The sequence below is a fragment of the Nonomuraea aurantiaca genome (genome assembly GCF_020215705.1).
Lineage (GTDB): Bacteria > Actinomycetota > Actinomycetes > Streptosporangiales > Streptosporangiaceae > Nonomuraea > Nonomuraea aurantiaca.
Window position 1 is genome coordinate 284,376 of record NZ_JAIWNB010000002.1, and the last position, 115,343, is coordinate 399,718.

Below are 115,343 nucleotides of genomic sequence, written 5' to 3' on the forward strand. Positions count from 1 at the left end.
CCTCGTGACAGAGCGTGGCCAGCTCCGCCATCGGCTGTATGGCGCCGATCTCGCTGTTGACCAGGGCGGCGGTGGCGACGCGGGAGTGGACGTCGAGCTGCTCGGCCATTCGGGTCAGGTCGATCAGCCCGTCCTGGCGTACCCCCATCGTGCGGGTCTCGATGCCCCGCCCGGCCAGGGCCCGGCCGATGGCCAGCGCGGACTTGTGGTCGGTCGGGCAGAACAGCGCGTTGACGGGCGCGCGCTCCTCATGGGCGAACATGCCCAGCAGCGCGATGTTGTTGCTCTCGGTCGCGCCGGAGGTGAAGACGATGCCGCGCGGGTCGGCGCTCAGGAGCTCGGCCACGGACACGGCGGCGAGGTCCACCGCCCGGCGGGCCCGCTTGCCGAGGACGTGCGGCGACGACGGGTTGCCGAAGTCCTCTTTCAGGTACGGCAGCATCGCGTCGACCACTTCGTCGTCCACGCGGGTGGTGGCGCAGTTGTCCAGATAAATGATCTTCATGGGCGGCCCGTCACTTTCGGTGGTCCGTCTCGCGCCGCGTCAGCTCCTGAACGTGCTGACCGTCACGAGCTTCGAGTAGATCTCGTCCGTGGACATCTCCCCGCTCCCGCCGGGGTCGGCGATGATCACCAGCATGTCCGACAGCCGGTACAGCTCCAGGGCGATGTCGACGCCCGTCTGGACGGGTGCGAGACACTCGCCAGGCGCGAAGATGACGATCGCCCGGTAGCCGGCGTTGTGCACCTCCGAGATCATCTCGGTGATCTCGCCGGCGCATCCGGTGATGCCGCAGCTGATCAGCGTGCGGTAGTTGCCCTCGTCGTCGAGGAAGGCCACCTCGGTGTCCTTCGTGCCTGACTCGAGATACCGCTTCTCCAGCCGTCCCTGCTTGACGAATCGGTCGGCGGCCTTCTGGAAGCGGTACTTGAGCCAGGTCTCGGGGAAGGCCAGCGGGTGCTTGCGGCTCGGCAGCACGCGATCCGGCCCGAACCCGGCCTCGCTCAGGATCCGCTCGTACTCCTCGGGCAGCCCGGTGAAGCGCTCGAAGAACTCCGCCCGCAATTCGCTCGCCGGGCGGCCCGACGTGGGGACGTACTGCCAGTCGTTGACCAGCAGGAGCAGCCGCACGTCGGCGCAGGTCCGCGCGTACGACCTGAGGAGGTCGGCCGACAACTGCCAGCTGTACTCCGGGAAGATCCCCACCCGGCCGGCGATCCGGCGCCGCATCAGCTCGGACTCTTGCGCCTCGATGACGCCGGGGACGAGTTTTCCCTCGTCCTCGAAAAGCATGAAATGGCCGCCCATGATGACCAGGTTCTCTATGCCGGAGGCGGTCAGCTCACGGTCTATCAGCCGGCGCAGCTCCTCTTCGGAGCCGACGAGCTGGTGGCTCTTGGATACTCGGGCGGCGAGCGCGTCTGTCATGGTGGACCACTCCAGGGTGGGTCAGGGCTGGGTGAGTACGTGCCTCGGAGACTCGATGACGGCTTCCGGGGTGATCTCAGGGGTCAGCTTGCGGGCCAGTGCCCGCAGCGGCTGGGGGCCGGCCAGGTGGTGGACGGAGGCGCCCGCCCATCCGTGGGCCGCCAGCAGGGCCAGGACCCGGGGGATCCGCAGGGCCCGGCCGCCGGCGAGCGTGTAGCTGTCGGACAGATCCACTTCGCTGAGCCCGTTCACCTGCCGGACGACCTCGGCGAGCGCCTCCTCGGCTTCGGGGGCGTTCTCGGATGTTCTGTCGCGGACGGGTGTGCTGTGGGGCGCCGGTGTGCTGAAGTCGGCGAGGCGCGTGACGTCGCTGATCCGGATGTCGGCCCCGGCGAGCAGGACGGTCTCGTAGCCGCGCAGGAAGCGCTCCATGTCTCCGGCTCCCATGACCGAGGACCGGGCGTGGAAGCCGACGACGACCGCGTCGCGCCACTCGTCGATCCTGAAGTACGTGTCCATCTCCTCGTACGCCCAGGCCGTCGGCACCGGCTTCCAAGTGAACGTGGTGCGGCGGGCCCGCGCCTCGCTGGAGCGCTGCTTGATGAAGTTGACCTCCGACCCGAGGCGTACCGGCCGGCCACGCCGCGATCCCTCGCGCGACACCAGCTCCACGACCTCGTCGTAGGGCACGGACGAGTGCGTCCGGGCGAGCTCGAAACGCTCGGCCACCCGGCGCAGCAGCTGCGCGAACGTCGGGTCGTCGTGGCAGTCGACGGTCACCAGCATCGGCGCGAACATGCACGTCATCACGCCCGCGTACGGGCCGGGCTCGCGGTTGCCGGAGAACGACAGGTGCGCGACCGTGCCGAGGCCGGTGTAGGCGGCCATCATGGCGGTGTACGCGGTCACGTGGACCAGCGACGGCCACACCTGGTCCGTGGCGGCGATGCGCCGCACGGCGTCGAGCAGCGAAGGAGACGTCAGGGTCGCACTCCGAGCGACCGGCTCGCGGTCGGGGGTGCGTCGGGCGGCGAACGGGTCGGCCGGGAGGCGGGCGATCTCCTCGCCCCAGTACGCCAGGGAGCGGGCCGCCACGGCGGTGGCCTCGGCCGACGACTCGTGGCGGGCCAGGTCCGACGGCTGGTTGCGGACGGGTTCCAGGGCGGCCGGCCGCCGGGAGCTGAAGCCGGCGCACTGAACGGTGAGCTCGCGCTTGATCTCCCGGACCGTCCACGCGTCCACGGCCAGATGGTTGAGCACCAGGACAATCTGCTTGGGGACGCCGCCCGTGGTGATGACACAGGCGCGGATCGGCCAGTCGGCGTCGAGGCGGAAGGCGGTGGCGCCGAGCCGTTCGACGATCTCGGCGGGGGCAGGGGTGCCGTCGCGTTCGGTGGTCGCCAGGAGGATCGGCAGCGCGGCCGGCGGGTGCACCTGCTGGCGCGGCTCCGGCCCGGGGTCGAGGTGGTACGTGGTCCGCAGCGACTCGTGGCGGCGCGTCAGGTAGTTGATCGCCGCGCGGCAGTTCGCCACCGTGACGTCGTGCGGGATGGCGAGCCGCAGCACGATGTGCGTGTCATGCCGTTCGCCCGGCGGCAGCCGGTGGTATTTCAGCCACATGTAACGCTGGCCCCAGCACAGATTCGCGTTCTTCGCGGCGGACAACTCAGCCTCCCCATGTGCGCCGGTCGCCGGTTAATGTGCTTCATAATCTGCGCCGGTGAGCGGTGCGACAACCGGGCGCCGATGACCGGCTCCGGAAGGCGATTACCTGCCAATGGCTCCGGTTGCTTTTCTGGAATGGCGGCCTTGACGCTTCGCCGCGTATTCGGCCAAGCTCGGAGCGGACAGCATGGAGCGGCTCGGCTTTCGGCCTGAGGTGGCGCGGTGACTATGTTGGAAATACCACCCGAGTTTCAGAATATTCTGCGCTCGCATTTGCCGTACGCGGACGCGGGCGACTTCTCCGCGTCGGACGAGCTGGCGGGCCTCGGCCTCGACTCGATGGGCGTCGTGCGGTTGCTGGGCGACATCGAGGACCGCTACGACATCGAGCTGCCCGACGACCTCCTCAACGAGGAGACGTTCGACACCGTCGGCTCGCTGTGGCAGGCCCTATCCGCTCTCCTTAACGTCCACGCTCATTGGCCCCCAAGGAACCGTCGGTGACGAGCGAACTCCGTTACGAGTGTGAGGATCGCCGATGCTGACGCGAGTCGACGACGTGGTGCGGTGCGGCGACCCTGATCGCCCCGCGGTGACCTACCAGGACGAGACGCTCAGCTACGGCGAGCTGGCCCGCCGCGTCGGCCGCGCCGCGAGCGGGCTGCGCCGTCTGGGGCTGCGCCGGGGCGAGCGGGTCGTCGTCTACCTGGAGAAGCGGATCGAGACCGTCGTCGCCATGCTCGCCGTGTCCGCGGCCGGCGGGGTGTTCGTCCCGGTCAATCCGCTGTTCAAGCCGCAGCAGGTGGGCTACGTGGCCGCCGACTGCGGGGCGGTCGCGGTGGTCACCTCGGTCGAACGGCACCGCCTGATCGGCGCCCGGCTCCAGGAGGTGGAGTCGCTGCGCCATCTGATCCTCATCGGCGACCGGCCGCGCGTCCCGGAGCCGCGCCCGATCACGACCTGGTCCGAGCTGTGCGCTTCCGACGACGACGCACCGGCTCCTGAGGGCGCGATCGACGCCGACGTGGCGGCGATCCTCTACACCTCGGGCAGCACCGGCAGCCCCAAGGGCGTCGTCCTTTCGCACCGCAACCTGCTCGCCGGCGCCCGCAGCGTCGCCCACTACCTCGGCCACACCCGCGACGACGTGGTGCTCGGCGTGCTCCCCCTGAGCTTCGACACCGGCTTCAGCCAGCTCACCACCTCCTTCATCGCGGGCGCGCACGTCGTCCTGATGAACTACCTGGTGCCCGGCGCGGTCGTCCGCCTGTGCGCGCGGCACGGCGTCACCGGGCTGACCTGCGTACCGCCGCTGTGGCTGCAGCTCGCCGCGCAGACTTGGCCGGAGGCGGCCACCCGTCGCCTGCGCTACTTCGCCAACACCGGCGGGCGACTGCCCAAGCCCGCGCTGGACTCGCTGCGGGCGACGTTCCCGCAGGCCAGGCCGTACCTCATGTACGGGCTGACGGAGGCGTTCCGCTCCACCTACCTCGACCCCGAGCAGGTCGACCGCCGGCCCGACTCGATCGGGAAGGCGATTCCCAACGCGGAGATCCTCGTCGTACGCCCGGACGGCGGCGTGTGCGAGCCCGGCGAGAAGGGGGAGATCGTGCACCGTGGCGCGCTCGTGGCGCTCGGCTACTGGAACGACCCCGAACGTACCGCCGAACGGTTCCGCCCCTACCCGCCGGGCGGCAGCCCGTGGGGGAGCGAGCTCGCGGTCTGGTCAGGCGACGTCGCCTACCGCGACGACGAGGGATTCATCTACTTCGTGGGACGTACCGACGAGATGATCAAGACTTCCGGATACCGGGTCAGCCCCAGCGAGATCGAGGAGGCGGCCTACGCCACCGGGCTGGTGGGTGAGGCGGTGGCGTTCGGCGTCGCCGACGACACGCTCGGCCAGCAGGTGGTGCTCGTCGTCAGCGGGCCGGGCGGCGCGTCGTGCGACACCGAGACGCTGGTCAAGGCGCTCGAACGCGACCTGCCGCGCTACATGGTCCCGCGCCGGGTGGTGGCGCGCGACCGGCTGCCGAGATCGGGCAACGGCAAGTTCGACCGTACGGAGCTGCGCAGGTCGGTGACCTGGTGACCGCCATCCCGAGCGGCTGGTACGGCAGGCACGACTGCCAGCTCACCGTGGGCGGCGTCCCCGTCGAGCGGCTGGCCGCCCGCGTGGGGAGCACGCCGTTCTTCGCCTATGACAGGGAACTGGTCAACCGGCGGGTGGCGTCGGTGCGCGCGGCCCTGCCCGTGGACGTCGAGCTCAGCTACGCGGTCAAGGCCAATCCGATGCCGGCCCTGCTCCAGCACATGAGCGGCCTGGTCGACGGCTTCGACGTGGCCTCCGCACAGGAGATGCGGCACGCCCTCGACACCCCGGCGCCCGCCTCGCGGATCAGCTTCGCCGGGCCCGGCAAGTCCATGGCCGAGCTGTCGCAGGCGGTCGCCGCCGGCGTCACCGTCGAGCTGGAGTCCGAGCTGGAGGTGGAGCGGGTCCGGTCGGCGAGTGCCGCCGTGGGCATTCCCGCGCGGGTCGCGTTGCGCGTCAACCCCGACTTCGTGATCCGCGGCTCCGGCCTGCGGCTGGGCGGCGGGCCGCAGCAGTTCGGCATCGACGCGGAGCGGATCCCCGCCGTCCTGGCCGGGCTGACCGGCGACGAGCTCGACTTCCAGGGCTTCCACGTGTTCGCCGGCTCACAGAACCTGCGGGTCGACAGCATCTGCGAGGCGCAGCGCCGTACCGTCGAGCTGATTCTCGGCTTCGCGGACGCGGCGCCCGGGCCCGTGCGCTACGTCAACCTCGGCGGCGGCTTCGGCATCCCGTACGCGCTGCGCGACCGGCCGCTCGACCTCGGCCCGATCGGCGACAACCTGGCGCGGCTGGTCGACGGGCTGGTCCGGCCCCGGCTGCCGGAGGCGCGGGTCGTCGTCGAGCTGGGGCGCTATCTGGTCGGTGAGGCCGGCGTGTACGTCACGCGCGTGGTGGACCGCAAGGAGTCGCGCGGCAAGGTGTTCGTCGTCGTGGACGGCGGCCTGCACCACCAGCTCGCGGCCTCGGGCAACTTCGGCCAGGTGATCAGGCGCAACTACCCGATCGCGGTGGGGAACCGGATGGACGACCCGCCGGAGGAGACCGTGACGGTGGTCGGCTGCCTGTGTACCCCGCTCGACCTGCTGGGGGACGACGTCTCGCTGCCCAAGGTGGGGGTGGGGGATCTGATCGTGCTGTTCCAGGCCGGTGCGTACGGGCTGACGGCGAGCCCCACCGCGTTCCTGAGCCACCCGGCGCCGGTTGAGGTGCTGGTCTGAGCCCGCAACGAAGGCCGCCCGCAGTCCCAAGGGATCTGCGGGCCTTTTGGCGGGCGCTTCGTGACGGTGAGTGGGACCTGCGGCCCTTAGGGCGGGCGCTTTTTTGCTGCGAGGGGATCCGCGGGCCGGCGCGGCGGGGGCTGTCGCGCCGGCCCACGGACGTCTAGTGCGGCGGCGCCGGCACCTCGGTGGGGAACAGCGACGGCGGCAGGCCCTCGCTCCTGGCGCTCCACAGGTCCTTCAGGCACGTTTCCGGATCGGTCACCGCGAGCTGCACGCCGAGCGCCATCGCCCGCAGGATGTCGGTCACGGCCTCGGGCGGGATGATCGTCGGGTCCGCGAGCAGCATGACGCTGGTGAGGCCGCCCTGGACCGCCACCCGCACCCGGAACGCCTGGCCGTACTGCTGAGCCAGCGGCGTCCAGACCAGCTCGGCGGGGGTGGGGTCGGCGGGGTTCAGCGGCGCGCGGTCGATCTGCATGTAGTTGAACCAGCTGCGGAACAGGTGGTTGAACCAGCAGTCGTGCCCCGGCTCCTGCCCGCTGTGCGTGGCCGCGTCGGCGGCCAGCGCGGCGACGCGGTCGAAGTCGTAACAGGAGTAGCGGTACGTACGCGCGCTCGCCCAGTGCCAGCGCTTGACGTGCTCGGCCAGCGTGGCGCCCGGATCGACGGTGGCGCTGACCGGAATGAGCTGGTTCATGGTGCCGACAACGTGCTGGTGCTCCTCGGCGAACCGGTTGGAGGCCATCAGGCTCATCGTGACCCGGTCGGTGTCGGTGTGCCGGGCGAGGCCGGCGGCGATGAAGGCCATCAGCACCGCGGGCGGTGTCACGCCGTGGCGCTTGCCGGCCTCGGCGGCGAGCCCGCCCAGGCGGCGGGAGTGCAGAGTGGCCTCGATCCGGTTCCGCTCGGCGCGGGCGGGGAGCGTGGGCAGCTCGTCCATCAGGCCGTCGGTGAGCACTCGCCGCCAGTAGCGTTCGGAGCTCTCCTGCTGGCCGCGCCACGACTCGTCGCGCTGCTGGTGGGCCAGCTCGCGCAGGGTGGGACCCATCTGCGCGTGGGCGTCCGGGTCGACCACCAGGGCGCGGAACTGGTCCTGCAGGTGATGGATCGACCACACGTCCACGATCAGGTGGGAGAACGACAGCGCGAGGAAGACCGGGCTCCCGTCGGTCGTGACGAGCACGCCGCGCCAGGGCAGCGTGTCGGTCATCTGGAACGGGATCGTGGCCAGCTGCTCCTTCGTACGCTCCGGGTCGCCGCGGTCGGTGACCACGCGCTCCACGTGCTCGACCGGCGGCGTCACCGTCGGGTGGATGCGCTGGACGGGCTGCCCGTCCCGTACGTGATAGGTGGTGCGCAGGCATTCGTGCCGGTCGACGAGCCGTCGCAACGCCGTCGTGACCCGGTCCAGGGGGAGGCCGCGCAGGTCCCAGGTCGTCGGCAGGTTGGCGTCCCGCATCCAGTCCTCGGGGTAGCGCTCCACTTCTCGCCAGCTCCATAGCTGGCCGTTGCTCAGGGGGGCGTCGACGGGCATGTGGTCTCCTCGTGAGCTGTTCGGCGGGCGGACCGCTGACAGTGGCCCCGCTGACGGCCCTCCACACGCGCACGTACTGCGGATCGCACCGGGCCCCTGGAGCGCGCTCCGGTAAAAGGCGGCGCTATTTCCATTTCGGCTCGGCAGAACTCTCAGGCCAATGTCGCTACCTGTCCCACACAGGATGCGAACTGCGTACACCTATGTCAACGCGCCCGCGCTGACAGCTTCTTACGGAAACAATGTGCCAGCCCGGGGGCGTGGTCCGGAAAGGGCGATGCGATTAGGGTCACAGCAACTATTCAAAGCGATCGACTTTATGGAAACCGGCACTGTCTTGTTGGTGATGCCCGAAGCTTGAGGTGGCGCATTGATGGTTGGTGAGTCGATTCAGCTAAACGGCACGACCGCCGGGGAGACCGGCCGGTCGCGGACCGGCCGCGTTTCGTCCGCCGCGGACATCGCGGCGGGGTCCGTCGCCGTGGAGTCCGTCACCAGGGGGTCCGTCGCCATGGAGCCTGTCGCTGTGGTCGGCGTTTCCTGCCGGCTTCCTCAGGCCGCCGATCCCGGACGCTTCTGGCAATTGCTGCGGGATGGCGTGGACGCCGTGACGGCCGTGCCCGAGGGGCGGTGGCCGGACGGTTCGACCGGCGACGGTTCGGCCGGCGACCGGCTGGACGGGTCGGCTGCGGCGTACCGGCGTGGTGGCTTCCTCTCCGACGTGGACCGCTTCGACGCCGCCTTCTTCGGGATCTCGCCGAACGAGGCCGCCGCCATGGACCCCCAGCAGCGCCTCGTGCTGGAGCTGGCCTGGGAGGCGCTGGAGAGCGCGCGTGTGGTGCCGTCCCGGCTGAGCGGGACCGGCGCCGGGGTGTTCCTGGGGGCGATCTCCAACGACTACGCGGCACTGCAGGACCGGGTGGGCGCCGACGGCCTCGGGCGACACGCCTACACCGGGGCGAACCGGGCGATCATCGCCAACCGCGTCTCCTACTTCCTCGGCCTGCGGGGGCCCAGCCTGACGCTCGACGCCGGGCAGTCCTCGTCGCTGCTGGCCGTACAGATGGCCTGCGAGAGTCTGCGGCGCGGCGAGACCGGACTGGCGCTCGCGGGCGGCGTGAACCTCAATCTGCTGGCCGAGACCACCGCCGCCATCGGCAACTTCGGCGCGCTGTCCCCGGACGGCCGCTGCTACGTCTTCGACGGCCGGGCCAACGGCTACGTACGCGGCGAGGGCGGGGCGCTCGTCGTACTCAAGCCGCTGTCCGCGGCGCTCGCCGACGGCGACCCGATCCGGTGCGTGATCCTCGGCGGCGCCGTCAACAACGACGGCGGCGGCGAGGGCCTCACCGTGCCGAGCCGGCGGGCGCAGGAGGAGGTCATCCGGCTGGCCTGCGAGCGCGCCGGCGTCGAGCCGGGCGACGTCCAGTACGTCGAGCTGCACGGCACCGGCACGAAGGTCGGCGACCCCGTCGAGGCCGCCGCCCTCGGCGCCGCCTACGGCCCTGACCATGCGGATGGCGCGTCGCCGCTGCTGGTCGGGTCGGTGAAGACCAACATCGGGCACCTCGAAGGTGCCGCCGGGATCGCGGGACTGGTCAAGGTCGTGCTGAGCCTGGAGCAGCGCGAGCTGCCGCCCAGCCTGAACTTCGAGACGGCCAACCCGGACATCCCGCTCGACGAGCTGGGGCTGGAGGTCGTACGCGACACCCGTCCGTGGCCGCGCGCCGACCGACCGCTCATCGCGGGCGTCAGCTCGTTCGGCATGGGTGGCACCAACTGCCACCTGGTGCTCGGGGAGGCGCCGCGGAGCGAGTACGGCGTCCGGGCGGCGAGCGAGGACACGCCTTGGGTGCTGTCGGCCCGCTCGGCACGAGCACTCAGCGCCCAGGCCGAGCGGCTGCTCGCCCACGTCGGCCCGCACGCCGACTCCCACGCCAGCTTGCACGTCGGCTCCCATGCCGGTGCCGAGACTGGGGCCGTGGCGCTGGCGTTGTTGCGGAGCCGGGCCGTGTTCGAGCATCGGGCGGTGCTTCTGGGCGCCGACCGGCAGGCGGGGTTGGCGGCGCTGGCGGCCGGGCGGCTGGACGAGTCCGTGGTCACCGGGTCCGTGGTCACTGGGTCCGGGGTCACCGGGGCCGGGGCCGGTGGGCGCCGGGTGTTCGTCTTCCCGGGGCAGGGGTCGCAGTGGCCGGAGATGGCTCGTGATCTGCTCGCCGGCTCGCCGGTGTTCGCGGCGCATGCCGAGGCGTGTGCGGGAGCGCTCCAACCGTTCGTCGACTACGCGCTGCTCGACGTGCTGCGCGGGGCGCCGGGCACGCCCGGGTTCGACCGGGTCGACGTGGTGCAGCCCGCGCTGTGGGCCGTCATGGTGTCGCTCGCCGGCCTGTGGCGCTCGTACGGCGTCGAACCCGAGATGGTGATCGGCCACTCGCAGGGCGAGATCGCGGCCGCCACCGTCGTCGGCGCGCTGTCCATGCCCGACGCGGCCAGGGTCGTGGCCCTGCGTAGCCGCGCCATCGCCGGGATCGCCGGGCGCGGCGGGATGATGTCGATCGCCGCCCCCCTGGACGTGGTCGAGTCGGCGATCCGCTCGCTGGCGGGGGACGTGTCGATCGCCGCCTACAACGGGCCGAGGTCCGTGGTCGTCTCCGGGCGGCTCGAGGCGCTCGACGACCTGGGGCGGCGGCTCACCGACGACGGGTACCGCACCAGGATCATCCCGGTCGACTACGCTTCGCACTCGGCCGAGGTCGAGGAGATCCGCGACGAGGTGCTGGCGGCGCTGGCCCCCGTACGGCCGGTGAGCGCGGGGACGCTGTTCGTCTCGACGCTCACCGGCGAGCCGATCGACACGGCCGAGCTCGACGCCGGTTACTGGTATCGCAGCCTCCGGCAGCCGGTCAGGTTCGCGCAGGCGACCCGGCGGGCGCTCGACCACCAGGGCGGCCTGTTCGTGGAGTGCAGCCCGCACCCGGTGCTGGGGGCCGGGATCGAGGAGACGGCCGAGGAGGCCGACCGTGAGGCCGCGGTCATCGGGACCTTGCGGCGGGGTGAGGGCGGGCTGGCGCGGTTCCGGCGCTCGCTCGCCGAGGCGTACACACGGGGGGCCGAGGTCGACTGGACCGGACCCGACCCGGTGGTAGGGGCGGAGCTGGTGGAGCTGCCCACGTACGCGTTCCAGCGCGAACGCCACTGGCCGTCCCTCCCGGCACAGACGGTCGGCGGAGACACCCGGCACCCGACGGGACGGGCGCTCACCGGAGACGCCCGGCGCTCGACGGCAAAGACAGTCCCCGCCGGTGGCGGCGCCGGCGGCCATGGCCCCGCTTCGGTGGGTGGCGGGCTTTCGCGGCGTGAGGTGCGCGAGCTGGTGCTGACCCTCCTGGCCGGGCTGCTCGGGTACGAGGACGCGGCCGGTGTGGAGCCGGGCCGGACGTTCAAGGATCTCGGGCTCGAATCGGCCACGGCGGAGGACCTCAGGCACCGGCTGCGGAGCGCGACCGGGCTGCGGCTGCCGACCAGCCTGCTGTTCGACCACCCGACCCCCGATCTGCTGATCGCCCACCTGCGGACGCTCCTCGACGACGGCGGATCCGCGGCGTCGGCCGCCGCCCACCAGAGCGACCCCGCCACCACCACGCCCGCCGACGACTCCAACGCGATCGCCATCGTGGCCATGGGGTGCCGGTATCCCGGTGGGGCGGACTCGCCCGAGGAGCTGTGGCGGCTCGTCAGCTCCGGCACCGACGCGATCACCGAGTTCCCCGCCAACCGAGGCTGGGACCTGGAGGCGCTGTTCGCGGCCGGGCCCGATCGGTCGGGCACCAGCGACACCAGGTACGGCGGTTTCCTGCACGACGCCGACCGGTTCGACGCCGCGTTCTTCGGCATCAGCCCGCGCGAGGCCACCGCCATGGACCCCCAGCAGCGGCTGCTGATGGAGGTCAGCTGGGAGGCCGTCGAGCGGGCCGGGCTCGACCCGGCCGGGCTGCGCGGCTCGGCCACCGGCGTGTTCGTGGGCGCCATGGCCTCCGACTACGGACCCCGGCTGCACCAGGCCACCGGGACGGTCGACGGGCACCTGCTGACGGGCACCGCGCTCAGCGTCGCTTCCGGGCGCATCGCGTACGCGCTGGGCCTGCGCGGGCCCGCCATCACCGCCGACACGGCCTGCTCCTCGTCGCTGGTGGCGATCTTCCTGGCGATGCAGGCGCTGCGGCGCGGCGAGTGCTCGCTGGCCCTGGCCGGCGGCGCGACCGTGATGTCCACCCCGGGGATCTTCGTCGAGTTCAGCCGGCAGTCGGGGCTGGCTCCCGACGGCCGGTGCAAGGCGTTCGCGGCGGGCGCGGACGGGACGGGCTGGGGCGAGGGCGCCGGGATGCTGCTGCTGGAGCGGCTGTCCGACGCGCGCCGCCTGGGGCACCCGGTGCTCGCCGTGATCCGCGGCGGCGCGGTGAACCAGGACGGCGCCAGCAACGGCCTCACCGCCCCGAACGGCCAGGCCCAGCAGGAGGTGATCCGGCAGGCGCTGGCCGACGCCGGGCTCGCCGCCGCCGAGGTGGACGCGGTGGAGGCGCACGGCACCGGCACCCGGCTCGGCGACCCGATCGAGGCCGAGTCGATCATCGCCGCGTACGGCGCGGACCGCGAGCCCGGACGGCCCGTCTGGCTCGGCTCCCTCAAGTCGAACATCGGCCACACCCAGGCCGCGGCCGGAGTCGGCGGCGTCATCAAGATGGTGATGGCGATGCGGCACGGGACGCTGCCGCGCACGCTGCACGCCGACGAGGCCACCCCGCACGTGGACTGGAGCGGCGGCGCGGTACGGCTCCTCACGGAGCCCGTCGACCTGCCCGTCGACCGGCCGGCACGGGCCGCGGTCTCCAGCTTCGGCATCAGCGGCACGAACGCCCACCTGATCCTGGAGCAGGCCCCCGAGATGGCGTACGTGGCCTCCGAGATGGGGCATGCGGAACCCGAGGCGGCGCGCGCGGAAGTCGAGCCGGCCGAGGCGCCGCTGGTGTGGGCGGTGTCCGCGAAGACGGCGGCCGCGCTCGAAGCGCACGCCGCGCGCCTGCGCGACTACGCCACCGACGCCCCCCAAGCCGACCTGCCCGCCGCCGGACACCTGCTGGCCCGCCGGGCCCGATTCGCGCACCGCGCGGTCGTCGTGGCCGCGGACCGGAATGAGCTGGTGGCGGGCTTGGCAGCGCTCGCCGCGGGCGAGTCGCACGCCGCGGTGACCAGTGGCACGGCACTGCCGGATGTCCGGCCGGTGTTCGTCTTCCCCGGCCAGGGTTCGCAGTGGACGGGCATGGCGGTCGATCTGCTGGACTCCAGCGAGGTGTTCCGCGAGTGGATGAGCCGCTGCGACGCCGCGCTCGCCCCGTACACCGGCTGGTCCGTCGTGGCAGCGCTGCGCGCGGGCGAGCTGGTGGGCTCGGAGGTCATTCAGCCGGCGCTGTTCGCGGTGATGGTGTCCCTCGCGCAGGTCTGGCGGTCGCTCGGCGTGGACCCGGCAGCGGTGGTGGGCCACTCGCAGGGTGAGATCGCGGCGGCCTGTGTCGCGGGGGCGCTGACGCTCGACGACGCGGCGAAGGTGGTCGTGCTCCGCAGCCAGGCGCTCGTCAAGCTGGGCGGTACCGGCGGGATGCTCGCCGTCGCGCTGCCCGCCGACGAAGTCCGGCTGGAGCCGTGGGCGGATCGCCTGTGGGTGGCCGTGCGGAGCGGGCCGGCCAGCACGGTGGTCGCCGGGGACCTGGACGCGCTGGACGAGTTCGCGGCGGCGTGCGGCGAGACGGTCCGGGTGCGGAAGATCGGCATCGACTACGCCTCGCACACCCCGCACGTCGAAGTTCTGCGCGACGAACTGCTCGCCAGCCTGGCCGAGGTCACGCCGCGGCCGACCGACGTGGCCTTCTGCTCGTCCATGGCCGCCGACTTCGTCGAACCGACCGGGCTGGACGCCGACTACTGGTTCCGCAGTCTTCGCAATCCCGTACGTTTCGAGCAGGCGATCAAGGCGTTCGCCGGAGCCGGCGCCCCGCTGTTCATCGAGGCCAGCCCGCATCCCGTGCTGACCGGCCACATCCAGGACACCCTGGCGGCCACGGGCGCCCCCGGCGTCGCCACGGGGACGCTCCGCCGTGACGACGGCGGCCGGCGGCGTCTGCTGCTGGCGGCGGCCCAGGCTTACGTGTCGGGCGCCGACGTGGACTGGGCGGCGGTCGATCCGGCCCCACGCCATCACGTGGACCTGCCGACCTACCCCTTCGAGCACGCCAGGTACTGGATCAACGAGAGCCCACGGGCCGGTGGGCCGCGGCACCCGATGCTCGACGCGGTCGTGCCCGTGGCGGGTGACGACGGCTTCCTGCTCACCGGTCGGCTGTCGCGCGGCGCGCTGCCGTGGCTGGCCGACCACGCTGTGGACGGCGGCGTACTGCTGCCGGGCACCGCGTTCGTCGAGCTGGCCCTGGAGGCCGCCGCGACGGCCGGGTGCGACGAGATCGAGGACCTGACGCTGGAGGCGCCGCTGCCGCTGCCCGAGACGGGCGCGGTCCAGGTGCAGCTCGCGGTCGGCGGCGCCGACGGTGAGGGCCGCCGCGACCTCACCGTGTACGGCAGGACGGCGGACGACGACGAAGCCCGATGGACCCGCCACGCCAGCGGCACCCTGACCGTCACCCCCGTTGCTCCCGCAACCGGAGCCACGGCCACGGCCGCAGGTGCGGCTGGCGAGCGGCTTGCCGCCTGGCCGCCCGTGGACGGCGTCGAGATCGACCTGGACGACGCGTACGAGCGGCTCGCGGAGCGGGGATACGAGTACGGCCCCGCCTTCCAAGGGCTGCGCGCGGCCTGGCGCGTGGACGGTGACGCGTACGTCGAGGTGGCGCTGCCGGAGCCGGTGCGCGCCGACGCGGGCCTGTTCACGCTCCACCCGGCGCTGCTGGACGCGGCGCTCCACCTGCTGGTGCTGGAGTCGGCCGAGGACACCGGGGCGCTGCTGCTGCCGTTCGCGTGGAGCGGCGTGCGGGTGGCCGCGCTCGGCGCCGAGGTGTTGCGGGTACGGATCGTGGCCGGGGACGGCGATCAGGTCTCGCTCGACATCCATGACGGCGCGGGCGACCGCATCGCCGGGGTGGACGCGCTGACGCTGCGCCCGGTGCCGAGGCGCGGGGCCGTCACGCGCGGCCCGTCCGACGCGGCCTCGTACACGCTCGACTGGATCGACCTCGCGGTGTCCGCGATGGACCCGGCCGAGCAGCGCTGGGCCGTGGTGGGCTACGACGCGTTCGCCGACGAGATCGGCGCGGCCGTGGACGCCCCGCGTTACTACGACCTCGCGTCCCTGACCGAGATGACCGCCGGTGAGATGCCGAGCACCGTCCTGGTGCCGTACCTGCCCGACGCCGACGCCGACGACGTGCCCTACGGCGTGCGCGACGGCATCTACCAGGCGCTCGACCTGGTGCAGGGCTGGGTGGGGGACGAGCGGTTCGCCGGGTGCCGGATGGTGTTCGTGACCAAGGGGGTGTTCCGGCCCGGGGGAGCGGATGTGGCGGGCGTGGTGGCCGGGCCGGTGTGGGGGCTGGTGCGGTCGGCGCAGGCCGAGCATCCCGGGCGGTTCGCGCTGGTGGACGTCGACGCGGCGACCGCCGACTGGGGACTGGTGGCGGCGGCCGTTGCGGCGGGCGAGTCACAGCTGGTCGCACGGGAAGGAAAGGTCCAGGTCCCGCGCCTGATCCGCCGTACGGCCGACGCCCCTGAGCTGTTCGACGCCGCTACGGGCACCGTCCTGGTGACCGGCGGCACCGGCAGTCTCGGCGCCCTGGTGGCGCACCGCCTGGTGGAGCGGCACGGCGCCAAGGACCTCCTGCTGGCCTCCCGCCGCGGCCCCGAGGCGGGCGGCGACCTGGTGGCCCGGCTGGAGGCGCTCGGCGCGCGGGTCACCGTGGCGGCGTGCGACGTGTCGGACCGCGACTCGCTCGCCGGGCTCCTGTCCGGCGTCCCGGCCGAGCGGCCGCTGGCGGCCGTGGTGCACGCGGCGGGCGTGCTCGACGACGCCACGGTGGAAGGGCTGTCGGCGCAGCGGCTCGACTCGGTGTTCGCCCCGAAGTCCGACGCCGCCTGGTACCTGCACGAGCTGGCCCCGGAGGTCCCCCTGGTGACGTTCTCCTCCGTGGCGGGCGTGATCGGCAACTCCGGCCAGGCCAACTACGCCGCGGCCAACGTGTTCCTCGACGTACTCGCGGCGCACCGGCGCGGCCTCGGCCTGCCCTCCGTGTCGGTGGCCTGGGGGCTGTGGGAGACAGCGGACAGCGGTATGACCGGAGCGCTGTCGGCGGCCGACACGGCCAGGCTGGCCCGGTCGGGCATCGCGCCGCTGACCGCCGAGCAGGGGCTGGAGCTCTTCGACAGCGCGATCACCGCCCCGGCGGAGCTGGTCGTCGCCGCCAGGTGGGACACCGCCGGGCTGCGCGCCAGGGCCGAGGCGGGGGAGCTGCCGCCCGTACTGCGCGGCCTGGTCCGTACAGCCCGCAGGACGGCAACCGCCGCGAACGCCGCGAGCGCCCCCACGCGGACGGGAGCGGCCGGCATGGCCGAGCGCCTGGCGAAGATGGCGGAGGCCGAGGCCCGCGTCCACCTGGCGGACATGGTCCGCTCGCACGTCGCGGCCGTTCTGGCGCATGGCAGCGCCGGCAACGTGGACATGGACCGGGCCTTCAACGAGCTCGGCTTCGACTCGCTGACCGCGGTGGAGCTGCGCAACCGGCTGAACAGCGACACGGGGCTCCGGCTGCCCGCGACGCTGGTCTTCGACCACCCCACGGTCACGGCGCTGGCCGAATACCTGTTCCGTACCCTCGCCCCCGCGGCGCCGTCGCCCGAGGACACGCTGCGCGGTGCGGTCGAGCGGGTCGAGTCGATGCTGACCGGCGCGCACGGCGACGCCGAGGCCATTCGCGGCAAGCTCGTCGCCATCGCGCAGAGTGCCGTCACCAGGTTCGGTGCCGGGCTGATGACCAGGTTCGGCGCCGGGTCCAACGGCGCCGCGGAGAAGATCGATTCCGCCTCGGACGAGGAGATCTTCGCGTTGATCGACGACCAAACAATGACGTCTCCTCTGAGGTCCTCTCTGGAAAGGCCCGACCATGGCGACTGAGGAACAGCTGCGCAATTACCTGAAGAGGGTGACCGTCGAGCTCACGGAGACTCGGCAGCGCCTCACCGGGGTGGAAGACCGTCGCCACGAGCCCATAGCGATCGTCGGGATGGGGTGCCGGTTCCCCGGCGGGGTGGCGGGGCCCGAGGATTTGTGGGACCTGGTGGCCTCCGGTGTGGACGCGATAGGTGATTTCCCGACCGACCGGGGCTGGGACGAGAACCTCTACGACCCCGACCCGGAGGCGCTCGGCAAGTCGTACACCCGGCAGGGCGGCTTCCTGCCCGACGCCGGCGATTTCGACGCGCCCTTCTTCGGGATGAGCCCGCGCGGCGCGCTGGCCACCGACCCGCAGCACCGGTTGTTCCTGCAGACCTGCTGGGAGGCGTTCGAGCGGGCGGGGATCGACCCGGCCACGCTGCGCGGCAGCCAGACCGGCGTGTACGCGGGCAACATGTACAACGACTACTCGCTGCGCTACACCGGCGGTGCCGTGCCGGAGTCGGTCGAGGGCGTCCTGATGGTCTCCAGCGCCTCCAGCGTGCTGTCCGGGCGGGTCTCGTACACGTTCGGGTTGGAGGGCCCGGCGATCTCGGTCGACACGGCCTGCTCATCCTCGCTGGTCGCGATGCACCTGGCGGTCCAGGCGCTGCGGCGCGGCGAGTGCGCGCTGGCCCTGGCGGGCGGCGTGACCGTGATGGCCACGGCGGACCCGTTCATCGAGTTCTCCCGGCAGCGCGCGCTGTCGCCGGACGGCCGGTGCAAGTCGTTCTCCTCCTCGGCCGACGGCGCCGCCTGGTCCGAGGGCGTGGGCGTGCTGGTGCTGGAGCGGCTGTCGGACGCGCGGCGCAATGGCCGCAGGATCCTCGCGCTGATCCGCGGCTCGGCCGTCAACCAGGACGGCGCCAGCAACGGCCTCACCGCCCCGAACGGCCCCTCCCAGGAACGCGTCGTCCAGCAGGCCCTGGCCGACGCCCGGCTCGACACGCGGGACGTCGACGCCGTCGAGGCGCACGGCACCGGCACCCGGCTGGGCGACCCCATCGAGGCCCAGGCGCTGCTGGCCACGTACGGCCGCAACCGCGCGGTCGGCCGCCCGCTCTGGCTCGGCTCGGTCAAGTCGAACATCGGCCACACCCAGGCCGCCGCCGGCGTCGCCGGGGTGATCAAGATGGTGATGGCGATGCGGCACGGCGTGCTGCCGCCCACCCTGCACGTGGCCGAGCCGACCCCGCACGTCGACTGGTCGGCCGGCGGCGTGGAGCTGCTGACCGAGGCCAGGCAGTGGGTACGCGGCGGGCATCCGCGCCGGTTCGGCGTCTCGTCCTTCGGCATCAGCGGTACGAACGCGCACCTCGTCATCGAGGAGGCCGAGGAGAGCCCGCGTACGGACCAGGAGCCGCCCGTCGTCAACGGCCCGCTCGCCTGGGTGATCAGCGCTCGCGGCGGCCGGTCGCTGCGCGCGCAGGCCGCCCGGCTGCACGAGCTCGTCACCTCGGCCGACGCCCCTGAAGCGGCCGATGTAGCCCGGTCGCTGGTCACCGGCAGGTCGCTGTTCGAGCACCGCGTCGTCGTGGTCGGCGACGACCGGGACGCCCTGGCCGCCCGGCTCGGCGATTTCCTGGCCGGCCACCCGGTGGCCGAGGTGGTCGAGGGTGCCGCCCGGGAGAAGCCCAAGCTCGCCTACCTGTTCACCGGCCAGGGCGGGCAGCGGATCGGCATGGGCCGCGAGCTGGCCGCCGCGTCGCCGGTCTTCGCCGAAGCGCTCGCCGAGGTGTGGGCGGAGCTCGACCAGCACCTCGACCGGCCGCTGCGCGAGATCGTGTGGGCCGAGCCCGGCACGCCCGAGGCCGACCTGCTGAACGAGACCCGCTACACCCAGCCGGCGCTGTTCGCCTTCGAGGTGGCCGCCTTCCGGCTGCTCGCGGCGCTCGGCGTGAGGCCCGACCACGTCGCCGGGCACTCGGTGGGCGAATACGCGGCCGCGTACGTCGCCGGGGTCTGGTCATCGGCCGACGCCGCCCGGCTCATCACCGCGCGCGCCCGCCTGATGCAGGAGCTGGACACGCCGGGCGCGATGGTCGCGATCGAGGCGACCGCCGAGGAGGTGGCGCCGACGCTGGCCGGACAGGAACATCTGGTGTCCGTCGCCGCCGTCAACGGGCCGGCCAGCGTCGTCGTCTCCGGCGCGGAGGAGCCGTGCCTGGCGGTCGCCGAGCACTGGCGCGAGCTCGGCCGGCGGACCAGGCGGCTGGCGGTCAGCCACGCCTTCCACTCGCCGCTGATGGAGCCCATGCTGGCGGACTTCGCCACCGAGCTGGCGGGCGTGGAGTTCCACGAGCCGCGCATCCCGTACGCCCCCAACCTCCCCGACGGCTCCTGGGCCGAGCCCGGCTACTGGGTGGAGCAGATCCGGCGGGCCGTCATGTTCCACGCCACGATCGGCCGGCTCGAAGCAGACGGGGTGGACACGTACCTGGAGGTCGGCCCGGCCGCGGTGCTGTCCGCCATGGCGCACGAGTGCGTCACCGAGGCGGACACCCCGATCCTCGCGCTGCACGGCAAGCGGCTCGCCGAGCCTGACGCGCTGGTCGGCTGCCTGGCGCGGGCGTGCGTCGCGGGGGTGGCGGTCGGGTGGTCCGCGCTGTTCGGGGGCGGGGCGCAGGTGGACCTCCCGACGTACGCGTTCGAGGGGGAGCGGTACTGGCTCGCTCCGCCCGCGCGTGCCGCCGACGTGTCGTCGGCCGGGCTGCGCCAGGTGGGCCACCCGCTGCTGGGGGCGGCGGTCGACGTGGCCGACGACGGGGCGATGGTGCTCACCGGGCGGCTGTCGATGGCCGACGCGCCCTGGCTGGCCGATCACGTGATGCTCGGCGCGGCCGTGCTGCCCGGCGCCGCGCTCGTGGACCTGGTGTTGGAGGCGGGTGGACAGCTCGGGTGCGATCTGGTCGAGGAGCTGATGTTCGAGGCGCCGCTGGTGCTGCCGGAGCGGGGCGGCGTGGCGGTACAGGTGGTCGTGGGGCGGCCCGAGGGCGGCGATTCCCAGGGCGGCTCCCAAGGCGACTTCCAGGGCGGCTCCGAGGGCGGCGGCTCCCGGCGTGGTGACTCCCGGTCAGTGCGGATCTACTCGCGGCCGGCGGATGAGCCGGAGGCCGCGTGGACTCGGCACGCGTCAGGGGTGCTCGGCGCGGACACGGCCCCCGGTGCGGGCGTGCTCGCCTGGGCGACGTCCTGGCCGCCCGCGGGCGCCTCGCCGGTCGCCGTCGAGGGCGCCTACGAGCGGCTGGCCGACGCGGGCTACGACTACGGGCCCGCCTTCCAGGGCGTACGGGCGGTGTGGCGCCAGGGTGAGGAGCTGTTCGCCGAGGTCGCGCTGGCCGATGACGTGGACGTGGCCGGGTTCGGCCTGCACCCCGCGCTCTTCGACGCGATGTTCCACCCGATGCTCATCGCCGACCCGAGCGACGAGGTGCGGCTGCCGTTCGAGTTCCGCGGCGTGCGGCTGCCCGCCGCCGGGGCCAGGGCGCTCCGGCTCCGCCTGTCGCGGTCCGGCCCGGCCATCGAGGCCGCCGACGCCACGGGTCGTCCGGTCTTCTCGATGGAGTCGCTGCGGGTACGTACGGTTCCGGCGGCGGCGCTGTCCGGTACGACCGGCAGCCGCACGGACCCCGCCCCGCACGGCGTCGACTGGACCGAGGTCACCGTCGAGCCGGCCGACGACGGCGCCCGGTGGGTCTCGGCCGGGGAGCCGGTGCCGGGGCTGGACGCATACCTGGATCTCGACGGGCTCGGTGATGAGGAGCCGGTGCCGGACGTCGTGGTCGTCTCCCTGGCGGCGGCTCCGGGAGCGCCGGTGCCCGCCGCGGTGCGCGAGCTGACCGGGCGGGTGCTCGGGCTGGTGCGGCAGTGGGTGACCGAGGAGCGGTTCGCGGGCAGCAGGCTGGTCTTCGCGACCCACGGCGTCTTCGACCCCGCCGGCGGCGGGGCCGGGAGCGTGGTGGCCGCGGCGGCGTGGGGGCTGGTGCGGTCGGCGCAGGCCGAGCATCCGGACCGGTTCGTGCTGGCGGACGCGGAGCCGGGCTTCTCCGCCTGGAAGCTGGTGGCCGCCGCCGTCGCGGCGGGTGAGTCGCAGCTGGCCGTACGCGAGGGAAAGGTGCTCGTCCCGCGCCTGGCGCGCAGGGAGACCGGCTCCGCTGCCCAAGCCACGGGCCGGTCCCAGCGCACGGGCCTTTCCCCGGACGAGGGTCTCCCCCCTGGGACGGGTCTTTCCCGGGGGACCGTGCTGGTGACCGGGGGGACAGGCGGTCTCGGTGCGCTGGTCGCGCGGCGGTTGGTGGAGCGGCACGGAGTGCGGGACCTGTTGCTGGTGTCGCGGCGTGGTTCCGAGGCGCCGGGTGCGAGCGAGTTGGTGTCGAGCTTGGCGGGCACCGGGGCGCGGGTCGCGGTGGCCGCGTGTGATGTGTCGGATCGTGACGCTCTGGCCGTACTGCTGGCCTCGATCCCTGAGGACCGGCCGCTGACCGGCGTCGTCCACACCGCGGGCGTGCTGGACGACGCGACGGTCGAGGGGCTGTCGGAGCGGAAGCTGGAAGCGGTGTTCGCCCCGAAGGCGGACGCGGCCTGGCACCTGCACGAGCTGACCAGGGACGTCCCGCTGACCTCGTTCGTGCTGTTCTCGTCGCTGGCGGGCGTGCTGGGCAACGCCGGGCAGGCCAACTACGCGTCGGCGAACGTGTTCCTGGACGCCCTGGCGGCGCACCGGCGCGGGCTCGGCCTGCCCGCCGTGTCCGTGGCCTGGGGGCTGTGGGACACCGGCTCGGGCATGGGCGGCACGCTCTCGGCGGCCGACACGGCCAGGCTGGCCCGCTCCGGCATCGCGCCGCTGAGCGTCGAGCAGGGCCTGGAGCTGTTCGACGGCGCGCTCCACGCGCCCGAGCCGCTGGTCGTCGCGGCCAGGTGGGAGGCGGCCGGACTCCGCGCCAGGGCCGAGGCTGGCGACCTGCCGTCGATGCTGCGCGGCCTGGTCCGCGCGCCGCGCCGGACGGCCGGCGCCGCGCCGGGCGGTACGGGCGGCGCGGGCGCGCTGACGGAGCGGCTGGCCGGCCTGACCGAGGCCAGCGCCCGGCGGCAGGTCACCGACCTGGTGCGCGGGCACGTGGCCGCCGTCCTGGCCCACGGCAGCGCGGACGCCGTCGACGTGGACCGGGCCTTCAACGAGCTGGGCTTCGACTCGCTGACCGCCGTCGAGCTGCGCAACCGGCTCAACGCCGACACCGGGCTGCGGCTGCCCGCCACCCTGGTGTTCGACCACCCCACGGTCACGGCGCTGGCCGAACACCTCTACAAGACCCTCGCTCCCACCGCGCCGTCGCCCGAGGACACGCTGCGCGGCGCGCTCGAACGGGTCGAGACCATGCTCACGAGCGCCAACGGCGACGCCGAGGCCATCCGGGGCAAGCTCGTCACCATCCTGCAGAGCGCCCTGACCAGGCTCGGCGCCGGTCCTAACGACGGGGACGGCGTGGTGGAGAAGATCGACTCCGCCTCCGACGAAGAGATCTTCGCACTTATCGACAACGCCCTCTAGATCACCGGTACCTGCGAAAGGCGACAGATGTCGACCGAGGACAAGCTGCGCGACTACCTCAAGCGCGTGACCGTGGAACTGACCCAGACACGCCGCCGCCTCGCCGAGATCGAAGACCGTCGCCACGAGCCCATCGCGATCATCGGGATGGCCTGCCGCTACCCCGGCGGCGTGACCGGACCCGAGGATCTGTGGGAGGTGGTGTCCTCGGGCGTGGACGCGATCGGCGAGTTCCCCGCCGATCGCGGCTGGGACCTCGACGCCCTGTACGACCCGGCTCCCGACGCGTTCGGCACGTCGTACACGCGGCACGGCGGCTTCTTGTACGACGCCGGCGACTTCGACGCCCCCTTCTTCGGGATGAGCCCGCGCGGCGCGCTGGCCACCGACCCGCAGCACCGGCTGTTCCTGGAGGTGAGCTGGGAGGCGTTCGAGCGGGCCGGCCTCGACCCGGACGCGCTGCGCGGCAGCAGGACCGGCGTCTACGCGGGGACCATGTACGAGTACTACGCCGACCGCTACCTCGGGGCCATCCCCGAGTCCGTCGAGGGTACGCTGCTCACCTCCAGCACGCCGAGCGTCCTGTCGGGCCGGGTGGCGTACACCTTCGGGCTGGAGGGCCCGGCCGTCACCCTGGACACCGCGTGCTCGTCGTCGCTGGTCACCGTACACCTGGCGGTCCAGGCCCTGAGGCGCGGCGAATGCGCGCTGGCGCTGGCCGGCGGCGTGACGGTGATGGCGGCGCCGGACCCGTTCGTGGAGTTCTCGCGGCAGCAGGCTTTGTCGCCCGACGGCCGGTGCAAGGCGTTCTCGGCCGCCGCCGACGGCGCCGCCTGGGCCGAGGGCGCGGGTGTGATCCTGCTGGAACGGCTGTCCGACGCGCAGCGCGAGGGCCGCCGGATTCTCGCGGTGATCCGCGGCTCGGCCGTCAACCAGGACGGCGCCAGCAACGGCATGACCGCGCCGAGCGGTCCGGCGCAGCGGGAGGTGTACCGGCAGGCGCTGGCCGACGCCCGGCTCGAACCCCGCGACGTGGACGCCGTCGAGGCGCACGGCACCGGCACCCGGCTCGGCGACCCGATCGAGGCCGAGTCGATCATCGCCGCCTACGGGCAGGACCGGCCGGCGGACCGCCCGCTGCGGCTCGGCTCGGTGAAGTCGAACATCGGCCACACCCAGGCCGCCGCCGGGGTCGCCGGGGTGATCAAGATGGTGAAGGCGCTGGAACATCGGACCCTGCCGGCCACGCTGCACGTGGACGAGCCGACGCCGCACGCGGACTGGTCGGCCGGGGCCGTGGAACTGTTGACGGAAGCGGTGGCCTGGCCGGTCTCGGACCGGCCGATGCGGGCCGCGGTCTCGGGGTTCGGCATCAGCGGGACCAATGCTCATGTGATCTTGGAGCAGGCGCCGGAGGTGGTGCCCGAACCTGTGGCGGTGGATGGCCCGCTGGTGTGGGCGTTGTCCGCCAAAACGGAAATGTCGCTACATGCGCAGGCGGGCCGTTTGCGAACGTACGCGGCCACCGCGGCAGATGAGGATCTGGCCGTCGCGGGAGCCGTACTCGCTCGGCGGGCGCGGTTCGCGCACCGCGCCGTGGTGGTGGCCGCGGACCGGGATGAGCTGGTGGCGGGCTTGGCGGCGCTGGCGGCGGGTGAGTCGCATGCGGCGGTGACCAGTGGCACGGCGCCGGCGGATGTCCGACCGGTGTTCGTCTTCCCCGGCCAGGGTTCGCAGTGGACGGGCATGGCGGTGGATCTTCTGGAGTCCAGCGAGGTGTTCCGGGAGTGGATGAGCCGGTGCGATGCCGCGCTCGCGCCGTACACCGGCTGGTCTGTGGTGGGGGCCCTGCGTGCGGGCGAGCTGGTGGGTTCGGAGGTCATTCAGCCGGCGCTGTTCGCGGTGATGGTGTCGCTGGCGGAGGTGTGGCGGTCGCTGGGCGTGGATCCGGCGGCGGTGGTGGGTCATTCGCAGGGTGAGATCGCGGCGGCCTGTGTCGCCGGGGCGCTGACGCTCGACGACGCGGCCAGGATCGTGGCGCTGCGCAGCCAGGCCGTGGTGCGCGGGCTGGCCGCCACGGGCGGGATGCTCGCCGTGGCGCTGCCCGCCGAGGAGGTCCGGCTGGAGCCGTGGGCGGATCGCCTGTGGGTGGCCGTGCACAGCGGGCCGGCGGGCACGGTCGTGGCAGGGGATGTGGACGCGCTGGACGAGTTCGCGGCGGCGTGCGGCGAGACGGTCCGGGTGCGCAGGATCGCCGTCGACTACGCCTCGCACACCCCGCACGTGGAAGTGCTGCGCGAGGAGTTGCTCGCCACGCTGGCCGGCATCGCGCCGCAGGCGACGGACGTGGCCTTCTCCTCCTCCATGGCCGGCACCTTCGTCGAGCCGACCGGGCTGGACGCCGCCTACTGGTACGACAACCTGCGCAACCCCGTCCTCTTCCGCGAGTCCGTCGGGGCGTTCGCGTCGTTCGGGACGCCGCTGTTCGTCGAGGTCAGCCCGCATCCCGTGCTCGGCGGCGACATCGAGGACATCTGCCACGAAGCGGGCATGACCGCCGGGGTCTGCGGGTCGCTGCGGCGCGGTGCCGGTGACTGGCGCCGGTTCCTGGCCGCGCTGGCCCAGGCGTGGGTCCTCGGGGCCGATGTCGACTGGCGGGTGGCGCTGGCCGATGTTCCGTATCGGCAGGTGGACGTGCCCACCTATGCCTTCGACCGGCGTACGTACTGGCTCAAGACCGGTGAGCGGCGCGCCCGGCAGGCGGGCGGCACGGGCATCGGCGGCTCGCGGCATCCGTTGCTGACCGCCGTCGTCCCGGTGGCGGACGACGGGTTCCTGCTCAACGGCCGGCTGTCGCCGGCCGCGCTGCCGTGGCTCGCCGACCACTCGGTCTCCGGGAGCGTGCTGCTGCCCGGCGCCGCGTTCGTCGAGCTGGCGCTGGAGGCGGTCGCGGTCGCGGACTGCGACCTGCTGGAGGAGCTCACGCTGGAGGCGCCGCTGGTCCTGCCCGCCACGGGTGAGGTCGGGCTGCAGATCACGGTGAGCCCGGCCGACACCGCCGGACGGCGTGCGCTGACCGTCTTCTCCGCCTCGCCGGACTCCGAGTGGGTACGGCACGCGTCGGGCACGCTCCTCGAAACCGCGGTTCCCGCTGGGGAGTTCGGCTGGGCCACGGCCTGGCCGCCCGTGGGCGGGTCGCCGGTGAACGTCGACGGCGGCTACGAGCGGCTGGCGGACTCGGGGTACGAGTACGGTCCGGCGTTCCAGGGCGTGCGAGCGGTGTGGCGGCGGGACGAGGAGCTGTTCGCGGAGGTCGTGGCGCCCGACAGGGTGGAGCTCGACGGCTACGGGATGCACCCGGCGGTGCTCGACGCGGCGTTCCACCCGCTGCTGCTCGCGGGCTCGGGTTCGGGCTCCGGGGAGCTGCGGCTGCCGTTCGTGTTCCGGGGAGTGCGGCTGGGTGCGCCGGGGGCCTCTTCTGTGCTGCGGGTACGGCTGGCGTGGGCGGGCGACGACGCCGTGGTGGAGGCGGCCGACGTCTCCGGCCGGGCGGTGCTGTCGATCGAGTCGCTGCGGGCCAGGGCCGTACCGGTCGAGCCGTCGCCCTCAGGGGGCGCGGTCCCGCAGGGGCTCGACTGGGTGAAGGTGCCCGTAGAGCGCGGCGGCGCGTCTTCGGAGGACGGTGGCTCGCGCTGGGTCTGGCTGGATGAGGACGACCTCACGGCGGCGTCAGGCGGATCGGGCAGGCCGGGCGCACCGGCGGCTTCGGAGGCGGGCGTCGCGGACTTCGTCGCGGTCCGGTGCGAGGCCCCTTCCACGAGCGTGACCGCCGGGGCGCGGGAGTTGTTCGGCCGGGTGCTGGACCTGCTGCGGAGCTGGCCGGTCGACGCGCGGGCCCGGCTGGTGTTCGTCACCCGGGGCGTCCTCGCCACAGACCATGTCGACGCCGCGGCCGTGGCCGCCGGGGTCGTCTGGGGCCTCGTCCGGTCGGCGCAGACCGAGCAGCCAGGGCGGTTCGCGCTGGTGGACGCGGAAGAGGGCGTCACGGACTGGGACCTGGTGGCGGCGGCGATCGACGCCGGTGAGCCGCAGCTGGCGATACGCGATGGAGTGCCGCTGGCGCCCCGCCTGACCCGCCGTCCGGCCACATCGTCCGCCCATGGCGCGGGCGCGACCACGGCTTCTCCCCAAGGCACGGGCACGGTGCTGGTGACCGGCGGGACCGGTGGGCTGGGCGCTCTGGTCGCGCGGCGGCTGGTGGAGCGGCATGGGGTACGGGAGCTGCTGCTGGTCTCGCGGCGCGGGCCCGAGGCGCCGGGGGCAGGCGAGTTGGTGTCGAGCCTGGCGGACCTCGGGGCGCGGGTCACGGTGACCGCCTGCGACGTGTCCGACCGCGACGCTCTGGCCGTACTGCTGGCCTCGATCCCCGAAGACCGGCCGCTGACCGGCGTGGTGCACACCGCGGGAGTCCTGGACGACGCCACTCTGGAGGGGCTGTCGGAGCGGAAGCTGGAGACGGTGTTCGCCCCGAAGGCGGACGCGGCGTGGCACCTGCACGAGCTGACCCGGGGCCTGCCGCTGACCTCGTTCGTGGTGTTCTCGTCGCTGGCGGGCGTGCTGGGCAATGCCGGGCAGGGCAACTACGCCGCCGCGAACGCGTTCCTCGACGTGCTGGCCACGCACCGGCGCGGGCTCGGCCTGCCCGCGGTGTCGGTGGCCTGGGGGCTGTGGGACACCGGCTCTGGCATGACCGGTGCGCTGACCGCGGCCGACACCGCCCGCCTGGCCCGCGCGGGAGTGGCGCCGCTGAGCGTGGTGCAGGGGCTGGAGCTGTTCGACGCGGCGCTCGGCGGTGACGAGGCCCTCGTCGTCGCCTCCGGCTGGGACGGTACCGGGCTGCGGGCCAGAGCCACGGCGGGTGACCTGCCGCCCCTGCTGTGCGGTCTGGTCCGCGCGCCGCGCCGTACCGGATCCGGGCAGCACGCGGGCAACCCCGGGCTGGCCGCCCGGCTGCCCGGCCTGTCGGAGACCGACGCCCGCAGACTGGTCACCGACGTCATCCGCGCGCACGTCGCCGCCGTCCTCGCGCACGACAGCGTGGACGCGGTCGACGTCGGCAGCGCGTTCAACACGCTGGGCTTCGACTCGCTGACGGCGGTCGAGCTGCGCAACCGGCTCAACGCCGAAACGGGGCTGCGGCTGCCCGCGACCCTGGTCTTCGACCACCCGACCGTCACCACGCTGGCCGGCTACCTGCTCAGCAAGCTCGCCCCGGCAGCCCCCTCGGCGGAGGACACGCTGCGCGGCGCGCTGGAACGCGTCGACTCGATACTCGCCCGCGCCAACGGCGACGCCGAGAGCATCCGCGGCAAGCTCATCCCGATTCTGCAGAGTGCCCTGACCAGGCTCGGAGCCGATCCCGACGGCATGAACGGCGCGGCGGAGAAGATCGACTCCGCGACCGATGAAGAGATCTTCGCGCTCATCGACAACGAATTCTGACCATGACTCTCGTTACCGGAAAGGCTCGTCCGATGGCGACCGAGGACAAACTTCGCGACTATCTCAAGCGCGTGACCGTCGAACTGACCCAGACCCGCCGCCGCCTCGCCGAGGCCGAAGATCGTCAGCACGAGCCCATCGCGATCATCGGGATGGCGTGCCGCTACCCCGGTGGCGGCGACACGGTCGAGGGTTTCTGGAACCTGTTGCGCGACGGCGGCAGCGCGGTCACCGAGGTGCCGCCCTCCCGGTGGGACATCGACGACTACTACGACCCCGACCCGCGTACCCCCGGCGGCATGTACACCAGGTACGGCTCCTTCCTGCCGGACATCGCCGGCTGGGACGCCGAGTTCTTCGGCCTTTCGCCGCGCGAGGCCCTGCGGATGGACCCGACGCAGCGCCTCCTGCTCGAACTGGCCTGGGAGGGCCTGGAGGACGCGGGCGCGCCGCCGTCGCGCCTGTCGGGCAGCCGTACCGGGGTGATGGTCGGCTACATGGACAGCCTCCAGTACGGCAGGCTCCAGCTCGAACGGCACGGCGCGGAGGCGCTCGCGGACCCGTACCTGGGCCAGGGCTCGTCCATGAGCGTCGCGGCCGGGCGCATCGCGTACCTGCTCAACCTGTGCGGCCCCACCATGGCCATCGACACGGCGTGCTCGTCCTCGCTGATCGCGGTCCACCTCGCGGCGGAGGCGCTGCGGCGCGGCGAATGCGACCTCGCGATCGCCGCCGGGGCGTCGATGACGTTCCACCCGAGCACCTTCATCCAGGCGTGCGCGGCGTCGATGCTGTGCGCGGACGGGAAGTGCAAGACGTTCGACGCGAGCGCCGACGGCTACGTCATGGGCGAGGGCGGCGGCGTCGTGGTGCTGGAGCCGCTGTCCAAGGCGATCCAGAACGGCCGCCGCATCCGCGCGGTGATCCGCGGTTCGGCCGTCAACCAGGACGGCCGCAGCAACGGTCTCACCGCCCCCAACCGCGGCGCCCAGGCCGACGTGATCGGCCGCGCCCTGGCCGCCGCGCGGGTCACCCCCGACGACATCTCGTACGTGGAGGCGCACGGCTCGGGCACCCACCTGGGAGACGCCATCGAGCTGTCGGCCCTGCACGACGTCTTCGGCCGGCGCCCCGGCACCCGGCCGTTACGGGTCGGCGCGGTGAAGACCAACATCGGGCACACGCAGGCGGCGGCCGGGATGGCCGGGCTGATCAAGACGGTCCTGGTCCTGGAGAGCGACCTGATCCCGCCGAACCTGCACCTGTCGGACCCGGCGGCGGCGATCCCGGAGGACGGGACGGTCCTGCCGGTGACCGGGACGCCGCAGCCGTTCACGGGGGCGGGGCCGCGGCTGGCGGGGGTGAGCTCGTTCGGCTGGTCGGGCACGAACGCCCACGTCATCCTGGAGTCCGCCCCCGAGCCCGCCGAATCCGTGAGGTCCGCTGCCGCTTCCAGCGATTCCCGGAGGTTGTCCGACGACCTGCCGGAAGCCGCCGCCGCCGGGCACGGCACGGTCGGGGGTGCTCCGGCGATGGTGCTGCCCGTGTCGGCGGCCAGTGATGCCGCCCTGCGGGAGCACGCCGGGCGCCTGGCCGCGGCGTTGGCGGCCCGACCGGAAACGGCCCGGCCGGCAGCGGCCCTGGCCGATGTGGCTCGCACGCTGCAGGCCGGTCGCGCCGAACACGACCATCGGCGCGCCCTGGTCTGCGCCGACCTCCCGGAGGCCATCCGCCTGCTGGGCCGCGTGGCGACCGAGGGCGGCGTCCACCGGGTGAAGGGCCGCCCCCGGGTGGCGTTCCTGCTGCCCGGTGTCGGCGACCAGTACATCGGTCTCGGCAGGGAGCTGTACCGCACCGAGCCCGTCTACGCCGAGGCGGTGGACCGCTGCGTCGAGTTGGCCGCCGACCGGTGCGGCGTGGACCTGCGCCCGCTGTTCGGCCCCGCAGCCGAACGGAGCGACGACGCTGACTCCGCCGTTCACCAGGAGAACGCCGACCAGGAACGGCCCTCGGGCGTGGACCCGTCACGGTCCTCGGGCCTGGACCGGGCACGCCCCTCGGGTCCGGACGGGGCGCGGACCTCGGGCGGGGACCTTGCCGCGTTGCTGGGCCGTGACGGTCCCAGGGAGGACCGGGCCGACGACCCGCTCAGCCACGCCGAGGTGGCGCACCCGTTCCTCTTCACCGTCGAGTACGCGCTCGCCCGGCTCCTGTCCCACTGGGGCGTCACCCCGGACCTGCTCATCGGCTACAGCCTCGGCGAGTACGTCGCCGCCTGCCTCGGCGGCGTGTTCACCCTCGAGGACGCCCTGTACGTGGTGGCCGAACGAGCCCGCCTGATCGCCGCCGCCCCGCCGGGCCGCATGGTCGCCGTCGCCGCAGGCGAGGACCGCGTCCGGGGCCTGCTCGCCGGCGCCGAGTTCGAGGTGGATGTCGCGGCGCTCAACGGGCCCTCGATGACCGTGCTCAGCGGGCGGCCCGAGGACATCGAGGCCGTGACCCGCCGCCTCACCGCCGAGGGTGTCGCCTGCCGGCCGCTGCGGTCCGCGCACGCGTTCCACTCGTCGCTGCTCCAGCCGGCCCGGGAGAAGCTGGCCGCACTGCTCGACTCCGTGCCGCGTCAGGCCCCGGCCATCACCATCGTGTCCAACCTCACCGGTGTCGCGCTGACGGCCGAGCAGGCCACCAGCTCCCAGTACTGGGCCGATCAGCTGGTTAGCCCGGTCCGATTCGCCGATGCCGTACGGCACTGCGTCTCGCAGGGAGTAGACGTCCAGGGAGTAGACGTCCAGGGAGTAGACGTCCAGGAAGTAGACGTCTTCGTCGAGCTCGGCCCCGGCCAGACCCTCGGGGGGCTGGTCCGGCAGAACCTGTCCGACCGGCCGGCCACCGTACTCGGCACCCTGCCGCCGCTGTGGACGGCGGGGGAGCGGCGGGACGCGCGGTCCGAGCTGCTGGAGGCGTGCGGGCGGCTGTGGGAGCTGGGCGTCACGCTGAACTGGGAGCCCACCCGCCCGGTCGGCGCCCGCCTCGTCGACCTGCCCGCCTACCCCTTCCAGCGCACCCGCTTCTGGCCGGACCAGGGCCGGGACGTACCCCCGACCGACCGGCCCGCCAAACCGGCCGACTTCGCCTTCGCCCCGATCTGGCAGCAGGACACCACCCGCCCCACCCCGGCGCACCTGGCCTCCCGGGACGTCGCACCGCATCTTGCCTCCGGCGATGGCCGTCCGGGGGACGTCGCGCCTGCCGTACGGCTCAGTGGGCCGTTGGTGGTCTTCGCCGACTCGGCGGGGGTCGGTGCGGCGCTCGCCGAGTCGGCCGCTGCGGCCGGGACCCAGGTGATCGAGGTCGTCGCCGGGAACGGTCTGCGGCAGGACGGTCGTCGCATCGTCATCGACCCCGCCGTGCCCGAGCACTACGCCCAGGTGTTCGCCGCCGTCACGGAGCCGGGACCCGTGCAGGTGGTCCACCTGTGGAGCCGGCTCGCCACGGCCGCCACCCCGGTGTACGCCACCGACGAGGAGCTGCGGGCGGCCGTCGGGTACGGGTTCGACAGCCTGCTGCTGGCCGTACAGGCGATGGGTGAGCTGCCCGCGCGCCAGGGGGTACGGCTGCTGACGGTCACCCAAGGGGCTGCCGAGATCCTCGGCGGTGACGCGCTCGCGCCGTACCGGGCCGTGACGCACGGGCTCGGGCGGGCGGCGCACCACGAGTACACCGGACTGACCTGGAGCGGCGTCGACCTCGACCCGGAGGACGACGCGCAGGCCGCCGGGCAGCTCGTCCACGAGCTGCTCAGGGAGCCCGACGAGGCGCACGACCGGCTGACCGGCTGGCGGCGCGGCCGTCGCTGGGTGAAGAGCTGGGGCGAGGTCCCCGACCAGGGTGAGCCGGCCGGGAGCCCGTGGCGGGCCGACGGCGTCTACCTGATCACCGGTGGTACCCGGGGACTCGGCATGGGGCTGGCCAAGCACCTGGTACGCGCCGGAGTACGGCGGCTCGCCCTGGTGGGCCGTACCCCCCTGAACGCCGCCCCGCACGGCGGCCTGGACGCCGCCTCGCACGTCGCCCCGCCGGAGGCTGGGGCGGGAGCCGGGGCGCAGGACGTGCCCGAGCCGGGCGGGAAGGTGGCGCGGAGTCTGGAAGATGTCGCCGCGCTCGAGGCGGCCGGGGCCGAGGTGCTGTTGCTGACCGCCGACGCCGGTGTCCCCGACGAGCTGCGGCGGGCGCTGCGCCGGTGCCGGGAGCACTTCGGCACCCTGACCGGCGTGATCCACGCGGCCGGCGTCCCGGCCGGTGGGATGGTGCAGCGGCGGACCGTGGCCGAGGCGGGGGCGGTGCTCGCGCCCAAGGTGCTGGCGATGGGACCCCTCGCCGAGCTGGTCGGCCCGGATACCCCTGCCGGGGAGCGGCCCGAGCTGCTGGTCCTGTACTCCTCCGCGGTGACCGCGTTCGGTGGCATCGGCGAGGGCGACTACTGCGCGGCCAACACCGTCCTCGACGCGTACGGCGAGGCGCTGGCGGCCACCGCGCCGTCCACCAGGGTGGTGTCGGTCGCGTGGGGTCCGTGGCAGCACGACGACTGGCAGGCCGACTCCCTCAAGGGCGCCTCCAGCCTGGCCCAGCGGGTGACCGCCTACCGGGAGAGGTACGGCTTCGCCGAGGAGGCGGGCTGCGCGTTCCTCGACCGGATCGTGATCGGCGGCCACGGCAGCGTCCTGGCCGCGCGCCAGCCGCTGCGGGACGTCCTGCGCGACTGGTCGTCCATGATCGACCTCGACGCCCTGGTCGGTGCGGCGGCGGCGCCTGGCGGGGAGCGGTTCCCGCGGCCGCGGCTGCGGACCGAGTACGTGGCGCCCAGGAGCGAGACCGAGACCAGGATCGCCGACCTGTGGGGCGCCTATCTGGGCATCGAGCAGGTCGGCGTGCACGACCCGTTCTTCGACCTCGGAGGCAACTCCCTGGTCGGCATGGCCATGGTGCTCGCCATCGAAAAGGAGCTCGGTGTGACCATCGCGCCCGCGGTGCTGTTCGAGCACCCGACGGTCGCGGAGTTCGCGACCGCGCTTGAGCGGTCGGACGACGGGTCCGCACGGCAGACACTCACCACCAGCTCGGCTCGGGGGCAGCGACGGCGCCGGGCCCGTTCAGGGGGCGGACGGAAATGAAGCCCGACTTGAGCTTGAGTCCCGAGATAAGGACCGTTGACGTGACTGATGAGCTGGCCGGTGAGGTCTCCGGCAATGACATTGCGATAGTCGGGATGTCGGGGCGGTTCCCCGGCGCCGCTGATGTGGCCGGATTGTGGGCGAACATCCGTGATGGCCGTTCCGGCATCACCCGGTTCACCGATGAGGAGTTGCGGGCCGCCGGAGTGTCCGAGGACCTGCTGGCGGATCCCGGGTACGTGAAGGCCGGGGCGGTGATCGACGGCGTCGAGCTGTTCGACGCGGGGTTCTTCGGGTTCAGCCCGAAGGAGGCCCAGATCCTCGACCCGCAGCACCGGTTGTTCCTGGAACACAGCTGGGAGGCCCTGGAGGACGCCGGCTGCGACCCCACCCGCTTCGACGGCGCGATCGGCGTCTTCGGCGGGTCCGGCTGGAGCTCGTACCTGCAGCACAACCTGATGCCGAACGACCTCGCCGCCACCATGGGCGAGCTGGCCCTCGGCCTGGCCAACGACAAGGACTCGCTGACCCTGCGCGTGGCCCACACGCTGGGCCTGTCGGGCCCGAGCTACGCGGTGCAGAGCTACTGCTCCACGTCGCTCGTCGCGGTCTGCGCGGCGGCCTCCAGCCTGGCCGGGTTCGAGTGCGACCTGGCGCTGGCGGGCGGCGTCGCGGTCAACGTGCCGCACCGGGTCGGCTACCTGTACCAGCAGGGCGGCATCGCGCCGCCCGACGGCGAGTGCCGCGCCTTCGACGCGGGCGGCCTGGGCAGCCCGCTCGGCAGCGGCGTCGGCGTGGTGGCGCTGCGCCGGCTGGAGGACGCGCTGGCCGCCGGGGACCAGATCTACGCCGTCATCCGGGGCTGGGCCGTCAACAACGACGCGGGCAGGAAGGTGGGCTTCACCGCTCCCGGCGTACAGGGCCAGGCCGCCGTCATGGCCGAGGCGCTAGCCAGCGCCGGCCTGATGCCCGCCGACATCGACTACGTCGAGGCGCACGGCACCGGCACCGCGCTCGGCGACGCGGCCGAGCTGGCGGCGCTGCAGCAGGTGTTCCACGACGAGTCGTGCCTGATCGGCTCCGTCAAGACGAACCTCGGCCACCTCGACCGGGCGGCCGGCGTCACCAGCCTCATCAAGACCGCCCTCGCCCTGCGCCACGACGAGATCCCGCCCACCCGCAACCTCGCCGAGCCCAACCCGCAGCTCAGCGCCGGTGAGGCCGAGCTGGAGGTGGTCACCAGGCTCATCGCCTGGCCGCGCCGGCCCGGCCGGACCCGGCGGGCGGGGGTGAGCGCGTTCGGCATCGGCGGGACCAACGCCCACGTGGTGCTGGAAGAGGCGCCGCCCGTTCCGGCGCCGCCCGTTCCGGTGCCGGCGTCGCGTCCGGAGCTGCTGGTGTGGTCCGCGCGGTCCGCCGCCGCAGCCGACGCCATGACCGAACGCCTCGCCGACCACCTCGCGACCGACCCCCACGCCTCCCCACTGTCCGAAACCCCCCACCTGCCCGACGTCGCCCACACGCTGCAGGCCGGGCGGCAGGTCTTCGGGCACCGCCGGATGCTGGTCGCCGCCACCGTGGACGAGGCCGTCGCCGGGCTGCGCGACGCCGGGGTGCTGGCCCGCGCGGACAGCCGCGCCGACCGCCCCGTCGCGTTCCTCATCGCGGGCACCGGCGAGCAGTACCCGGGCCTGGCCGCCGAGCTGTACGAGACCGAGCCGGTGTTCAGGCAGACGCTCGACGAGTGCCGGGACACGCTCCGCGACCACCTCGGCGGGGTCGACCCGCTCGCCGAGCTGCTGCTGCCCAGGCAGCCCGGCCAGGCCGCCGGCCTCGACCGGCTGCTCGGGCGGGAGGCGGCGCCGGTCGACACCATGCCCACCGCGGTGCTGCAGCCCGCGCTGTTCGCGGTCGAGTACGCCCTGGCCCAGCTCGTACGCTCCTGGGGCATCGAACCGGCGCTGCTGGCCGGCTACAGCCTCGGCGAGTACGTGGCCGCCTGCCTGGCGGGCGTCCTCACCCTGGACTCGGCGTTGGCGCTGGTCGCCCACCGGGCACGGCTGATCGACGCGCTGCCGGCCGGCGCGATGAGCGCCGTGCCGCTGGCCGCCGACGACCTGCGGACCCGGCTGGAGCGGGCGGGCATCGCCGACGTGGACGTGGCCGCGGTCAACGGCCCCGAACTCACCGTGCTCGCCGGCCCGCCCGCCGCGATGGAGGCGGCCAGGGAGTTCCTGGCGGGCGAGTCGGTGCCGTGCCGGCCGCTGGCCACCAGCCACGCGTTCCACTCGCGCATGATGGAGCCGGTACGAGACGAGCTCACCCGCTGGATCGCCACCCACATCACGCTAGAAGAGCCGCGCATCCCGTACGTCTCGAACGTCACCGGCGCCCTCATCACCGCCTCCGAGGCGACCGACCCCGGCTACTGGGCGCGGCACATGTGCGGGCCGGTGCTGTTCGACGCTGTGCTCGGCACGCTGCTTCAGCAGGGGGAGCCGGCGCTGCTGGAGATCGGCCCCGGGCAGTCGCTCGGGGCGATGGCCCGCGGTCACCGCGACTGCCCCCGCGACCGCTGGCCGCTGGTGGTCGCCTCGCTCCCCGCCGCCGCCGACCCCCGCCCGGCCGGCACCGTACTGGCCGAGGGCCTGGGGCGGTTGTGGCTGGCGGGCGTGCCGGTCGACTGGGCCGGCTACCGGCAGGATCGTCCCGTACGCAAGGTGGGGCTGCCCGGCTACCCGTTCCAGCGGGAGCGCTACTGGATCGACCCGCCCCGCCATCAGGCCCTGGCCGCCGCCGCTCCGGCTCCGCCTCCTGAGGAGACGGCTCCGCACGTCCAGCTCATGGTCCCGCGCTGGATCGCGACCGACGTACCGGCCGCCACCAGCGCCTCTGCTACGACCGGTTCGGGCGCGGCCGGGCGCTGGGTGGTGCTCGCCGACGCGGGCGGTGTCGCCGAGGCGGTCGTCGAGTCGCTGGGCTCCGACGGCACCGAGATCGTGCTGGTACGGCCGGGCGGCGCGTTCGCCGAGATGACCGGCGGCTACACGATCGCCCCCGAGTCCGCGGCCGACCACGCCGCCCTGGCCAGGAGCCTGGCGAGCGAGACCCCGACGGTCCTGCTCGACCTGCGGCTGCTCGACCACGCCGGCTCCGGTGGCGACGGGCGCCAGGTGGTGCTCCCGCTCTCCCGGATGCTCGACGCCTGGGGCAGCGAGGGCGGCGACAGCACCAGGATCATCGTGGCCACCCGGGGCGGTCAGGTGGTCGTCGACGGCGAGGTGCCGGACCCCGGACACGCCGCCGCCGCCACGCTGCCGCTGGTCGCCAACCAGGAGTACCTCAACCTCGACTGCCGCTGCGTGGACGTCGAGGCTGGAGCAGACGTCGCCGCGACGGCCCGGGACCTGGTGGCCGAGCTCCGCGGTCCGGCGACGGACGCCCTGGTGGCCTACCGCGATGGACGCCGCCACACCCGCGACTACATCCCCGCCGACCCGGACGGAAACCTGACGGGCGGTCTGGGGGTGCGGCCCGGCGGGACGTACCTGATGACCGGTGGTCTCGGGGACGTCGGGCTGCTGGTGGCCGAGCACCTGGTGCGGGCCGGAGCCGCCCGGCTGATCCTGACCAGCCGCGGCGGCGTGCCCGCCACGGCCGGTGACCCGCGCCACGAGGGCGTCCAGCGCCTGCGGGCGCTCGGGGCCGAGGTGCTGACACCGCAGGCCGATGTGACGGACGCCGACGCGATGCGCGCCCTCCTGGCCGAGGTGCTGCGGCAGGGCGGGCGGCTCGACGGGGTGATTCATGCCGCCGCCGAGACCGGCCGGGCCACGTTCCTGTCGATGCGCGACCTCGACCAGGAAGCCGTCGCGAGGCATTTCGGCGCGAAGGTGACAGGCGCGCTGGTCCTGCGTGAGGTGCTCGCCGAGCTCCCCGCCGAGCGGGCGCCCGGCTTCTGCCTGCTGTTCTCCTCGACGTCGTCGCTGCTGGGCGGCATCACGTTCGGCAGCTACGCGGCGGCGAACGCCGCGCTGACGGCGGTCGCCCACGACGCCGCCGCCTCGCCGGCCCGGTGGGTGGCCGCGAGCTGGGACACCTGGTCCCGGACGCTCGAAGGCATGGAAGGCGGCATCGGCGCCGCGATGGCCGCGCACGCCATGAGCACCGAGGAGGGGCTGGCGGCGTTCGACCGGCTGGTGGCCGACGACCGGCCGAGCCTCGTGGTGGCGGCGGGCGGTCTCGACGACCGGCTGCCCCGGGCGGTGGCCGGGCCGGAGCCTGGGTCGGGCGGGACCAGGTTCCCCCGTCCCGAGCTGCCCCAGCCGTACAGCCCGCCGCTGACCGCGACCGAGCGGGCGCTGGCCGAGCTGTGGTCCGACGTGCTCGGCATCGAGCCGGTCGGGACCAGGGACAACTTCTTCGACCTCGGCGGCAACTCGCTCGTCGCGCTGCAGATGCTGGCCCTGGTGAAGAAGCGGTTCGGGATCGCGGTCCCGACGGTGATGCTGTTCGAGGCGCCGACGGTGCACACGCTCGCCGGGATCCTCGACGAGAAGGGCGCCACCGCCGGCCGTACCGGGAAGACGAGTGCCCGCACCGCGACGGTGGCCAAGCGGGACACCGCCGGACCTGCCGACCGCGTCGGCGCCGACACGGACGACGACCGGCGGATCGCCATCGTCGGCATGGCCGGCCACTTCCCGGGCGCCACCGACGTGGGTACGTTCTGGAACAACCTCCGCGAAGGCATCGAATCCATCAGCTTCTTCTCCGAGGAGGAGCTGCTGGCCGCCGGGGTGGCCCCCGACCTCATCCACGACCCGTCGTACGTCCCCGCCCGCCCGGTGCTCGACGACGTCAGCGGCTTCGACGCCGCGTTCTTCGGCCTGAGCCCCCGGATGGCGGCGATCACGGACCCGCAGCAGCGGGCGTTCATCGAGGTCTGCTGGGAGGCGCTGGAGCAGGCCGGGTACGCGGTTCCGGAGAGCAGGGGCCGGGTCGGCGTGTTCGGCGGCAGCAACATCAGCACGTACCTGCTCCGCATGGGCGAGCACCTCCTGAACGACGAGGAGGAGGTCAGCCACTACGAGGTCATCATGGGCAACGACAAGGACGCTCTCACCACGACGGTCTCCTACCTGTTCGACCTGTACGGGCCGAGTGTCGCGGTGCAGACGTTCTGCTCCACCTCGCTGGTCGCGGCGCACCTGGCGGTGCAGAGCCTGCGCAACGGCGAGTGCGAGCTGGCGCTGGCCGGCGGCGTGTCGATCCGGGTGCCCGACCGGGTCGGGCACAAGTTCGGGCCCGGCGGGCAGGAGTCGCCCGACGGTCACGTGCGGACGTTCGACGCGCGGGCGCGAGGCAGCATGTTCGGCGACGGGGCCGCGGTGGTGCTGCTCAAGCGGCTGTCGGACGCGGTACGCGACGGAGACCACATCTGGGCCGTGATCCGCGGTTCGGCGATGAACAACGACGGCGCGCTCAAGGTCGGCTTCACCGCGCCGAGCGTGGTCGGCCAGGCCAGGGTGATCGCCGACGCGATGGCCGACGCCGGGGTGACCGGCGAGGACATCAGCTACATCGAGGCGCACGGCACCGCCACCGAGCTCGGCGACCCGATCGAGCTGGCGGCGCTGACGCGGGCGTTCGGCGACACCGAGGAGACCCAGTACTGCCCGATCGGCTCGGTGAAGACCAACATCGGGCACCTGGACCGCGCCGCGGGCGCGAGCGGGCTCATCAAGACCTCGCTCGCGCTGCGCGAACGGGTGATCCCGGCCAGCCTGCACTACACCAGCCCCAACCCGGAGATCGACTTCGAGAACAGCCCCTTCTACGTCAACGCCGAGCTCTCCCCATGGCGGACCCGCGACGGCCGCCCGCGCATCGCGGGCATCAACTCGCTCGGCATGGGCGGCACCAACGTGCACATGGTCGTCGAGGAGGCTCCCGTCCGGCCCCCGGCGCCGCCCGTTTCGCCGGAGTCCTCCCGCAGGTACCAGGTGCTGCCCGTGTCCGCGCGCAACGCCACCGCGGCCGACCAGGCGGGCGAGCGTCTTGGGCGGCACCTGGCCGCCTCACCCGGTATCCGGCTGGCGGACGTGGCGTTCACCCTCCAGGTGGGGCGCAAGACGTTCGAGCACCGGCGCGTCGCCGTCGTCGACAGCCTCGAGTCGGCCGCCGCCGTGCTGGGCGGGGAGCCGGCGAACCCCGGCGTGGTGGGTGGGGGATCGCCGAATCCCGGCGTGCTGAGCCGGGTCGACACGGTTCAGGGGCGTCCGGTGGCGTTCCTGTTCGCCGGGGCGGGGGAGCAGTATCCCGGCCTGGTCACCGAGCTGTACCGGCGCGAGCCGGAGTTCCGCGCGGCGCTCGACGAGTGCCTGGAGCTCCTGCGCGGGCCGCTGGGCGGGGTGGACCTCGCGGACCTGCTCGCGGGCGGCCGCGGTACCGCCCCCGACCTCGCCGCCCTGCTGGGCCGAGCGAGCTCGGGTGGGGACGAGCGGGTCGGCGTGCTGGAGCGTACGGAGATCGTCCAGCCCGCCCTGTTCGCCGTCGAGTACGCCCTGGCCCGCACGCTCATGACCTGGGGCGTACAGCCGCGGATCATGCTGGGCTACAGCCTCGGCGAGTACGTCGCCGCCTGCCTGGCCGGAGTCCTGTCGCTGCCGGACGCCGTCGCGCTGGTGGCGTACCGGGCGAAGCTGATCGACGGCGTGCCGCCCGGCTCGATGGCCGCCGTGTCGCTGCCCGCCGGCGAGCTGCGCCGCCGGTTCAGACTCGACGAGCGGGGGCTGGACCTGGCCGCCGTCAACGGCCCGCAGGTGACGGTCGTCGCCGGGCCGGTCGAGGCGATGGACGGGCTCCTCGCCGACCTGCGGCAGGCCGAGATCCCGTGCCGCCCGCTGCAGACCACCCACGCCTTCCACTCCAGGATGCTGGCCCGGCTCAGCGACGAGCTGACCGCCTGGGTGGAGGCGAACGTTCAGCTCAACCCGCCCGCCCTGCCGTACATCTCGAACGTGACCGGTGGGATCGCCGACGCTGACCTGGTCTGCGACGCGGGCTACTGGGCCCGGCACATGTGCGGGACCGTGCGGTTCGCGGACGGGGTCGACGCGCTGCTCGCCGACCCGGAGCTGGCCGTGGTCGAGATCGGTCCGGGGCAGTCGCTCGGCGCCCTGGTGCGCGCCGCCGGCTGCCCGCCGCAGCGATGGCCGCTCATCCTCAACGCGCTGCCCGGCGGCAGCGACAGCCGCCCGGACGACGAGGTGCTCGCCGGCTGCCTGGCCCGGCTGTGGCTGCTCGGCGCCGACCTCGACTGGGCCGCCCACCACGGCAGAAACCGGAACACCGGGCTCACCACAGGTCCCGGTGCCGGGCTCGCCGCCGGGTTGCCGGGGCGCATCCCGCTGCCGACGTACCCCTTCCAGCGCCAGCGCTACTGGATCGACCCGCCCGCGACCGGTGCGCGGCGGCAGCCGGTCGGCGCGCTGCCGGCGCTCGACCCGGACAACCTGTTCGAGGCGATCACGAACCTGCCCAGGCTGCCGGAAGACCAGTGGATGTACCTGCCCGTATGGCGACAGACCGCCGCGCCCGCGCCGGGTGCGCTGCCGGGCTCGTGGCTGGTCTACACCCGCGACGGGCTCGCCGACCAGGTCGCCGCCGAGCTGCGGCGGACGGCGGGCGCCACGGTCACGCTGGTACGCCCCGGCGACGCGTACGCCGCCACCGCAGACGGCTACACGGTGCGGCCGGGCAGCGTGGGCGACACGCTCTCGCTGCTGCGCGACCTGCGCGCCGCCGGCCGGCCGCTGGAGCGGGTGGTCCACCTCTGGACGCTGGACACCGCCACCGGCGACACCACCATCCGGTACGGCCTGCACACGCTCGTCGCGCTGGCCAGGGCGGCGGCGGAGTCCGGTACCGACGACTGGTCCCTGGACGTCGCCGTCACCGGCACGCAGCAGGTGCTCGGCGACGACGTGTCCAACCCGGACGGCGCGACGCTGATCGGTCCCTGCCTGGTGATCCCCCTGGAGTACCCGAAGGTCGCCACCCGCCTCATCGACCTGGCGACCGGCCCGCTCGCGACCACCGGCAGGGGCGGTTCCGCGGTCGGCGGGCTGGTGGCCGAGCTGCGGAGGCCGCAGGCCGACCGGATCGTGGCGCTGCGCCACGGCCGGCGCTGGGTGCCCGGTTACGAGACCATGGCGGTCGACCCGGACCCGGAGACGCTCCGCGAAGGCGGCGTCTACCTGATCACGGGCGGGCTGGGCGGCATCGCCCTCGGCCTGGCCGAACGGCTGGCCCGCGACTGCCACGCCAACCTCGTCCTCCTCGCCCGCCGCGGCCTGCCACCCCGCGCGGAGTGGTCCCGCATCCTGGCGAGCGCGGGCACTAAGGGCGCGGGGCCGCATGCCGCAGGACCGCACGATGCGGGCCCCAACAGTGCGGGCCCCAACGGGGCGGGTGCGGTTGAGGAGGCGACCCGGCGGCGGATCGCGCAAGTGCTTGAGATCGAGCGGCTCGGCGGCCGCGTCGAGATCGTCACCGGCGACGTCAGCAAGCCCGAGGACGTTCGCCGGGCCGTGGAGACGGCGGTCGAGCGCTTCGGTGCCCTCCACGGCGTCCTCCACGCCGCGGGCGTCCCCGGTATGGGGTTGATGCAGTTCAAGCGCTCGGACGAGCTGGACCAGGTGCTCGCTCCGAAGATCGGCGGCACCCTGGCCATCGCCGAGGCGCTGCGCATCGGCCGGCCCGACGAGGTCGAGCTGGACTTCCTGGTGCTGTTCGCCTCCATCACCTCGGCGACCGGCGGCGGGCCGGGCCAGGTGGACTACTGCGCCGCCAACGCCTTCCTCGACGGGTACGCCCACCGGCTCGCCGACACCGGCAGGCGGGTCCTGGCCATCGACTGGGGCGAGTGGACCTGGAACGCCTGGGAGGAGGGGCTGGCCGGGTACGACGGCGCGTTGCAGCAGTTCTTCCGCGACAACCGGGCCCGCGTCGGCATCGACTTCGAGGACGGCTGGCGGGCGCTGCTGCGCGCGCTGGCCAGCGGCGAGCCCCGGGTCGTGGTGTCCACGCAGGACTTCCCGACGGTGGTGCTCGGCAGCTCGCGCTTCAACCTGGAGGCGGTCACCTCGCCCGCCGTGGGCGGCGTGAGCGGCGAGCGGCACCCCCGACCCGAGCTGGTCACCCCCTACCAGGAGCCGTCGGGGTCGGCCGAGGAGCAGATCGCCGGCATCTGGTGCGACTCGCTCAAGCTCGACCGGGTCGGCGTCCTGGACAACTTCTTCGAGCTCGGCGGCAATTCGCTGCTCGGCGTCAGCATCGTGGCCGCGATGCGCCGGGCGTTCGAGCTGGACGAGCTGCCGCCCCACATCCTCTATGAGGCGCCGACCGTGTCGGCCCTCGGCCAGACCATCGAGGCCATGGCCTCGGGCGCGAGCCACGTGCTCGGGACCGGCGCCGACGGCGGCAGCCACGTACGTGCCCAGCTGCGCCGATCGGGACTCGAAGCCTCCGCCGCCCGCAGACGCGGCCGGTGAGACCCAACACAACGGACCAACACAGTGAATGGAGCAGAGACATGACAGTGATCGGCGTAGTGGGCGCCGGTGTGATGGGCGTGGGAGTGGCCCAGAACCTGGCCCAGACCGGCCACGACGTGGTCCTGGTCGACAAGGACGAGCAGATCCTCCAGCAGGCGCTCGCGAACATCGAGCGCAACAGCCGGATGAGCCGCCTGATGGGCGGCCCCGCCCTGGACGCGGACGCGATCCTCGCCAGGATCACCACGGCCGTCGGCGCCGACGCCCTGGCCAAGGCCGAGATCGTCATCGAGAACGTGACCGAGAACTGGGACGTCAAGCGGGAGGTCTACGAGGCGCTCGACGCGGCCTGCGGACCCGACACCGTGTTCGTCGTCAACACCTCGGCCATCCCGATCACCAAGGTCGGCGCCGTGACGGGCCGTCCCGACAAGGTCATCGGCGTGCACTTCATGAACCCGGTGCCCGCCAAGCCGGCCGTCGAGCTGATCCCCGGCTTCCACACCACCCCCGACACCATCGAGCGGACCAGGAGCCTGCTGGCCGCGATGGGCAAGCGGGCCGTCGACGTCAAGGACTCGTGCGGCTTCATCTCCAACCGGGTGCTCATGCTCACCGTCAACGAGGCCGCCTACCTCGTCCACGAGGGCGTGGCCACGGCCGAGTCCGTCGACGAGGTGTTCCGCAGCTGCTTCGGCCACCCCATGGGGCCGCTGGAGACCGCCGACCTGATCGGCGTCGACACCATCCTCTACAGCGTCGAGGTGCTGTACGAGCACTACGCCGACAGCAAGTACCGGCCGTGCCCGCTGCTCAAGCAGATGACCGACGCCGGTCTGCACGGACGCAAGTCCGGACGCGGCTTCTTCACGTACGCCAACTAACTCAACCAAAAGGAGCACCGCAATGCCGAACACCGCGGAGTCGCAGATCCTCGCTTTCGTCCGCAGCCGCTACCCGCAGGCCGAGATCACCGGAGACCAGGACATCTTCTCCCTGGGCTTCGTCAACTCGCTGTTCGCGATGGAGCTGGTGATGTTCGTGGAGAAGACCTTCGAGGTCACCATCCCGAACGAGGAACTGCGCATCGACAACTTCCGGACCGCCGGCTCGATGGCCGAGCTGGTGGGCCGGCTGTCGGAGGAGCTGGCCGCGTGACGATCGTCACCCAGGCGCCGGTCGCGCAAGAGACGTCCCCGGTCACCGACCGGGCCAGCGCCCGCGCGTTCGTGGACACCTTCATCGTTCCGTACGCCGAGGCGTACGACCAGGCCGGCTACATCCCCGAGGAACTGCTGGACCGGATGGCCGAGGCGGGTCTGTGGGCCCCCTTCCTGCCCGAGGAGGTGGGCGGCGCCGGAATGGACCTGGTCACCCTCGGCGAGGTCCACGAGGAGGTGGGCCGCGGCTGCTCGTCGGTCCGCAGCCTGCTCACGGTCCACACCATGGTGTCGTGGGCGGTGCAGCGGTGGGGCAGCGCGGCGCAGCGGCAGAAGTGGGCCCCGGCCCTGGCCAAGGGCGAAGTCCTGGGCGCGTTCTGCCTGTCGGAGCCCGGCGCGGGCAGCGACACCTCGGGCATCACCACGACCGCCGTCCAGTCCGGTACAGGCTGGGTGATCAACGGCGGCAAGAAGTGGATCACCGGCGGCCAGCGGGCGGACCTGTACCTGGTGTTCGCCCGCACCGCGTCGAGCATCGGCGCGTTCCTGGTGCCCAGGGAGAGTCCCGGGGTCGGGGTGCGCCCGATCGACGACATGCTGGGCACCCGCGCGTCGATGCTCGCGGAGGTGACGTTCGACGACGTCCGCCTCGACGCCGACGCGCTGCTCGGGCCCAGCGGGTTCACCGCGGGCATGGTGCTCACCGGCACGCTCGACCTCGGCCGCTACAGCGTGGCGGCCGGGTCGGTCGGCATCATCCAGGCGTGCCTGGAGGCGTCGGCGACGTACACCTCGGCCCGCGAGGTCGGCGGCTCGGTGCTGCGGGACCTGCCGCTGATCCAGGCCAAGCTGTCCGACATGGTCACCGACGCGCGGGCGGCCCGGCTGCTGCTGGCCGAGGCGGGGCGGCTCAAGGACGCCGGAGAGGCGTCCACGATCATGGCGACCTGGGTGGCGAAGTACTTCGCGTCCACCGCGGCCGCCAGGCACGCGTCGGAGGCGGTCCAGATCCACGGCGCCAACGGCTGCAGCCCCGACTACCCCGTGGCCCGCTTCTACCGGGACGCCAAGGTCATGGAGATCATCGAGGGCAGCAACGAGATCCAGCGGATCACGATCGCCGGCCAGGCGGACCGGGAGGTGACGTCGTGAGTGTGGCCGTACTCCACGAGAAGCCCAAGCAGGGCCGCATCAAGTGCGTCGTGTGGGACCTCGACAACACGCTGTGGGACGGCGTGCTGCTGGAGGACGAGAACGTCAAGGTACGGCCGGCGGTCGTCGAGCACATCAGGCGGCTGGACCGCATGGGCGTGCTGCACTCGGTGGCCAGCAAGAACGACCACGAGGCGGCGTTCGGCAAGCTGCGCGAGCTCGGCCTCGACGACCTGTTCCTCTACCCGCGGATCAACTGGAACGCCAAGTCCGACTCGATCCGCCAGATCTCCAAGGCGCTCAACCTCGGGCTGGACGCGTTCGCGTTCGTGGACGACCAGGAGTTCGAGCGCGCCGAGGTGGCGCACCAGGTGCCGGAGGTGACCTGCGTCGACGTCGCCGACGTGGACGAGGCGCTGGTACGGCCGGAGTTCACCCCCCGGTTCGTCACCGACGAGTCGGCGCAGCGGCGCGGCATGTACCAGGGGCAGATCGCCAGGGACGAGCTGGAGAGCGAGTTCGTCGGCACCAACGAGGAGTTCCTGGCCGGGCTGAAGATGGCGTTCACCATCGCGCCCGCACGCCGGGAGGACCTCCAGCGGGCCGAGGAGCTGACGGTACGCACCAACCAGCTCAACTCGACCGGCCGCACCTACTCCTACGAGGAGCTCGACGAGCTGCGCGAGTCGCCGGACCACCTGCTGCTGGTGGCCTCGCTGACCGACCGGTTCGGCAGCTACGGCAAGATCGGGCTCGCGCTGGTGGAGAAGGAGGAGACGGTCTGGCACCTCCGCATGATGCTGATGTCGTGCCGGGTGATGTCGCGAGGTGTCGGGATGGTCATGCTCAACCACGTCATGCGGCTGGCGAAGGCGGCCGGCGTCCCGGTACGGGCCGACTTCGTGGAGACGGGACGCAACCGGATGATGCAGGTCACCTACGCGTTCGCGGGTTTCAGGGAGGTGGAGCGGAACGGCGCCCACGTGGTGCTGGAGGCCGATCTGGCGAATGTGCAGCCGCCTCCGCCGTACGTGCAGCTGGAAATCCTGGATTGAGGCACCATGACCGTCAATGATGTGACGAGCGAAGATGCGATCCAGCGGTGGCTGCCGTTCCGGGCCCAGACCGGCGCGGCGGCCGACGCGCTCGCGCTGTTCTGCCTGCCGCACGCCGGGGGCGGGGCCTCCGCCTACCGGGCGTGGCAGCACCGGTTGCCGGGCGTGGCGGTGCTGCCGGTCCAGCCGGCCGGCCGGGAGAACCGGCTGCGCGAACCTCCGTACGAGCGGATGGCGCCGTTGGTGTCCGACCTGGCCGACGTCATCCTGGCCGAGGTGAGCGGAGGTCGCCGGTACGCCGTCTATGGACACAGCCTGGGCGCGCTGGTCTCCTTCGAACTGCTGAGGGAGATCCGCCGCAGGGGCGGCCCCGGGCCGGTGCACCTGTTCGTCTCCGGCTGCGTGGCCCCGCACCGGCCGTTCGACGACGGGCCGCCAGTGCGCGGCATGAGCAGCTCCGAGCTGGTGGAGCTGCTGCGCAAGCTCGGCGGTACCCCCGACTGGCTGCTGAACGACCCGTCCGTGCTGGAGATGATCCTGCCCGCCATGCAGGCCGACTTCAGCGTCAAGGAGACCTACGCGTACTACCCCGAGCCGCCGCTGGACGTCCCGATCACCGCGCTGCCGAGCACCGACGACCCGAGGGCCGGCCGGGAACTGGTGGCCGCGTGGCGGGACCAGACGACCGGGCGGTTCGACCTGCACACCTACGTCGGCGGGCACTTCGCCGTCTTCGAGCAGGCGAAGCTGACGTACAAGCACGTCTCGGAGGCGCTGCGCGCGTGGGTATGACGCAGCCCAGGGTGTGGAAGATCCACCTCGACCGGCCGTTGGCGCCGGGCGGGTGGCGGTCGCTCTCCGACGCCGAGCGCGAGCGGGCCCGACGGCTCGGCTCGGCCCGGGAGCGGCACCGGTTCATGGTCGCGCACGCCGCGCTCCGCGCCATACTCGGCGAGGTCTGCGGCGTGCGCGCCGCACGTCTGGCCTTCGGCGCGGAGGACAGCGGGCGGCCGTACGTGGCCCTGCCGTATGGCCGGACCGCGCCCGGCTTCAACCTGCCCGACGGCCGGAGCGGAAACTCGTCCCACGGCCGGGGAGCGCCCGACTTCAACCTGTCCCACTCCGAGGAGTGGGCGCTGGTGGCGGTGGCGCCGCCGGGCTCCAGGGTCGGCGTGGACGTCGAGCGGATCCGCGAGGACCTCGACTGCCTGGCGATGGCCGGCAGCATGTACCAGCCGGAAGAGGTCGACCGGCTGCGGGAGGCGGGCCCTTCCGGCCTCCGTGCCGGATATTTCCGGCTCTGGACGGCCAAGGAGGCGTACGTCAAAGCCGTCGGCGTGGGTCTGGCCGGACTCCGCAATGTCCTGGTACGCGAAGAGAGCACGACCCATGGGGCCGTGCTCTCCCTTCCCTCGCCGCCCGGCGCCGCCCTGCCTGTCCGCTGGCTCGGCGTCGCGCCGGGCTACGCCGCGGCGGTCGTCACCGCCACGGCCGCCTCATGAGCGCTTCGACACCGGCACCACGTACCGGCTGAACACCAGGTCGCGCAGTACGTCGTCGCCGCCCTCGACGATCGACACGTAGCGCACGTCCCGCAGCAGCTTGCCGATGACCGAGTCATGCGTGTAACCGAGCCCGCCGAACATCTCCGAGGCCGTGGACGCGATCTGCCACCCCGTCTGGCCGCAGAACATCTTCGCGGTCAGCGCCGACTTGAGCGTTCCGACGCGCAGGAACTCCTCGCCGGCGTCCGGCCGGGCCGCGACCGCGTCGTACGCGCGGGCCGCGGCCAGGCACTGGTTCGCCATCACGTCGATCTGCATCTCGAACTGGCCCAGGCGGCTCGCGAACACCGCGTTGTTGGCCAGCGGCGACCCCTTCACCGACTTGGACTTGCCGTACTCCATGCACACGTCGCGCACCCGGCGGGCGATGCCGAGCGCGGTCGTGGCGATGAGGATGCGGCTGGCGTTCAGGCCGACCTCCAGCAGCCGCAGGCCGTTGCCGCGCAGCACGTTGGCCGCGGGCACCCGGCAGTCGGTGAGCGAGACCTGGTAGGTCGCCGACGAGCGCAGCCCGATGACATCCCACCTCTTGTCCACGCGGATGCCGGGCGTGTCACGCGGCACCAGGACCGCGAGGTAGCCCGCCGGGTCGTCCTGGGCCCGCGCGATCACCACGATGAACTGCGCGAAGTCGGTGTTGGTGGAGAACGCCTTCTGGCCGTTGAGCACGATCTCGTCGCCGTCGCGGGCCGCCGTGGTGGAGATCCGGGCCAGCTCGCTGCCCGCCGCGTGCTCGCTGCCGAGCGTCGCGCAGAACCCGTTCTCCGCCGACATGCGGCCCAGGTGGCGCTCCCTGAGCTCGGCGGAGCCGTACCACTGGACCATGCTCGTCGTGAGCACCGGGATGAACAGCGTGAACGCCACGCCCGCGTCGGCGTAGGCCAGCTCGGAGACGATGCGGACGCTCTCCTCCAGGCCCAGCCCGAGCCCGCCCGACTCCTTGGGCAGCCACCAGTTCGCCAAGCCGGTGTCGGCGAAGCGCTGGTAGAGCGGCATCGGCGCCTCCGCCAGCGAGTCCAGGTAGGCGTCCTTGTCGAGCAGCTCGCGCCGGGCGAAGCTCTGGATCTTGCGGAGATACTCGGGCTGCTTCACGCGTCCTCCCTTGAGTCCAGAAGAGCGGCCAGCTGGCGGACCGTCGGGCACTCCAGCAGCCCGGTGACCGGCACCGAGGCGTTCAGGGCCTTGCGGATCCGCGTGGTCAGCTCGATCGCGAGCAGCGAGTGGCCGCCGAGCTCGAAGAAGTTGTCCGTGGCGCCGATCGGGTCGATGCCCAGCACCCTCGACCAGATGCCGGACAGCGTGGCCTCGGTGCCCTCGTTCGGCTCGACGTACGGGGTGCTCAGGTCCGGGCGCGGGTGGCGCTCGCGGTCGTCGTCGAGATCGTCGTCGCCGGCGTCATGGATGTCGCCGGTGACCCACTGCGCGATGCGCGCCTCCAGCGAGCCGGTCGAGATGACCAGGTGCCCGACACGGTCGGCGGCCGACAGGGCCCGCTCGAACACGTCCACGCCCTCCGCGGGCGTCATCGCGTAGTCGATCACCGCGCCGCTGTGGCCTTCGAGCCGGTCCGGATCGATGTTCCAGGTGTCCCAGTCGACGGTGACCCACCGGCCGCCGCCCAGCCGGGCCACGCGGATGTAGGCGTCCAGCGCCGCGTTCGCCGACGCGTACGGCGCCAGCGTCATCCCGCCGAGCACCGCCGCGATCGACGACAGCGTGACGCGCCGGTCACGGGCCTGCTCTCCCAGTACGGCCTCCAGCACGTGGAAGCCCTTGACCTTGGCGGCCAGGTGGGCCTCGCACTGGCCGCGGTCCATGAGGTGGGCGAAGTTGAAGTAACCGCCGTCCTGGACGCCCGCGCCGTGCACGGCCACGTCGATGCCGCCGAAGCGCTCGACCGCCGCCTCGACGACGGCTCGCATCCCGGCCTCGTCGGCCACGTCGGCCGACAGGGCGAGCACGGTGGCGCCGCGCTCCTCCAGGTCACGGATGTTGCGGATGTGCCGGGCCGTACGCTCCCCGCCCGGCGGCACCGCGGCCAGGAAGGCGTCCCACTCCTCGCGGGGCGGCAGTGCGGCGCGGGCGGTGAGCACCAGGCGGCAGCCGTACCGGGCGGCCAGGTGGCGGGAGAGCACGAGACCGACGTCGCCGAGACCGCCGGTGATCAGCACGGTGTCGCCGTCGCGGAACGGCCGCTCCTCCGGGCCTGGCTCCTCGATGGGGTACTGCTCGTACTGCCGCAGCCATGTCTCGCCCGAGCGCACCGCGACCGGCCCCTCGTGCGGGGCGACGGAGGCGGCCAGGATCAGTGTGGCGAGCTGCTCGGGAGCGATGTCGGACCCGACGTCGATGTGCCGGCAGCGCAGCCGCGGGTTCTCCTGCTGCAGGCTCGGCGCCAGCGCCGCGAGCGTGGCGTGCTCGGGGTGGCGCAGGTCCGAGCCGACCACGCCCACCGCTCCCGACGTCAGCAGGACCAGCTCGGCGCGCGGCGCGGAGCCGGTGTTGTCGACGAGCTCGCGGGCCAGCGCGAGGGCGGAGTAGAAGCCGCGGCTCTGCTCGGCGTCGAAGTGGGCGACCGGGTCCGGCCCGGCTTCGGCGGCGGACAGGCTGAAGGCGTGAATGATCGAGCGCGGGTTGACCACGAGCGAGTAGAGCACCTCGGCCATGTCGTCCGCCTTGTCGGGGCGGATCGTGAAATGTCCGGTGTCGTCCTCGTCGAACCGGTCGCCCCGGCGCACCGCGGTCACCTCGGCGCCCGCCTCGGTCAGCCGCTCGACCAGGGCCTCGCCCCGGGCGTCGTCGGTGAAGACCAGCCAGGGACCGGCCAGCCTGAGCTGCTCGTCCAGGCCGTTGAGGGTAAGGGGCCGCTGCCGCCAGGTCGGCAGGTGCGTCCACTTCGAGCGGTCGAACGTCTTGCCGGTGCTCGGGGGCGCGGCCATCATGCTCGGGTTGGCCTTGACCCAGAACCGGCGCTTCTGCCAGGGGTAGGTGGGCAGCTCCACCCGCAGGCCCGCGCCCTGGTGCAGCACCGCCCAGTCGATGGCGGCGCCGGCCTGCCACAGCTTGCCAAGAGTGGCCAGGAGCCACTCGGCGGCGCTCTCGTCGCCGGCGGGGGCCACGGCGATCTCCTCGACGCCGGACGTGTCGGCCCCGTCGTGGAGCAGGCGGACACTGAGTGCGGTGAGCGCCTCGGCGAGCGCCGCGACCGCGTCCTCGGGTGAGGCGGTGGCGCCGATGGTACCGGTGGCGCCAGCGGCACCGGAAGAGGCGGCAGCGCCGGCGGCGCCGGGGCGGGTCAGCCGGTCGGCCGCCGCCCGCAGGTCCGCCCACCAGGCGGCCGGTACGTCGCCGCCCGCCGTGACCAGCCGGACCTTGGGGTTGCGGCGCTGCGTCTTGGCGTCGATCCAGCGCGCCGGATCGCTGAGCGCCGCGACCGCGTCCTCCCGGTCCCGGACCACGACCGCGCGCCGCGTCGCGAAGCCGCCGCGCGACACCTGCAGCGTGTACGCCACATCCGCCAGGTCGTCGGCGAGGTCACCGGAGAGGTGCTCCCGCAACAGACCGGTGAGGTCGGACAGTGCCTGCCCGTCGGCGGCCGAGAACGTCAGCAGGTGCGGTCCCGGCCGGGCCGGCCGCGACGGCCGTACCGGCGCCTGCTCCAGCACCACGTGCGCGTTGGTGCCGCCGAGCCCGAACGAGCTGACCCCGGCCCGCCGCGGGTGCGGACCGGCTGGCCAGGCCTGGTGCTCTGTGAGCACCGTGAACCGGTCCCGCGCCGTCGCCAGCGCCGGGTTGGGCGTCTCGTAGTGCGGGGTGCCCGGCAGCAGCTCGTGCTTGAGGGTGAGCGCGGCGCGCATCAGCCCGGTGACACCGGAGGCGCGGTCGAGGTGACCGATGCTGGGCTTGAGCGAGCCCAGCACGCACGGCGTCTCGCGGGGCTGGGCGAACACCCGGTTCATCGCGGCCAGCTCGATCGAGTCGCCCAGCATGGTGCCGGTCGCGTGGCACTCGACGTAGCCGACGGTGTCGGGCTTGACCCCGGCCACGCCCAGCGCGGACTCGATGACCTCGGCCTGCCCGTCGACACCGGGCGCGGTGTAGCCGGCGCGGGTCCGGCCGTCGTTGTTGGCCGCCGAGCCGAGGATGACCGCGTGGATGACGTCGCCGTCCTTGAGCGCGTCGGACATGCGCTTGAGCGCCACCGTGCCGACGCCGCTGCCCATGACCGTGCCGCCCGCCTCGGCGTCGAAGCTGCGCACCCGGCCGTCGGGCGACATGATCCCGCCCTGCTCGTACAGGTAACCGGCGGGCTGGGGGAGCGGTGTGAACGCGCCGCCCGCCAGCGCGATGTCGCACTCGTACGTCAGCAGGCTCTGGCAGGCCAGATGCACCGACACCAGCGAGGTGGAGCAGAAGGTCTGCACGGTGACGGCCGGGCCGCGCAGCCCGAGCTTGTAGGAGACGGTCGAGGCCAGCGAGTCGCGCTCGTTGCCGGTGGCCATGAGCAGCGCGCCGCCCGGCTGGCCGGCGAGGTGCTGGATGTTCTGCACGATGTAGTCGGGGAAGCCGCAGCCGGCGAAGACGGCGACCTGTCCCGGTGTGTCCGTCGGGCAGTAGCCGGCGCTCTCCAGCGCCTCCCACGAGCATTCGAGGAACAGCTTGTGCTGCGGGTCCATCGTCTCGGCCTCGCGCGGGTTGATCCCGAAGACCGTGGCGTCGAACTTGTCGAGGCCGTCGATCGGGCCGCCGACGCGGACGTAGCGCGGGTCGGCCACCTTGCCCGGCTCGACGCCGGACTCGGCCAGCTCCTCGTCGGTGATCTCGCGCAGCCCCTTGATCCCGGCGAGCACGTTGCGCCACAGCTCGCCGACGCTGCTCGCCCCCGGAAAGCGACCGGACATCCCGATCAGGGCGACCGCCGAGTCGTAATCCGTCTCAGTGTCCGTCTCCGTCATGATGCCGCCTTCCCACGGAGCATGTTGCGTCGCTGTTCGATGCGGGACCGTCGCTGGTCGAGGGCCCCGAGGGTCTGCTGGTCCTGCTCGCCCCCCGAGGTCGCGGCCTCGGCGAGCGAGGCGACCGTGGGCGACTGGTAGAGGATGTGCGGGGGCAGGTAGGACAGCTCGAGGGCCTTGCGGACCTCGGCGATGATCTCCATGCCGAGCAGCGAGTTGCCGCCGAGCTCGAAGAAGTTGTCGTGGATGCCGACCTGCTCCAGGCCGAGCGCCTCGGCCCAGACCGCGGTGATGGCCTCCTCGGCCGGTGACTGCGGCTCGACGTAGGCGGTCGACAGCTCGGGCCGCGGGTGGCGGCCGAAGGCGTCTCGGATCTTCTTCACCGTGGCCTGGTGGCTCTCGATCGACGAGCGCCGGCTCATCGCGACCAGCGGGGCGAAGTCCTGCGTCGAGGTGATCACGTGGGCCTCGCCGCTGGCCAGCACCCGCAGCAGCGTCTCGTAGCCCTGGTCGAAGGTGATGCCGAAGTTCTCCCGATACCAGGTGAAGTAGTGCTTGGAGCCCTCGTCGTAGTTCTCCAGGCCGTCGGTCCAGCCGTTCCAGGTCCACTCGCACCAGTCGATCGCCGTCACGGTCACGCCGGGCAGCGGGTCGCTCAGCGCGTACGCGTCGAGGAAGGCGTTGGCCGCGCAGTAGTCGACCTGGCCGGCGCCGCCGCCGGTCGCCGACGTGGTGGAGGAGAACAACGCCACGAAATCAACCGGAACGTCCTTCAGTGCCTCGCCGATGGCCAGCGTGCCCGCCACCTTCGGCGCCAGCGTCCGCTGGATGTCGGCGACCGTCTTGAACTGCATCAGGCCGACGGCCGGCACCCCGGCGCAGTGCAGCACGCCGTTGAGCTCGCCGAACGTCTCGATCGCCGCGCCGACCGCCCGCCGTACGTCATCGGGCTGGGAGACGTCACCGGCGACCGTGACGACCTCGATGCCCGCGGCCTCCAGCCGCCGCAGCCCCTCGATCCGCCGGCGCACCTCCTCGGCGGTGCGCTCCGAGGCCAGGATGGGACCCCACTGGTCCCTGGGCGGCACGGGGGTGCGGCCCATCAGGACGAGGCGGGCCTGGTAGTGCTCGGCGAGCCGTTCGGCCATGGCCAGGCCGATGCCGCCGAGGCCGCCGGTCACGAGGTACGTGCCGCCCCGGCGTACCTGGGCCTTGGGGGCGTCCTGGTCGATGCACGACGCGTCGAGCACCTCGTACTCCGGGACCCAGCGCCGGCCACTCCGCAGCCCCACGACCTGGTCGGTGGGTTCGGCGCGCAGCTCGGTCAGGAGGTCGCGCGGCGACGACACCGTGTCGATGTCGATCAGGCGGGTGCGCACGCGCGGGTACTCGACCGGGATCAGGCGCGTCGGGCCGAGCAGGGTGCCGCGTTCCGGGATGACCCGGTCACCGGGGAGCACCCGCTGGCCGCCGACGGTGACGATGTCGAGCGACCACCGCGTGATCCCCATGTCGCCCGCGGCCCGCGCGAGCGCGACCAGGGTGTGCAGGCCGCGCCGCAGGCACTCGTCGGTCGAGTCGGGGCTCTCCTCGGCGGTCCACAGGTGCACCACGCGCTCGGGCTCGAAGTCCCGCTCGGCCAGGGTCCGCAGTGCGCTGACGGCGTCCTCCGGCGAGCCGGGCCGGACCACCAGGCCGTCGGGCCCGGCGGCGAACCGCTCGCCGGGACGGACCAGCACCACCTGGTGCCCTGCCGCCTCCAGGTGCGCGCGCAGCGTGTCGGCCAGCGTGTCGGCCCGGCCCGCGTCGGTGTAGACCAGCCAGCGGGCCGCCTCCTCCTCGCGCGCCGGGCGCGGCGCGGTCTGCCGCCAGGTCGGCACGTTGATCCAGCGCTCGTCGGGCAGCCGGGGGAGGGCGTTCAGGATGCTGGTGGGGTCGCTGTCGTCGATCGCGGGCGCGCCGGTGCTCGCGGCGGTCTGGTCGATCTCCAGCCAGTAGTCCTGGTGCTCGAAGGGGTAGGTCGGCAGCGGGATCCGGCCGGGCGCCCAGCCGGCGTGCAGCGCCGCCCAGTCGACGGAGACGCCGGCCAGCCAGAGCTTGCCGACGGCCGTGGCGGTGGCGGCGTGGGTGTCGAGGCGGTCGTTCGCGGCGGGCAGCGTGGTGACGATCAGCGGCCACTGGGCGCGGTCGCACTCCGGGTGGCCGCGGGTGAGCGCGCCGAGCGACTGGCCGGGGCCGATCTCCACCAGGGCGAGGTCGCCGGTGCCGAGCACATGCGCGAGCCCGGCGCCGAACTCCACGGTCTCGCACATGTGCCGGGACCAGTAGCCGGGGTCGGTGACGACGTCCGCGGTGGCCAGGCGGCCGGTGACGTTGCTGACGTACGGGATGACCGGGGGATGCAGGGTGACGTTGTCGCTGATCCAGGCAGTCAGCTCGGCGGCCACCGGCTCCAGCATCCGGGAGTGGAAGGCGTGCGTGGTGTCCAGGCGGCGGCAGCCGATCTTCGCCTCCAGCAGCAGCGCGCCGGCCGCCTCGACGGCCGCGACGGGCCCGGCCAGGACGAGCTGCGAGCCGGTGCGCACCGCCACGTCCAGATCGCGGGTCAGCAGGTCGCCGAGCACCGCGCGCAGCCGCCGCTCGTCGGCGGCCACCGCGAGCATGGCGCCCTCGGGCTGCGAGGTGATCAGCTTGGCCCGGTAGGCGACCAGCCGCAGCGCGTCGGGGAGGGAGAGCACGCCGGACAGGCAGGCGGCCACGTACTCGCCGAGGCTGTAGCCGACCATGATCTCGGGGGCGATGCCCCAGCGGATGAGCTGGCGGGCCAGCGCGTACTCCGCCACGAAGACGGCGGGCTGGATCAGGTGCGCCTCGACCGTTGAGGGGGCCGCCGCCTCGTCGGTCCGGCCCAGGAGCCGGGCCAGGTCGCCGCCCGTGTCCTGGCGCTCGGTGGCCACGAAGATGTCGGACAGCTGCGCGGCCTCGGTGAGGCCGAGGACGGTCAGGCACTCGTCGACGTCGTCGCGGAAGGCGGGCTCGTCGGCGTAGAGGGCGGCCACCATGCCGGGATACTGCTCGCCGACCCCGGCGATCAGGAAGCCGACCCGGCGGCCCACGGTCGCGTCGTTACGGCCCAGCCGCCCGGCCGGGTCGGCCAGCAGAGTGGCGGCACGGCCGCTCGAGTCGGCCACCACGACCCTGCGGTGGTTGAAGACCTTGCGGCCGACCTGCAGCGTGTAGGCGACGTCGCCCAGTTCCAGGTCGGAGTCGATCTCCAGCCGGTCGGCGAGCCTGACGCAGGCGTTCTCGGCGGCCGACTCGGAGCGGGCCGACAGCGGCAGCACCTGCCAGCGGCGCGACCGCTCGGGGCGCCGCTCGGGCCGCGGGGCCTCGGTGACGATGGCGTGCGCGTTGGTGCCGCCCATGCCGAGCGAGCTGATGCCCGCGATCCGGGGCCGGTCGTCGTCACGCGGCCACGGGGTGACCTCGGAGGTGACGCGGAACGGGCTGCTGTCGAAGTCGATCTCCCGGTTCGGGGAGGTGTAGTGCAGGGTGCCCGGGATGAGCTCGTTGCGCAGGGACTGGACGACCTTGATGAGCCCGGTGACGCCCGAGGCCCGGTCGAGGTGGCCGACGTTCGGCTTGATCGAGCCGAGCAGGCAGTACTGCTTGTCCTTGGTAGGGCCGAAGGCGCTGGTCAGGGCGGCGACCTCCATCGGGTCGCCCACCTCGGTCGCGGTGCCGTGCGCCTCGACGTACGAGATCTCGGACGGGTCGATCCCGGCCCGCTCGATCGCCCTGCTGACGCACCTGCGCTGCCCGTCGATGCTGGGCGCGAGGTAGCTGAACTTGAGCGCGCCGTCGTTGTTGATCGCGGAGGCGCGGATGACGGCGAGCACGGTGTCGCGGTCGGCGATCGCGCGGTCCAGGCGCTTGAGCGCGACCACGGCGGCCCCGTCGCCGAACATGCTGCCCTTGCCCTCGGCGTCGAACGTGCGCACGTGGCCGTCGGGCGACTCCTGGCCGCCCTCCTCCCACAGGTACCCGACCCGGTCGGGGATGCGTACGGACACGCCGCCGGCCAGCGCGATCTCGCAGTCGCCCCGGCGCAGCGCGTCGCTCGCCAGGTGCACGGCGACGAGGGAGGTCGAGCAGAACGTCTGCACGGCCACGCTCGGGCCCGAGAGGTTGAGGCGGAAGGAGACGTTCGTGGTGAGCGCGTCCTTGTCATTGCCGATCATCAGGGCGGACGGGTCGATGCCCATCTCGAACGCCCTCAGCCGGGTGAGCAGGTAGCCGCTGATGTTGGTGCCCGCGAACACGCCCACACTGCCCCGCGAATCGGGCGAACCGTACCCGGCGGCTTCGAGGACCTCCCAAGCCACCTCCAGGAAGATCCGCTGCTGCGGATCGGCCAAGGTCGCCTCACGCGGGTTGTAACCAAAGAATCCGGCGTCGAATCCCCGGATGTTGTCCAGGATCGGCCGGCTCCTGACATAGTTCGGCTGCTGGAAGGTCGCCGGACTAACCCCCGCGTCGATCAGCTCCTCGTCGGAGAATCGGGTGAACGACTCCACACCGGTGCTGATGTTGCGCCAGAACGTCTCGACGTTGTCCGCCCCGGGGAATCGGCCGGCCATGCCGATGATCGCGATATTCGACTCGTCCGCCGAGTGTTTCGAGTCGCCGGGTGAATGCTGCTGATCCATCAACATGCCTCAATTCACTACATGTCACTGAATTACCGACAGAAAAGGCGAGCGACCCGCGGCCCCCTGGCCGCGGGTCGGCACTTCAGAGCAGGTGCCCGCGCCCCCAGCCGCGCGTGAGCCTGCGGACGGCGAACGTGCCGGCGACGAGGCCGATCGCCAGCAGGACCCCGGCCGGTGCCAGGGTGCCCGCCGCGTCTCCGCGGACCGCGGCCTGCATCATCGTCAGGGCCCAGTAGCCGGGCGAGATGTGCGCGGCCACCTGGGCCCATTCGGGCATGATGCTCAACGGCACCAGGGCCCCGCCCAGCGAGCTGAGCGTCAGGGCGCCGACGTCGGAGATCACGCTGAGCTCCCCGTGGCTGCGGACGATCGTGGCGAGCGCCGCGCCGATCGAGAGCAGCGCGAAGGCCCAGATCGCGATCGCGAAGACCACGTACTGCGGGGCCCTCGGAATCGGCAGCCCGATGACGAGGCAGCCGTACACCAGCAGGATCGACTGCTGCACGACCATCACCACGAAGATCGGGATGGTCTTGCCGAGCAGCAGTTCGGTCGCCGGGGCGCGGCTCGCGCGCAGGCGGTCCCAGGTGCGCCAGGTGCGCTCGACGAGGATCGCGTTGCCCGCGATGGAGATCGCGAACACCGAGAACATCACCATCAGGCCGGTCGCCACCTGCGTGGCGCCGCCTTCGACGGCCCGGACGTACAGCGGCTTGAGCACCAGCATGAGCACCATCGGCATGGCGACGTAGCTGATCATCTGCCCCGGGTCGCGCAGCCGGATGAGCGTGTTGTGCTTGGCCAGCGCGCCGACGCGGTACGCGGCGCCGCGCAGGTTGTCGAGCAGCCCGGCGGGCGGCGGGGGTTCGACCCGGTGCTGGGTGTGCGGGGTGTCAAGGAGCATTGCTGACCGCCAGGGATCTGTAGAGGTCGTCGAGGGAGGGGTTGCGCACGTCGACGGTGCTGATCGGGCGGTCGGCACGGCTGAGCAGGTCGATCAGGGTGTTGGCCGGGTGGGTCGTCGAGACCGTGATCTCCTCTTCGTTGTCGAAGGTGAGCTGCACCTCGCCGGGCAGGCCGTCGACCAGCTCCTCGTGGGTGCCCCTGGCGATGACCCGGCCGTCCCTGACCACCGCGATCGTGGCCTGGAGCTCGGTGAGCTCGGGCAGGTAGTGGGTGGTGTAGACGACGGCGGCGCCCTCGCCCGCGCGCTGCTTGACCACGTCGAGCATCGCCTGCCTGGTCTCCAGGTCGGCGCCGGCCGTGGGCTCGTCGAGCAGCAGCAGCGCCGGCCGGTGGATGAGCGCGGTGGCGGCCTGGGTCCTGCGCTGCTGGCCGCCGGACAGGACCGCCGCGTGCCGGTCGATGAAGTCGCTCAGCCGCAGGGCGGCCACGATGTCGTCGATGGCGGTGGTGAGCGCCTGGCCACGCAGCCCGGCCAGCTTGCCGAACAGCTCCAGGTGCTCCCTGACGCTGACCGACGGGTAGAGCGCGATGTGCTGCGGTGCGACGCCGACCCGGCCTTTGACGGCGGACGGCGGCTTGCCGTCGATGGTGACGTGGCCGCCGTCCGGACGGGTCAGGTACGACACGATCTCTACGAAGGTCGTCTTGCCCGCGCCGTTGTGCCCCACGAGCCCGACGATCTCGCCCGCGGCCACGCTCAGGCTGAACTCGTCGAGGGCTCTGACCGGGCCATAACACTTGACAAGATCGATTGCCTCCAGCAATGTGTCACCTCCTCCAGTATTCACACCGAATGCGACGTCTACCCTTTGTCGGAAATTAATCGGTTGAATACGATTAACTGGGTGTTGCTGGCTACGATAGCGGGAGCCGGCCCAGGTGGCCGATGGCAAGAAGTGGCAGGAAAGAGTAGGCCACTGACCGGCGGTCGGATTTGGCCGCCATAACTGGTGAATCAGCACTACGAGCACGCTGTCATCAAATGACGGTAATTTGCTGCCAGTGCGCCCGTATCCGCACAACTAGAATGACTCACCTTTACCGCATAATCTGACCACCATGCGTGTGGGAACGTTGCTCGCGGCAGGGCAGGACTGCGACGTGTACGAGGCCGGGACCGGCAAGGTGATCCGGCGGGCCCGGGACGGCCGCAGCCTCGAACGCGAGGCGTCGGTCATGCGGCACGCCCGCAGGCAGGACTTTCCGGCGCCCGAGGTCTTCGACGCCGACGGGGCCGACATCCTCATGGAGCGGATCGTCGGCGTCAGCGTGTCGCGCGAGGCCACCCGGCGGCCGTGGCGCGCGCCCGCGTACGGGCGCCTCCTGGTGGAGCTGCTCCAGCGGCTGGCCACCGTACGCGCGCCCGGCTGGCTGCCCGCCGCCGAGGGGGCGCCCGGCAACAACCTGCTCCACCTGGACCTGCACCCCGGCAACGTGCTCGTCACCGCCGACGGTCCCCGGGTCATCGACTGGGCGAACGCCGGCCGTGGCGCGCCGGCCGCCGACGTGGCCTGCACCTGGCTGATCATCGCCGCCGCCCCCGTATCCGGGCCGGTCCGGCGGGCCGGCCGCGTCCTCATGGCGAAGGCGTTCGCGGACGCCGTCGACCGCCCGGCCGTGCTGCCGTACCTGACCGCGATGGCCGAGCGCCGCCGCGACGACGACAACACCCACGACGCCGAGCGGGCCGCCATCGACCGCCTGCTCGCCCGCGAGACGGCGACATCCTCCCCACGGCTCACGCCGAAAGACTCCACGCTCAAGGAGAACCGATGAACGAGCGGCGAAAGATCCGGGCGTCGGACGGCGATCGCGAGGTGGTCGCCGAGCGGCTCAGCGCCGCGCTGACCGAGGGCCGCCTCAGCATGCAGGAGTACGACGAGCGGCTGGGCCGGGCCTTCCAGGCGGTGACGTACGGCGAACTGGCGGACCTCCTGGGCGACCTGCCCCGCGCGAAGGCGAAACCGCAGCCCGCGCCGCGTGGGGCGGCGGTCCCGGCCGGGCTGCTGGCGACGCTGCCGAGATGGCTCAGGATCCTCTGGGCGATCTGGGCCGTGAAGGTGTCGATCAACGTCGTGGTCTGGGTCATGCTCAGCGTCTCTGACGCGTCCCTGGTGTACTTCTGGCCCGTGTGGATCATCGGGCCGCCGGGCGCCGCCCTGTTCGGGCTGTCGGCCGCGACCACCATGATCCGCCGTGGCCGCGTCCCCCTGGAAACCACCGCGACGCCCTCGCCCCTCGACGGCGGCTGACTGCCCAGAAAGCGGCGACGACAACCCTTAATTTCCTACCAAATGTGTGGGATAATGCTCGGCATGAGCTTGGATCGGACGCGCTCATCGAGCGAGCGTGCTGAGACACCGCTGACCGCCGCCATCATGGCCGGCCGCTGGATCCGCTCGGCGGCCGTCGACGACGAGCGCGGCCGGCACTGGCGGGCCAACCCCGACCCTCGGGGCAGGTCGGCCCTCGCCGCCGAACCGGCCTCGCTCTACGCGGGGGCGGCGGGCATCGTGCTGTTCTTCCTGGAGCTCGCCGCGGCGACGGGCCACGAGGCGTACCTCGACGAGGCCCGCGCGGGCGCCCGCTACCTCTCCGGCACCTGGGCGAACCAGACGAGCCTGTCGCTCTATCACGGTCTGTCCGGCACCGTGGTCGCGCTCGCCGAGGCCGGCTGGGTGCTCGGGGACGGTGGCTTCGAGGAGGCCGCCGTGGCCGCCGCCGACCGGATCGTCCGCTCCGCCCGCCCGCTCGACGGCGGCCCCGGCTGGTCGCGCGATCCCGCGCAGAGCGGCGACGGCGGCGTGGTGCTCGGCCTGCTGCACGCGTCCTCGATGCTCGGCATGCCCGCCTACCAGGACCTGGCCGTCGAGGCGGGCGCCCGCATCGCCCGCCTGGCCGTGCCCGGCCACCTGTTCGGCCACTCCACCGGCCTGCCCGACGGGCAGACCTGGCCCGGTGACTGCTCCGACCTGCCGGGAAAGCCCGGCGACGCGGCCGGTGGCCGGGCCGATCTGCCGGTGGACGCCGTCACGCCGGGCTTCCTGTCCGGCACGGCGGGCACGGCGTTCCTGCTCGCCCGCCTGTACGGCGTCACCGGCGACCCGCTCTTCCTCAACGCGGCCCGCAGAGGCGCCGGCTTCGTCCAGATGGTCAGCGTCGTGGCCGGGAGATGCGCCGCCGTGCCGCACCACGTGCCGCAGGGCCGGGGGCTGCACTACCTGGGCTTCTGCTCGGGCTCGGCCGGGGTGGCGCGGCTGTTCTACGAGCTGTACCGGGTCTCGGGCGAGGCCGACGACCTGGCCTGGTGCGAGCGGCTGGCGCACGGCATCGTCGAGAGCGGCGTCCCACACCGCCGTACCCCGGGCTTCTGGAACGTCTCCTGCCAGTGCTGCGGCACGGCCGGGCTGGTGGAGCTGTTCGTGGGGCTGTGGGCGGCGACGGGGCGCAAGTCGTACCTGGACTTCGCGAGCGTGCTCGCCGAGCACCTGATCGGCCGCGCGGCCGACCACGACGGGCGGGGGCTGCGCTGGTATCAGGCGTATCGGCGGCTGCGCCCCGGCGAGGTGTCGGCGGACACGGGCTACATGGTCGGCGCGGCGGGCATCGGCGCCGCGCTCCTGCACCTGGACGCCGCCCTCCAGGGCGACCAGGCCCGCCGGGTGATCCTGCTGCCGGACAACCCGTTCCCGTCGATCCCCGTGCCCGCGCACCGTCTGGGCCGTCCCGGCGCGCAATAGGAAAGCCACCGCATGGTGCTGTAAGTGACTTGTAAGTCAGATGTGAGCGTTGAGGCTTACGTTCCTTTTGCCAGAACACAGGGGGAACATCCTGAACGGAGCGCATCATGCGGCTGAGGGCCAAGAGCGTCCGCATCACCTGAGCATGAGGTGACCACATAGCCGGTGGGGGCCGGAAGGTGCAGGTCCGGCCCCCACCTCATGCGCCCTGGGCGAATTACGCCAACGGATCTTTCCAGCTTATTTGAAGCATCCATCCAGATATGTCAGGTCTGCATACAGTACGACCCGTGGGGGCTCCGGTAACCAGAACGAACGTGTGGAGCGAGCTACGAGTGACCTCCGCTCCTCAGCTGTCCGTGTCGATCTCTCCGAACTTGACCGCTCTCGCCATGATCGCCGACGCGCTGGCCGGCCGCAGGCGTGGCCTGCCCGAGCTGTGGCGGCGCGCGGTCCAGTCGAGGGTGAGCCCGCTGGGACGCGAGGCGGTCCTTCCGCTCGCGGCTCCCGGCTACTCCGTCGTGCCCGACAGCGTCGCGCCGATCACCCCCATGGACGACATGTCCGTGTCGGCCCAGGTGAGCGCGCTGAGCGACATACCGCCCGAGTCCTTGATCAAGGACCTGGAGCAGGCGTTCGGCGACGGGGCGCTGCCGACGCACTGGAGGGCCGCCGCCGAGCGGCCCGCCCGCTGGCTGCGCGGCTACGCCACCGCGCTCAACGACGTCTGGCACACCACCGAGCCGCTCTGGCAGCGGGCGCGGCCACTGCTCGACCGGGAGATCGAGCGCGTCGGCATCACCTCCGTCCGCGGCGGCCCCGAGCTGCTGCTGGGCTCGCTGAACGACCGCATTCGGTACGGCGAGCGCGGCCTGCTGATCGCCGACATCGAGGCCAGCACGTACGAGCTGGGCAACCGGCGGATCATCCTGGTGCCGATGCTGGCCGGCAAGGACGCCGTGATCGTCAGCCTGGACCATCCCGACGCGGTGTGGATCGCCTACCCGGTCCCCGGCGCCGAGTCGCTGTGGCGCCGGCCCGTCGCGCCCGCCGTGGACGAGTTGTCCGCCCTGGTCGGCCCGGTGCGCGCCGAGCTGCTCTGCCAGCTGGACCAGCCCATGACGATGAGCATGCTGGCCGCCAACGTCAAGATCGCGCCCAGCGGGATCACCTATCACTGCGACCGGCTGCACGCCGCGCGGCTGATCAGCAGGGAGCGGCGGGGACGCGAGGTCTGGATCGCCCGCACCGACCGGGCGGAGGAACTGCTGTCGCTCTTCCGACGCTGAGAGGGCTGGACACTGACCGAGGAGATCCGCTGTGGTCCTGAAATATCACCGTGAGGCGCTCGATGGGTGCGGGACGGCGGCGAAGAACGCGTCCGGTGCCTTCGCCGAGGTCGCCGCGTCCGTGTCCGGCGCGGCGATCGACCAGGCCGCCTTCGGCCGGCTGGACAATTCTGGGGCGCTGGCCGCGGCGGTGAGTGAGCTGACCGCGGCCGCCGGGACCACCGCGCGGACGCTCGGCGGGCATCTCCAAGCGGTGGAGCAGGCGCTGGACGCCGTGGACCAGACGTTCACGGGTGCCGACGGGGCCGCGGTGCGCCGGTGAGCGCCATCGACGACGTGCGAGGCGTACCCGGCGGCGCCGAGCTGGCCACGCTGGCCGCGACGCTGGTGGGCGACCCCGGCGCCGTGGGCCGCGTCGTCGGCGTGTGGCAGGCGGCGGCCGACACCGGCCGGGGCCAGACCGCCGCGGTCAGGTCGGCCGTCGGCGATCTGGACGCCGCCTGGCAGGGGGCGAGCGCCGACGCGTTCGTCACGTACATGGACCGGGCCGGGAAGATCGGCGACACGCTACAGAGCGTGCTGTCGCAGTGCGCCACGCACCTGGCCACGGCCGCCGAGGCCCTGCGGACGGCCGAGTCCCAGGCGAACGCGATCTGCCAGAACTACGCCGCCGCCGTCCGCGACTTCCAGGCCAGGAACCCGCAGGCCACGCAGGACCAGATCCGGCAAGGCGTGCAGGGGCTGGCCGGCGACGCCCGCAAGCAGCTGGCGGAGCAGCGGACGACCGCGAACAACGCTCTGGGCACGGCCGCGGCCGGCATCCGGGGCCTGCTCGGTGGCCTGGGCAGATCCACCGAGAACTGGCCGGAGCCGGACACGGAGCCCTTCGCCCCGGGCCCGGGAAGGGCTTTGGATTGGACCCCGTCGCGGCAACAGAACAGCACGACCCTCGCTGAGGCGAGCGGGACGAACGGGACCAGCGGGACAAGGGGCCAATCGCCGAGCCTGCCCGGGTTCGGCGGGTATGGGCCGAGCGGGCCGCCCCCGGCCGGCGGCGGACCGGCCCCGCAGGGACAGGTGGCCGACTGGATCACGCAGGCCGTCAACGTCCTCAAGGCGCAGGGCTACCCGGTCGAGAAGATGAACGCCAACGACATCTGGACCATCATCCGGCACGAGTCGGACGGCAACCCCAACGCGATCAACAACTGGGACTCCAACGCCGCCAAGGGCACGCCGTCCAAGGGGCTCATGCAGACGATCGACCCCACGTTCAACCGGTGGAAGCTGCCGGGCCACGAGAACATCTACGACCCGGTCGACAACATCATCGCCGGGGTCCGCTACGCCATCGATCGCTACGGCTCGGTCTCCAACGTGCCCGGTGTCGTCGGCACGAAGACCGGCGGCGGCTACCGGGGTTACTGAGCCGTTGAGGCAGTGGAGACGGGCTTGGCGGCGCGTGCCGGGTCGAGCACCGGCCCTTCGGGGATGAGCTGCAGCACGTTGGCGGGCACCGGGGTGGCGCGCTTGGCGTCGTACCCCAGCTTGCCCAGCACGTCCGCGTTCGGCACGGCGTAGCGCCGTCCCTCGTCGGTCACCAGGTAGTACGACTGCACCGCGTCGAGCTGGCCGTCGCCGGGCAGGACGCCGGCGACGATCGCCCGGCCCGGCGGCAGCCGTACGAGATCCGTGGCGTCGCCGTGTGGCGCGGGCAGCGTGCCGCCCGACATGAGCCGGGCGCGGGCCGAGCCCTTGTCGGCGTCGGCGTAGACCGCGCAGAGCGGGCTCGCCGGGTCGTAGGCCGTCATCTTCGGCATCGACGCGGGCAGGCCGTCGGCTGGGAGCTTGGTGCGGGAGCGCGGGGCGGCGTTGGCCGTGGCCGCGTCGATCTTGACCTCGGCGGTCGTGCCGCCGCTGTAGGCCGCCGGGTCGCTCAGCAGGAGCGTCGCCTGTGTACGCGTGACGGGCGCCAAACCGTCGGCCAGCTGCACGTACCAGCGCGGCTCGCCGCCTGCGACGGCCGTGGCGCGGAAGACCTGCCCCACGGCGGCCTTGTCGCCACCGGGCCCGGTCACCGGCCGGCCCCGCCCCTCGATCGCGGGCGCGGCCAGGTCGGGCCCTTCCGGCAGCGCGTTCAACCAGGCCACGGGCACGGCCGCCGGGTCGGTGCCGCTCAGGCCGCGCGCGATCCCGGCGGGCACCCGCATCCGCGCGCCGCGCCAGATCGCCCAGGTCTGCCCGCCGACGTCCACGAGCATCGCGCCGTCCTCGGGAAGCGGCCGGTCACCCGCCTGCCGCCCGGCGATCAGCGTCACGTACGGCTTGCGCCCCGTGTCGCTCTCGCGCTCCTGCACGCAGACCGACCAGGGCCCGGAGGCGAGTCGATCGGCGGCCGGCAGCGAGTCGGGCGCCCCCGGGATGCCGACCGGCGTGCCGCGCTCGTACGAACTCAGCGCGTCCCTGGCGACCACCCGCTCAGTGATCTGCGGCGAGTCGAGCACGAGCCGCGCCGAGGCGTAGTTGGCCACCGGGATCAGCCTGCGCTGGGGCTGGCTGTAGACGTAACGGGCACCGGTCTCGCGCTCGATGATCAGCGTCCCCGGATCCCGCAGCGCCTTGGTGCCGCTGGGCCGGAGCAGCCCGACGACCGCGAACCCGACACCCAGCAGCACGGCGACCATGGCGCCGGCCAGAAAGCCGATGTTCTGGCGCCGCAGCGGCCACTCGGGCTGGTTCGGCTGGGCCCGCATCAGCGCCAGGCCGATCCGCTGGACCGTGAGCCGGTACGCCTGGTAGAGGTCCCGCTGGCTGTGCACGCCCACCTCCCCCGGAATTCGCCCGGCCCAATTTATCCAGACAAGAACGGCAAGAGCGCGACACTTCAACAGTTCTGTAATGGACATACTCGCCACGCATCCCCGGCCGCCACCGGGCATTCGCGGTCGTCGGCGGCTCGACGCTGTGCGGGCGATCGTGAGTCGGTTGAAAGGCACCCAGATCTGGGAGGCGGCGTGCTCCCCGTGTTCGTCGTGTACTTCCATCCCTCCGCGAGCCGCACCTGCGGGCGGGTGCCCGCGCGGTGCGGCAGGGACCAGCCCGCGTCGGCCATCGCGGCGGTGCCGCAAAGCATGCGGCCGTTGTCGACAGCCCGCCGCCGAGATGGAGGAGGAGCTGACAGACAATGATGAACATGACACGTGCGGTGTACGTCGCGGCGGGCGAGGCGGAAAGCAACAAGGGCGCGGTCGCCCTGGGCATGGTGGAGCTGCTGTCGCGGCAGGTGGAGACCGTGGGTGTGTTCCGTCCGGTGGTGCGGGCAGGCCGTGAGGACAACCTGATCAACACCATCCGGAGCAGGTTCCAGCTCAGCCTGCCCTATGAGATGTACGCCGGCGTCACCTACGACGAGGTGCACGCCGACGCCGAGCGTGCGGCCGGTGACATCGTGGCTCGTTACCGTGCGCTCGCGGGGCGATGCGACGCGGTGGTCGTGGTCGGGACGGATTACACCGATGTGGGCGCGCCGACCGAGTTCGAGTTCAACGCCAGGCTTGCCGCAGACCTGGGAACGCCCGTGCTGAACGTGGTGAGCGGGAGAGCCAGGACGGTCTCGGAGATCAGCGCCGCGGTCGAGCTGTCGTCCCGGCAATTGGCGCAGCACCACGCCCAGGAACTGGCGGTCGTGGTCACCCGGGCGGCTGCCGAGCGCATCGCGATCGACCACCCCACGCCGGTGTTCGTACTGCCTGAGGCTCCCTCCCTGCGCGCTCCCACCGTCGCCGACCTGCTGGATGCCTGTGACGGCAGGTTTTTCCTCGGCGAGCGCGACGGGCTGGGCCGGGAGGCGAGCGCGTTGATGGTGGGCGCGATGTCGCTGCCCGGCATCCTGGACCGCTACACCGAGGGCGCCGCGGTGATCATTCCGTCCGATCGGGCCGCCGCGCTGCTCCCGGGGCTGATCGCGGCACACGCGGCGCCGGGCTTCCCCGCCCTGTCGGCGGTGATCATGACGGGTGGCACGGATCTGCCCGCCCCGGTGGACCGGCTGCTACGCAGCATGGCCATTCCCCTGCCGGTCATCGCCACCGACCATGACACCTTCGACACCGCGACCCGCCTGTCGGCCGTGGCGGGCCAGTTCACGCCCGAAGCCGGCGGGAAGATCGACACAGCGCTGAGGCTGTTCGCCGAGCACGTCGACGGCCGGCTGCTGCTCGATCGGCTGGCCATCGCCAAGACCGACGTCGTCACGCCGCTGATGTTCGAGTACGAGCTGCTGGATCGGGCACGTACCCGGCGGCGGCACATCGTGCTGCCAGAGGGCGAGGAGCCGCGCATCCTGCGCGCGGCGGACGTCCTGCTGCGCCGCGGCGTGGCCGAGCTCACTCTGCTCGGCGACGAGAAGCGGATCAGGGTACAGGCCGCCCAGCTCGGCCTGGATCTGGACGCGGCCAGGGTGCTCAGCCCGTTCGACGCGCAGCTGCGCGAGCGGTTCGCCCGCGAGTACGCGAGAGTCCGGGCGCACCGGGGAATGACCACCGAGCTGGCCCGCGACACCGTCACCGACGTGTCCTACTTCGGCACGCTGATGGTCCACACCGGCATGGCCGACGGCATGGTCTCGGGCGCGGCGCACACCACCGCGCACACCATCAGGCCGGCGTTCGAGATCCTGCGCCTGGGGCTGGTCTCCAGCGTGTTCTTCATGTGCCTGGCCGATCGGGTGCTGGTCTACGGCGACTGCGCGGTCAACCCCGATCCGAGCGCCGAGCAGCTTGCCGACATCGCGATCTCCTCGGCTCGCACCGCCGCCCTGTTCGGCGTCGACCCCAAGATCGCGATGCTGTCGTACTCGACGGGTGCCTCAGGTGCCGGCGCCGATGTCGACAAGGTCCGCACCGCCACCGAGCTGGTCCGCGAGCGCCGTCCCGACGTGATGGTGGAGGGGCCGATCCAGTACGACGCCGCGGTCGACCCCTCGGTGGCGCGGACCAAGATGCCCGGCAGCCAGGTGGCCGGCCACGCCACCGTCTTCGTGGTGCCCGATCTCAACACCGGCAACAACCTTTACAAGGCCGTCCAGCGCAGTGCCGGCGCCGTCGCGGTGGGACCGGTGCTGCAAGGATTGCGCAAGCCCGTCAACGACCTGTCTCGCGGTGCCACCGTCTCCGACATCGTCACCACCGTGGCCATCACCGCCGCCCAGGTACGCGACGACGAATCAACCGCCGACCGCGAGGACGCGGACACCCGTTCATCGGTGGAGCGCGTCCGGGGTGTCGTCCTCCACTAGGAAGCCGCCGGGCCCGGCGTGGTTCAGTAGCGGTAAGGCGAGAGGCGGCTGCCGAAACAGCCGCCTCTCAGACGATGGTTCTCGGTGATCTCGGCGCTACATCGTGTCGCAGGGAAGGCCCCAGCTCGAATAGCCGCCGCCAGGCTCATGGTGCCAGAGTTCGGCACAGATGTTGGTGCCTGCGGACGCCGGCCAGGGATTGTCGAACGTCAGTGCGACGCCGGCGTAGGTGTAGGTGCCGGAGTTGGTGTCATGGCCAGGGCTCCAGACGTGGATGTGGTAGGTGCCGTTGGGGCCGCAGCGGCTTTGGTGCTGGAGCTTGATCCTGTTGTTCTGCGCCCAGAGCCCGAGGCACCTGCTGATCCCGGCTGGTTTCTTGGCCAGGTTGGTGGTTGTGGCAGAAGCAGGTGTCACCGCGACCGTCGCGGTGGCCGCGAGAACGGCCGCCGTGGTCAGGAAACGGCCCAGAAGTCGGGCCTTCTTGGACTTTCGTGCTGTCTGCATCGAGTCTCCCCGTGAGTTCGACAGTGGGATTGCAGTCAGCCTCACAGTGCGCGGTTGCCGTCACCAGGACTTGCGCCGGTCATTCCCCGGACTTTCCTGCTGGCTGGACCTCAGCTTCACGCCCATCCAGCACGAGCGGGGGTTCGTTGCGCCGGGCCCAGCAGCTACAAGGTCGATCAGCGGCAACGAGGCGGGAAGCCGTCCCTGCGCCTCAGCTGACCAGCCCGCGGATCGTCTCGTACACATCCAGTACGGCCAGCGCCAGCGGCAGCAGGGCGATCATCAGCACGATGTCGAGGATGTCGGCCAGCCGCCCCCAGAACGGAGTGGGCCGCGACGCCGAGAGCCAGAGCGCCACCCCGGCCACCAGCAGCGCGAGCACCACCAGTGCGGGCACCACCCCGAACAGCACCATCTCGCGGGCCGACCCCACCGCCACGGCCAGGAGCGGCAGACCGGAGCCGAGCAGGGCCGAGGTCAGCAGCCACATCCGCTGGGCCCGGCCTTCGAAGACGCGGGCGCGCAGCAGCAGCGCGGCCGAGAGTGAGAGGCTCATCGCGATCGCCGGCCAGGTGCCCGCCACCGCCAGGAGTATCTGGGCGCCGAGCGTGAGGAGCGAGACCCCGCCGAGCAGGCCCGTGCAGAAGGCGTCCGCGACGACCGTCCGGTCGATCACCATCCGGCCGTCCAGGTCGCCGCCCTCGCGGCGTAGCTCGTCGGCGGTCGTCGGCAGGGCGGGCAGCGGCAGCCCGGCCAGTCTGAAGGAGACCGACGGCACCACCGTCGTCAGGCCCACGGCCAGCGTGGCCAGCAGGGCGGCCACCCCGGCCGCCGGTACGGCGAGGACCATGACCGCCAGCGCGCCGAGCAGGCCGCAGAACGCGGCGAAGGCCACTCCGAGGAATGTCGGCAGCCCCTGGGCGACGGCGAACCCGATGGCCGTGGCCAGCATCAACGTGACCCCGAACGCCGCCAGCAGGTGCGGCGCGCCCAGCCCGGTCAGGCCGGTCGGGGAATCGGGGCCGAGCAGCCCCGCGACGAACCCGTACGGCAGGGCCGCGTACCCGATCGCCGCCCCCGCGCCCGCGTCGCCCAGGGCCCGCGACAGTGCCGCCGCGGCCAGCAGCAGCACCAGCGCGATCCCCGCCGCGACCATGGCGGCGGGCGTCCAGGGCGGGCCGGTCAGCAGCAGGGCGGCGGCGCCAGCGCCCAGCGCCACCGCGGCGGTCCGCAGCCCGTACGACCTGGTGACGGCGGGCTGCCACCGGCTGGTGCGTTCGAGTACGCCGGTCGCGACGGCGTCGGCCACGTCGTCGAAGACGGTCTCCGGCAGCTCGTGCCCCCGGGGCCGCAGGTGCAGCAGCTCCCCGTCGTGCACGGCCAGGTCCGACAGCGTGACGTTCACGTCGAACGGTTGCCCGCCCACGCGCTGGAGCACCCAGCCGCCATGGGCCAGCCCGGCCTCCGCCAGCCCCTCGCCCGCGATGCGCAGCAGCGTCGGCAGCATGCTCGCCAGCGGCATGTCCGAGGGCAGGCCGAGATCGAGAGACCCCCGGGGGGTGACGATCGTGACCCGGCACAGGTCGGTTCCGGTGGCGCTCACGTGGAGGAGTGTAGGGACTGGGTCCCCGCCGCGCCGCCGTAAATATGTCGAGAAAATTTGAAATGTCGCTGAATACGTGGTCTGACGGGCTTTTATGAGGGTTGTTGGGTGGCCGGTTCGGTGAGGTGCGGTGAGCGGCAACACATGGGTGGTGCGTCGGCCCGACCGGCGCAGGCCGCCGGAGCAGCCGAGCGGTGAGGTCCTGCTGGAGCCGCCACCCGAGATCCCCGAGACGGTCACGGGCGGTGGCCTGACCCAGATACTGACCTACCTGCCGATGATCGCCGGGGCGGGCGCGATGGCGCTCATGTTCACCGGCGGCGGCACGGGCAACCCGATCATGATGGTCTCCAGCGGCCTGTTCGCCGTCTCGATGGTGGGCATGACGATGGGCCAGATGCTCAGGAACACCGGCGAGCGCAAGAACCGCATCAACGGCCAGCGCCGCGACTACTACCGCTACCTGGAGCAGGTGCGCAAGCGCGTACGCAAGGCCGCCGAGCAGCAGCGCAAGGCCATGACCTGGAACCATCCCGACCCCGTCACGCTGTGGTCGCTGGTCATGACCTCGCGGCTGTGGGAGCGGCGCCCCCGCGACGACGACTTCGGCCAACTGCGGATCGCCACCTCCGCGCAGCGCCTCGCACTGCCGCTCATCCCGCCCAAGAGCAGGCCGATCGAGGACCTCGACCCGATGTCCGCCGGGGCGCTGCGCCGCTTCGTCCGTACCCACGCCACGGTCCCCGGCCTGCCGGTCGCGCTGGCGCTGCACTCCTTCGCCCGGATCACGCTCGCGGGCGAGCCGGAGGCCGTCCGCGGCCTGGTCCGCGCCGCGCTGGCCCAGGCGGTGGCCCTGCACTCGCCCGAGGACCTGCGGGTCTCCGTGTGCACCGGGCCCGAGCACGCGGCCGAGTGGGAGTGGGTCAAGTGGCTGCCGCACGCCTTCCATCCCGAGGAGGAGGACGGGGCGGGCCCGGTCAGGCTGGTCACCAGGGACCTCGGCGAGCTCGACGACCTGCTCGGGTTCGAGCTGAAGGACCGGCCGAGGTTCAGCAGGGGCCTGGCGCAGGACGTACTGCCGTACCACGTGGTGATCCTGGACGGCGGCCGGGTGCCCGCGGGCAGCCAGCTCGGCACCGACGCCATCGAGGGCGTGACCGTGATCGACCTCAGCGGGTCGGCGGGACAGGCGCCCGCGCAGCTCTCGCTGAATCTCGACGTCACGGCCGACGAGGTGGTCCGGGTCGTCGAGGACGACATGGGCAAGCAGGTCAGGACCGTGCTCGGCCGGCCCGACGTGCTGGGCCTGCCCGCGTTCGCCGCGCTGGCCAGGCAGCTCGCGCCCATGCGGGCCGGCGCGGCCGGCGGGGCGGAGGAGGAGGGCGACGCGTTCGCCACCAACACCACGCTCACCGACCTGCTCCGCATCGGCGACGCCCGCCGGATCTCGGCCGCCGTCACCTGGCAGGCGCGACCGGTCAGGAACCGGCTGCGCGTCCCGCTCGGCCTGGGCGCCGACGGCCGGCCCGTCGAGCTCGACATCAAGGAGGCCGCGCAGGGCGGCATGGGCCCGCACGGGCTCGTGGTCGGCGCCACCGGCTCCGGCAAGAGCGAGTTGCTGCGTACGCTGGTGCTCGCGCTGGCGATCACCCACTCCTCAGAGGTACTGAACTTCGTCCTGGTCGACTTCAAGGGCGGCGCGACGTTCCTGGGCCTGGACACGCTGCCGCACGTCTCGGCCGTCATCACCAACCTGGAGGACGAGCTTCCGCTGGTCGACCGCATGCACGACGCGCTGCACGGCGAGCTGGTACGCCGCCAGGAGCTGCTGCGCTCGGCCGGCAACTACGCCTCGGTACGCGACTACGAGCAGGCCCGCGAGCAGGGCGTCCGGCTGAGCCCGCTGCCGACGCTGTTCATCGTGCTGGACGAGTTCAGCGAGCTGCTGTCGGCCAAGCCGGAGTTCATCGAGCTGTTCGTGATGATCGGGCGGCTCGGCCGCTCGCTCGGGGTGCACCTGCTGCTCGCGTCCCAGCGGCTGGAGTCGGGGCGGCTGCGCGGGCTGGACACACACCTGTCGTACCGGATCGGGCTGCGGACGTTCTCGGCGGCCGAGAGCCGGGCGGTGCTGGGCGTCGCCGACGCGTACTCGCTGCCGCCCGAGCCGGGCAACGCCTACCTGATGTTCGAGACGACCGGGATGACCAGGTTCAAGGCCGCCTACGTGTCCGGTCCCTACCAGGTGGCGCAGCGGGAGAACCGCGCGGTCGCCGCCCGTCCCGGCCACCAGGGCAAGATCGTCTGGTACGGCACCGAACGGGTGCCGCTGCCACCGCCGCCCGCCGTCGAGCCCGAGCCCGTCGCCGAGGACCGGGAGCAGCAGGACAGCCTGCTCAATATCGTCGTCGACCGTCTGAACGGACAGGGACCCGCCGCCCACCGGATCTGGCTGCCCCCGCTCAAGGAGCCGTCCTCGCTCGACCGGCTGCTGCCGCCGGTCCAGGCGACCGCGTCGCACGGGCTCACCGCCGCCGGCACCGGCCAGAACCGCCCCGGCCGGCTGCACGCCGTGGTGGGCATCGTGGACAGCCCGTTCGACCAGCGGCGCGACCCGTACTGGCTGGACCTGTCGGGCGCGGCGGGCAACGCCGCGATCATCGGGTCGCCGCAGACGGGCAAGAGCACGCTGCTGCGCACGCTGATCACCGCGCTCGCGGTCACCCACACGCCCAAGGAGGTGCAGTTCTACTGCCTCGACTTCGGCGGCGGCACGCTGTCGGCGCTGGCCGGGCTGCCGCACGTCGGCGGCGTGGCGACCAGGCTGGACACCAACCGGGTCCGGCGGACGGTGGCGGAGATGACCGCCCTGCTGGCGCGCAGGGAGCGGCTGTTCGTGGAGCGGGGCATCGACTCGGTCGCCACCTACCGCCGTCTCGTGGCCGCAGGCGAGTACGAGGGCGACGGCTGGGGCGACGTCTTCCTCGTCGTGGACGGCTGGGCCACGATGCGCCAGGAGTTCGAGTCGCTGGAGGCGCCGCTGAGCGAGCTGGTCTCCCGGGGGCTCGGCTTCGGCATCCACGTCGTCGGCACGGCCAACAAGTGGTCGGAGTTCCGGTCGAACGTACGCGACATGTTCTCCACCAGGCTGGAGCTCAGGCTGGGCGACTCCTTCGAGTCGGAGATCGACCGCAAGGCCGCCGCCAACGTGCCCGAGGGCGCGCCGGGCCGCGGCCTGACCCGCGAGGCGCTGCACTTCCTCGCCGCGCTGCCCCGCGTGGACGGCAAGGCCACCGTGGACGACCTGGCCGAAGGGGTCGCCGCGCTGGTGGCGGACGCGGCGAGCGCCTGGCACGAGCCACCGGCGCCGCCCGTACGGCTGCTGCCCGACCGGTTCCCCGTGCACACGCTGCCCGGACCGGACGAGAGCGGCCCGCGCATCCCGATCGGCATCGACGAGGCCGCTTTGGCGCCCGTGTCGCTCGACTTCGACGCCGACGCGCACTTCGTCGTCTTCGGCGACACCGAGAGCGGCAAGACCAACCTGCTGCGCGTCGTCGCCGAGGGCATCGTCGACAGGTTCACGCCGCTGGAGGCGCGGATCGTCATCATCGACTACCGGCGCTCACTGCTCGACACGGCCGACAACGAGCACCGGATCGGCTACGCCGCCTCCAGCACCGCCGCGGCCACCGTGCTCAAGGGCATCCACGAGGTCATGCAGACCCGGCTGCCGCCGCCCGACCTCACCTCCGAGCAGCTGCGGACCAGGAGCTGGTGGACCGGCCAGGACCTGTACGTGATCGTGGACGACTACGACCTGGTGGCCACGTCCGCCAATCCGCTGGCCGTCCTCGGGGACCTGCTGCCACAGGCCCGCGACATCGGCCTGCACCTCATCCTGGCGCGGGCCATGGGCGGCGCGGGGCGCAGCCTGCTCGACCCGGTCGTGCGGCGGTTGAAGGAGATGAACACCCCGGCCGTGCTGCTGTCCGGGCCCCGGGATGAGGGGGCGCTGTTCGGTAACGTGCGGCCGCAGCAGCTTCCGCCGGGGCGGGGGTTCTATGTGGACCGGCGTTCGGGGGCTCGTCTCATCCAGACGGCCTATCTGACGCCGCCGGAAGCGGGTTAGAAAGATCACTTACCCGGGTCAGCTCATGGCGTCGAGGGCCTCCCGGCAGCGGCGGAGCAGTTTCTCGTCATCGACGATCTGCGCGCTGCCGTATCCGCCGTCGGACGCATTGTGCCTGCGCGCCCGCCTCAGCTCGGCTTCCAGGCACGGCCGGACCTCCACCGCGGCCCGCCCTAATTCCGCGCAGAGCTCGGCCGCCTCCGTCCGGGTGTGCCTGTTGAGCTCCCACACCCGCCGCACCACCGGCAGCGCCGCCTCGGGGTCGCCGGTCAGCCGGTAGAGGGCGCGGGCAGCCGTCAGCGGGACCCAGCCGTACTGGTCCTTGCGCCTGGCCAGCCGCCGCAGCAGGGCGATCCTGGCCTTCTCGGCCCGTTCCCGCTCCGCCATCGCAGGGGCCAGGTAGCCGAGGAGGTCCGCCGCCGCCCGGCTGGCGTACGTGTCGTCCCCGCCGAGGTAGCGGTCCACGACGGCGACGGCCGCGCCCACGTCCCCTGTGACCGGCCACAACGCCTTCGCTGCCCGGATGGCCGGGCCTGGCTCGGGTGAGGCCGCGGCCTCCCGCAGGATCGGCGCGCCCGCGGCGGCCACCGGCCCGATCGCCGCAAGGGCCGCCAGCAGGCCCTCGGTGACCGGCCGGCCGAGCAGGTCGGGCAGGGCCTCGGCGGCCCCTGGCCCGATCCTGGACAACGCCCAGCAGATGCTCTCGTGGCGGTGGTCGTGCGGCTTGTCCGCAGGCAGGTCGCGCAGGCGGCGGCGCAGCAGGGGCAGCAGGGGCGCGGCCCGCGGCCCGAACCCGCCCACGAGCTGGGCCACGTCCCTGGGCATGCGCTCGCGCTCCAGCACCCAGGCCAGCATCGGCAGCGCGCGGTCGTCCCCCGTGCCGCTGAGCGCTCGCAACGCAGGACTCACCGTCGGCTGGTCGCGAGGCCATTCGACGACCCACGGCAGCTCCGCGTCTTCCGGCCCCGTGTGGTCCGCCACGCGCCTCTCCGTGGCGGCCAGGACCTCCGCCAGGGCGTCCGCGGCGGGCGCCGCCAGCTCGCCCAGATCCTCCAGTACGCCGACCGCCCTCGACATCACGACGGCGCCCGGCCGCCCTCTTCCGCACCCGTCGAGTACGCGTTCGCCGAGGGTCGAGACGAGCCCGGCGTAATCGCCGCGCCAGTTGGCGAACAGGACGTGCGCGGGGCCCATGGCGTCCACCTGGCGCTCCCAGTCGGGTGAGCGCAGCAGGGCTGTCAGAAGGCGTACCCGGTCGTCCACGCGGTCGCCCAAGCCTTCGGACACGGTATGCACGAGCTCGCCCGCCCGTGGCGCGCGCCGGCCCACGTCGCGTTCCGCACGTGCCCGCCGCAGCGCGCCGACCAGGGTCGGGGTCTCGAAGTCCGCGTGCGGGGCGGCCGGGGGCGTGCCGGTCCCGTAGAGGGCGGTGAGCAGTTCGAGCGCCTCGCCGACCTCGACCGCCGGACCGCCGCCCAGCGAGGCCAGTTCCGCCAGCGCCACCAGTCTGACCTGCGGATCCGCCTCCGTCGCCAGGACCCGCCCCAGCCAGTCGCGTACGCCCGCCGCGCCGCCCTGTACGCCCTCCACGCCACCCGCCGCACTGCCCGGGCGGCCGCCCAGCGCGGCCACGGTCCGCACGATGGCCGCCCGTACCCTGAGATCGTCCTCGCCCCCCAGGCGGCCGGTCAGGCTTGTCACCGCGGCCCGCGCCCCGTCCACGCAGGCGGTCAGGAGCCCGGCCACGGCCTCGCGCACCTTCGGGTCGGGGTCGCCGAGCAGGCGCTCCCACAGCGGGTACGCGGTCACGGCCCTATTGGCCTTCTTGTACGGCCCACTCAGCTCAGTGGGGTCCTCGGCCGAGGCGATGTTCGCCAGCAGCTCCACCACCTCCGCCCGGCCCGGCAGATCCGGGGCCGAAGCGATGCGAAGGAGGAAGGGGATCGCCGCCAGGGTGCACGGGTAGACGTCGCCCTGGTGGTGCACGGCACCGTACATGCCGTCCAGGGCCGTCTCGCGGACGGCGGGGTCGGGGTCGGCCAGGCCGCGAAGCCATGCGGGAACCTCCCTGGCGAAGCCATAGGCATGACGCATACGGCTCCACCGGACGTCATCCAGCCCGGCGAACAGGCCCGCTTCATCTGCCATGGACGAGATCCTGCCGCAGCCCACCGACACTCCGGCCGACGGCCCCACGAGGGGTGCTCGGATCGGCCGGCGGCTACCTGCTCCAACCAATGACGCTACGGCTCGTCAAGAACACCACGTCCTTGTCGGCCGTGTCAGGCCGGCACGGGTGTCGGCTTGTTGATGAGCGCGATGTTCATCCAGAAGCCGGCCGAGGCGAGCACCATCATCAGGGTGGCCATCGCCTTGTCGTCGTAATGCTTGGCGACCTCGGTGTACAGGTCGTCCGGTACCCGTTCCTCGCCCCGCGCGCCGGGCTGGAAAACGGCGTCGGTCAGCGCCAGCGCGGCCTGCTCGGCGTCGGTGAAGTACGGCGCGTCCCACCAGGTCGCCACGGCGGCGATCCTGGCCTCGGACTCGCCCGCCTTACGCAGGTCGACCGAGTGCCGCATCACCTGGTAGGTGCTGCCGACGATCTGGCCGGCACGCAGGTAGACCAGGCTGGTCGTGGTCGCCGGCACCGAGCCGTTGCAGGTGGCCTTGACCATCGCGCCGGCCAACTCCTGGATCTCGGGCAGGTGCGTGTTGGCGTCGGGGATACGTGGTCCCACGGTGTCCTCCATGGTGCTGGGGAAATGTTGTCGTCCCTATGAGCCCTCGCGTACCGGCGATGTGACAGGCGGCGGAGCAATTCCGGCGGCATCGGCGAACTGGCGGACCCGCTCGGGGTCGCGTAGCCCGTCGATCGCGACGATCCGGTCGCCCGAGACGGTGAACACCAGCACGGCGAACGGCTGGTCATCGATCGTGATCAACGCGCCGACCACGCCGTTGACCAGCACAGGTCGCAGCCGCCCGCCGCGCGGGCCGCGGGCATGCCTGGCCACGGCCGCCGCGCCGCGGACGACGACACGCTGCCCGTCGACCCGGAAATCGGAGGTCAGGACGACATCGGGATCGAGGATCTGGACCAGGGCTTCGAAGTCACCGGCCCGTGAGGCAGCGTAGAAGGCGTCGACCACCTGCCGCTGCCGCGCCAGATCCGGGTCGGGCGAGGGGATCTCGGCGCCGTTCACCCGGCGCCGTGCCCGGCTGGCCAGCTGCCGCGCGGCGGCCGGCGTGCGGCCCACGATCCCGGCGATCTCGTCGAACGGCAGCTCGAACATGTCGTGCAGCACGAACGCCAACCGCTCGGCCGGACTGAGCCGGTCGAGCACCACGAGCAGGGCCAGCCCCACCGAGTCGGCCAGCAACGCCTCCTGCTCGGGGTCGAGATCGCTGTCCATGATCACGACCGGCTCGGGCAGGCGCGACTCCGCCGGCCGCTGCCGCCGGGAACGCAGCATGTGCAGGCATTCCCGAGCCACAACAGTGGTCAGCCAGCCGCCGAGATTGTCGATCTGGTCCGTGTCGGACCGGCAGAGCCGCAGCCAGGCGTCCTGAACCGCGTCATCGGCCTCGGCCATCGAACCCAGCAGCCGGTAGGCCGCCGCCCGCAGCCGGGGCCGGTGCTGCTCGAAACGCTCGGCCAGCCACTCGGTCTCCTCCATCGGTCACATCATCCCCTCGTCAAGGCTCAAAGACATGAACCCGCGAAGGCGCCGAATGTGACAGGATCGCACAAGCCACTGAGGCCGCCTGAACTGCCAAGAACCAGGATCTTCTAGGAGCCGTCCACGCGCCGGTGGATGCGGGCGAGCTCGGCCATCGCGTTCTCCATGGCCCTGTCGTAGGTGTCCTGCGCGTTCTGCAGGCGCAGCTCGGCCGGGTTGCCCTCCTCGGTGAGGTCCGGCGGGGCCGCGCCCCACCGCTCGGCCATGAGCGCGTTCGACTTGTCCTGCAGGTCGGCCAGTGACGCGCCGATCAGCTCCAGGATCGTGGTGGCCAGCTTGTCCGAGCCCCAGCGGAGGGCGCGCGGGTTGATGTCCAGCGCGGTGACGCCCTGGGTGGAGCACTCCACCGTCACCAGCTTCTCCGCGTCCTGGGCGAACCCCTGCACGGCCAGGACCTGCTCGTACAGCTCCGCGAACCCGTCCAGGGGGCGCTGGGTATCGGCGATCATGCGGTCGATGGCCGCTTCGTCGAAAGCCGGCATCACACTTCCTTCGTCGGGTTCGGCTGGTTGTGCTGGGTTGGACCCGGCTGGTTGCCCTGCGGGAGGGCCGTCTCGGTGAGGTCGTCGGCCGCGGCCGAGTTGGCGAGCATTCCGCCGCCTATCGCGGTCGCGCCGCCGAAGAGCAGCTTCTTGACGGGCGACACCTTGGTGAACCGGCCGGCGATCTTGCCGGCCAGGCTCTCCGAGCCCCTGAGGAACGTCTGCAGCTTCAAGGCGCCCTGACCGGCCTGCTGGTCGGCCCGGCGGCCGAATATCGTCGCCGCCACCTCCGCGGCGGGCCGGACATAAGGATTGACCCGCCCGAGCTGGTAGATCGTCCCCGCCAGGAGGATGGCGGCGCCCACGTCGAACATCAGGTTCCCGGCGAAGTCGAGAGTGTCGGCCGAGGTGCGCATGGAGTCCGCCGTGGCCTGCGGCAGGTCGGCCTTGTCGGCGACCTCGTCGCTGTGCGTGTCGACCGTCTGCTGGAACAGCTCGGCGCTCGTCGCCATCCAGTGCACGTCCTTGACGGACTCCTGGACCAGCTGGGGGTGCTCGCGTAGCCCCGCCGACAGTTCCTCCCAGTGTTGCGCGGCCTGGCGCAGCTCGGGGGTGTCGGCGGCGGTGAGGGCGATGATCAGTCCGGCGTACTTCGCGCGCCCGCCGCCCAGCAGCGCCGAGCCCAGCTGGGCCATGGCCGCGCCGGCGATGACGGACTGCGGTTGTGTCGGCATGTGTCCTCGCTCTCAGACTTGCTCTCGGACGGTGGCTCTCAGACGGCCGTGACGCGGGTGGCCGCGCCGTCGCCCTGTACGGCGGTGTTGGCCGTGTCGAACGCCTTCGACTCCATCTCGGCCAGCTCGTGCCTGGTCGCCGACACGTACTGGTGGGCAGCCAGCTTGACCTGGTCGAGCGCGTCCGCCAGCGACGAGCCGAAGAAGCCGAACAGGCCGTAGGCGCCGGAGTGCACGTTGAGCCCCGCGACGACGCGGGTCATGTCGTTGAGACGCTGCATGGGCTTGCCGGCGATGTTGCGGCCCACCTCACGGACGGAGTCGGCGTTCATCTCCATGCGCTTGAGGTCGCTGTCGGATGTCATCGTCAGTCCACCACCGGTCGGCCGGGATCGTACGCGGGACGGAACAGGCCCGGCTCGTCTGGGGGCGGCGGGGCCGTCCGGTGCGCGACCGGCGCACCCTCGTACCCGGCCGGGCCGCCGCCCATCGGCATGAACGGCATGCCACCGGTACCGGCGGCCGCCCCTGTGGGGCCGCCGGACGATGTGGGTTGCGTGGCGGGCCACGTTCCGTCCACGACCGGTACGACGCCGGGGCGTAGGGACGGGCCGGTCTCGCGCGGGAGGCCACCGAGCGGGCTGCGGGCCTGGTCGGCGATGGGGCTGCTCTCGTCGAGGACGGAGCGCATGGGGCCGGACCGGTACGGGTCACCGGTCCGCGCGCCGTCGGTCCGCTCGGAGGAGGTCCGCAGGTTGTCGGTCCGCGGGTCACCGGTCCGCGTCGGGTCGGCCCGCGTCGGGTCGGTTCGCGCGGTGTCGGGCCGGGTGCCGGTCAGGGAGCGTGTCGGCTCGGACGTGGTCGGGTTGGTCCCGATCGGCGCGGGGCCGGTCGTCGGCGGGTACCCGGTGAGCTGGGCCACGGAGGGCGTTGCGCCGGTTGACGTGATCAGCCCGGGGACCTGGCCCGGCGTCGTCCCGAGGGTCGGGGGAGTGGCGGTTCCAGGGACCGCCGCGGCGAGTGGCGTTGCGGGCGGTGCGGCCAAGGTCGGTGACGCCGCCGGATCCACACCGGCCAGCCGGGCGACCGGGCGGGTGGACTCCAGGTCGATCCCGCCACCGGTCGGCGTGCTGTCGCGCACGACCGGCGCCGGCAGGTACGGCGCGCTGGAGGCCAGGTCGGCGTCCCATGGCAGCCGCGCGGGAAGGGTTCCGTGCGCGTCCGCCAGGCGGCCGTTCAGATCCGCGAGGAAGCGCCGGGCGTCGGCGTCGGGGTCGTTGCTCAGCTCCCGGGAGATGTACGAGCCGGTGTCCACCGTGGCGTACTGCTCCCGGGTGGCCTGCTCGAACTGCTCCTTCGCCGTGGCCAGCGCACGACTGGCCTGCTGGACGGATGACGGGATGTCGTCGATCTGGCTCCGCAGCGTGCCGAGATACGACTGCACCCGCGCCATCCGCCCGAGCATGGCCCGCGCCGACTCGCCGCCCCAGTTTCCATCGGAGACGAGACGTGAGGCGTAGTGGGACAACTCCTTGATCGTCTGGTCGAGGAGCGTGCCCGCCGACTGGTAGGCGTCAGCGACACCGCCGAACTCCTCCGGCCGGGTGTTCATGATCAACCGCCGGATCGAGTCGCGCCCGCCGTAGCTCTTGGGAGCGCCCGCCGGCAGCGCGCCCTCCTTGATCGGCTTCGGTTCTCCCAACGGGGCCTCTATCCGGCAGATCCGGTACGGCGAGCGGTCTCGCCGGCCCGCTGGTCGGCGTCCCTGATGGTGTTCGCGGTGGCGACCAGGTCTTCGACGACCCTGCTGACCAGCTCGGTCACGAACCCCATCGTGTCCACCGTTGCCATGCGCGCCCGTTGCATGGTCTCGGCGTACCCCCGTGCCACGTCCCAGTCGCCGACGGCCGGGAACGACAGGTCGGGCACCCGGTGCCCGGCCGACTCCAGCAGGGGCAGCAGATCCCTCGACATCGCCCCCGCCACGTCCAGCAGCGCGTCCGGCCGGCACATCGCCTGGTCACCGGCCGCCGCCGGGTCGATGACCAGCTCGGCGGGTATCCCGTTGTCGCCTTCAGCCATCGTTCGGCTCAGGTGCCCCAGCGCCGGACGTTGGCCTGCTCGGCGTCGCGCATGATCTCGGTCGCGTCGTGCAGGGCCGGGCCGAAGCGCTGCATGGTGTCACCCATCGTCACCACGGCCTCGTTCCACTGGCGCTTGGCCTCCAGGTAGACGCCCTTGGCGGAGCCGTCCCAGGTCTCCAGGATCTTCAGGTCGTTCTCGAGGTCGGTCAGCTCGCCGACGAGGTTGGCGTAGGCCCGGCCGAGCTCGGCCGCGATCTCTTCCATCTCGTCGAAGTTGGCGAGGATGATGTCTCCGCCACCTGTCATTGGGATCCTTCCCTGACGTCGATCCCGCTCATCGGACGGCACCGCCGTTGAGCGCGGCCATGAGGTTCTTCGTGACGGCCTGGGTGGAGGTGCTGGCCTCCTCGTACTCGATCCCCGAGCCCTTGAGGTTCTCGGCGATCTGGTGGAGGGCGTCGATGACCTTCTTGAACTGCGGGTTCCACTCGTTGAGAACCTGCGTGTAGACGGTCGCCGACTCGCCCTTCCACGAGCCGCCGAGCTGCTCGGGGATCTGGAGCAGTCTGCTGTGGATCTGCGTGATGTGCTCGTGCGCGGTCAGCGCGCGAGCGGCCGCGTCGTGCTGACTGCCCTGCTGATAAGTGGTCGGCTGCGCCACGGTTCACCTCCCGGTATCGAACATGGGACAACGCGAGCACCATAAGCCGGTGCGCCGGAGGGCCGACCTGACTTCAACATTCCTGGAAATGTTGGATCACCCGGCGCGCCAGCCCCGCCGTCTGGCCCTGGGCAGCATGATCGCCGCGAAGACCACCAACCCCGTCACCGCGACCGTGCCTCCCGCGATGCCCACGGCCAGCCCGCGCGTACGCGGATCGGGGGCGGCGGCCTTGGCCACGACGACCGGCGCCCCGCCGCCCGCCTTCTCCTCCGCGTCAGGCAATACGGCGGTGACCGCGAGCAGCGGGTTGACCAGGCCCGCGCCGGTCCCGGTGGCGCCGCCGCCCTCGGCCGTCAGCTCCACCCGGCGCTTGACCTGCCACAGGTCGAGCTCCGGATGCCTGGCCCTGACCAGCGCCACGACCCCCGCCACGTACGGCGCGGCGAAGCTGGTGCCGTCGAGATCCGTATGGTAGCCGCCGCCCGTCCACGTGCTGGTGATCCCGGAGCCGGGGGCGGTGACGGAGACCCTGGTGGTGCCGTTGGAGAACGCCGACTTCGTGCCGTCGGGGGAGGCCGCGCCCACCGCGATCACGCCGGGGTAGTCGGCCGGGTAGGAGGGCGTCACCTCGCCGTCCTCACGTTTCACGTTGCCGGCCGCCGCGACGATCACCACGTCCCTGCTCTGCGCGTACGCGACGGCCGACTTGAGCTCCGGCTGGTCGTGCGCCTCCACGGACACGTTGATGACCTTCGCGCCCAGCTCGGCGGCCCGCCTGATGCCCCTGGCCAGCAGTGACACCTCGCCGTCCGGCGTCTCGGTCTGCTTGATCGACAGGATCCGCGCGCCCGGCGCGACACCGAGGAAGGGCACGCCGCGCGAGGTGAGGTCGCGGCCGGCGATGATCCCGGCCACGGCCGTACCGTGGCCCACGCAGTCGCGCTGGTCCGTGCCCGTCAGGTCCTCGGAGATCGTGATCGCCCCGGCGAGCTGCGGGTGCCGCGCGTCCACGCCGCTGTCGACCACGGCGACGGTGACGCCCTCGCCCCTGGTCAGCCGCCACACCCGCTGGAAGCGCAGCCGCTCCTGCGGCCAGGGCTTGCCGCTGACGTCCTGGACCCCGGCCTCGGGATTGCACGACGGAGCGGCGCCTGCCGCTCTCGCGGCGGTGAAAGGCGTGACGGCGAGCACCAGGGCGAGGGCGGTGGTGCCGGCCCAGGAAATGGCCATGTAATGGGATTTTGCCGGTCTTGAGCGGCAAGCCGGATTCCGTTCCAAATTCTTTGAAGTGAAGCCCCGGCGCACCCCGTACGGGATACAGAGGGGAGGGGCGCAGACCGATATCCGGGAGAGATTCATGCCGACACCTGACGACGGCGGCGAGCGGGACGACACCAGGGACGGCCTCGGCCTCCCGAGAGACCAGCGCAACGGCGTCGAGTCGGGCGAGGACGGGCGCGTCTACGAGGTACAGCTGGACCCGCGCAACACCGAGGAAGAGTACACCGACTACCTGCAGACTTACGGGCACGGAGGGTATCCGCCGACCGCCGGGCCCCGGGTCTCCGAGACGACGCGCGACGAGTTGCTCACCAAATACCACGTCGATCCGGGTGGGGCGAAGAAGGAGATGTTCATCAAGATCGCCGACTTTGTTGACCCGGAGACGGGCAAGCCGCGTCCCGACTCGCCCGTCGAGAAGCTCCGCGCCGACCTCGACCGGCTCAGGGGGCTGGGCGGTACGCCGGGCCTGGAGGTTCTCGTCAGCCGCTCCACGCTGACCGAGCGCGACCTGGGCACCTGGCAGGCGGCCACCGACCTGAGGCTCACCACCGACAAGGCGCAGACCAGTCTGAAGAGCGCTGTCACCCAGCTCTGCTCGGTCTACGAGGCCATCCTGGAGACGCTCGACCAGACCGTGAAGGCGGCCATGGACGCCGACCAGGCCGTGGCCCAAGGCCTGCGCGGGACGGCGACATGACCGGTTACACCCTGTACCAGCTCAAGGACGGTACCCGCCCGCTGCCCGATGACATCGCCACGAGCAAGGGCGACAGCGAGAACAGCCAGGGCATCGTCGACCTCATCCGCAACCACACCGACCCGCGGAAGATCGAGGACGCCGGCCACAACTACGCGACCCTGGCCGCGAGCTGCGAGGAGTCGATGCGGAACCTGCAGGCGGAGGCGCAGCGCATCGCCGCCTCCCTGGGCGGGGAGCCACTGGAGGGCGTCTTCAAGAAGATCGGCGAGCTCCAGAAGGATCTCGCCGCGGTGAACTACAGCGCTCAGACGGTCGCCAACCCTCTCATCTGGTACGGCCGTGACGTGCTGCCCTTCTTCCGGGACAACGTCCCCCAGGTCGGCAGTGCGGGCTGGGACGACGATCTGCGTGACAGCGTGTTCGGCACCGACGGCAACGCTCACGCCCTGGCCCGCCACCACCTGCGACAGCTCAACAGGTTCATGGGAGTGGTCTACGACCGGATCGCCCCCGAACTGGAGCAGCGCGCGGCCCCGCCCCCCGGCGCGGGTGTCACTCCCGGGCAACTGCCGAAGATGGACGGCCTGGGCGGCAACGGCCGGCTCGGTGGTGGCGGTGTCTCCGATCCGTACGCGGGCCTCGGCAGCCCGTACTCCGGCCTGCCCGGCCTGACCGACCCCACGTCGTCCGGTGTCGGGGACCCGTCCGGCCTGACCGACCCGAACCAGCGCCCGACCGATCCCGGCACGAACCTCCCGGACCCCAACGGCGCCCAGAACCCGAACCTCCCCGGCCTCGATCAGCCCAACGCGAAGACCCCCGACCTGCAGAGTCCCCAGACCCCGGACCTGAAGAATCCCGGCGACCTCAAGACCCCGAGCCTGCCCGACACCAAGGCGAACCTGGCCGGCTTCCCGGACACCATGTCCCCCGACCTGGCCCACAGGGTGAACACGAGCGTGCCCCCCACCGGCCCGCTCAGCCCCTCGGGGACCGGCACCGCTACGACGGCCGCACAGGGCGCGGGCGGACTGACGGCGGGCGGGGCCGCGCGGGGCGGGGCCGGCGGTATGCCGATGGGCATGTACCCGCCGGGCATGGGAGGTGGCAGCCAAGGTCAGGAGCAGGACCGCGAGCGGACCCGGTTCCCGATGGTCGAGGACGAGGCGTTCGAGACCGATGACCTGGGCGGTCCCGCAGTGATCGCATGACGGCGACGTGTCGGTTGATGGAGAGGGCTGGCGGCTGCCGGCCCCGGGAAGTGAACGCGTGACGGTGACGGAGAAGGTCCGCGGTTACCGGCTCCAGGAGCGGGCCGGGCAGGACGGGCCGTGGAGCGCGTACCTCGCGACGGCCGACCGCGACGGCGCCTCGGTGCTGCTGCGGTCACTGGCCTGCCGCCGGGTGGACAAGCGCCGGCTCAAGCCGCTGCTGCGCGGCTTCCGCTTCCCGGACGCGCTCGCCGCCCATCCGAACGTGATCCCGGTACTCGACATCGGCACCACGGCCGACGGCCGCCCGTACCTGGTGACCGAGCTGCACGGGGGCTGCACGCTGGCCGAGCGGCCCGGCCGGACCCTGCCGACGCCGCCGGGCGAGGCGCTGCGCGTCGCGCGCGCGGTGGCCGCCGCGCTCGCGGCCACCCACGGGGCGGGCGGGGTGCACGGCGACGTACGTCCGGAGAACGTGGTCCTGCCCGAGTACGGCGAGCCCAGACTGACCGGGTTCGGCATGAGCGGGCTGATGTCACTGGCCGAGCTGCCCGACGGGACGTCCGTGTCCGTCCACACCCCGCCCGAGCTGCTCGAAGGCCGCTCGGCCAGTCCGGCGTCGGATGTGTACTCGCTCGGGTCGATGCTGTACGAACTGCTCGCCGGGCGGCCCGCGTTCGCCCTGGACGGCCCGGACACCTCGGCCCGGTTCGTCTTCGGCGTCCTGAGCGAGGAGCCGCCGCCCCTGGCGTCCCCCGGCCTGCCGCCCGACGTCGTGGACGCCGTCAATCAGGCGATGGCCAAGTCCCCCGAGTCCCGTCCCACGGCCGCCGACCTCGCCACCCGCTTCACCCACGCCGCCCCACCCGCCCTCGACCATTCGGCCCCATCCACGTTCAATCCAGCGGTCCCACCCACCTACAAACTGGTCGCTCCGAGTTCCCGCCTGAAGCCATCGCAGACCGGACCCGGCTCGCCGCCCACCTCGGTAGGACCGGCGTTGGCACCGGGACCCTCGCAGACCGGACCCGGCTCGCCGCCTACCCCAGTCGGACCCGCGTTGTCACCGGGACCGTCGCAGACCGGGCCGGGGGACTTGCTGCCCGGCTCGCCGTCGATGCCGTCGTTCCCCTCGGTTCCACCAGCGTCAGCGACGCCGTCGTCAGCGGTGCCGTCATCGGCGGTGGCCGCTGAGACGTCGGTGCCGCGGGCTCTCGTCTGGACCGTCGACCCCGACCGCTCGGCCTCGCTTCCCCGACCGCCTCGTCCGCTCTACCCGTCCTCCCACCAGCCGGGTACGGCGCAGCCGCAGGCACCGGCCGAGCCACGGCGCAGGAGCAAGAAGGTCCCCCTGTTCATCGCCGGCACCTCCGGCCTGGCCGTACTGATCGGCGCGGCCAGCGTCGCCGCCGCCATGAACGGTCGCCCGTCGACCCCACCGCGGATCACCCTGGAGCCCCAGTCCGCCACGACCGGAGGCACCGACTCAGGGACCGGAGTCACCGACCCCACAACGGGAAACGCCGACCCCACGACGACCGCCAAGCCACCCGACTCGGATGCCCGGACCCCACCACCCAGTGCCCTGCCTTCTACCGAGCCTTCTACCAGGCCGTCCATCGCCCGTCCCGCCAAGACCCTGGACGCGGCGGCGATGAGCGCGCAGCGGCCCAAGGACCTGAGGCTGGTGACCGACAACGGCACGACCGTGACGCTGTCCTGGAAGCAGCAGCGCAAGAGCGACTTCCCCATGGTGCTCCAGCAGTCTCCCGGCGATCGCGTGCTGTCGATGGGCAGCGGCAGCATCACGTACACGGTCGGCGGCCTGGACGCGGCCACGGGCTACTGCTTCAAGGTCGGCACGGTGGTCAGACTCGGCCAGCCGTCATCCGTCGCGTGGTCACCGTCCCTGTGCATCCGAGGCGCGGTGGAAACCGACCCAGGCGGCCGGGACGAGCAGGTCCAGCCGCCCATCGTCCTCCCACTGGCCACTCCACCCACCTGAAAGCCGCTGATCACGGAGCAGCGGTCGCCTCGCCGCCGGCCTGCTCACGCGCGAGGAGTCCGCCGAGGGCGGCGGCGATGATGGGCAGCCCGACGACCACGGCCGCGATCGCCGGCCATGGAGTTTCGAAGGGCACCCGTGGCGGCTCATCCCATGAGCCCGACGCGGTGAAAGGCCATAGCAGCAACATCCCGATGGGGCACCCGGCGACCGCGCCCAACACCGTTCCGCACAGCGTGCTCAGCCCCGCACGGGAAGCGGCGAACCACCGGAAAGTTGCGGCCGATCCGTCACCGGCCCGCCTCAGCACCCGACCCGCTGGCGAACTCGTGTCCTTGCCGTCCCCGGCGGCCCACGCACCGCAGAGGGCGATGAGGAGCGTCGCCGCGGCGGCGACCAGCCAGGTGGTCGAAGCCTGGAATCCCCGCTCGACATAGGTTTCCGCGATGTCGCCCAGCCGGCTGTCGAGCCGCGCCTGTTCGCCCGCCGAGATGCGATGGAGGGAGGGATCGACGATCAGCTCGTCCGGCTCCAGTTGATATCCGAGATCCCGGACGACCTTCGCTGGGACGAAGATCGTCTCCATGTGGGGGTCGACGGTTCTGGCGGCGATCGCCGGGATGGTCTTGGTCGCCAGCGGGCCGTTGTTCCCGGTCACGTCGTAGCCGATCTCGACCGAGTCGACCTTCACGTCGGCGTTCATGACCACCACAGCCTTGCCCTCGTCGTAGGGCGTCGACTGGTCGCCCGTGATGTACCGCAGCAGTGCCTCGTCGCCGATGACTTCGTGCGGGTAGACGGACTCTTCCAGCAGGCCAACGTTCTCGGCATACGTGCTGAAGTGTCGGTATTCACGCGAACTCTCACTCTGGGCGATGGGCACCCCGGGTAACTCCCGCTGGATCGCCGCACGTACAGGACCGGCCTGCTCCGCCGAGAAAACCCGCACCACGAGGGTGCCGGGCCGGGCGCTGGGGAAGTAGGCGGCCCTGTCCTGCGCCGTCATGCCGACCGCGACGATCGTAAGTGCGATGCCGAAGCTCGTCGCCATCATCGTCACGGTGATCGCGGGAGCCGTGGTCGGGCGACGACCGGCCAGGTCGCGGGCCGCCAGGCGAACGAGCAGCGGCAGCCGTTTCGTGCACCGACCGAGGATTTCCAGCAGCCACGAGGCCAGCGGGCCGAAACCTAAGAGGAGCAGACCTCCGCCTATGAGGGTCAGCAGACTGAGCCCGATCAAGACGACGCCGCCGTAGCGCGTGTCCGCACGCGCCGACCACGCGCCGAATGCCATCATCCAGACGCCGACGAATGACAGGAACAATCCCCCGACCACATATCGGCGGCGTATGCGTACGTGGCGATTTCGTGGGGCGGACTGCGCCGCGATCGTCACAGACGCGCAGGCGAACACCGCGGGAATGGCCATAGCCAGGCCGATTCTCAGGAGTACCGAAAGGTCGAAGATCATGGCCGAATAGTAGTGAGCGTCAGCTGGCGCCGTACGGGCGAGAAAGTCGAAATAAGGCGCGCCCGACCAGCGCACGGTCCGTCACGTTCCAGGGCTCAGCACCGGATCGGTGACCCCGCCGGGGCAGGCGAACTGGGCGATGTCCCAGCCGGCGCGCCGGGCTCCGGCCTGGTAAGCGCTGTCGTAGAAGGCGAGGACGGCGGCGCGCGGATCGGCCTCGGCCCGGGCGTCGGCGTGGCGCAGCACGGCCAGATGGCTGCCCCGCTGCTCGATCCACCGCGCGGCCGCAGGCTCCAAGGGCTCGTTGTCCACCCCTTTGGGCTCAGGAGCGGTGTAGGAGTAGAAGGCCGGGTCCGGGAAGGCGTCGTCGCCGAACCAGAAGCCGGAGCTGATCACCTCCCGCGAGTACGCTTCCCGCGTCACCGGGTCGGCTCCGGGCGGCTGGTCGATCGCGCGGTCGGAGAAGCGGCTGCAGGCGATGTCGAAGGTGTGCCAGAAGTGGTGCACCGGGCTGATCTTGCCCGAGAAGCCCGCGGCGAACTCCTCCAGCAGGAGGTTCACCTGGCTGAGGACCTGCCAGTAGCGGGTGACCTCGGCCGGATCGTAGTGCGCGTGCTCGGTGTCGTCGGCGAACGGCCGGTCGGAGTCGGGCAGGTCGAACGGCTGCGGTAGGGGGATGTCCACCCGCACGTCCAGGGCCGCCAGTGCCCGCATGGTGTGCTGGTAGAAGGACGCCACCGACTGGCCGGGGAGCGCGAACGACACCGCCCGGCCGTCCACCGTGGTGAGGAGCAGCTGGTGGCCGACGAAGTCGAAGTCGATCGTGAAGATCGGGTTGCCGTCGGCCTGGCCCATCGGACGGGTGGTGATCCCTCGCCCCGTGACATGGAACGGCGCGTTCCACCAGTGGTTGCGGCGGACCGTCGAGCCGAGCCGGATCTTGCCCACTACCTGGCAGAACCGGTGCAGCGTCGCCTTGGTGTCCCGCCACTCGGCCGACGGTACGGCGGTGTACAACTCCATGACGCCATCGTTCCCAAACGGTCGCGGCGCTACCCACCCCACATGACCGCCGACACGCCGTGGCGCGAGGTCAGAGAAGGAAGGTGAACAGCGGCGAGCCAGGGGGGACGCGCTCCACCGTGAGCGGGCCGGCCTTCATGCGGGACAGGAGACTGTCGAGATCGCTGGCCCGCTCGAGCTCGATGCCGACGAGCGCCGGGCCGGTTTCGCGGTTGTTCTTCTTGACGTACTCGAAGGCGATGATGTCCTCGCCCTCGCCCAGCACCTCGTCCAGGAAGTGCCGCAGGGCGCCGGGGCGCTGCGGGAAGGTCACCAGGAAGTAGTGCCGCAGCCCGATGTGCACGAGAGAGCGCTCCAGCACCTCGTTGTACCGGCTGACATCGTTGTTGCCGCCCGACACCACGCACACCAGCGGGCCTTCGGAGGAGTACGGCAGCAGCTCACGGGCTGCCGCTCCCGCGAGAGCTCCGGCGGGCTCGGCGATGATGCCGTCGGTCTGGTACAGATCCAGCATCTCGGTGCACACCGCACCCTCATCGACCGCGACGACCTCATCCACCAAGTCCTTGACCAGGGGGAACGTGGCGTCACCCACCCTTCCGACGGCGGCGCCGTCCACGAAGGTGTCCAGCTCGGGCAGGGCGAGGGGCCCGCCGTTGTCGAGGGCGGCGCGCATGCTGGCCGCTCCGGCGGGTTCGGCGCCGATGATGCGGGTGCCGGGTGAGTGCTCGCGGAGCCAGACGGCGATGCCGCTGATCAGACCGCCGCCACCGACCGGTACGACCACGGTGTGCGGCGCCTCCCCGGCCTGCGCCAGGATCTCCAGGCCGACCGTGCCCTGCCCGGCCATCGTCATGACGTCGTCGAACGGATGCACGTAGATCGCGCCGGTGCGCTCGCTGTCGGCGTGCGCCGCGGTGCTCGCCTCGTCGTACGTGCCGCCGCCGACGATGACCTCCACCCGGTCGCCGCCGAGCGCCGCGATGCGCTCGCGCTTCTGCCGAGGCGTGGTGGACGGTACGTACACACGTCCCCTGATCCCGAGACGCGCGCAGGCGAACGCCACTCCCTGCCCATGGTTGCCCGCGCTCGCGCAGACCACACCGCGCCGCCGCTCCTCCTCCGTGAGCGAGGCGATCAGGTTGAACGCGCCACGCACCTTGTACGAGCGGCAGACCTGCGCGTCCTCGCGCTTGAGCAGCACCTGACCGCCGAGCAGGTCGGACAGCCGCTGGTTCGGCTCCAGCGCGGTGCGACGCACGACCGGCCGCAACCGTTCGGCCGCCTGACTGATCAGCGCGGTGGTGAGACGGTCGGTCATGCACACTCCAGGCACAGCGGTTGATCAAGGGATGTTAGCAAGGCGTCGCGTGGTGAGTGACGACGACAGCCGCACAGTGGATCACTGGGAACAGTGCCCGTCGCCAGGCGAGCACACTGGTCACAACGATCCCACCAGGCCGGGCGATTCCCGCAGCGCCCGTCTCCCTCAGCCGGACGGCTACCGACCAGCGACATTCTTGCGACGCTTGCTCAGCTCGCCAGCTGGCGGACTGCCGCGCCGGAGCGAACAATCAACCTCACCTCAGCGCCATTCCCGGGACACGAGCGCGGATCGCATCCATGGCCGCCTCGTCCGAGACGCCCTGCCAGTCATACCGCGGCGTGTAGGGGGCGGTGAGGGCGCGTACGTCCTCATCGGTGAGCTCGACGTCCAACGACGCGATCGCGTCGTCGATCTGCTTGATCGACCCGGCGCCGACCAGCGGAGCGGTGACGACCGGCTGGCGATGCAGCCAGGCCAGGGCGATGGACGCGCGGCTCACGCCGTGGGCGGCCGCGACCTGGCCGACCGCATCGATGATGGCGTGGTTCGAGGCTTCCTGCTCGGGCGAGTAGAGCGTGTCGGCGTAGGCACCGTCGGTTTCGGAGCGGGCAGTGGAGTTCGCCTCATTCCAGCCACGGGCCAGACGGCCCCGCGCGAGTGGGCTCCAGATGATGGTGCCGACGCCCTCGTCCAGGCACAGCGGGATCATTTCGCGTTCCTCCTCGCGGGCGAGCAGGTTGTAGTGATCCTGCATGGACACGAACCGGGCCCAGCCGTTCTGCTTCTGCAGGTGCAGGGCCTTCGCGAACTCCCACGCGAACATCGACGACGCGCCCAGGTAGCGCACCTTGCCGACCTTGACCAGATCGCTGAGCGTTTCGAGGGTCTCCTCCAGTGGCGTCGCGTGGTCGTTGCGGTGCACCTGGTAAAGGTCGATGTAGTCGGTGCCCAACCGTCGCAGGCTGTGGTCGACCTCGGTCATGATCGCCTTGCGGGACAGGCCCTTCCCGTTCGGGCCGGGGCGCATGGGATGACGCAGCTTGGTCGCGATCACTACATCGTCGCGGTTCGCGAAGTCGCGCAGTGCGCGGCCGAGGATCTCCTCGCTGGACCCGTTGGAGTACATGTTGGCGGTGTCGAAGAAGTTGATGCCCGCGTCGAGAGCGTGCTTGATCAGCGGGCGCGCATCCTCCTCGCCGAGGGACCAGACGGGGTGGCCGCGGTCGGGCTCGCCGTAGGTCATCGCACCGATCGCGATGGGCGAAACGTCCAGGCCGGTGGTGCCGAGCTTCACATAACGCATGGGCGTCTCCTGTGGGATTTGAACTTACGGAGAATTCTCCGCAAGTTCTCACCAAACTAGCGGAGGATTGTCCGCAAGTCCATCGGAGGCACCATAGGGTGATGACCGACCAGACGCCGAGCACCTACGGCACGCAGCGCAAGGCCGCCGCGCGTAACCGTGTGGCGATCATCGAGGCCGCCCACGAACTGTTCGGGGACAACCCGCTCGTGCCGCTGAGCGAGGTCGCCAAGCGTGCCGGCGTCGGCGCCGGCACGCTCTACCGGCACTTCCCCACCCGGGAGGATCTGATCCTGGCGGCCTACCAGCACGACATCGAACGCCTGACCACCACCGCCGACGAGGCGCTGGCGCGCCATCCATCGGCGAAGGACGCGTTCGTCGAGTGGTTCGAGACCCTGTCGGCCTACATCCGCATCAAGCACGGCCTCGGTGACGCGTTGCACAGCGCCGCGGCCCAGGACGTGATCAGCGCTTCGTGGGCGCCGACCACCGCGGCGGTGGCCAAGCTCGTCGACGCCTGCGTGGCCGAGGGCACCATCGCTCCCGGGCACGACCCCGCCGACATCATCATGCTTATGAGCTTCCTGTGGCGCGTCGCGAACAACGACGACGGTGTGGCCCAAGGACGGCGCCTGATCGCCGCCGTCTTTTCGGGGCTGAAAGAGGCACCCCAGCCGATCTGAGCACAGCCGATCCCGCTCAGCGGAGCAGGGAGCCGGGTGCCAGGCGGTGAGCGAGGCGGCGCGGTAGCGCGACCTTCCGCTTGACCAGCAGGTCGATGTTCGCGTAGTGGCCCCAGGCCGTGTCCGCTGCCGCTTGGTCCACGGGGGCATCGCCGAACCGGGTGAGGTTCGCCAGGTCGGCCAGCCCGGTCAGCGGTTCGTTCGCGTGGGCGCCCAATGCCGTCACCCCGAGCGTGGCCACCTCCCGAGCCGTCAGTACGCGCGACGAGGCCGGGACCCCGGCGGCGCGCAGTCGTACCACCGTCTGCCGCCACGCGCCCGCCACCCGCGCCCGCGGATCGCCTGTCCGGCGGCGTCGGCGGCGCAGGGGTGGCAGTACGGTCACGGCCAGCAGGTACCCGCCCAGCAGCCCCCCGGCCACCGCGCCCGCGATCGGCAGCCAGGTGGTTCCGGCTCCGTGGCCGGCTTGGCGGGGTGATGGCTGTGGTGTGGGCCGGTGGGTCGACGGTGTGGTGGCGGGGTCGGCGTGCTCGCCGCTGATCTCCTGCTCGACCTCCTGCCGCTGCTTGGAGACGCCTTCGGCGACGTCGCCGCTCTGGCCCGCGTGGCTGCGCGCCGGGGTCGGGTAGAAGGGCACCCAGCCGATCCCCTTGAACTCCACCTCCGCCCACGCGAGTACGTCACCCGCCAGCACCTGCCGTACGCCGCCGCCCTCCGACTTGCCCGGACCGAAGCCGACGACCACCCGGCTGGGCAGGCCGAGCGAGCGGGCGAGCAGCGCGTACGACGCCGCGAACTGCTCGGTCGTGCCCTTCTTCGCCTCGGTGAGGAAGAACTGGATGCTGCGATAGCTGTGCCCCGGCGGGGAGTTGACGTCGTACTGGGCGTGTTTGCGCAGGTAGGCGGCCAGTCGTACGGCCTGCTGCATGGGGCTGGTGGCGCCGGCCGTGGCCTTGCGGGCGATGGCGGCGAGGCGGGCCCGCTGCGGGGGAGTACGGCCGTCGGGGCCGCTGGGCAGTACCAGAGCGGCCTGGTCGGCGGCTGGGACCGCTTCGCGCAGCTCCGCGGCGGCGTAGCGGCGGGTACCGGAGATCACCCGGTACGTGACTCCCTCGCGAGCGGTGGAGGCACTCGCCAGCATCCCGGTCGCCGGATCTGCCATCAGGCCGGTCGTCGGTCCGGTGAAGGTCACCTGCTGCGGGCGGTCCGCCGCGGGCAGCCAGGGCCCGGACAGCTTCTGCAGCGTGAACTGCTGCTCGACGACGTCGCGGGCGCCCCCGAGGTCGTCGCCGTCGGCGGGGACCCGGCCGCCCGTCGGCAGGTATCCGGCGCCGGACGTCCACGTGACGCCGTCGAAACGGTCCAGTACGGCCAGCCGCCAGTTCGCCTCGGTCGTGGACCTGACGGTGAAGAGCTGGCGGTAGGGGTTCTGGAGCCAGGCCGACACCTGGTCGAGCGGGCTCACCCCGGCGAGCGGGCGCGGGGGCGGCTGGGCCACCAACTGCCGCACGTCGTACGGCTTGCTCGCGAACGGCAGCACCGGCCCGGCCGCGACGGCGACCAGCACGAGGCCGGCCAGCAGCGGCACCCCCGCCACGAACGTCCTGGCCGCTCTGGCCGCCCGGACCAGGGCGAGGACCAGGGCCAGCCCGACGAGGACGGCCGGCGTCGGCAGCCGCGAGCCGGGACCGGACACGCCCAGCACGACGGCGGCGGCCAGCACCGGTACGGCCGGCGCCGCCGGGAGCACCACCGCCCTGGTCCGCAGGGCCAGCTCGGCCCCGGCCACCGCCGCCGCCCAGACCAGGAAGTGCGTCAGCACGATCGTCCTGCCGTCCCCCTCGGCCGGCAGAATGGTCGTGAGCAGCGCCTTCCCCGAGTCGCGCACGCCGAGCAGCGCGGCCCGCACACTGGCCGGACTCGGCAGGAACCCGGCCACGGCCTGCGCCCTGAACAGGGTCGCCGACACCGCGACCAGCCAGGCCAGGAGATTAACGGCCAGAGACGCCCACAGCGGCAAGATCCTGGCCAGCGCGTACGACACCACCCCCGGCACGACCGCCGCCACGGCCACCACAGGGATCAGCCCGCCCAGCATGAACACCCCGTCGAACGCCAGCCCGGCCGTACCCGCCAGCAGGACCACGATGACGACCCCCGCCACCCGCCGCCACTCGGGCACAGGTGGCAGCGGCGCAGCCTCGGACGTCCCCGGTCGCACGCCCGGCGTGGGCGGGGTGACCGGCATGGCCCGCACGTCCGGCGCGGGCGGGGCGTCCGGCAGGCCCGGCGGGGTCGTCACCGTGGCCACGCAGCCGCCAGTTCGGCCAGTTCGCCGATCTCGATGACCGTCACACCGGGCACCAGCGGCGGCCTGTCGCCGGAGGAGGCCCCGACCCAGACGCAGACCACCTGGTCGAAGCGGCGGCGCACCGAGGCGACGCCCGTGAGCGCCGTCCGTGCCCCGGTGACCAATACCAGCGCCCCGCCGGAGCCCGCGCGGCGCACCGAGTCCATCGGCGTCTCCGCGTCGGCCGTCCGCTCGACCAGGGCCAGCCGGTCGAGCACCTCCTCGGACTCCTCGCCGCCGCCCTTGACCGACAGCAACTCTCCCGCCCCGGTCAGCAGCCGCACCGGGAAGCGGCGGCGGCTCGCCGACCAGGCGACCGACGCGGCCGCGTCCACCGCCAGCTCGAACTCGTCGTCATCCCCGTAGGACTCGGCGCGCGTGTCGAGGATCGTGGTCGTGTACGGCAGGCTGACGTCCTCCAGCTCCTTGACCATGAGGGTCCCGGTGCGCGCCGTGGACCGCCAGTGGATGTGCCGCAGGTCGTCGCCGATCACGTAGTCGCGGACGCCGTTGAAGGTGATCGTGCCGCTCGGCGAGCGGGAGGCGGAGCCGTCGAGGTGGCGCTGCCTGCCGGAGTTCAGCGGCTCCAGCGGCACCGTACGCGGCCGGACCAGCAGCAGGTCCGCCTGGCCGTACGAGGTCGTGCGCCGGGCCAGGCCGAACGGGTCGGCCCGGTCGAGTCGCAGCGGGCCCACCGGGGTCTCGCCGCGCCTGCGGGTGGGCAGCCGGTACGACACGGTTCCGGTGGAGTTCCTGGCCAGCGGCGGTACGGCGACCACGATCGCGGTGTCCCGGCAGGTGTCGTGGGCCTCCAGGGCATCGCGCCGCCAGCGGCCCCTGTTCGTGACGCGCAGCATCGCGATGGCGGCCTCGCCCCTGGCCACCTTGACGGGCGTGACCTCGCGGCGTACCTCCAGGCGTGGCCGGCGCAGCGTCCACAGCAGACCGGCGCCGACGGCGACGATCCCGCCGATCGACAGCGCGCCCGCCTGCTGGTAGCCGAGCGGCGCCGCCACCGCGTACAGCAGCACGGAGGCGGCCAGGGTGCCCCAGCCGGCTCTGGTGATCATTCGCACTCCCAGAGGGGGGCGGCGGGGAATCCCCCCTTCGGGGTGTCCATCAGCACGTCGTTCAGCCAGCCGCTGCCCCGGCTGGACTCCACCTTGTTCCAGACGTCGCTGCTCATGCCCGTGTCGGTGTCGGTGTAGCCCGCGCCCTTGGTCTGGCAGATCACGGTCATGGTGATGTACTCACCCTTGGGGATGCGGCCGGCCTCCGCCCCCGCCGAGGGGCCGGAGCGGATCAGAGTGTCCCTGTTGTCGTTGTGCGCGTTGCGGAACTGCGCCGACGGCGGCTGCAGCCCGGCCTTGGCCTCGGCGCGCTCCTGGCCCTCGCCGGCGCCGTTCTTGGCGCGCAATGTCCAGGTGTAGTCCTGGCCGTTCTTCAGGCCGGTCACCTCCGCGCTGGTTCCGTCGAGCGTGCCGGGGTGCTGGCCGGGGCCTTCGAGGACGTAGCTGACGCCGCCGTCCTTGGCGTTGTCGGGCGCCGACCAGGTGAGGTCGGCGCCGTGGTTCTTGCCCTTGGCCTCGAAGCTCGCCGGTCTGCCGGGGGCGACGCAGGGGCGTACCGGGATGGTGGGGTCGGAGACGGACTCGCCGCCGTCGTACTGGGCCGCGACGCGGAAGGTGTACTCCTGGTCGCAGCGGCCTCCGGTGACCCGGAACTGGAAGGGGCCGTCGGACCGTACACGGTCCGGGGTCACGTTCGCGCTGTCCGGGGCGCCCTTGAGCGTGTAGCCGGTGGCCTTGCCCTGGCTCGACGGGGTGAACACGATCTCCATCCAGCCGGGTCCCGAGTTCGCCGTGACGGTGCCCGGCGGTCCGGGGGTCTGCGTCGGTGTGGGCGTGGGCGTGGGCGTCGGGGTTGGCGTAGGCGTCGGGGTGCTGGTCGGGGGCGGGCTGGGGGTTTGCGAGCGCTTCGTCGGGGTGGGCTTCGGTGTACGCGTGACCGTCACCGTGGGCCGTACCGTGGGCTGGGTGGTCTGCCGGGTCGGGACGGTGGTCGGGAGCGCCATGGTGGGCGTGCCGGTGGGTACGGGCAGCGGAGTGGGGGTGTCCTTCTGGCCGAGCGCCTCGTCGTACTTGCCGACCCGGTGCGCCCTGCCGTCCTGCTCGACGACCAGCGCGGTCTCGCTGAACTGGTCGTTGACCCACAGCAGGCCGTCCTTGACGAACACCTCCAGCGGCCCCGCCTTGCCGGTGATCACCTTCTCGGCGTCGAACCTCTTGGCCACCGTGTCGTACACGATGAGCCGCCCGGTGCTCTCGTCGGCGATGTAGACGCGGCGGCCGAGAGCCTGCGGCGGCCCGAGCTTGCCGCCCTTCACCGACACGGTGCTGAGCGCGCCGCTCGCGGTGTCCACGAGCACCAGCGCGCCCTGCTTGGGCGCGAGCATCGGGACGATCGTGGCCTCGGCGACGGCGGGCATCAGCATGCCTCCGCGCCCGGCCTCGGTCACCGTGCTGGGCAGGCTCACCGTGAGCCGCGTACCGGTCGAGCCGATGACCATCGCCGACGCGGCGGCGGAGTTGGTGACCAGCGGTACGCCGTCCGCCATGGTCAGCGTGAGCGGGTCGCCTGGCTCGCCCACGGTCACAGGCTTGCCCTGCTGGGCGCCGTTGATCTGGGCCAGCGTGCCCGCTTCCGGCACGGGCACCCAGAGGGTTCCGTTCTTGTCGATGCCCGCCTGGCCGAGCGGGCCCTTGAGCGTGATCGCGGCGCCGATCGTGTCCACGGTCAGGGGATTCACCTGCTGGACGGTGCCCGCCTGCGGGTCGATCGCGTACGCCTTGCCCGCGCCCATGACCAGCTGCGTGCCGCCGGCGCCCAGGCTCTTGGTCTGGGCGACTTCGAGCTGGGTCGGGTCGATGCGGCTGACCTGCCCGGTCGACTCGTCGACGACGAGCACGCTGTTGCCGTCCTGGACCACCTTGAGCTCGTCGCCCTTCGCGGCGGCCAGGTCCACGCGGCCGTCCACCTGGCCGGACAGGCCGTTGGCGTGGACGACCTCACCGTTGAGCGCGCTGGCGAGCCACGCGCCGATGTCGGCGAGTTTGGGCCGGGCGCTGGACACACCCGTACCCAGGAAGAACCCGATGCCCGTGAGCGCGGCGACGACCGCGAGCGCGACGAGGCCCGCCATCCTCCGCCGTGCCGCCTTCTGCCACCGAATGGCCACCAAATTCACATCCCGCGACATTTGCGCACATGCATACCCGCCGACACCCTAGAGCGGCGGGGGCGGCTGGGGGCACTCTTCAAACAACCTCGAAGTGTCGGTCAGGTCGTGCCCCGGCGCCGCTCGTCGATGGCCCGCATGCGCTCGTCCATCGATGATTCGAAGGACTCGAGGACCTGGCTGAACCGGTCGTCGAGCTCCCGCTGGGTCGGCATCGGCTCGCCGAGCGTGTCGGCCATGACCTCCCTGGCCTTTCTGCCGGCTTCCTCCTGGGCCTGCTGGGCGGCCCGCAGCAGTTCCTCGGCCAGCTTCTGGCTGTCCAGGCGCATCGCGCGCGGGGCGATGGCCAGCTCGACGAGCCGCCCGTCGGCGCCGGCCGCCACCCGCACCTGCCCGTCCGCGCCGGTGCCCCGGCCGACGACCACGTCGACCTCCTTGCGAACCTCTTCGACGCGGAGCAGCATCTCCTCCGCCTGGGCGGTGATCCGTTCGAGGTCTTCGGGGCGGAATTCCGCAGCGTCCATGCCGGGATGATCGCCGACACTTCACCAACAGCGGCGATATTTCGGGAAAGGTGGAAGCGACGGCGGGTTCCAGGGCCCCCGACTGCGCGAAAGAGCCACGCGACGTCTTACGCGAGGACCTCGCGTAGCGCGGCCGCGTACGCCCTGGGGTGCGAGGTGTTGCCGTTGTGCCCGCCAGGGAAGTGCACGAGCTCGGTGCCGAGCAGCCGCGCCAGCTCCTCGGCGCATCGATAGTCGAAGACCGTGCGCGGTGTGGCGCTCCCGGCGACGGGCACGATCGGGGCGCCCTTCAGCGTGGCGGGGTCCAGGCGGTCGGCGATGATCGCCGTCCAGTCGTGCTCCACGAAGTAGCCGAAGTTGGCGATCCGCTGCTCGGTCATCGGCTGCGGGGTCAGGTCCGGCTCGATGTCCTTGGCGGCCAGGTCGATGCCGAGTGTCCTGCTGATCTCCTTGAGCAGGGCGGGCAGACCGTCACGCCGATAGATCTCCTGCCCCTCGGCCAGTTCCTGCCGGTGGCCGAGGCGCTCGTCAGGGGGGAGCAGCCACGGCGCGACGGGCTCGTGCGCGATCAGCCTGCTCAGCCGGCCGCTCGCCACCAGGTGGAGCCCGATGGTGGCGCCGAAGCTCATGCCCAGCATCGTCACCGGTTCGCCGGTCAGGTGGTCGAGCAGGCGCAGGACGTCGTCGGCGTGCTCCTCGACGGTCGCGCCCCTGGCCGGGTCGTCCAGGGTGCTGCGCGAGAGCCCGCGCCGGTCGTACGTGATCACCGTGTGGTCGGAGACGAGCCGGTCCACGAGGTCGACGCTGCGTCCGGCGTCACCTTCGCCGCTCTGCGAGATCAGCAGGGCGGGGCCGGTGCCCCGGACCTCGAAGTAGAGGTGTGCGCCGGCCACCCGCAACATGCCAGTTTTCATGGCACTCACCGTAATGCATCAAGAGTGATGTATCAAGAATGATGGATTTCTTCCCAGGGCATGCCTTCGAAGTAGCCGATCAGCCGGCCCATCGCCGCCTCGTCCACCTTCAGCGTCAGGTCGTCGACCCGCCCCACGGCCACGACACCGTGCGAGTTCGTCACGAACACCGACTCGAAGTCCGGCAGATCCGCCACCCGCAACACCCGGCTCTCGTACGGCACACCCGCCTGAGTCAGCCCCGCCTCCATGAGCTGCATCGTGATGCCGTGCAGCATGGGCGCGTCCGGCCAGATCACCCGGGTGCCGTCGAAACAGCCCAGATTGGTGATCGAACCCTCGGAGATCACCCCGTCGTCCGCGGTGAGCAGGGCCTCGTCGAAGCCCTCGGCCTGCACCCGCCGCCCCAGGTAGCCCTGGGGGAAGCCGCCGGTGTGCTTGACGTGCGGCAGAAAGCGCTGGTAGCGGACCGATTTGAGGCTCCGTGGGGTGGTGGCGACGTCGGTGGGAGGCTTGGCGGTCACCAGTACGTGCAGGCGGGCGACCTCGCACACATAGACCCGTACGGACGCGTCGGGCGCAGCCGCCGGTCGCCGGTCCAGGCCCAGTGCCGATCTGATGGAGTCGACCACGAGCCCGCGGTCGAGCGGGCGGCCGAACAGCTCCTCGGTGGCCCGGTCGAGCCGGTCGAGGTGGCGGTCGAGGCCGCGTACCCGGCCCTGCCTGACCTGCATCGCGGTGAAGTGCCCGTATCTCGCCGATACGGCCAGCGTCACCTCCGGCGCCTCGGCGAGCCTGCCGTCGATCACGGTGCGTTCGATGTCGATCAACTCCCTTGTACGGCTAACGGCTGAGCGTCCCGGGAATGAGGCGCCGGGCCAGCTCCTCCAGCATCTCGACCGTCTCGGCGATGTCCTGCCGGTCGTCGGTGTCGAGGGCCGCGGCCACGGCGTCATCCACCGGCGCGGCTCGTACCTCCGACACCCGCGCCGAAACCTGCGGCGACTCCCTGATCAGGGAGCGCCGCCGGTCGCGGGGGTCGGTCATGGTCTCCAGGGCGCCCACGGACTTCAGCCGCGCGACGGCGGCGGAGACGGCGCTCTGCGGCAGGCCGGTGCGGGCCGCCACCTCGCCCACGGAGGTGTCGGGATGCTCCCGGACGTCGCTCACGACGATGAGGACGGTCCGGACGCTGGTGGAGTGCTCGCCGATGCCCTCGGTGGGCATGGCCTCCTCGCCGATCTTCATCAGCGTCCGCCCGAGCAGGAACAACTCGACCCCGTTCACCTCAGGCACGATACCGCGATGATCCCCGGGGTGGTTCGTCACGCGACCGGAGGTGACTCCCCAGGAACCCCAGCCACGACAGACCGTCACAGAGCCCGAGACGCTCGGGGGGAGGAGGAAGGGCACGCCTTCACCGACGCTCTCGGGACACTATGACTTTCAGCGCCAGAACGTCACTTCGGGGAAGTCCTTCGACGGCTTGTCCAGCAGCGACTCCCGCTCCTGGCGCAGGTGCCGGTCGAGGAAGGCGCCGACGTACGCCCGGGTGATCGACACGGTGCGCTCACCGCCAAGCGCGGGTGCGGGCAGGCCCACCTGCGGCCTGATCACCGCGTAGTCGGTGAACGAGGCGTGGTCCGTGTCCGCGACCGACAGCCAGCGCTTCCACCCGTTCACCTTCGGCCACCAGTTGACCCACGACACGTCCCCGGCCGGCGTGTGGTTCCCCTTGGTGCCCATCATGAGGAGCGGCCCGCGTACCCTCCCCGTGGGCTGCTTCGGGTTGTAGCTCCCGTCGAGGTTCACCCCGGCGCGCACCCGCCTGTCGGCGGCCATGAGCTGCGGGGTCGCGTTGCCGCCCGCCGAGAAGCCGACCACGCCGATCCGCGACCGGTCGACCAGCCGTCCCCAGCCGCTCTTCGCGGTGAGCCGGTCGAGCACGAACGACAGGTCGAGCACCCGGCTCTTCGCGATCGCGGCCCCTCTCTCCTCGGTGTTCTCTCCCGCGCACGCCGCGCAGGTCGTGGTCCGCCCGTCGGGGAACGTGGTGGCCACCGACTCATAGGTGTGCTCGACGGCCGCGACCAGGTACCCCTTGCTGGCCAGGTCCTCCGCCAGCGAGGTCATCGTCGCGCGGGGGAAGCTGAAACCCGGCGACACGAGCACGAGCGGCAAGCTGCGTCCGAGGGGCTTCGCGTTCACCGTGGCGTTGGTCCGGGTCTTGGCCAGCGTGTCGGCGGGGACGTTCGGATAGGGCTTGACGATCAGCGCCGACTCCTGCGGCGTCATGTAGGGAGCGGCTCGCGTGCCCGCCTTAGCGGCCGGGTACCACAGGGAGACCATGAGCTGCCGCGGCCCGTCCTGCGGCACCCACGGATCGGGACGATCGGCGTCGACCAGATGCAGGGAGGCCAGCCCGACGGGGTACTTCCCGGTGGGCGCGGGCAGCGAGGTGCCTGCGGTCTTGGCCTGTGCCTGTGCCTGTGCCGGTACGGCCGGAGTCGCCAGCAGGGCCACGCCCAGGGCCACGATCAGTTGTCGTTTCATGACGGCCAGCCTGGGCCCGGACCCACCGGCCCGGCTTGCCCGGGAAGTCGACCGGCACCCCCTCCTTTCGTAGCGGTCCGGATCGACGATCGGCTCGGGCGGCGGCCCCGCGTCGCGCCATAGGCTGACGAACATGCAGGTGAGCAGACGGATCGAGGGCAGCTTGCCGGTGCTGCTCGGGCCGGCCGTGTTCGTGGTGTCCGCGGTGCCGTTCGACCAGACGGACGGCATGACGTCGCCGGTGTTCGTCGCGACGGCGGCCGCCGCGGGCGTGGCGGCGTGGTGGGCGCGGCGGTCATGGTGGCCGCTCGCCGTGCTCGGTGCCGTCTTCTACGTGTGGCTGGTGATGTGGCCGCCGCTGATGGTCGCCTCCTACTACGCCGGTACGACCCTGCGCGGCACCCGCGGCATCGCGAGCTACCTGGGCGGGACCGCCGTGGCGCTCGGCGCGGCCGTCGTCGTCGGCGACCTGATCGGCGGACGCCGGGAGATGGTCACGGCGACCCCCGCCAACGTGGCGCTGATGGCCATGGCGCTGGTGGGGCTGCCGTTCGTGTTCGGGCTCTGGACCCGGGCCCGGCGCGACGTGCTGGCCGCCGCCAGGGAGCGGGCCGACCGGCTCGAACGCGAGCAGGTCATGCGGGCCGAGCAGGCCAGGGCCCAGGAACGGGCGCGCATCGCCAGGGAGATGCACGACGTGGTCGCGCACCGGGTCTCGCTGATGGTGCTGCACGCGGGGGCTCTGGAGGTGCGGGCCGCCGACGAGCCCACGGCCCGTACGGCGTCCATGATCGGCGACATCGGCCGGGAGGCGCTCGCCAACCTGCGCGAGCTGCTCGGCGTACTCCGCTCGAACCAGCAGCCCGCCGAGCTCAGCCCGCAGCCCACGCTGGCCGACCTCGACCGGCTCCTCGACCAGTCGCGCGCGCTGGGCATCTCGGTACGCAGGCACGACCACGGCCGGCCCCGCGCGCTCGGCTCGACGGTGGAGCGGACCGCCTACCGGGTGGTTCAGGAGGCGCTCACCAACGTGCACAAGCACGCCCGCGACGCCCACACCGACGTACACGTGCGCTTCCTGAACGACACCCTCCAGGTGGAGGTCCTGAACCGGGGCACCGTCGACGGGCCGGTCGCCGATCGGTCGCTGCCGGACGGGCGGGACGCGACGCTGTCGAACGAGCGCGGTGCGGAACGGGCGCTGTCGGACGAGTCGGGTGCGGAGCGGGCGCTGCCCGGAGCGGGGTGGGGGCTGGCGGGGTTGCGTGAGCGGGTCGAGCTCCTCGGGGGGTCGCTGGCGGCCGGCCCCAGACGGGAGGGCGGCTATCGCGTCACCGCCGACATCCCCGTGCGGGCCGCGGCATGATCCGGGTGCTGGTCGTGGACGACGAGGCCCTGGTCAGGTCCGGGTTGCGGATGATCCTGGAGACGGCCGACGACATCGTGGTGGTGGGCGAGGCCAGGGACGGCGAGGAGGCCGTCGGAGCGGCGGCCCGGCTCAGGCCGCACGTGGTGCTCATGGACGTACGGATGCCCGGCACCGACGGCCTGACCGCCGCCGCCCGCGTGCTGGCCGCCCCGGACCCGCCCAAGCTGATCATGCTGACCACGTTCGACCTGGACGAGTACGTCCACGAGGCACTACGGCTCGGCGCGGTCGGCTTCCTGCTCAAGGACACGCCTCCCAGAGACCTGACCGCAGCCGTCCGTACGGTGGCCGCCGGCCAGGCCATGCTCTCCCCGTCGGTCACCAGGCGACTGATCGACGCGTTCGTGGACCGGGCGCCCTCGCGGTCGGACGCGGCCCGCAGGCAGCTCGCGGCGCTCACCGGCCGCGAGGAGGACGTGATCAGAGCACTCGCCCGCGGCCTGTCGAACGCCGAGATCGGCCGCGACCTGCGCCTCTCGGAGGCGACGGTGAAGGCGCACGTGAGCCGGGTGCTGGCCAAACTCGGCCTGACCAACCGCGTCCAGGCGGCCATCCTCGTCCACGACGCCGACCTGTGAGCTTGGCTTTCGAGTGCGCCACGAGCACGGAAGCTTCTGATCGACCTCCGAGAGCGGGCAGGATCGTTCCGCTTCCTCATGCGTGATCAGGACGCCAAGGTCGCCACCGTCTTCGATGGCCGTCGGCCGGTTCAGGCGGCGACGATCCGGACGTGTGAATCCAGTCCTGCGAAGTCGTCGGGGTTGCGGGTCACCAGGGGGAGGTTGTTCGCTGCGGTGACCGATGCGATGAGAAGGTCGGCGAGGCGCTTGCGGGGCTGGCGGCCAAGGTTCAGGACGAGGGCGTAGATGATTCCGTAGGAGCGGGCCGCGTCGTGGTCGAAGGGGACGGGGTCGAAGGTGGATTCTGCCCATTGCAGCCTTGCTTGTCGTATGGCCCGCTCATCGAAGGTCTTGGCTGCGTGTGGACCGGCTGCTAGCTCGGCCATGGAGATGGAGCTGATGGCTGGACGAAGATCGCCGGGTCGGCGACCGAGGTTGTCGGCGATGTGCTGATCGTCGAGCTGTTCGAGGTCGATGATGGCAGAGGTGTCCAGCAGGACGTTGATCGGGTTGCTCACCGATCGTCACCGAGCAGGGTGTTCTGGTCGAGCACTGCGTCGACGTCGTTACGGAACTCGGCGTGGTCGATGTGTGGCAGGCGCTGGGCGGTGCGCTTGGCTTCGTTCCACGGCACGAAGGTCCGTCGACCTGTGACCAGCCGGAGCGCATGGGCACGGACCTCGACGAGTTGGTCGGGGGTCAGTTGCTCGACGAGGTGATGTACGTCGTCGTAGTCATGGGCGGCGGTCACGTCTTCGAGTCTACGCTCGATTGTTATCTCAGCAGGTGGAAGTGCTTGAACGGCTAGGGATCCGTTCAACGGCGCTGGTCAGGGCCTTGGCACTCGTGCGTACCTGCGTTCCGTGCAAGGGCGCACGATTCTCCAGAACGCAGGGACCGGCTGCGCCCGTGCGGCCACCTGCTTCCCTGACTGGACCGAGTATCACGTTGGGCTAGGGGCCATCCACCGCGGCTGGAGAACCGTGCTCGACGATTTCGGGGGTGATCTCTCTGGGACCGCCATCGTCGTTGACGACGCCGACCTCTCAGACACGATGTCGGCGAAGCAGCTGCTATTTCGTGCTCGTGGAGACCACTCGTGCCACGTACTTGCCCCGGCCGCGGCCATCGGCCAGCAGTTGGTGCACCGCAGGCACATCGGAGAGGGAATCCACCTCGGTGACGTCGACATCGAGCCGACCGGCGGCGATCAGGTCCAGGACGCGGCGCAGGGCCGCGGTGACGCGCTCCGGTGCCGAGGCGCTCAGGCTGGTGATGCTGAAACCGCCGATCGAGACGTTGCCGCCGATCAGCCTCCCCGCGGGCGGGAGAGGAGCGGGCTGGCCGCCGCCGGCGTTGCCGAACAGTACGATCCGCCCGCCGGGCGCCGTAACCGCCAGATCGACGTCGAGCATGCTGGTGCCCAGCGGGTCCAGCACGACGTCGACGCCGCTCCCGCCGGTGGCGGTCCGTACCGCCTCGGCCAGATCATCACCACGAGCGAACGCGGCGTCATAGCCGCTCTTCCGAGCCGAGGCGATCTTGTCCGTACGGCCGACGGTCCCGATGCGCAGTCCGCCACCTAACTCGGGCACCAACTGCGCCAGCGCGCTGCCCACGCCACCGCCGGCCGAATGCACCAGCACGTTCTCGCCCGGGCCGAGCCGAGCCGCGTCGGTCAGCAGTAGCAGGGCGGTCGAGAAGACCATCGGGGCGCCTGCCGCGGTCGCGAGCGAGATCCCGTCCGGTACCGCGACGGTCAGCGGCGCTCGCGCGAGTGCGACTTCGGCCAGGCCGCCTCCTTGCGTGAACGCGGCCACCCGCTGTCCGATTTCGAGATCAACACCCGGGCCGACCGCTCGTACGAGGCCGGACACCTCCAGGCCGGGCACGTACGGCCAGGCGGAGGCGTATCCAGGGTCACCGCGGCGGGCCATCACGTCCATGAAGTTGACCCCGGCGTATGCGACATCGATCGTCACTTCGCCTGTCCCCGGACGGGGTTCGTCGATCGTCTGGACAGCCGTACGGTCCGATCCCTGTGAGGGTGCGGTCATCACCAAAGCGCGCATCCGAGGCTCCTTGTTCGATGTTCGTCGTACAACGAAAGTCGTATCATGGTTGTACGATGTTCGTCGAACAAGAGGAGCGAGATGCCCAGATCTCACGGCCGCCGCGCGGCACTGGTTCACCCGGACGCCGGCGCCATTGACGTGCTGGATGTTCTGCACGCCCTCGCCGATCCCACCCGCATGACCATCGTGCGGACCCTGCGCGCCGATCCCGAGCGAGCCTGCGGCACCTTCCCGGTCGACGTCGCGCCTTCCACGCTCACCCACCACTTCCGGGTGCTACGCGATGCCGGCGTCATCCGCCAGCGCGAGGACGGCAACCGCCGCTGGACCACACTCCGCCTCGAAGATCTCGACGCCCGCTTCCCCAGCCTCCTGGACACCATCGTCTCGGCATATGACCGTCAGGCTGACTCGGCCAATACCTGACACCAGCAGATCATTCCGTCGGCGGTGACTCGGTCGGAAAGAAGATCGTGCTCAGCAGGTGGTGGCTGCGGTCCGGTGCGGGTTCGTTCCGTAGCCGGGGCATGATGACGCCCACCATCTCGCTGATCATTTCGCGGAGTTCGTCCTGGTTGAGCCAGAGCGGGAACTGCCGGTAGGACACCGAGTCCGCGGTCGGGTCGGCGTTCTCCCGGTCGAGGTAGGCGTTGAACTCGGCGAGCAGGGCCGCCATGGCCGCGGCGAAGCCGTGCCGGTGGTCTTCCAGGGACATCGACGCGGCCGCGTCCCGGTCGATCACCGCCCGCGTCCGGCGTAGCCGGTAGTGGCGTTCGACGGCGCCGTGCACCCGCTGCTCGACCTCCACCTCCAGCACTCCCGCCTCGGCCAGCAGTCCCACGTGCCGATACACGGTGGTCTTGGGGACGTCGGGCAGCCGAGCGCACAGGTCGGAGGTGGTGCGGGTCAGCCCGCCGGACATGGCGTGCACGATGCGCAGCCGTACCGGGTGCAGGAGCAGGTCAAGCGTGTCCATCTGGGTACGATCCCATATCTGGTATTGTTCCCAAACTTGGGAAAGCAATGCGGTGACAGGAGGGGTTCAGCGATGGAGGACCAATTGACGCTTCCACTGGGGCGGTTCTACGAGGTGGGAGGCCGGCGGTTGCCGCTGCACCGATCGGGCGACGGGAGTCCGGCGGTGGTGTTCCTGCCCGGGGCCGGATCGTCCGGCATGGACTTCCTGAACGTCCAGGAGAGAGCCGCCGAACTCACCACCAGCGTGCTCTACGACCGTGCCGGGACGGGGTGGAGCGACCGGGTCGAGCTGCCGCGCACCTCCATCGAGGTCACCGACGAGCTGCGCGAGCTGCTGCAGGTCGCCGGCGTGCCCGCGCCGTACCTGCTGGTCGGCCATTCTCTCGGCGGCCTGTACGCCCGCCACTACGCGCAGCGCTTCCCCGGCGAGGTGTCGGGTCTGGTCCTGGTCGAACCCGAACATGAGGACTACGACGCCCACATGCCCCCGAAACTGGTCGAGACCTGGGCCGAATGGGACGCCGACCAGGAGATTCCCGACGAGCTGCCCGACGAGGTCATCCAGTTCTACCGCGGCCTGTTCACGCAGGTGCTGGCCGACTGGCCGGCGGCCACCCGCGAACTGCTCGTCGAACGCCATGTCAGCCCGGAATGGATAGGGATCGGCGCCCAGGAGGCGGCCAACCGCTACCAGCTCCACGACGAGGTACGCGGGGCGGGACGGCTGCCCGACGTGCCGCTGATCGTGCTCACCGCCACGGGCATCGACGCCTTCAAGGAAGCGGTGTCCCAAGGCACCCCCGAATCGCTGCTCCGCGAGGAGATCGACGGCAAGCGGCGACTCTATGACGCGCTGGCCGCATCGGTTTCGCGCGGCGAGAACCGCCTGGTCGACGGCGTCGGCCACGCCTCCATCATCTTCCGCCGCCCCGACGCCGTCTTCCAGGCGATCCACGACCTCCTCGACAGGTGACGGGCGGGCGCTAAGGTCGTCAGGCGTGACGAACGAGTTGGAGCCACTCGCCGAACGGCAGCGGGAGTTCGCGCGTGCGCGGGACTGGGAGCAGTTCCACACGCCGAAGAACCTCGCCATGGCGCTGGCAGGGGAAGCCGGGGAACTGCTGGCGGAGTTCCAATGGCTCACCCCCGACGAGTCGGCCGACCTCGACCCCGAGGCGCTCGCCCGGGTCCGCTCGGAGCTCGCCGACGTGACGCTCTATCTGGTACGGCTGGCGGACGTGCTCGGGGTCGACCTGGTGGCGGCCGCCAACGCCAAGCTCGACGAGGGCGAGCAGCGCTATGACGCCGACCTCTACCGCGGCTCCGCCAGAAAGGCCCCACCCCTCAACCGGCCGCCCAGCGCCTGACCCCGGGAGCGCCCGCTCAGTGCCTGTCGGCCGTCGCAGGGTGCGGGCGTGCACGACCGCCGCCCGCGACTCCCTCAGTAGTAATGACGCATCAGCGCGGAGCCCGGCGGCCAAGCCGGACCCCTCGACACGCTGACCCCTCAGGAGCTACAGGTCGTCCGGCTGGCCGCGACGGGCGTCACGAACCGGCAGATCGCCGCCCAGCTCTTCCTCAGCCCGCGGACGGTGGGGTTCCACCTGTACAAGGCGTACCCGAAGCTGGGCGTCTCCTCGCGCACGGACCTGGCCGGGATCGACCTGGGCTGGCCCGCCTGACCGGTAAACACTGGAAACACCGGAGACACCAGAACACCGGACCGGCTGCCGAGCCGATCCGGTGTCTCACGGGATGCGGACGTCATGCGGTGACCGGCACCTCTGCCGGGGCCTCGGACGCCTGCGCGGCACGGTCGTGGTGGCGGAGCACGGCGATCGTGACGGCGGCGAGGACCAGGAAGACCACCACGCCGACCGCCGCGACCGCGTTGAGCCCGGTGGTGAAGGCGTCCCTGGCGACCTCCAGTACGCCCGGCACATCCTTGGCGACCGTCACCGCGGCGGTGATGCTCTCGCGGGCACCCTCCACCGGCAGCGTGTCCGGCAACTGGCCGCGGTAGACGGCGGTCCCGAGGCTGCCCAGCACGGCCACGCCCACGGCCACCCCGAATTCGCCGGAGGTCTCGCCGAGCGCCGCCGCCGAACCGGCCTTCTCCACCGGGGCGGCCGTCATGATCAGGCCGTTGCCCGCCCCCATCGGCACCGCGATCCCGGCCGAGGCGAGGATCAGGCCGGCCACGACCAGCCACGTACCGCCGACGCTGGGCACCTGGGTGTGCACGAACAGCCCCACGGCGCCGACCACCAGCCCGGCCGCCATCGCGTACGCCGTCCCGAACCGGCGGGCGAGGGCCGGGGCGAGCGTCAGCGCGGCGATCATCACGATGTTCTGCGGCACCAGCCACAGCCCGGCGCTCAGGGGCGACAGCCCGGCGACCGTCTGCAGGTACGTCGTGCACATCAGCGTGGTGCCCGCCATGACCACGCCGCCGAGCAGCATGATCCCGAGGGTGGCGGCGAACGCGCGGTTGCCGAACAGGCGCAGGTCGAGCAGCGGGCCGGCCAGGCGGCGCTGGCGGCGGACGAACACCACGCCGACGGCCACCCCGATCACGACCGCGGCGACGGCCGGCGGGTTGACGCCGTTCCTTGCGACGTCCTTGAGCCCGTAGATGACCGGCAGGATGGCGGTCAGCGACAGCGCGACGCTGGCCGGGTCGAGCCGCCCGGCGGCCGGGTCGCGGTACTCGGGCAGCAGCGCCCGCCCGGTCGCCAGCACCAGCACCATGAACGGCACGCCGAGCAGGAACGCCGAGCCCCACCAGAAGTGCTCCAGCAGCAGGCCGCCCACCAGGGGACCGAGCGCCATGCCGACCATGAAGCAGCTGAACCAGATCCCGATCGCGGCGCCCATCTGCTTCGGATCCCGGAACATGTTGCGCAGCAGCGCCATCGACGACGGCATCAGGGTGGCTCCCGCGACGCCCAGCAGGGCACGGGTGGCGATGAGCATCTCGGCGCTGACCGAGAAGGCGGCCAGGACGGACGCGGCGCCGAAGCAGGCGGCGCCGATCATCAGGAGCCGGCGGCGGCCGATCCTGTCGCCCAGCGTTCCCATCGTGACCAGGAACCCCGCCAGCATGAACGAATAGATGTCCAGGATCCACAGCTGCTGCGGCGCGCTCGCGCCCAGGTCGGCGCTCAGCCGTGGCAGCGCCAGGTAGAGGACGCTCCCGTCAAGGGAGAGAAGCAGGGCCACCGAGGCCAGGACGCCCAGCCCGAGCCATTCCCGTCGTCCGGCGAGGTTGTTCATCGTGTTCTCCATGCCTCCACGGTGCTGGAGCGGCCTTCAGATCCACTTCTCGTCCGCTTAAGGTGGCCCTTATGCGCTTTGGGGTGCTCGGGCCGCTGGCCGTATGGACCGACCAGGGGGAGCCCGTCACGATCCCCGGGCTGAAGGTCCGCGCGCTACTCGCCGACCTGCTGGTGGATGAGGGAAGGCCGGTGTCGACCGACCGGCTCGTGGACGACCTGTGGGCCGGCGAACCGCCGGCCAACTCCGCGGGCGCGCTCCAGGTGCGGGTCTCGCAGCTGCGGCGCGCGCTGGAGGAGGCCGAGCCGGGCGGCAAGAACCTGATCGTCTCGCGCGCGCCCGGCTACCTGCTCAAGGCCGCCGAGGGTACGGTCGACGCCGCGCGGTTCGCCGACCTGGTTGCCCGGGCCGAGACGGCCCAGAGCCCGCGGACCAGGGCGGAGCTGCTGTCCGACGCGCTGGCGCTGTGGCGCGGCCCGGCGTTCGCCGACTTCGCCGACGAGGAGTACACCAGGTCCGCGATCCTCCGGCTGGAGGAGCAGCGGCTGTCCGCCCTGGAACAGCAGGCCGAGGCGCGGCTGGAGCTGGGCGAGCACGGCCTGCTCGTGGGCGAGCTCGGCGACCTGGTGGCCCGCAATCCGCTGAGGGAGCGGCTGCGGGCCGTACACATGCGGGCCCTGTACCGCGCGGGGCGGCAGAGCGAGGCGCTGGCGAGCTACGCCGACCTGCGCGAGCGGCTGGCCGAGGAGCTCGGCCTCGACCCCGGCCCCGAGCTGGCCGCGTTGCACCAGGCCATACTCGGCCAGGACCCGGCGCTGAGCAGCCCGGCCGGTCGGCCCGCCACGAACCTGCCCGCCTCGCTCAGCGACCTGATCGGCCGGGACGGCGCACTGGCCGAGGTCCGCACCCTGCTGGAGAGCAACCGGCTCGTCACCCTGACCGGCAGCGGCGGCGTGGGCAAGACCCGGCTGGCGCTGGAGACCGCCACCCGGCTCGCCGACGCGTACGCGGACGGCGCGTGGCTGGTCGAGCTGGCCCCCCTCGACCGGGGTACGCGCTCGCCGGACGCCGACGGGCGGGCACCGGACCTCGACGGGCGGGCGCCGGACGTCGATGGGCGGGCGCCGGACATCGACATCCGGACGGTGGCGGAGACCGTCGCGGCGGCGCTCGACATCCGGGAGGAGTCCGACGGGACGCCGCTGGCCGACCGGCTGGCCGACGCGCTGCGCTCCCGGCAGCTCCTGCTCGTCCTCGACAACTGCGAGCACGTGATCGAGCGGGTCGCCGAGCTGACCGGCCGGTTGCTGCGGGCCGCTCCCGGACTGCGCGTGCTGGCCACCAGCCGGGAACCGCTGGCGGTGGCCGGTGAGGTGCTGTGGAGCGTGCCGCCGCTGGACGTACCGGCCGGTGCCGACCCCGATGAGGTGGCGCGGTCGGAGGCGGCCCAGCTGTTCGTGGCGCGGGCCGCCGCCTCGGCCCGCGGCTTCACCCTCGACGAGGGCAACGCCGGGGCGGTCGCGCAGCTCTGCCGGCGGCTGGACGGGATCCCGCTGGCTCTGGAGCTGGCCGCGACGCGGGTACGCGCGCTCGGCGTGCACGGGGTGGTGGCCAGGCTCGACGACCGGTTCCGGCTGCTCGCCTCCGGGCAGCGCGGCGCGCCGCCGCGTCAGCAGACGCTGATGGCGGTGATCGACTGGAGCTGGCAGCTGCTGACCGAGCCCGAACGCGCCGTCCTGCGCCGCCTGGCCGTCCACGCCGACGGCTGCACGCTGGAGGCCGCGGAGGAGACCTGCGCGGAGGACGGGCTCGACGTGCTCGACCTGCTCGCGCGGCTGGTCGACCGCTCGCTGGTGGTCGTGGCCGACGGTACGGGAGGCATGCGGTACCGGCTGCTGGAGTCGGTGGCCGAATACTGCCTGGAGCGGCTGTCGGAGGCGGGTGAGCTGCATCGGGTACGGCAGGCGCACTCGGCCTACTACACGGCGCTGGCCGTACAGGCTGAGCCGTTTCTCTACGGCGACGCTCAGCGCGAGTGGCTGCTGCGGCTCGACGCGGAGGCCGCGAACATGCGGGCGGCGCTCGACGCGGCTGCGGCGGCGGGAGACGCGGCCGGTGCGCTGGCGCTGGTGAACGCGCTGGCCTGGTACTGGGTGCTGCGCGGCCGGTTGGCCGAGGGGCGCCGGTCCCTGGAGTCAGCCTTGGCCATCGCGGACGACGGTGCTGTTTCGGAGGCTCGGGCCAGGGCGGGGGCGTGGCGGGCCGGGTTCGCCGTCATGCTGGGGGAGGACGTCGACTGGCGGTCCGCCGTGGATCAGGTGGAGGATCCGGGCGTACGGGCCAGGGCCGAGTGGTTCATCGGCTCGTCGGCGCTCGACATGGTGACCGGGCAGGAGCTGGTGACGAGCGCGCTGGCGACGTTCCGGGCCATGGGTGATGAGTGGGGGATCGCCGCGGCCCTGAGCTGCCGGGCGCGGGACGCCTTCACGCGCCGGGACTTCGTGGCCCTCGAACGCGACGGTGAGGAGAGCGCGCGGCTGTTCCGGCAGCTCGGCGACCGGTGGGGCGTGCTCCAGGCCACGGAGTGGCTCGGCGGGCTGGCCGAGATGGGGGGCGACGCGGAGCGGGCCGGGCGGCTGTTCGCCGACGGGCTGCGGATGGCGGAGGACCTCGGGCTCTGGCCGGAGGTGGCCGGACGCACCGCGTGGCTGGGCTGGATGGCGCTGGGGGCGGGCGAGTTCGAGCGGGCCATGGAGCTGTGCGGGCGGGCCCTGCACATCGCCTCCGGGCAGGGCCATCGAGAGACCTCGATCATGGCCGAGATGGGACTCGCCTATGCCGAGCGCCGGGGCGGCCACCTCGACCTGGCGGAGCAGCACCTGAACCACTTGCTCGAAGGGATCGCCCGGGGCCCCGGCGTCGAACCCGCCCTGCACCTGCCGGACACGCTCGTCGAGCTCGGCTTCCTCATCGAGCGACGCGGGGACGCCGCGACCGCCAGGGACCTGCACCTGGAGGCGCTCGTGGCGGCGCAGCGCATCGGCGACCCGCGCTCGGCGACGTGGGCCGTGGAGGGCCTGGCCTCCGCCGTGGCCGCCGGGGGCGCCCACGAACGGGCCGCCCGGTTGCTGGGGCTGGCGGCGGGGGTACGCGAGCACAACCAGACGCCCGCCGCTCCGTCGGAGGCGGCCGAGGTCACGCGGGTCACCGAGGCGGTTCTGGCGGCGCTGGGCGAGGCGGAGTTCGGGATCGCGTACGAGCAGGGCGGCAGGCTGAAACTCGAGGACGCGGCCGACCTAAGCCCGTAGGGCCATCAAGAGGCTGTGAAGCCGCCAGGCCCATCACCCGGAGCCTGTGAAGCCATCAAGCCCATCGCCCGGATCGCGCTCATCGCAGGCCCATCGGGATCCGGGCCCGAACCGTGAACCCGCCGCCGGACCGTACTCCGGCGCTCAGCTCACCACCGACCACACTGACGCGCTCCCGCAACCCGACCAGCCCCCGGCCGCCGCCACGACCCAGTCCGGGGCGGCTGGGTCCGTCCGTGGTGACCTCCACGTCCATCCATTCCTCCCCATGACGCACGTGGACCAGCGTGCGCTCGCCCGCGGTGT

Annotated in this window: 74 protein-coding genes and 1 pseudogene (2 of these 75 cut by a window edge); 33 read left to right on the plus strand and 42 right to left on the minus strand. The window is 72.2% G+C overall.

The features are described 5' to 3' along the window. The 3 genes in view from LDL49_RS07025 to LDL49_RS07035 are tightly spaced (at most 39 nt apart) and all read right to left on the minus strand, a layout consistent with a single transcriptional unit that may run on beyond the window. Positions 1 to 505, minus strand: partial view of a cysteine desulfurase family protein gene (locus LDL49_RS07025; protein WP_225290106.1) — the beginning only. Its footprint begins 650 nt before the window's first position; the window shows 505 of its 1,155 coding nt (coding positions 1-505); its start codon is at positions 503 to 505; its stop codon lies off the left edge, out of view. A gap of 39 nt (positions 506 to 544) precedes the next feature. Further along, positions 545 to 1,429, minus strand: coding sequence for an LPD16 domain-containing protein (locus tag LDL49_RS07030; RefSeq protein WP_225290107.1), 885 nt, complete (start codon positions 1,427 to 1,429; stop codon positions 545 to 547). A 21-nt stretch (positions 1,430 to 1,450) separates the two neighbouring features. Next, on the minus strand, positions 1,451 to 3,094 hold the full coding sequence (locus LDL49_RS07035) for a condensation domain-containing protein (RefSeq protein WP_225290108.1): 1,644 nt from the start codon (positions 3,092 to 3,094) through the stop codon (positions 1,451 to 1,453). 273 nt (positions 3,095 to 3,367) lie between these two features. On the opposite strand from LDL49_RS07035, the gene LDL49_RS07040 reads away from it, so the two are divergent. From LDL49_RS07040 to LDL49_RS07050, 3 genes are read left to right on the plus strand one after another with little or no spacing between them, the layout of a single operon-like run. Continuing rightward, positions 3,368 to 3,598 carry a phosphopantetheine-binding protein gene (locus tag LDL49_RS07040; protein ID WP_225290109.1) on the plus strand — a complete coding sequence of 77 codons (231 nt, stop codon included), beginning with the start codon at positions 3,368 to 3,370 and terminating at the stop codon, positions 3,596 to 3,598. A 34-nt stretch (positions 3,599 to 3,632) separates the two neighbouring features. Further along, positions 3,633 to 5,186, plus strand: coding sequence for an acyl-CoA ligase (AMP-forming), exosortase A system-associated (locus tag LDL49_RS07045; protein ID WP_225290110.1), 1,554 nt, complete (start codon positions 3,633 to 3,635; stop codon positions 5,184 to 5,186). Continuing rightward, a complete protein-coding gene (locus LDL49_RS07050) occupies positions 5,183 to 6,406 on the plus strand; it encodes a pyridoxal-dependent decarboxylase, exosortase A system-associated (protein WP_225290111.1) in 1,224 nt (407 codons plus the stop codon). The genes LDL49_RS07045 and LDL49_RS07050 overlap by 4 nt, the downstream gene beginning before the upstream one ends. A gap of 163 nt (positions 6,407 to 6,569) precedes the next feature. Here the strand turns inward: LDL49_RS07050 and LDL49_RS07055 are convergent, their stop codons facing one another. Both LDL49_RS07055 and LDL49_RS56715 read right to left on the minus strand, forming a co-directional pair. Further along, positions 6,570 to 7,943, minus strand: coding sequence for a condensation domain-containing protein (locus LDL49_RS07055; RefSeq protein ID WP_225290112.1), 1,374 nt, complete (start codon positions 7,941 to 7,943; stop codon positions 6,570 to 6,572). 390 nt (positions 7,944 to 8,333) lie between these two features. Continuing rightward, positions 8,334 to 8,456, minus strand: coding sequence for a hypothetical protein (locus LDL49_RS56715; protein ID WP_263654705.1), 123 nt, complete (start codon positions 8,454 to 8,456; stop codon positions 8,334 to 8,336). On the opposite strand from LDL49_RS56715, the gene LDL49_RS07060 reads away from it, so the two are divergent. From LDL49_RS07060 to LDL49_RS07110, 11 genes are read left to right on the plus strand one after another with little or no spacing between them, the layout of a single operon-like run. Next, the gene (locus tag LDL49_RS07060) at positions 8,455 to 17,112 is read left to right on the plus strand and encodes an SDR family NAD(P)-dependent oxidoreductase (protein WP_225290113.1); all 8,658 of its coding nucleotides are present in this window, start codon (positions 8,455 to 8,457) and stop codon (positions 17,110 to 17,112) included. The genes LDL49_RS56715 and LDL49_RS07060 overlap by 2 nt on opposite strands. Further along, on the plus strand, positions 17,102 to 22,699 hold the full coding sequence (locus LDL49_RS07065) for a type I polyketide synthase (RefSeq protein WP_225290114.1): 5,598 nt from the start codon (positions 17,102 to 17,104) through the stop codon (positions 22,697 to 22,699). Before LDL49_RS07060 ends, LDL49_RS07065 begins: the two co-directional genes overlap by 11 nt. A 27-nt stretch (positions 22,700 to 22,726) precedes the next feature. Continuing rightward, on the plus strand, positions 22,727 to 28,201 hold the full coding sequence (locus LDL49_RS07070; protein ID WP_225290115.1) for a type I polyketide synthase: 5,475 nt from the start codon (positions 22,727 to 22,729) through the stop codon (positions 28,199 to 28,201). A 32-nt stretch (positions 28,202 to 28,233) separates the two neighbouring features. Further along, positions 28,234 to 33,372: a type I polyketide synthase gene (locus LDL49_RS07075; RefSeq protein WP_225290116.1), complete on the plus strand. Its 5,139-nt coding sequence runs from the start codon at positions 28,234 to 28,236 to the stop codon at positions 33,370 to 33,372. Between the two features lie 41 nt (positions 33,373 to 33,413). Beyond that, positions 33,414 to 42,929, plus strand: coding sequence for a type I polyketide synthase (locus tag LDL49_RS07080; RefSeq protein WP_225290117.1), 9,516 nt, complete (start codon positions 33,414 to 33,416; stop codon positions 42,927 to 42,929). A 41-nt stretch (positions 42,930 to 42,970) separates the two neighbouring features. Then, positions 42,971 to 43,816, plus strand: coding sequence for a 3-hydroxyacyl-CoA dehydrogenase family protein (locus LDL49_RS07085; protein ID WP_225290118.1), 846 nt, complete (start codon positions 42,971 to 42,973; stop codon positions 43,814 to 43,816). Positions 43,817 to 43,838: 22 nt separating this feature from the next. Continuing rightward, positions 43,839 to 44,090: an acyl carrier protein gene (locus LDL49_RS07090; protein WP_225290119.1), complete on the plus strand. Its 252-nt coding sequence runs from the start codon at positions 43,839 to 43,841 to the stop codon at positions 44,088 to 44,090. Next, positions 44,087 to 45,244 (plus strand): acyl-CoA dehydrogenase family protein, encoded by a 1,158-nt coding sequence (locus LDL49_RS07095; RefSeq protein ID WP_225290120.1) that lies wholly within the window; start codon positions 44,087 to 44,089, stop codon positions 45,242 to 45,244. The genes LDL49_RS07090 and LDL49_RS07095 overlap by 4 nt, the downstream gene beginning before the upstream one ends. Beyond that, the gene (locus tag LDL49_RS07100; RefSeq protein ID WP_225290121.1) at positions 45,241 to 46,299 is read left to right on the plus strand and encodes an HAD-IIIC family phosphatase; all 1,059 of its coding nucleotides are present in this window, start codon (positions 45,241 to 45,243) and stop codon (positions 46,297 to 46,299) included. Before LDL49_RS07095 ends, LDL49_RS07100 begins: the two co-directional genes overlap by 4 nt. A 6-nt stretch (positions 46,300 to 46,305) precedes the next feature. Continuing rightward, complete coding sequence (locus LDL49_RS07105; protein WP_225290122.1) at positions 46,306 to 47,091, plus strand: thioesterase II family protein; 786 nt, start codon at positions 46,306 to 46,308, stop codon at positions 47,089 to 47,091. Further along, on the plus strand, positions 47,088 to 47,801 hold the full coding sequence (locus tag LDL49_RS07110) for a 4'-phosphopantetheinyl transferase family protein (RefSeq protein WP_225290123.1): 714 nt from the start codon (positions 47,088 to 47,090) through the stop codon (positions 47,799 to 47,801). Before LDL49_RS07105 ends, LDL49_RS07110 begins: the two co-directional genes overlap by 4 nt. Here the strand turns inward: LDL49_RS07110 and LDL49_RS07115 are convergent. The 5 genes from LDL49_RS07115 to LDL49_RS07135 form a co-directional block, all read right to left on the minus strand. Next, entirely contained in the window at positions 47,796 to 48,956 is a 1,161-nt protein-coding gene (locus tag LDL49_RS07115; RefSeq protein ID WP_225290124.1) for an acyl-CoA dehydrogenase family protein, read from the minus strand. The two genes, LDL49_RS07110 and LDL49_RS07115, sit on opposite strands and share 6 nt — an antisense overlap. Continuing rightward, positions 48,953 to 52,819, minus strand: a complete 3,867-nt coding sequence (locus tag LDL49_RS07120; protein ID WP_225290125.1) for an SDR family NAD(P)-dependent oxidoreductase — start codon at positions 52,817 to 52,819, stop codon at positions 48,953 to 48,955. Before LDL49_RS07120 ends, LDL49_RS07115 begins: the two co-directional genes overlap by 4 nt. Then, positions 52,816 to 57,528: a type I polyketide synthase gene (locus LDL49_RS07125; RefSeq protein WP_225290126.1), complete on the minus strand. Its 4,713-nt coding sequence runs from the start codon at positions 57,526 to 57,528 to the stop codon at positions 52,816 to 52,818. The genes LDL49_RS07120 and LDL49_RS07125 overlap by 4 nt, the downstream gene beginning before the upstream one ends. Before the next feature lie 85 nt (positions 57,529 to 57,613). Further along, complete coding sequence (locus LDL49_RS07130; RefSeq protein ID WP_225290127.1) at positions 57,614 to 58,435, minus strand: ABC transporter permease; 822 nt, start codon at positions 58,433 to 58,435, stop codon at positions 57,614 to 57,616. Then, positions 58,425 to 59,261 carry an ABC transporter ATP-binding protein gene (locus LDL49_RS07135; RefSeq protein WP_225290128.1) on the minus strand — a complete coding sequence of 279 codons (837 nt, stop codon included), beginning with the start codon at positions 59,259 to 59,261 and terminating at the stop codon, positions 58,425 to 58,427. Before LDL49_RS07135 ends, LDL49_RS07130 begins: the two co-directional genes overlap by 11 nt. Before the next feature lie 295 nt (positions 59,262 to 59,556). Here LDL49_RS07135 and LDL49_RS07140 point away from each other — a divergent pair, with 295 nt between their 5' ends. The 6 genes from LDL49_RS07140 to LDL49_RS07165 all read left to right on the plus strand — a co-directional run bounded on the left by LDL49_RS07140 (position 59,557) and on the right by LDL49_RS07165 (position 64,954). Continuing rightward, positions 59,557 to 60,273, plus strand: a complete 717-nt coding sequence (locus tag LDL49_RS07140; RefSeq protein ID WP_225290129.1) for a phosphotransferase — start codon at positions 59,557 to 59,559, stop codon at positions 60,271 to 60,273. Then, the gene (locus tag LDL49_RS07145) at positions 60,270 to 60,749 is read left to right on the plus strand and encodes a DUF1707 SHOCT-like domain-containing protein (protein ID WP_225290130.1); all 480 of its coding nucleotides are present in this window, start codon (positions 60,270 to 60,272) and stop codon (positions 60,747 to 60,749) included. The genes LDL49_RS07140 and LDL49_RS07145 overlap by 4 nt, the downstream gene beginning before the upstream one ends. Positions 60,750 to 60,812: 63 nt before the next feature. Next, entirely contained in the window at positions 60,813 to 62,237 is a 1,425-nt protein-coding gene (locus LDL49_RS07150) for a lanthionine synthetase LanC family protein (RefSeq protein ID WP_225290131.1), read from the plus strand. Positions 62,238 to 62,527: 290 nt separating this feature from the next. Next, positions 62,528 to 63,526, plus strand: coding sequence for an ArsR/SmtB family transcription factor (locus LDL49_RS07155; protein ID WP_225290132.1), 999 nt, complete (start codon positions 62,528 to 62,530; stop codon positions 63,524 to 63,526). A 31-nt stretch (positions 63,527 to 63,557) separates the two neighbouring features. Further along, complete coding sequence (locus LDL49_RS07160) at positions 63,558 to 63,848, plus strand: hypothetical protein (RefSeq protein ID WP_225290133.1); 291 nt, start codon at positions 63,558 to 63,560, stop codon at positions 63,846 to 63,848. Then, positions 63,845 to 64,954, plus strand: a complete 1,110-nt coding sequence (locus tag LDL49_RS07165) for a transglycosylase SLT domain-containing protein (RefSeq protein WP_225290134.1) — start codon at positions 63,845 to 63,847, stop codon at positions 64,952 to 64,954. Before LDL49_RS07160 ends, LDL49_RS07165 begins: the two co-directional genes overlap by 4 nt. Here the strand turns inward: LDL49_RS07165 and eccB are convergent. Continuing rightward, positions 64,948 to 66,345: a type VII secretion protein EccB gene (gene eccB, locus LDL49_RS07170; protein ID WP_225290135.1), complete on the minus strand. Its 1,398-nt coding sequence runs from the start codon at positions 66,343 to 66,345 to the stop codon at positions 64,948 to 64,950. The genes LDL49_RS07165 and eccB overlap by 7 nt on opposite strands. 374 nt (positions 66,346 to 66,719) lie before the next feature. Between eccB and pta the strand changes: the two genes are divergently transcribed. Further along, a complete protein-coding gene (pta, locus tag LDL49_RS07175) occupies positions 66,720 to 68,822 on the plus strand; it encodes a phosphate acetyltransferase (RefSeq protein WP_225290136.1) in 2,103 nt (700 codons plus the stop codon). Between the two features lie 96 nt (positions 68,823 to 68,918). Here pta and LDL49_RS07180 read toward each other — a convergent pair whose 3' ends face one another. Beyond that, on the minus strand, positions 68,919 to 69,326 hold the full coding sequence (locus LDL49_RS07180; RefSeq protein WP_225290137.1) for a hypothetical protein: 408 nt from the start codon (positions 69,324 to 69,326) through the stop codon (positions 68,919 to 68,921). Between the two features lie 211 nt (positions 69,327 to 69,537). Continuing rightward, entirely contained in the window at positions 69,538 to 70,929 is a 1,392-nt protein-coding gene (gene eccD / locus LDL49_RS07185; RefSeq protein WP_225290138.1) for a type VII secretion integral membrane protein EccD, read from the minus strand. A gap of 130 nt (positions 70,930 to 71,059) precedes the next feature. Here eccD and eccCa point away from each other — a divergent pair, with 130 nt between their 5' ends. Further along, entirely contained in the window at positions 71,060 to 75,058 is a 3,999-nt protein-coding gene (eccCa, locus tag LDL49_RS07190) for a type VII secretion protein EccCa (protein ID WP_225290139.1), read from the plus strand. Positions 75,059 to 75,076: 18 nt separating this feature from the next. Here the strand turns inward: eccCa and LDL49_RS07195 are convergent, their stop codons facing one another. The 11 genes from LDL49_RS07195 to mycP form a co-directional block, all read right to left on the minus strand. Continuing rightward, on the minus strand, positions 75,077 to 77,206 hold the full coding sequence (locus LDL49_RS07195; RefSeq protein WP_225290140.1) for a hypothetical protein: 2,130 nt from the start codon (positions 77,204 to 77,206) through the stop codon (positions 75,077 to 75,079). Positions 77,207 to 77,340: 134 nt separating this feature from the next. Continuing rightward, positions 77,341 to 77,796 carry a carboxymuconolactone decarboxylase family protein gene (locus LDL49_RS07200; protein WP_225290141.1) on the minus strand — a complete coding sequence of 152 codons (456 nt, stop codon included), beginning with the start codon at positions 77,794 to 77,796 and terminating at the stop codon, positions 77,341 to 77,343. 36 nt (positions 77,797 to 77,832) lie between these two features. Beyond that, complete coding sequence (locus LDL49_RS07205; RefSeq protein WP_225290142.1) at positions 77,833 to 78,735, minus strand: sigma-70 family RNA polymerase sigma factor; 903 nt, start codon at positions 78,733 to 78,735, stop codon at positions 77,833 to 77,835. A gap of 113 nt (positions 78,736 to 78,848) precedes the next feature. Continuing rightward, positions 78,849 to 79,280, minus strand: coding sequence for a hypothetical protein (locus LDL49_RS07210; protein WP_225290143.1), 432 nt, complete (start codon positions 79,278 to 79,280; stop codon positions 78,849 to 78,851). Continuing rightward, complete coding sequence (locus tag LDL49_RS07215; RefSeq protein WP_225290144.1) at positions 79,280 to 80,014, minus strand: hypothetical protein; 735 nt, start codon at positions 80,012 to 80,014, stop codon at positions 79,280 to 79,282. The genes LDL49_RS07210 and LDL49_RS07215 overlap by 1 nt, the downstream gene beginning before the upstream one ends. 38 nt (positions 80,015 to 80,052) lie before the next feature. Next, positions 80,053 to 80,379 carry a hypothetical protein gene (locus LDL49_RS07220; protein ID WP_225290145.1) on the minus strand — a complete coding sequence of 109 codons (327 nt, stop codon included), beginning with the start codon at positions 80,377 to 80,379 and terminating at the stop codon, positions 80,053 to 80,055. A 2-nt stretch (positions 80,380 to 80,381) separates the two neighbouring features. After that, on the minus strand, positions 80,382 to 81,716 hold the full coding sequence (locus tag LDL49_RS07225) for a WXG100 family type VII secretion target (RefSeq protein WP_225290146.1): 1,335 nt from the start codon (positions 81,714 to 81,716) through the stop codon (positions 80,382 to 80,384). A gap of 8 nt (positions 81,717 to 81,724) precedes the next feature. Beyond that, entirely contained in the window at positions 81,725 to 82,096 is a 372-nt protein-coding gene (locus LDL49_RS07230) for a hypothetical protein (protein ID WP_225290147.1), read from the minus strand. Positions 82,097 to 82,104: 8 nt separating this feature from the next. After that, positions 82,105 to 82,404 carry a WXG100 family type VII secretion target gene (locus tag LDL49_RS07235; protein WP_225290148.1) on the minus strand — a complete coding sequence of 100 codons (300 nt, stop codon included), beginning with the start codon at positions 82,402 to 82,404 and terminating at the stop codon, positions 82,105 to 82,107. Between the two features lie 28 nt (positions 82,405 to 82,432). Beyond that, entirely contained in the window at positions 82,433 to 82,759 is a 327-nt protein-coding gene (locus LDL49_RS07240; protein WP_225290149.1) for a WXG100 family type VII secretion target, read from the minus strand. 96 nt (positions 82,760 to 82,855) lie between these two features. Continuing rightward, positions 82,856 to 83,992, minus strand: coding sequence for a type VII secretion-associated serine protease mycosin (mycP, locus tag LDL49_RS07245; protein WP_225290150.1), 1,137 nt, complete (start codon positions 83,990 to 83,992; stop codon positions 82,856 to 82,858). A gap of 127 nt (positions 83,993 to 84,119) precedes the next feature. On the opposite strand from mycP, the gene LDL49_RS07250 reads away from it, so the two are divergent. Genes LDL49_RS07250 through LDL49_RS07260 form a run of 3 tightly spaced genes read left to right on the plus strand, consistent with a single transcriptional unit; the run spans position 84,120 to position 87,962 of the window. Further along, a complete protein-coding gene (locus LDL49_RS07250) occupies positions 84,120 to 84,743 on the plus strand; it encodes a hypothetical protein (RefSeq protein ID WP_225290151.1) in 624 nt (207 codons plus the stop codon). Beyond that, positions 84,740 to 85,957, plus strand: a complete 1,218-nt coding sequence (locus LDL49_RS07255) for a hypothetical protein (protein ID WP_225290152.1) — start codon at positions 84,740 to 84,742, stop codon at positions 85,955 to 85,957. Before LDL49_RS07250 ends, LDL49_RS07255 begins: the two co-directional genes overlap by 4 nt. A 58-nt stretch (positions 85,958 to 86,015) precedes the next feature. Continuing rightward, positions 86,016 to 87,962: a serine/threonine protein kinase gene (locus LDL49_RS07260; protein ID WP_225290153.1), complete on the plus strand. Its 1,947-nt coding sequence runs from the start codon at positions 86,016 to 86,018 to the stop codon at positions 87,960 to 87,962. 10 nt (positions 87,963 to 87,972) lie between these two features. On the opposite strand, the gene LDL49_RS07265 is transcribed toward LDL49_RS07260, so the two are convergent. From LDL49_RS07265 to LDL49_RS07280, 4 genes are all read right to left on the minus strand, one after another. Further along, on the minus strand, positions 87,973 to 89,508 hold the full coding sequence (locus LDL49_RS07265; protein WP_225290154.1) for a hypothetical protein: 1,536 nt from the start codon (positions 89,506 to 89,508) through the stop codon (positions 87,973 to 87,975). A gap of 6 nt (positions 89,509 to 89,514) precedes the next feature. Further along, the gene (locus LDL49_RS07270; RefSeq protein ID WP_225290155.1) at positions 89,515 to 90,456 is read right to left on the minus strand and encodes a DUF5996 family protein; all 942 of its coding nucleotides are present in this window, start codon (positions 90,454 to 90,456) and stop codon (positions 89,515 to 89,517) included. A 70-nt stretch (positions 90,457 to 90,526) separates the two neighbouring features. After that, positions 90,527 to 91,777 (minus strand): threonine ammonia-lyase IlvA, encoded by a 1,251-nt coding sequence (gene ilvA / locus LDL49_RS07275; RefSeq protein WP_225290156.1) that lies wholly within the window; start codon positions 91,775 to 91,777, stop codon positions 90,527 to 90,529. Between the two features lie 259 nt (positions 91,778 to 92,036). Next, the gene (locus tag LDL49_RS07280; protein ID WP_225290157.1) at positions 92,037 to 93,086 is read right to left on the minus strand and encodes an aldo/keto reductase; all 1,050 of its coding nucleotides are present in this window, start codon (positions 93,084 to 93,086) and stop codon (positions 92,037 to 92,039) included. Positions 93,087 to 93,187: 101 nt separating this feature from the next. Here LDL49_RS07280 and LDL49_RS07285 point away from each other — a divergent pair, with 101 nt between their 5' ends. Beyond that, positions 93,188 to 93,772 carry a TetR/AcrR family transcriptional regulator gene (locus LDL49_RS07285; RefSeq protein WP_225290158.1) on the plus strand — a complete coding sequence of 195 codons (585 nt, stop codon included), beginning with the start codon at positions 93,188 to 93,190 and terminating at the stop codon, positions 93,770 to 93,772. 16 nt (positions 93,773 to 93,788) lie between these two features. Here LDL49_RS07285 and LDL49_RS07290 read toward each other — a convergent pair whose 3' ends face one another. From LDL49_RS07290 to LDL49_RS07325, 8 genes are all read right to left on the minus strand, one after another. Continuing rightward, positions 93,789 to 96,083 (minus strand): transglutaminaseTgpA domain-containing protein, encoded by a 2,295-nt coding sequence (locus LDL49_RS07290; protein WP_225290159.1) that lies wholly within the window; start codon positions 96,081 to 96,083, stop codon positions 93,789 to 93,791. Beyond that, the gene (locus tag LDL49_RS07295; RefSeq protein ID WP_225290160.1) at positions 96,071 to 97,192 is read right to left on the minus strand and encodes a DUF58 domain-containing protein; all 1,122 of its coding nucleotides are present in this window, start codon (positions 97,190 to 97,192) and stop codon (positions 96,071 to 96,073) included. The genes LDL49_RS07290 and LDL49_RS07295 overlap by 13 nt, the downstream gene beginning before the upstream one ends. Then, positions 97,189 to 99,324, minus strand: coding sequence for a hypothetical protein (locus LDL49_RS07300; protein WP_225290161.1), 2,136 nt, complete (start codon positions 99,322 to 99,324; stop codon positions 97,189 to 97,191). The genes LDL49_RS07295 and LDL49_RS07300 overlap by 4 nt, the downstream gene beginning before the upstream one ends. Before the next feature lie 137 nt (positions 99,325 to 99,461). Further along, a complete protein-coding gene (locus tag LDL49_RS07305) occupies positions 99,462 to 99,884 on the minus strand; it encodes a YbaB/EbfC family nucleoid-associated protein (RefSeq protein WP_225290162.1) in 423 nt (140 codons plus the stop codon). A 107-nt stretch (positions 99,885 to 99,991) separates the two neighbouring features. Then, entirely contained in the window at positions 99,992 to 100,798 is an 807-nt protein-coding gene (locus LDL49_RS07310) for an alpha/beta fold hydrolase (RefSeq protein WP_225290163.1), read from the minus strand. Positions 100,799 to 100,830: 32 nt separating this feature from the next. Then, the gene (locus LDL49_RS07315) at positions 100,831 to 101,628 is read right to left on the minus strand and encodes an aminotransferase class IV (RefSeq protein ID WP_225290164.1); all 798 of its coding nucleotides are present in this window, start codon (positions 101,626 to 101,628) and stop codon (positions 100,831 to 100,833) included. 13 nt (positions 101,629 to 101,641) lie between these two features. Then, entirely contained in the window at positions 101,642 to 102,085 is a 444-nt protein-coding gene (locus tag LDL49_RS07320) for a MarR family transcriptional regulator (protein WP_225290165.1), read from the minus strand. Positions 102,086 to 102,244: 159 nt separating this feature from the next. Beyond that, positions 102,245 to 103,351, minus strand: a complete 1,107-nt coding sequence (locus tag LDL49_RS07325) for an alpha/beta hydrolase family protein (protein ID WP_225290166.1) — start codon at positions 103,349 to 103,351, stop codon at positions 102,245 to 102,247. Positions 103,352 to 103,484: 133 nt separating this feature from the next. On the opposite strand from LDL49_RS07325, the gene LDL49_RS56725 reads away from it, so the two are divergent. Both LDL49_RS56725 and LDL49_RS07340 read left to right on the plus strand, forming a co-directional pair. Further along, complete coding sequence (locus tag LDL49_RS56725) at positions 103,485 to 104,717, plus strand: sensor histidine kinase (RefSeq protein WP_263654709.1); 1,233 nt, start codon at positions 103,485 to 103,487, stop codon at positions 104,715 to 104,717. After that, complete coding sequence (locus LDL49_RS07340) at positions 104,714 to 105,358, plus strand: response regulator (protein WP_225290167.1); 645 nt, start codon at positions 104,714 to 104,716, stop codon at positions 105,356 to 105,358. The genes LDL49_RS56725 and LDL49_RS07340 overlap by 4 nt, the downstream gene beginning before the upstream one ends. 131 nt (positions 105,359 to 105,489) lie before the next feature. On the opposite strand, the gene LDL49_RS07345 is transcribed toward LDL49_RS07340, so the two are convergent. The 3 genes from LDL49_RS07345 to LDL49_RS07355 form a co-directional block, all read right to left on the minus strand. After that, complete coding sequence (locus tag LDL49_RS07345) at positions 105,490 to 105,918, minus strand: type II toxin-antitoxin system VapC family toxin (protein ID WP_225290168.1); 429 nt, start codon at positions 105,916 to 105,918, stop codon at positions 105,490 to 105,492. Further along, complete coding sequence (locus LDL49_RS07350; RefSeq protein WP_225290169.1) at positions 105,915 to 106,151, minus strand: hypothetical protein; 237 nt, start codon at positions 106,149 to 106,151, stop codon at positions 105,915 to 105,917. Before LDL49_RS07350 ends, LDL49_RS07345 begins: the two co-directional genes overlap by 4 nt. A 322-nt stretch (positions 106,152 to 106,473) precedes the next feature. After that, positions 106,474 to 107,382: a quinone oxidoreductase family protein gene (locus LDL49_RS07355; RefSeq protein WP_308016087.1), complete on the minus strand. Its 909-nt coding sequence runs from the start codon at positions 107,380 to 107,382 to the stop codon at positions 106,474 to 106,476. Between the two features lie 171 nt (positions 107,383 to 107,553). Here LDL49_RS07355 and LDL49_RS07360 point away from each other — a divergent pair, with 171 nt between their 5' ends. Next, on the plus strand, positions 107,554 to 107,901 hold the full coding sequence (locus LDL49_RS07360) for an ArsR/SmtB family transcription factor (protein WP_225290170.1): 348 nt from the start codon (positions 107,554 to 107,556) through the stop codon (positions 107,899 to 107,901). Positions 107,902 to 107,911: 10 nt separating this feature from the next. Here the strand turns inward: LDL49_RS07360 and LDL49_RS07365 are convergent, their stop codons facing one another. After that, entirely contained in the window at positions 107,912 to 108,451 is a 540-nt protein-coding gene (locus tag LDL49_RS07365) for a helix-turn-helix domain-containing protein (protein ID WP_225290171.1), read from the minus strand. An 84-nt stretch (positions 108,452 to 108,535) separates the two neighbouring features. Here LDL49_RS07365 and LDL49_RS07370 point away from each other — a divergent pair, with 84 nt between their 5' ends. The 3 genes and pseudogenes from LDL49_RS07370 to LDL49_RS07380 all read left to right on the plus strand — a co-directional run. Further along, positions 108,536 to 109,426: an alpha/beta fold hydrolase gene (locus tag LDL49_RS07370; RefSeq protein ID WP_225290172.1), complete on the plus strand. Its 891-nt coding sequence runs from the start codon at positions 108,536 to 108,538 to the stop codon at positions 109,424 to 109,426. Between the two features lie 25 nt (positions 109,427 to 109,451). Next, the gene (locus tag LDL49_RS07375; RefSeq protein ID WP_225290173.1) at positions 109,452 to 109,820 is read left to right on the plus strand and encodes a nucleotide pyrophosphohydrolase; all 369 of its coding nucleotides are present in this window, start codon (positions 109,452 to 109,454) and stop codon (positions 109,818 to 109,820) included. Between the two features lie 117 nt (positions 109,821 to 109,937). Then, positions 109,938 to 110,135, plus strand: a pseudogene (locus tag LDL49_RS07380) (helix-turn-helix domain-containing protein); the annotation flags it as partial. Between the two features lie 82 nt (positions 110,136 to 110,217). On the opposite strand, the gene LDL49_RS07385 reads toward LDL49_RS07380, so the two are convergent. Next, entirely contained in the window at positions 110,218 to 111,741 is a 1,524-nt protein-coding gene (locus LDL49_RS07385) for an MFS transporter (RefSeq protein WP_225290174.1), read from the minus strand. Between the two features lie 59 nt (positions 111,742 to 111,800). Here LDL49_RS07385 and LDL49_RS07390 point away from each other — a divergent pair, with 59 nt between their 5' ends. After that, a complete protein-coding gene (locus tag LDL49_RS07390) occupies positions 111,801 to 115,037 on the plus strand; it encodes an AfsR/SARP family transcriptional regulator (RefSeq protein ID WP_225290175.1) in 3,237 nt (1,078 codons plus the stop codon). A 79-nt stretch (positions 115,038 to 115,116) separates the two neighbouring features. Here LDL49_RS07390 and LDL49_RS07395 read toward each other — a convergent pair whose 3' ends face one another. Next, a protein-coding gene (locus LDL49_RS07395; protein WP_225290176.1) for a sensor histidine kinase crosses the window boundary here: on the minus strand, positions 115,117 to 115,343 show its 3' end. It continues 943 nt past the right edge of the window; only the last 227 of its 1,170 coding nucleotides appear in the window; its start codon lies beyond the right edge, outside the window; its stop codon occupies positions 115,117 to 115,119.

What these genes read in the sequence shown, in the direction of transcription:
- LDL49_RS07340 (WP_225290167.1), top strand. Translation starts at nt 104,714, where the DNA reads ATGATCCGGGTGCTGGTCGTGGACGACGAGGCCCTGGTCAGGTCCGGG.
- LDL49_RS07130 (WP_225290127.1), bottom strand. Translation starts at nt 58,435, where the DNA reads ATGCTCCTTGACACCCCGCACACCCAGCACCGGGTCGAACCCCCGCCG.
- LDL49_RS07110 (WP_225290123.1), top strand. Translation starts at nt 47,088, where the DNA reads ATGACGCAGCCCAGGGTGTGGAAGATCCACCTCGACCGGCCGTTGGCG.
- LDL49_RS07300 (WP_225290161.1), bottom strand. Translation starts at nt 99,324, where the DNA reads ATGGCGGGCCTCGTCGCGCTCGCGGTCGTCGCCGCGCTCACGGGCATC.
- LDL49_RS07060 (WP_225290113.1), top strand. Translation starts at nt 8,455, where the DNA reads ATGGAGCCTGTCGCTGTGGTCGGCGTTTCCTGCCGGCTTCCTCAGGCC.
- LDL49_RS07180 (WP_225290137.1), bottom strand. Translation starts at nt 69,326, where the DNA reads ATGCAGACAGCACGAAAGTCCAAGAAGGCCCGACTTCTGGGCCGTTTC.
- LDL49_RS07120 (WP_225290125.1), bottom strand. Translation starts at nt 52,819, where the DNA reads ATGACGGAGACGGACACTGAGACGGATTACGACTCGGCGGTCGCCCTG.
- LDL49_RS07360 (WP_225290170.1), top strand. Translation starts at nt 107,554, where the DNA reads ATGCCCAGATCTCACGGCCGCCGCGCGGCACTGGTTCACCCGGACGCC.
- LDL49_RS07140 (WP_225290129.1), top strand. Translation starts at nt 59,557, where the DNA reads ATGCGTGTGGGAACGTTGCTCGCGGCAGGGCAGGACTGCGACGTGTAC.
- LDL49_RS07325 (WP_225290166.1), bottom strand. Translation starts at nt 103,351, where the DNA reads ATGAAACGACAACTGATCGTGGCCCTGGGCGTGGCCCTGCTGGCGACT.
- LDL49_RS07105 (WP_225290122.1), top strand. Translation starts at nt 46,306, where the DNA reads ATGACCGTCAATGATGTGACGAGCGAAGATGCGATCCAGCGGTGGCTG.
- LDL49_RS07065 (WP_225290114.1), top strand. Translation starts at nt 17,102, where the DNA reads ATGGCGACTGAGGAACAGCTGCGCAATTACCTGAAGAGGGTGACCGTC.
- LDL49_RS07305 (WP_225290162.1), bottom strand. Translation starts at nt 99,884, where the DNA reads ATGGACGCTGCGGAATTCCGCCCCGAAGACCTCGAACGGATCACCGCC.
- LDL49_RS07385 (WP_225290174.1), bottom strand. Translation starts at nt 111,741, where the DNA reads ATGGAGAACACGATGAACAACCTCGCCGGACGACGGGAATGGCTCGGG.
- LDL49_RS07125 (WP_225290126.1), bottom strand. Translation starts at nt 57,528, where the DNA reads ATGGATCAGCAGCATTCACCCGGCGACTCGAAACACTCGGCGGACGAG.
- LDL49_RS07150 (WP_225290131.1), top strand. Translation starts at nt 60,813, where the DNA reads ATGAGCTTGGATCGGACGCGCTCATCGAGCGAGCGTGCTGAGACACCG.
- LDL49_RS07285 (WP_225290158.1), top strand. Translation starts at nt 93,188, where the DNA reads ATGACCGACCAGACGCCGAGCACCTACGGCACGCAGCGCAAGGCCGCC.
- LDL49_RS07045 (WP_225290110.1), top strand. Translation starts at nt 3,633, where the DNA reads ATGCTGACGCGAGTCGACGACGTGGTGCGGTGCGGCGACCCTGATCGC.
- LDL49_RS07055 (WP_225290112.1), bottom strand. Translation starts at nt 7,943, where the DNA reads ATGCCCGTCGACGCCCCCCTGAGCAACGGCCAGCTATGGAGCTGGCGA.
- LDL49_RS07210 (WP_225290143.1), bottom strand. Translation starts at nt 79,280, where the DNA reads ATGCCGGCTTTCGACGAAGCGGCCATCGACCGCATGATCGCCGATACC.
- LDL49_RS07145 (WP_225290130.1), top strand. Translation starts at nt 60,270, where the DNA reads ATGAACGAGCGGCGAAAGATCCGGGCGTCGGACGGCGATCGCGAGGTG.
- LDL49_RS07270 (WP_225290155.1), bottom strand. Translation starts at nt 90,456, where the DNA reads ATGGAGTTGTACACCGCCGTACCGTCGGCCGAGTGGCGGGACACCAAG.
- LDL49_RS07255 (WP_225290152.1), top strand. Translation starts at nt 84,740, where the DNA reads ATGACCGGTTACACCCTGTACCAGCTCAAGGACGGTACCCGCCCGCTG.
- pta (WP_225290136.1), top strand. Translation starts at nt 66,720, where the DNA reads ATGACACGTGCGGTGTACGTCGCGGCGGGCGAGGCGGAAAGCAACAAG.
- LDL49_RS07090 (WP_225290119.1), top strand. Translation starts at nt 43,839, where the DNA reads ATGCCGAACACCGCGGAGTCGCAGATCCTCGCTTTCGTCCGCAGCCGC.
- LDL49_RS07250 (WP_225290151.1), top strand. Translation starts at nt 84,120, where the DNA reads ATGCCGACACCTGACGACGGCGGCGAGCGGGACGACACCAGGGACGGC.
- LDL49_RS07230 (WP_225290147.1), bottom strand. Translation starts at nt 82,096, where the DNA reads ATGGCTGAAGGCGACAACGGGATACCCGCCGAGCTGGTCATCGACCCG.
- mycP (WP_225290150.1), bottom strand. Translation starts at nt 83,992, where the DNA reads ATGGCCATTTCCTGGGCCGGCACCACCGCCCTCGCCCTGGTGCTCGCC.
- LDL49_RS07220 (WP_225290145.1), bottom strand. Translation starts at nt 80,379, where the DNA reads ATGACATCCGACAGCGACCTCAAGCGCATGGAGATGAACGCCGACTCC.
- LDL49_RS07365 (WP_225290171.1), bottom strand. Translation starts at nt 108,451, where the DNA reads ATGGACACGCTTGACCTGCTCCTGCACCCGGTACGGCTGCGCATCGTG.
- LDL49_RS07295 (WP_225290160.1), bottom strand. Translation starts at nt 97,192, where the DNA reads ATGATCACCAGAGCCGGCTGGGGCACCCTGGCCGCCTCCGTGCTGCTG.
- ilvA (WP_225290156.1), bottom strand. Translation starts at nt 91,777, where the DNA reads ATGACCGACCGTCTCACCACCGCGCTGATCAGTCAGGCGGCCGAACGG.
- LDL49_RS56715 (WP_263654705.1), bottom strand. Translation starts at nt 8,456, where the DNA reads ATGGCGACGGACCCCCTGGTGACGGACTCCACGGCGACGGACCCCGCC.
- LDL49_RS07235 (WP_225290148.1), bottom strand. Translation starts at nt 82,404, where the DNA reads ATGACAGGTGGCGGAGACATCATCCTCGCCAACTTCGACGAGATGGAA.
- LDL49_RS07310 (WP_225290163.1), bottom strand. Translation starts at nt 100,798, where the DNA reads ATGAAAACTGGCATGTTGCGGGTGGCCGGCGCACACCTCTACTTCGAG.
- LDL49_RS07215 (WP_225290144.1), bottom strand. Translation starts at nt 80,014, where the DNA reads ATGCCGACACAACCGCAGTCCGTCATCGCCGGCGCGGCCATGGCCCAG.
- LDL49_RS07070 (WP_225290115.1), top strand. Translation starts at nt 22,727, where the DNA reads ATGTCGACCGAGGACAAGCTGCGCGACTACCTCAAGCGCGTGACCGTG.
- LDL49_RS07205 (WP_225290142.1), bottom strand. Translation starts at nt 78,735, where the DNA reads ATGGAGGAGACCGAGTGGCTGGCCGAGCGTTTCGAGCAGCACCGGCCC.
- LDL49_RS07390 (WP_225290175.1), top strand. Translation starts at nt 111,801, where the DNA reads ATGCGCTTTGGGGTGCTCGGGCCGCTGGCCGTATGGACCGACCAGGGG.
- LDL49_RS07280 (WP_225290157.1), bottom strand. Translation starts at nt 93,086, where the DNA reads ATGCGTTATGTGAAGCTCGGCACCACCGGCCTGGACGTTTCGCCCATC.
- LDL49_RS56725 (WP_263654709.1), top strand. Translation starts at nt 103,485, where the DNA reads ATGCAGGTGAGCAGACGGATCGAGGGCAGCTTGCCGGTGCTGCTCGGG.
- LDL49_RS07085 (WP_225290118.1), top strand. Translation starts at nt 42,971, where the DNA reads ATGACAGTGATCGGCGTAGTGGGCGCCGGTGTGATGGGCGTGGGAGTG.
- LDL49_RS07195 (WP_225290140.1), bottom strand. Translation starts at nt 77,206, where the DNA reads ATGGCAGATGAAGCGGGCCTGTTCGCCGGGCTGGATGACGTCCGGTGG.
- LDL49_RS07075 (WP_225290116.1), top strand. Translation starts at nt 28,234, where the DNA reads ATGGCGACCGAGGACAAACTTCGCGACTATCTCAAGCGCGTGACCGTC.
- LDL49_RS07030 (WP_225290107.1), bottom strand. Translation starts at nt 1,429, where the DNA reads ATGACAGACGCGCTCGCCGCCCGAGTATCCAAGAGCCACCAGCTCGTC.